This window comes from Streptomyces sp. NPDC043685 (assembly GCF_056436585.1).
The window spans coordinates 55,205-167,658 of sequence record NZ_JBWKCH010000010.1; the positions used below are offsets into that span (position 1 = coordinate 55,205).

The window sequence follows — 112,454 nt, forward strand, 5'->3', positions numbered from 1 at the left end:
CAGACGAAATCCGGCGGCACCGTATCGCCTTCTCGTGCCGTGAGGTCGCCAGGATCCCCGCCCAGGCGGCGCCACGCACGGTTCTGCTGGGCCGCTACGGCCGCACCGGGCGCCTGCAGTAGACCGGCCGCAGCACCACCCCCTCCCCCAGGCCGGCCGCGCCCTCGCCGAACTGCTCACCCCCCTTGGATGCGCACCCCTGGGAGGGGTGGAGGTTCAGCGCAGGGTGGGGGACACAGAGGACTCTGGACGTGCGCCTGGTGTAGCCCGACGTCGTGACGGAAGTCGCCATCGGCGTCGCCCGCGACAGCGCCATTCGGACGGTCTCGTCCCCGAAGGCGTCCCCGTCGCGGTCCGACAGTTCGAGGCAGGCCGCGTCGAGCGGCGCGATCAAAGGGGTCTTGACGCCGCATGGGGTGGGGTTGCCGCGCCCACGCCGGTTCCGCGGCCAAAAATGAGGAAGGCCGCGTTCGGGCGTCCGCGAGACGATCGTAGCCATTTCGAAAGGTTCGACCCGGTTGGTCCTGCGTCACCAAGGTGTGCCCCTGGTCGGCGTTGCTGACCCCGCCGAGCCGCTGAAGGCGCCGTCCGTCAGGTCGAGGCGCTTGGGCTCGTGCTGGGTTCGCTGGAAGGTACCGCGGTCATTGATGCGCACAAAGAGGGACGCGCTGCCGTTCGCGACGCTCGTGACCCACTCCCATGTGCCGAACGGCAGCTGCGCGTTTCGGGAGCGAAGTCGCCGCAGTATCGGCGTTGTTGTCGAAGACCTCACCGCTGGCGTTGTCGGCGCCCGTCGGTATGGGGCCGCAATGCGTGGCCCAGCAGGTGCCGGCCTGCGTAGTGGTGGTGGCGGCAATGCTGACGGCGACGTCCGGGTCGGCCGGTGCCGCGCGTACCGCCTCGATGCACGAGAGCGGATCGCCCGGCTTCCCAGATCCGGGCCAAGGCACTCGGTCATTCCGATCACGACGTTGGACATGTCCGAGTAGAAGCGGTCAAGGCTCGTCTTTGAGGTACGACAACACGCCCCCGTGACGAGATGGCGACCTGTGGTGCGCTCTTGACAGTCGCCTCATAGCCAGGCGGGATGTTAGGTGCGCACCGGGCGCGTCTGCCGAGTCGGGGGCATGTGGTGGAGGGTGTCGATGGTCCAAACCATGTGGAGATACTGGAGCGTTGGGCCCGGGGCTTACAGCTTCTCCATGTGGCCCACAACATCGCCTCGGAGCGATTCAATCGCTGGAACCGCGTCACCGGGGTCTCCACAGCCATGCTGTCTACAGTCGTCGGAACAGCACTCTTCGCCTCTCTCTCGGCCTCCAGCCTCAGCGGGGTTCGTGTGGCAGCCGGCGCCTTCAGTCTGCTCGCGGCTGCGCTCAGTGCCGGGCAATTGGTCTGGAACTATCCCGAACTCGCCTCACGCCATCGAGCAGCAGCTGTGCGCTACGCGACCCTCCGCCGGCAGGTGGAACTGCGGCTGGCGAACCGGGACCGGCTGACCGAGACCGACGTCGACGTCACATCTGCCGAGTGGCAAGAGATCGAGGAGTCTGCGCCACAGCTACCGATCGGTGTCCGCCGCCGCGCCAGGAAAGCGATCTCCAGATCCCCGCTACGTGCCTGAACACCGCGCCACGCGGCTGCGCGGCGTCAGCCAGCCTTGATGAGGACGCCGCAGGAGCACCAAGGCGACGATGACCGTCGCGATCTTCCGCACAGGCGGCAGGTCGGCGAAGCGCATCCGCTCACCTTCGGTGCGGACCACCGTGGCCACACCCTGCGCCTCCGCGAGTTCCTGCGGAAAGTTTCAGCAACCTATCGAATTGCCTGGATAGGTTCGCTACGGTGCATGAGCACTTCCACCGAGACACCAGCCGAACGGATCGCCGGTGACCTCGCCCTGGCCATACACCAGCGGCTCATCCGGCCCGGGGAGCGCCTGCCGTCGCAGTCCAGGCTGATGACGTCGTACGGCGTGGCCATGGGCACCGCGTCCGCCGCGCTGGGCAAGCTCGCGGCCGCTGGCCTCATCCGGACCGTGCCCGGCTCCGGGACGTTCGCCGTCCGCCCGAACCCCTTCGAGCCGGACCCGTACTTGACGTCCTGGCGGCAGCCTCCCTCTGCCGGACGCTCGCCGCACGCTCCTTCGCCCTGGGCTCCGCCCCGGTGCTGGAGATCCAGGTGGGTGGGGACGTCGACACCTCCGGGGATCACGAGGGCCCGCTGACGCGCCTGGTCGACGTCTCCGCACTGGAGGGCCTGGACCAGCACGTCCTCCGGTGGATGGGCGAGGCCCTGCTGTCGACCGAGCGCCGCCTGGTCGCGGACGGCCCGTGCGAGGGCGACACGCACGTCATCGCGACGGCCCGGGCGATCCTCCGCGACGGCGGCTGCCGCCCCGAGGACCAGCCCAGCATCGCCGTCCACGGCGGACGCGAGCGGTGCTTATGTGTCCAGGCCGGCGCCGGGCACCGCGAGCTGCAGTGGTTCCAGATCGCCATAGAGAGCGGCGTGGAAGGCGGCAGCGAGCTCACGGGCCCGCTCCTCACTTGGTACGTCGTGCAGCATGAAATAAATCGGGCCCCTGTAGGCGTCCGCTCCGGCCTGCCCCTCGTGAACCAGGAGGATGATGGCGTCCCGCAGTGCCTGGTTCACAGCGTCGTCGACCCTGTGGCCCGGGCCGGCGGTCAACGCGTCCGCCTTCACCGTCCACTGCTGCCCCTGGCGTTCGATGGCGACGAACACGACACCCTGCGCCTTGGCCGCCCGGTAGACGGCACCAAAGGTATCGGTGGCATCCGGGATCAGATGACTGGGGCACGGAATCGGAAGCTGCTGCATGAACGGGCATTTTGCCGCAACTCAACCCGCCTCACCGCACAGGCATCCTGCCGTCGCAGCGAAGGCCCGCTCGGTTGCCTGCCCCTGCCGGTGACGCCCAGATCCCAGACCCGGCCCAGGGCGGCTGCTGCCCAGCCCGCCCCGGCCCCCTTGCCAAGCCTTCGACAGTCGGCGTCTGTCAGCGCGGGGGCCTCTTCGAGCAGCTGGTGCGCGGACACGGCAACCGGGGTGCACTCGTGGCCGGGCGTGGTTCCAGCACCATTAGGGGGCCAGAGCTCCTACAGCGGGGGCTGGTCGTTGAGGGCGCCACCGGGGTCGTCGGCCAGAGCGAGGCGTGCGGTGATGCGTTTGCCGACCGGCTCGTGCTGGACCTCGAAGCCCTGGGCGTCGGCCATGACGATCTCCAGGCCGTGCTGGCCGACCCGCCCGGCGTCCACGGCCCGGGCTACCGACAAGGTCGGGTCGGAGTCCCACACCTCGACCTCGACCAGGTCGCCGACGATCCGCAGGTTCAACACGATGGGGCCGGGGGCGTACGTGCGCGTATTGGTATCCAGCTCGCTGACCACCAGCTGGGTCACGTCCAGTGCGCGCTGTGGAGGGGCACGCCGTGCTCGGCATGGACACGGGCGAGAAAGCCGGCCGCCATGTGGCGGGCCCAGGCGATATCCTGTCCGTCATCCCCCGCAGAGGAGCACCGAACATCCGGGCCGTGGCAAACTCCGCTACGTCGTGGAGCAGACCTTCGCCCTGCTCCACCACTTCAACGCCTTGCCGTGCGATGGGAACGCCGCACCGAACTTCACGACGCCTTCATCTCCCTCGCCTGCAGCGTCATCTGCTGGCGATGACTTCGGAAGCCCAAGAACGACTGACCGGTGTCAGAGCAGGCCAGGATGTCAGCAGGCTGCTTCAGCACGTTGGTACTCTCCGCATCTACGGCGAGGAGGGGAGATGATCGTGGGAGCAGAGCCGTCGAGTCCTCCGAGCCGCTGGTTCAGAGGAACTGGTTTTGGGGTCCTCTTCGGTGGACTGACCGCAGTGGTGTCCACTGCTGCCATTGGGAATGCATGGGCTGTATGTGACATCGGCAACGGCGTAACCAATGGCATAACCTTGCTGTTTCTTGTCCCTCTCATATGGATCGCCGCTGCGGTTTCGTGGGTGATCCTGCACAGCACCGTCGGAAGGCGTCATCGCAGGACAGCCCTGGCTGCAGGGCTCATCTTCACCCTGTGGTTCACCTGGTTTGTTGTCACATGGCTCGGCATGCCGGACTCCTACCCCGCACCGTTGTGCCCGGGCAACGTCCCACCTTGGTGGCCGAGCTTCATCCCTGCATGACTCCGCCGAAGCCTGTGACCCTTGGCAGCGGCAGCACCCCCGACCAGCCGCTGCACGCCAGCAAGATCGTGTTACGAGTTCTGAAGGGAGGGGGCGGTAGGTGATGCCGTAGTCGCGGGCGAAGCGGTTGGCCTATCGCCCTCTCCTGGCCGACCACGCGTACTCCTCCCGCACCATCTGCAGCCACCTGCGACGCCGGGGCATCCCTGTCGTCATCCCCGCAGCCGTCCGACCGACTCGGCCACTGCCGGCGACGAGACCGACTCGGCGGCCGTCCCCCCCGGCTTCGACGCGGAGGCCTACGAGCAGCGGACGTATCAGATGACCCCCTGCGGGCGAACCGTGTCATCCACCGTTCCGCATGGCACGGCCACGCCTGACGCGTAGGCATCCCAAGGTCATGGCGCGGCTGTCGCCGTCCTGGAATTAGATTTCCTTAATAGGTCCTCTCACTATGGGTTTCGCCACCGTTTGACCGCTTGTTCGGGTGACATTGATCTTCAGCCCGGAGGTTGCGACATGTATGGGGTGCCGGAAGGCTCCCGCGGCTGCATCATGTGCGGATTCAGGGTCTGTCCCTGGCCACAGGTGGGTGAGCATGAGCCTGGCGGCATCTGCTTGGCTGGCGTACTGGCCAGCCAAGCGTGCGGTCAGCAGATACGGCGCGTCGGCGGACGGCACCGCGTGGATAAATGTGGCTTCTGACAACAGCAGGTCGGCATTCTGAGCGAGGCGCAGGATGTCGGGGCTCGGTCCCGTGTCGCCGGTGTAGGCGAGCACAGCTTCCGGTGTGGTCAGTCGGATGCCGGCGTTGGGCACGAAGTGTGGAAGGAGCCAGGTGTCGGTTCTGAACGGGCCGATGTCGAGTTGGTCGCCCGGCTGGAACTCGTGAAGGCGGTACGCCCCGGCGAGCATGCTCGGTTTGTCCAGCGCGAGAACAGCGTCGACGGCACCGTGCGGTGCGTAGACGGGCAGGGCCGGCGGTGGCGTGTCGCTCAGGCCCCGGGCGCGCAGAAGAGGATTGAGGTCGGCGCAGTGGTCGGGGTGCCCGTGGCTGATCAGCACGGCGTCGACTGCGTCGACGGTGCCGTGTTCGAGCAGGCGAGGCAGTGTGGCATAGCCGGGGTCGATGAGCAGGCGGAAGCCCGCGTAGTCGACGAGGTAGCCGCTGCATGCCTGTGCTGCGGTGGGCCACGCTCCGCAGCCCCCGAGGACGGTCAATTGCATGTCCCAGGACAGTAGTTGCTGTCCCGTGTCGTGGGCAGGCATTTTTCGGGCGTGGGAGCGGACATGGTCGATAGGCTGGTGTCCGCGTGTTTCTGAAATCTGTTTCGACGTGAGGTGCCGTCAGAACTTGGATGGGTGATGTCGGGCGGGACGGCTGCACATTGGTTTCTGCGGAGACATTAAATGTGGGCTCTTACTTGCTTCACCGGATGCCCGAGTGTGTCGCTGATAGTGGCCGGCTCCTCGTCGCCGAACCAGTTACGTGCGGGTTCCAGATGGCGATCTCGAAGCGGGCGAAGCGGCACGGCCAGGCGTAGTCCAACACGTCCAGCGACGTGGCGGCGCCGCAGCAGGGCACTTCCCCGGCCAGTGAACAATGGGCAACCCCCGAAAACTGTCCAACGCAGGGGACGGCTCATGACGTACGGCCGCCGGCCTACCACCGCTGCTCTCAACAGCATCAGCGTGTGATTGCGTCGCCGGTTCCGTCTCCAGCCAGCGGGTCCGAGAGGATGCCCTGACCAGAGCATTCCCCGCTTCGCAGGTCGTGGCCTTGACCTTGACACGGTGACAAGGACTTCACTTGAGCGCAGGAGGTGGTCCCGATCGACACGACCGGCATGGCCCCGCGGCACACCCGTATGACCAATGCTTTGAGCGCCGATGACGCGTCGGTCCGGCTTCAGGCTGCCCTGGCGGTCGGCTCGGACCCCGACCCTGTGTTCCTGGAGCCGCTCGTCGAGCGGTGCGCGGTCGAGCCGGACTTCTTCGTACGAGACATGCTGTCCTGGGCGCTGACCCGACTCCCGCCGGAGATCACCCTCCCCCGGATCCGCCAGGAGCTCGACTCCGAGCGACCCCAGGCTCGCTGTCAGGCCCTGCACACACTCTCGAAGATCGGCGACAAGAGCACGTGGGCCTGGGTCACCCGCGACCTGCTGCGGGACGCCGACGACGAGGTCGCGCGGACCGCGTGGCGCGTCGCGGTCGTCCTCGTGCCCGAGGACGGGCAGACGGGCCTGGCCGACGAACTGTTTCTGCAGCTCGGCCGCGGCGACCGCAATGTGCAACTGAGCCTGAGTCGGGCCTTGGTCGACCTCGGTGACGTGAACAAGGCCGCCCTGGAGCGGGCCGCGGACAGTGCCGACCCGGCGGTGGCCGCCCACGCCCGTGCCACCGAGCTGCTCCGGCAGAACCCGGCAACCGGTTTCGAGGCGGCCCTCGACGAGGCGAAGCGCGTGGTCGCACTCGGCCCGGAACGAGCTTCCGGATTTTCTGCTGCGTTGGCGGACAGCGAGAGCTCGAAGACCACCGAGACCGCGCAGACGACCGAGGCCGTGGGAGCTGCGAAAGCTGCAGAGGCGGAGGGCGTGGAGTGCTGATCGGGGATGTGGCCCGCCACTCCGGGGTGAGCACCCGGATGCTGCGGCACTACGACGCCCTTAGGCTGGTGCGGCCCACGGGCCGCACGGCCGGTGGCTACCGCGAGTACTCTGCCGAGGATGTCCGCAAGATTTTCCACGTGGAGAGCCTGCGGTCCCTCGGGCTCTCGCTCAAGCAGATCGGGCGCGCACTGCAGGACCCGACCTTCACTCCGTCCGACCTGGTCAGCGACATCATCCGGAGGACGGAGGACCGCCTGGCGCGAGAACAGGAGTTGCTCGAGCGGCTCCGTGCGATCGACGCGTCGGCCCCCACCGACTGGCAGGGAGTCCTGCGCATCGTCGAACTCATGCGGCAACTCAACTCGACCAGCGCCGCGCACAGACAGCAGGCTGTCCTGACCCGGCCGGAGGACCTGCCAGTACCCGCCGATCTGCTGGCTGGGGCGGTCCTGACCGAAACCGACCCGCACGTCGCAGGCGCGCTGCGCTGGGCGCTCGCCCGATCGGGCGGCGACGGCGTGGCGACGCTGCAGGCCGGCCTGCACTCAGAGGAGGCCGACATCCGGCGGCGCGCGGTGCTGGCGATCGCCGAGATGCCCGAGGCTCCGGCCGCTACCGCAGCGCTCATGGACGCCCTCGGCGACCCGGACGCGACGGTGCGCGGGCACGCTGCTCTGGCTCTGGGCAGGCAGGGCGTGAACGCGGCCGTGCCCATACTCATCAGCATGGTGGTGGAGGGCCCCAACGACGTGGACGCTGCGGACGTTCTGGGAGTGCTGTCCCTGGCCCCCGAATGCGCGGACCGGATCACGACCGCCCTGGTCGGCGAACTGGCCGCGCCCACCGCGAACTCGGCGACGCGGATCCGCCTTACCCAGACGCTGGTCGAGATCGAGGGAACCACCGCGCAGGAGGTTCTCCGCCGGCTGGCCCACGACGACGACGGCGCTGTCGCCCTCGTCGCCTCGGCCCTTGCCGGAATTCGCAAAGAGTCAGACCCCGTCCAAGAGGCAGCTGATGAGCATTCCTGAACGGGCGCGCACAAAGCCATGGCCTTCAAAGGGCACTTCACGAGTGGCTCGCCTGAGTGGCAGTCGGTGTCACGGCTCTACGCGGGCGGCCCGACCGCGGATCCGTGTCAGCAACCTCGGCGCCTTAATGCGGATCGTCTGCCATGCCACGAAGCCCCGCACCCGAACGCGCCCTCGGGAGAACCCCACCCACGTCGGAAGGTCGGCCGGATGGCCGGCTGTGTCGACGGATACGTACGGTCACGGTATGAGACGAATGAGCAGAGTGCTGATGGTCTCGGCGGTGTTGATGGCGCTGACGGCCATCGGCACGACGACCGTTGTCGCCCAGGGAGCGGTGGAGCCCCGGGCCACCGCCGTTGCGCCGGTTCCGACGGAGCTGTCGCGGGGCACGCTCGTGTCGGTCGAGCACCTGCGCACGCTGGCTGCCCGCGAGGTCGCGGCAGAGATGGCGGGGGACGAGGGGGGTGCCTGGGGCACCGGCGCCGTGCGGTACGGGCTGGACACCTTCCGGGTCGTGTACCGCACGGTCGACCCTCACGGCCGGCCCACGACCGCGAGCGGACTGCTCGCCCTGCCTCGCAGCGGCGAACGGCGGCTGCGGACCGTGTCCTTCACGCACGGGACGGAACTGTCCAAGGACGACGTCGCCTCGGTCTCGACCAGCGTCTGGGACCAGGCGCCCGCCCTGACCTACGCCTCCGCGGGATTCGCCACGGTGCTCCCCGATTACCTCGGGCTGGGCTTGGGCCCCGGCCCGCACCCCTGGATGGATGTGCCCACGGAGACGACGGCAGCCCTGGACATGCTGCGGGCCTCCCGCGCTGTCGTCAGGGCGAAGGGCCGGGAGTTGCGGCGCGAGGTACTGGTCACCGGCTTCTCACAGGGCGCCTCGGCGGCATTGGGGCTGGCCCGGTCGCTGCAGGAAGGCGCCGACACGTGGTTCGGGCTACGCGCCGTGGCACCCATCAGCGGCGCGTACGCATTCCGCGACGCGGAGCTCCCCGCGCTGCTGTCCGGGCAGACAGAGCCTAAGGCAAGCGTGATCTACACGGCGCTCACCCTGGCCGCCTTCAACCGCCTGCACCGCCTCTACGACACGCCGGCCCAGGTGTTCCAGGCGCCGTATGACGAGACGATCGAGGGTCTGCTGGACGGTACGCACACCGGTCAGGAGATCGTGACAGGCACCCCGGCCTCCATCGACGCGCTCCTCACCCCCCGCGGCCGGGCGATGCTGGCCCACCCCACCGGTGAGCTGGCGGCGGCCCTGCGGATCACCGACGGCGTGTGCACGGACTGGACGCCGCAAGTTCCGATCCGGCTCTACTACGCCGATGGGGACGAGCAGGCCGTCACCGCCAACACCGCCCAATGTGACGCCGCCCTGCGTGCCCGCGGCATCCATGCCCCGGTGATCGGCCTCGGTACCCCTGATTACGAAGGCTCGCGCCATCTGGGGTCCCAGCAGGCGGGGACCGCCGCCGTGGTGCGGTGGTTCGGCGCCCTGCGGTAGGCAGGTCGGCCACCGGTTCCGTCAGCCAGCGCTTCATCAGCGTCATGTCCGTCCAGGCCAGGTGAGCTTCGGCCCCTCTCAGCCTCCTGGCAGGAAGATGACGCCAATCTGCGCGCCGGAGCCGACCCCGCAGATCCAGGCGTTCCGGCGGCTGGTGGCGACCAAGAGCCACTGCGCGTGCCGGACACACACGCTCCCACCGCGGCGCGTGCGGACCACCCGCACGGCGGCCCTGTACGCCGGGCCGTGCACAGCCGACAGCCGAACGCCAGGAGAGGTACTGCAAGTGAGTATCCGAGCACCGCCCCCACCGGCACGATGATCTTCCGGTCCGGGGACACTTTAGGCGCGGTCTTGATGCGCCCCGACCTGCCAGCCCTGAAGGTGGGCGTATAGAAGCGTGATCCGGAGGTGTGCGAATGCCAGAGGATAAGGACCTGAAGTGTCCCGGAGTGATCCCGGTTGAGAATGACGACGAAGCCCTACGCGTAAGGACGCACAAGCGGCACGCCGTGGTCGGAACCTCGGCTGAGGCAGCAGGGATGGTGGGGGAGGGCATCGACGGCCCTGGAGGGCTCTTCTGCTCACAGAACGGTCCCGGAGGGATCTTTTCCGTGCTGCACAGAGACAGGGGGCAAGTCCACCTGCGCCCGAAACAGTTGACGGAGTTCATCGCGACTCCCGGGAATCCAAACGGCAGTGTGGTGGGTAAAGCTGGTGACCTCCTCGCGATCCGCTACTTCGATCACGCCGCCATGAGGTTCAAAGCCTCACTGTGGTGGTGCGCAGGTGACGGCGTCTCCGATTGGACAGAGCTCGCCTGATCTACACTCATCCAGAGGGATACGGCGTTGCCTCGGTAGGGTCTGCCCGATGATGCCGCCCGGGGGCGTAACTGCACACGATTAGCATCTGGTGCGGCTCCCCGCCTTCCGGGTGTTCGGGGGGCGTGGCCGCAGCCGAGCGTGTCGTGTCCTTCCACACGACCTGGGGGTGAAGGTGCCAGTTCACCGCGCGCGACAGGCAATGCTGAAGGCGCAGCGTGCCACCTGCCGCACTGTGAAGCCGCCAGACGCGCACGACTACAGAGCGTCTCCGTCACATCATGAATGGCTAGAACATCTCCAAGGTCTGTGACGTAGCCCTCGCCTTCGGCCCCTCCACAACCGGGACAGCGCCCTCCGCCGCCCAAGCGAAGCACGCGTGCCTGTGGGTCGCCGTCGCCCAGCACGGCAGAATTTCCGAGCGTGTGGGCGGCGGAGTTTTCGGGGCCGCCCTGCTGTACGACCCGGGCCGGGCGAGCTGCTGCGGCAGTACGCGCAGCGGACCGTGTACCGGACACGAGACACCTCCGGGGACCAGGACGACTGACCCGGTGGCCGCTTGCTCCGGTTGTCGGGTGGTGTGTGGTGGGACATTGCCCGCGCGGGGTGCCCCTGCGCCCCTCTCCTGGGGTGCCCCAGGGTGGGGTGGTGGTAGGGCCCGGTGCGGCGCCGGGCCCTGGCCATGTCCGGCCGAGTTAACCGGCCGATTCCAACGGGTCACCGCTCCCCGGCCGGATGGTGTCAGGCGGTGCTGAGGCTGGCCAAGGCGCTTTGGAGTCGGCGGACCGCGTCTTCGGCTTCCGTGTACTGCTGTGGAGTCGGCACAACGGCACCGAAGGTGGGGCCGCCTTCGGCAGGCACGGCGCGCCAGTGAAGGACGGGCGTGAGTGCGGTAGCGGCTGCGCCCAGGAACCAGGCCAGGCGTCCATGAACGTGGGCGAGGGCGATGGCCACAGCAGCGAGTGCTTCCCGCAGATGTTCCAACCGGTCGACCTCGGACAGGGCCTGCTGGGACTGCGGGGCGCCCACGGCGGCGCGCAGGTCGGCGGCGGCCTTCGCCGCGACGGTTCGGTCAGTGGGTGTCAGGACCCACACCTGATCACGGATCAGCCGTCTGGCTTCCTCCGCAAGGGCGTCGACGGCCGTCCGCATGTCCATGCCCGTCATTCTACGGATGAGCGATCTTGCGCATCGGTGGTGAGGCTTTCGTCGTCCGCAGAGTCGGGGGGCGGGAAGAGAAAGCCTTCGAGGGCGTCCAGGGCGAACAGGGTCGCCATCATCAGGATCGGCATCACGAGCGCGAGGACGAGCATGGGACCTCCCCGCGACTGTGGGCCTAGGGCCGATCAGGGGGCCGGTCTTCAGGATGCGGCCGAACGGTTGACGCCGCATGTCGTAGCGCAGATGCGGGGCCGGCCTTTCGCGCGGACGTGCGTCCTCGAGGACCGCCGCGCTCTGCACGGCGCCCTCCCCTCGCATCCCTACCGGTCATCTTTTCGGGAGGCGACCCGCGGATACTTCGTCGTAAGGGGCTGTTCTCCGGAGCTAAGGAGCGCTATTCACCCCTTAGCCGAGCCGCCGGTCGCCGGCACTGCCGTCCGCCCGTGCTCGGCGCTGTACGCGCGGCGGGTGGACGCGGCCGCGCTCTCCTCGATGGCGGGGTGCTCGGCGTAGATCGTGACGACGCCTTGCGCCATGCCGTCCGTCTCCACCCATCGCCGGTGGAGGGTGAAGTCCGCCATGACGGCGGGGGGAGTGCTTGACGGCGGCCCGCAGAGGGGCGACCACGCGGCGGGCTCGGCACCGGGCGGCGAACCGGCCGCCTCCGGGGACGACCTTCGTGGCACCGGCCGATCGCGATACGGCCGTCCTTGTCCATGAGGAGGTCGTCCGGAGACAGGGCCCTGCACGCCGGCTTCAGCGGCGCGGCACCGGGGCGGCCTGGGCGGCGAGCGAGCGGCCGGCCCACTTCGTCGCGTTCGATCTGCTGAGGTTGTCCGGGGAGCGATACGACCAGCTGGCCATCTCGCTCGGCGTGGGGCCGCGCTAGAGAGCGTGTTCGCCGCCCGTCGGTATCCGCCCCCTTGGTGCTGTGCCCGGCGACTACCGACCCGGACACGGTGCGTGAGTGGCTGACGTGGGCGTCGGTCGGGATGGAAGGCGTGCTCTTCAAGCGGCTGGACGGCGTGTACGAGCCTGCGGTGCGGGGTGGCGGAACGTACAAGGTGGGTGAGACGACCGAGGCGATCGTCGGCGCGGTCACCGGCTCCCTGACCGCTCCCAGCAGTCTGCTCCCCTCGGGACAGTCGAAGCGGCGCCTCTGATGGAGGGGTGCTGTTCACCCCAGCCCGATACGCCGCCCTCACTTCCCTCCCTGCACCATCCTGGGAAGCTGCTCCAGGAGTTTGGCCCCGGCGTCCACGATCGAGGGCTGAAGGCCGGCTGCGATGAGCTTGACCCGTTCTCCCACGATTTCGGCTCGCTGACCGTCGGTGAGCTCCACGACGTTGAGCTTTAGAACTCCGGGGATCCCGTCACATCCCGCCCAGTCCGCACCCGGTAGGAGATCCGCAACCCTTCAGGCCCGGAAGCCCGAATGCTGCCCCAAGGAATGGTCTGCCCGAACTTGAGCCCTGCGAAGTTGGGGTCGCCCACCACATCCAGCTTCACCCCATTCAGGCGCCGAGTGAGAGCGAGGGTATCGCGGGGTTCCTTGATCTCGACTGTGCACTGCCTGGACACAGCAATGTCAAGCACTTCCAGACCACTGCGCCCAATAGTGCGCACTTTGTCATGGACCGCCATAACGAGTCCTTTCGTTCCGGCACCGCCGACAGCCAAGAGCTACCTCTGAGCCTGTACGGCGCCTGGCGGCAGCGCGTACCAGGACACCCGAACGGGTGACAACCACCGAACGGCCGGGCCGCCTGGCTAACTGGTCCTCCGTCAAGGGAACCGGTAACCGAGCCGCTGGTCGGCAGGCGCTCCACTCATGTGGAGGTGGTTCACGGCGGGCGGTCTGCTGCCGTTCGGTCTCCCACGCGCGCATGCGGCGCTGGCCCAGAACGCGTGCGGTGAGGCGGTAGGCGAGTGTGCCGGTGATGAGCACCGTGATGACGGTGAGGGCACCCGCGCCGACGGCGCGATCGCGGATCTCATCCGGCGGCAGAGCACCAGCTGCGCCCCCTGGCGGACGTCACCGTCACGCGCTCGCCGCACCGCGCGTTCGCGCCGCCGCCCGGCTGGCCGGGATTGAGGCGCCCCGCGGCGTCGGTCTTGACGGGGGCCTGAACCGAATGCTGAGGGGCAAGGTCACCGGTCAGAGGGTTGGGGGTGCGCTGCTGGGGTCAGCTCTCGCCCGCACCGCTGAGGGCCCGCGCCGCGTTACACTGCGCGGGCCCTCAGGACGGGTCAACAGGGCTCAGCCGCCGTTCGGCGCCCCCCGTTGTCCCGGAACCGGCCGATGATGTTGCCCGGCGGGGCGTAGCTGCACACGATGAACGTCTGGTGCGATTCCTCGCCTTCCCGGTGCCCCGAGGCGCGGCCGCAGCCGAGCGTGTCGGTGTTCTTCCACACGACCTGGGTGAAGGAGGCGGTGTCGGGCGAGTAGCCGGGCCGATCCCCGTCGTAGCCGGCCGTCCAGCGGGCCTCGTGCCAGAGTTTCACCGCCTCGTCGCACGAGGCCGGCTCGTTCTCGTAGGGGGCGAACCAGTAGTGGTTCTCGCCATACCCCCTCGATCCCGGTCCCGGCGGCGTGGACAGCCCGTCCTGCGTCGAAGCGGCCTCGGCGCGCTGCACGGCGTTTGCGAGAGCCGCGTCGTCCAGGGCCAGGGGCGGGGCACCGTACTGGGCGCGGTAGGCATTGTGCGCGGCCAGGCATTCCTGGTTGAACGCCTCGTCCGTGGTGTCGGGCAGAGGGGGGCGTGCGTCCACTGCCTGCGCGGGTTGCACCGTGGCGAGCGCGGTCAGCGCTGCTGCTGCAACCGCCGTCCCTGTCGGCGGGGCGTCGTCGCTCCGCGTGCCGTGGTGGGGAACAGGTTCCTGACGCCGTCGGTGGCTCCGCAAGGCGGCTTCTGCCAGACGGAAGCGCGTCTCGGGAAGGGCTGGTCAGGGCCCTGTGGTCACGCCCCACGGAAGGGCCTCTCCCGAACGCAGGTGGTCCTTGAGCAACTCGATCACCATCGAGCTGGGCGGGGTGTGGAGCAACGTCTCCACCCTGGAGTACCTGCCCAAGCAGTGGAACCGCAGCAACACCACCGACGGCGACATCACCTCGTACACCATCTCCACCAGCACCGACGGTACGAACTTCACTCAGGTCGCCACCGGCACCTGGGCAGGTAACCGCGCGACCAAGGTGGCCGAATGGCCCGCCCGCAACGTGGGTTTCGTACGGATCCAGGCCAACGCGGCCACCGGCGGCTACGTCAACATGGGCGGCGTCCGCATCGGCGGCCGGACGGCCAAACCGGCACTGGTGTCCACCACGCTGCCCGGCGACGGCACCGTCTACCGGCTGGTCGCCCGGCACAGCGGCAAGGTCGCCGACGTGGAAGGCGGCGGCACCGCCAACAGCACCAACGTCCAGCAGTGGCCCTGGCTCAACAAGGCGAACCAGAAGTGGACCTTCGCCAAGACCGGCGACGGCTACTACGAGATCAAGGACGTGGGCAGCGGCAAGCTCCTGGAGGTCGCGGGTCTCTCCCGCGCCGACGGCGGCAACGTGGCCATCTGGGCCGACGCCAACGCCCCCCAGCAGCACTGGGCCGTCACGCCCACCGGTGACGGCCACTACTTCCTCATCAACCGCTACAGCGGGCTCTGCCTCGCCGTCGACGAGGGCAGCACCGCCGACGGAGCCAACATCGAGCAGCAGCCGTACGCGTCACTGACGCGGCACCAATGGCAGATCGTCCCCTCCTGACCCCGCCCTCCGTCGCCGCTCTTCCTCGACGGCCTGCTGTGGAGGAAGAGCGGCGAGCCGCCCGAGCGCATGCTCCGCGTCCCCGAGTGCCGTGCCAGCCTGGTCGATCCCTACCGCGAGCACCTGTGCAAACGCCGAAGTGAAGACCCCGGCGTCCCCGTCCAGCACCTCTGCGAAGAGACCCTCCGCTCCACGGGCAGCCTGAACCTTCTGCGCAAGTACATCAACCAAGGCCGAGCGGACGCCGACCGCAGCCATATCTCGCCACGCCGGCTCGCCCGAGTCCTAACAGCCGACCTGCCCCACCTCCACGCCTTCACCCGGGGCCTGGACCGGGACATTGACGTCGTCTCCCGCTCGGCCCATGACCAGCAGCGTGGAGATCGCCGAGCAGTGCCCGGCGTCTGAACTTCACTGCAGCGGACACCGGTCGGTCTGGTGCAGCAATGCACACGATCGGGCCCATGTTGGTTCAGGGGGTGAAGACCTGCTCGAGACGGTCGATGGCTCCGTCGGCGCCCAGGTGGTAGCGGAAGACCAAGCCGCTGTCGGGGTGGGCTTCCAGCCAGTCGAGAAACTCCTGCACGCCGATGGGCTGATTCTCGGTGCTTGCCACGATGGGGTCGGTGACGGTGACGTACGCGGCCTGGTCCATGGGCAGGTAGGTCTCCTTGCCGACCGTCTCGAACGGTGCGCCGTCGGAATCCGGGGTGCCGCAACCCCAGTTGCCGTGTCGGATGATCAGACTCAGGGACCCGCCTTCGGGTGTGTAGCGGTATACGGCGATCTCATCCGGCGAGATCGGCATCTTGTGATCGCAGCCGTCGTCCCCACCACCGGTGCCAGCTGATGCCTTCGAGCCAGAGGCCGACGCAGCGGGTGTGCCCGCCGGTACCGCGGGTGGGGACACCTTGCCGCCTGCCGAAGGTGAAACCTTGTCGGCGGGCAGCGGCTGGGGGGACGCGGTTCCGTCGGTACCCTGCTCGCCCTTGGTCGGCGAGGAAGTGACGGCCGACGTCGCCGTGCCGCCCGCGCTCGGGGAGTCCGGGGAGCAACCGGTGAGCGCCACGAGCCCGGCCACGCAGGCGCCCAGGGTGAGCGTCCGGAAAGCGATCGGTCTGTAGCGACGTGTGATCATCACGATATGTCCCCCGTTGTGGTGGTGGCAGCGGTTACTGAGTAGCCGCGTCAGCTTGAGAGACCATATTCAGCCACGGTTGCCTGATCGCATTGTGCTCTGCGCCGTCTGTTGCGGATCGGTGACCTATGCGGCTCCCGTGGATACTCACCGGTCGCCTGACGAAGTCGACATCCGCGCTCCGCACCGAGCTTCGGATGTACGCGAGGGCAACGGATCGCCACGAGCCCCTGAGGGAAGCCCTCATGAATCGTGCGGGTGAACAACGGTCAGCGGGTGGAGCCGCCCACGCGGTGAACAGCGGAGTTTTGCCGTGAGCGCAGGTAGCAGTGTCGCCGGGTGACGGACAGGGCGTTCCCATCGAGAGGGGACGCATACGCCCGCAGCACGGTTACCGATGAGGGCTGATGTCACAAGTGGTGAACAAAGTACGTCGTCGAGGACTTTGTGGCGGATGTGGCCGCACGGGACCCGGTGACGTGACAGAGGTCGAACTCTCGGCCGCAGCACAGGCCTTCCTCGACGCCTGCCGGGGTCTATGACCCTTAGGGCACTCTGAGCAGTTGGGCCCCTGCCGATGACTCGTTCGAGTCATCGGCAGGGGCCCAACTGCGAACTGTGTGTCGTACTTGTTGCTTCAGGGTGATGTTCTCTGTGACGATCCGCTCCTCCGTTTCCTGCGGAGCCCCACGTGTGGCGTGTGCGCCCCTCTCCTACCGGTTGACGGACCGCATGCCTGCCTCGTCGTACCGCTCACCAGCCGCCTCGGGCAGCTCCGCCTCGATGCGGGCCAAGTCTTCCTTCGTCAGGTCAATGTCGACGGCGGCGACGTTCTGCTCCAAGTAGGTGCGGCGCTTGGTGCCCGGGATCGGCACCAGGTCCTCGCCCTGGGCCAGCACCCACGCGATAGCCAGCTGAGCCGGCGTCACATCTTTCTCGACAGCGATCTCCTTCACCTTCGCCGCCAGCCGCAGGTTCTCCTCCAGATTGGCGTCCTGGAAGCGCGGGTTCTGGCGGCGCCAGTCGTTGGCGTCCAGGTCGTCCGGCGAGGTGAACCGCCCGGCGAGGAAGCCGCGGCCGAGGGGCGAGTACGGTACGAAGCCGATACCCAGCTCCCTGCAGGCCGGCAGCACCTCGGCCTCCACGTCCCGTGACCACAGCGAGTACTCGCTCTGCACGGCCGTGACCGGGTGCACGGCGTGCGCACGCCGGATGGTCTGGGCGCTCGCCTCGCTCAGCCCGATGTAGCGCACCTTGCCCTCGGCGACCAGCTCGCCCAGCGCGCCGACCGTCTCCTCGATTGGCACATTCGGATCGACCCGGTGCTGGTAGTACAGGTCGATGTGGTCAGTTCCCAGACGCTTCAGGGAGCCGTGGACGGAGCTGCGGACATGTTCGGCCGAGCCGTCCTGCGGGCCGACCGTGCTGATGTCACCCGGTACGGCGTCGTCCATCCGGTAGTTGAACTTCGTCGCGATCACATACTCGTCGCGGTGCCCCCTGATCGCCTCACCGACGAGGGACTCGTTGGTGAGCGGGCCGTACATCTGCGCGGTGTCGAGGAAGTTCACCCCGAGTTCGAGGGCGTGGCGGATCGTCGCGACGCCCTCCTCTTCATCGGCTGTTCCATAGAAGGCGGACATGCCCATGCACCCCAAGCCGATGGCCGATACCTGCAATTCCCGCAGACTGCGCTTCTGCATGTCGTGTCCCAGCCTTTCCCTGCACGCTTGATCGTCCTCCGGGCGGCACGAAGTGTCCCGTCCATCCAGCACAGATGCCAGCAGACGGCATCCAGGAGGACCGGGCACTGGACAGCCTCGTGCGCCGTTGCGTCCTCGACGCTATGACTTCGAGCGCACTCCATGGCAAGTGAGATCACGGCAAAATGACGCGGCCGTCCGCGTGCTGCGCATGAAGAGCTCGTATCGCCGCCCATGACCGACAACAACAACGCCAACACCAACACCGGCAACAGTTGCAACGGAACGGGCTCCGGCTGCCCGGCATGCCTGGCCTCGGAACCGGCTGCGACGGCTACGACGTCAAGCGCTCAGCCGACGAAGGCGACAACACCGGCACGCTGCTGGGCATGGCCGGCTTTCTGCCGATCATCGGCGACGCGATGAAGCTGCCCGACCAGCTCAAGGACCTGGAGCGGGTGGCGACGCCGCGGAGACCGCCAAGAAGAAGCCTGAGGGCGTCAGGGTGAACCCGGACGCCCTCCAGCCCCTGGACCGGGGAAACACGGGCCGCACCGAGGCGCGCAACCTCAAGGAACAGATCGCGATGAAGCAGGTGATGTCCGACCCCGCCGGCCCCAGAGCACGGGTCGTGCCGCTGAAGAAGGGAATGGCTGGCACCCATTGCCGATCAGCGGGCATGTGGCGGCGGTCGGCTGTCGGTCAGGGCCGCTTGGGTCCGCGGTAGGGCAGTGTTCGGCTGTAGACGACGCTCGTGGTCGTGGTGCCGAAGCCGGCCAGTTCGTCCATGAGCGTCTCCAGGTGTTCCATGGAGGTCGCGGCCACCTTCAGGGTGTAGCAGTCGTCGCCGGTGGTCCGCAGGCACTCCAGGATCTCGCTGCGTTCGCTGAGCAGGTGGTGCAGTGGCTGGTGGCGATTGCCGGGGTACTTCAGGCGGACGACGGCGAGCACCGGGTAGCCGACCTTGGCCAGGTCCACGCTGGCGTGGTAGCCGGTGATGACGCCCAGCGACTCCAGATTTCGTACCCGCTCGGTGGTGGCCGACGGGCTGAGGCTGACGCGGCGCCCCAGCTCGCTGAGGGAGACGCGGGCGTCCTGCTGCAACTGCTCGATGATCGCCCAGTCGATGTCGTCGAGGTTCACGGCCATCGTGCGATATTACCGGGAGATTCGCTTTAGGAAGCTGGAACTACCGGGAAGGTTCGGTTCCCCGCAGCGTGATCACCGCAATAACCTCGAGGCATGCAACTTGGTGTCAACGTACCGAACTTCGGGCCCGGGACCGACCCCGGCGTGCTGCGTGAGTGGGCGCGGGTCGTGGCGGGGATCGGGTTCGACCTGCTGATGGTGTCGGACCACGTGGCCGTCACCCCGGATGTGGCGGAGCGGTATCCGGAGCCGTTCTACGACCCGTTCACCACGCTGTCCTGGCTGGCCGGCAGCAGTGGTGGCGAGCTGTGGCTGGGCACGACCGTGTTGGTGCTGCCGTACCGTCATCCGCTGCTGGCGGCACGGATGGCAAGCAGCCTGCAACGGCTCAGCGGTGGGCGGTTCGTGCTCGGAGTGGGGGTCGGATGGGCCCGGCAGGAGTTCGACGCGCTCGGGGTACCGTTCGGCGCGCGGGGCCGGCTGACCGATGAGTACCTGGGGGTGATGCGGCGGGTGTGGGAGGCGGAGGACCAAGCCGCGCCTGCGGTGTGGGTCGGCGGGCACAGTGCGGCGGCGATCCGGCGGACGGTCAGGTTCGGTGATGCCTGGCATCCGCTGAGGCTTCCGCTGACGCGGATGCGGTCGGTTCTCGCGGGCAACGCGTTGCCGGGGTTCGCGCCGCGGATCGCGCTGCGTCTGACCGACGCTCCGGTCGAAGATGCCGAGCGGCCGGCGGGCGTCGGCGACGTGCAGCAGATCGTGGGTGATCTGGCGGAGCTTCGCGGGCTTGGTGCCCAGACAGTGGTGCTCGACCCCTACCACGGGGACCCGGCTCAGACCCGACGGCCCGAGGCTGCGTGGAGCGTGCTCACCGCGGTTGCCGAGCAGTGGGAGATGGCGTCGTGATCACCCCCGCTGACGAGGTGCTGCTGCGGCAGGCCATCGGTATCGCGGCGCGCGCGGTGGAGCTGGGCGATGCACCGTACGGCTCGCTGCTGGCCGGACCGGATGGGACGATCCTCGCCCAGGCGCACAACACGGTCCGGCGGGACGACGACATCACGGCCCATCCGGAGTTGAAACTGGCCCGGTGGGCGGCCCGTGAGCTGGATACGGGCACGGCCGCCCGAACCACCATGTACACGAGCTGCCAGCCGTGCGGCATGTGTGGCGGCGGCATCGTTCGCTCCGGCATCGGCCGGGTCGTGTACGCGCTCTCCACCGAGCAGCTCGTGGAACTCAACCCGGAGTCGGGCCTCTGGCCGTCAGTGACGCAGGAGGGTCCGGCCCTGCTCGACGAGGCACGCGCACCCATCAACTCCTACTACGGGCCGAGCCCTTCGGCCGGTACTTGACCCACCCATCCTCATCCGACAGGCGCTTTTCGTAGGCCTCGCGCAGTCCCACCGCCTGGTCGTCGTCGGCGCGTGCCGGTTCCGTCGGCGACGACGCCATCAAGACGCTGGTACTCCAGGCGTCGGCGAGGTCGGTGGCGGGGGGCGGGTGGCTTCTGCGGGGCCGGGCCGGTCTTGTTCCGGCTGGATCGGTTGGGTCAATGCGCCTCGAAGGAGCGCCCCGGCGATGCCCGCGTCCCGTGGCAGCTTATGGGGCGACGCTCGACCGTCACCGTCACCGTCACCGTCACGGTGCCGACGGCGAAGACGGGGCGGCCACGGCCAGTAGCGTGGCGACCGGTTTGCGCAGTCCGTAGGCGACCGCGCGGACATGGACGCCGCCCAATGCCGACTGCGCGGCTATCAGGACTCTGGCGCTATCCGGTCTGGACCATGAGAAGTCCCTGGTCGCCGAGAGTGACTTCACGCAGGACAGCGGGCGCCGCGCCATGACCGAACTGCTCGAACGGCATCCGGAGATCGACGGCGTGCTCGCCGCGTCCGACACGACCGCATCGGGAGCCCACGGCGAGAACGACGCACAGGTCATCGTGGGGTCAGCGTCGCCGACCACCGTCTCGCGCGGCACGCTCCCTCCGGGGCCGCCGGACGGCGATGATGACGAGTATGACGATCGTGTTCCGGGTGCCCGCCGGTGGTGCGGAGCGCGTGGGGTTCGCCTACTCGCCGACGATGGAAGCCGTACTGAGCCTGCATGTGCTCGTGGAGCCCAAGCATCACCCTGTCCAGCACGGCTGGGTACGCGCGATGCGCAAGCTGTCGCCGGCCCTGAAGCGGGAGATCGAGGCGTTCTCCTACGCGGTGCGCTCGTACTTTCCCGAGTTCCTCTTTCCGCGGCCGACCGGCGGGCTCGCGGACTTCGGCAGCGAGCTGGCCGGCCTGCGCACGGCGGACCCGGAGCTGGTCCGGCTGGAGTTCGCCATCCCGCTGCTTTCGCCGTGGCGGGGCGGCGGCGAAGGCAGGGATCCACACGCGCTGCGGGAACCGGACGTACGCGGCCTGCTGCGGGAACGCGCCGCACAGGAGAGCGACGAAGCGATGGCCGCGATGCTCCTCGACGACCCCCGCGCACTCCTCGAAAGGTTCCTGAGCATGCTGGAACGCTATTGGCGGGAGGCGTTCGAGGGGGAATGGGCGCGGATCGAACCGGAACTGGCCGCCGGGGTGAGCGAGGCCGGGCACCAGATCGAACAGCGCGGACTGTACGGCATGCTCCGCGGCCTGTGGCCGGAGGTGCGCATCGACCGGCAGGCCGAACGCTTCTGGCTGGAGCGCCCGCACGACCACGAGGTCGCCATCGGCCCGGACGACACCCTGCTGCTCGCCCCCAGCGCGTATGTGTGGCCGCACGTACGGGTCAACTGCGATGGCCCCTGGCCCCTCGGGCTCGTCTTTCCCGTCTCGTCGATCGCCCGGGAAGCCCGCCCCAGGATTCCTCCCGCACAGCTCGTCGGCATGCTCCGCGCGCTCGCCGACGACACCCGCCTGCGTGCCCTCCGGCTGATCTCCGAACGCCCGCGCAGCACCCAGGAGTTGGCCCCGCTCGTCGGCGTCAGCGAGGCCGCCCTGTCCAAGCACCTGCGCGTCCTTGCGGACGCGGACCTGCTCGAACGCCGCCGCGAGGGCTACTACGTCCTGTACCGGCTCCTGCCCGGGCAGGTGGCGGGTCTCGCTCCCAGCCTGGAGAACTTCCTGCACACCACAGACCCCATTGATTAGCCATCTGCCTAATAAGTGGATCAGGTGCCGGACGAGATCCGACAGTGGCGGCATGTCACTGCTCAGGGACCGCGATTTCCTGCTTCTCTTCGTCGGCCAGGCCGTCTCACGCTTCGGCGACGGCCTGTACACCGCCGCGACCGCTTGGCTGGCCTGGTCGCTGACGAAGGACCCGACGGCCGTCGCCGTGGTCAGCGTGTCCGCGTTCGCGCCCGCGTTCCTGGCCACGTTCGTGTCCGCCTCGTACGCCGACCGTTACGACCGCCGCAAGCTGATGATCGCAACCGATCTGGCCCGGGTCGCCGTGGTGGCGGTGGCCGCGGTGCTGCTGCCCCTCGGCCTGTTGAACCTGTCCCTGCTCGTGGCGGCAACGGCGCTGCTGGCTCTGATCGGCGCCCCGTTCGCCCCGGCACGCAACGCCATCGTCACGCAGATCGTCCCGGCCGACCGTCTGCAACAGGCCAACGGGTTGCTGCAGGTCGCCTTCCGGGCCGCCTTCTTCGTCGGCCCGCTCATGCTCGCGCCGCTGCTGACCTACGGCTCCATGCGGGCGGCGCTGGTGGTCAACGGACTGACCTTCCTCGGTTCGGCGGGTGCCGTGGCCGCCATCCGCGTGACCCGCCCCGTCCTGGCTGCCGGCCAGGCGGGCCTGTGGGCCGATCTCGCCGCCGGGCTCAAGGCCGTTCGGGCCGCTCCCGACGTGCTCGTGGTCATCGTGACCTTCGTGCTCGCCCTCGCTCTGACCAGCGGTTTCCTGACGGTGGGGCTGGTTGCCGTCGTGGGGCAGGGCGGCCGCTACGGCCTGCTGCTGGGCGTCGCCGGGGTCGCGGAAGTGGCGGGGGCGCTCCTGTTGGCCGGCTTGCGGATGCGCAGGCTCGCCCTGGCGGCGGTGCTGGCCTGGGCCCTGCTCGGAATCTTCCGTGCGCCGCTCGGAATCGTCACCTCCACTGCCGGGGCCGCAGTGCTCCTGATCGCCACAGGGCTGGCCTCGGCCCTCACGGACATCCCGCTGATCGCGCTGGTGCAGCAGCGCATACCGAGCCACCATTTGGCAAAGGCGTTGGGCCTGTGGGAGGCCGGAGTGGCGGGAGCCTTGGCCGTTTCTCCCTTCGTGGCCTCGACCACCATCGCACTCACCGGAGTCAAGGACGCCTTCCTCCTCTCGGGCGCCGCTCTCGTCGTTCTGGCCATGACCGCCGCGCTCACCCTGGCCCGCACAGCCAGAGCACAGCGGCCCGGGCAGTTGCGCATCGGCGTCCCGCCTAGCTCCGAGGCCGAACAAACGGCAGTCGCGCCGGAGTCCGCCGGGTGACCGGCCCCTTGCTGTCCTCCAGCCGGACGCCGGCTTTCATCATCAACGGCCCCATCGCCCAGGCGTTGGCCGCGACCAGGGACCGACTGGAGAAGACGCAGTCCACCACCGGCCTGTACGACGGGACGCCGGTGGCGTCGGAGTGGCGATCTCCCTCAGGGCGGCGGCCAGGTCCGTTGCGTGTACGGGGCAGCGGATGTCGTCCGTGAACAAGGCGCCCTGCCGGGTGCCGGTGTCCGGCGCGTGCCCCAGCTGCTCGTGCTCGGAGTGGTCGTCGCCGATGATCAGGGGGGTGCGGGCGACGTCCGCGCCGGGGCACAGGCAGCGTCGTCGCCGGTACGGAGGTGGCTCCCGCCGCCCGCGTCCGCTCGGAGTACGTCCGCAGCTTCAAGGACATGACCAACGTGAGCACTTGAGGTGGGGTGGCAGTGCCTGGCGGTGCGGACCTGAGAGGGGGCGGCGCTACTTCACCGCTCCGGTGCGGAACGGGTGACCGCCGTCGTCGATCCGTAGCGTGCCCGAGCGGGGGCCCTGGGTCCATCTCAATTCCAGGTACCAGCGCACCTCGCTCTTCGACGTGTGCGCGGTGACGTCCAGGTCCAGAGGGGTCCCGGCGGACGCCTCGTACGGGAAGCCGCGCCTCGGGCTCACGGCCCGGGGCTCGGGGGCGTCCAGGTCCACGGCAAACGGGTGTTGCGCGTCTGTGTCTTGGCAGTCCGCGTAGGTGACTTCGGCAGGCAGGGCGTCGGTGGACAGTACCCGGACGTCCATGGCGGTCATGGTCACGGGGTTCTTTGTCGTGCTCAGCACCTTCAGGCGGAACGTCGTGGGACGGGTCCGAGTGCCGTCCGTCCGGGGGCAGTCGTCGTCGGACGGGACGACGGCCGCCGAGAGGGGGACGTTCCCTCCGGCCGCCCCTATCTCCTCGGTCGAGGGGTCGGGCACCGTGATGGCCGGAACCGTCAGGTCCGGTACCGACTCGGCTCGGAACCGGTCGATGGCCAGCGCTCCGGAGGTGCTGAGGGCGACCACGGCGGCCCCCAGCAGGACGTACCGCGAGATGAGTTGGCGGGCTCGCGGCGTCGGCTCGGCGACAGTCGGTGGACTCTGGACGACCGGTACCGGCGCGGGCACCGGCGCCTCCGCACCCTGCGGCGGGCTCGCCCCTCTCCCGCGCCGTGCCTCGTCCGCCACCGCCCATCGCCGGTGCAGCTCCAGCAGCTCCTGGGGGTCCGCCCGGCAGATCCGGCCGAAGCGTTCGACCGGGGCGAGTTCGGCCGGCACCGAGTCACCGGTGCAATAGCGGTGCAACGTCGAGGTGCTCAGGTGCAGCCGGCCCGCGAGAGCGCTGTAGCTGAGGCCCGAGCGCTCCTTCAGCGAGCGCAGCATCTCACCCAGCCCGGCCGCCGTATCGGCGTCCCTCACCGTTCCCACCCCGCCCACACGTCCCACCCCGTGTCCCATGCGGCCGCATCCCGCCTGGTCAGGGATGTGGAACGTCTCAGCGTTCTGGAACGGCCGTCCGGGCTGGCCCGGGACGGACGTCCCGGGCAGGCTGCGATCACCAACCGGCGAGCCCGACAAGGGAATCATCACACATCTCGCCGGATGACCCGCGCGCGCACGCGCGGCCCTCCAGTCGACCGACCGATCCGCCCCAGGATGGAAATGATCACCGTCATACGCCAGACCCGCTCGTCCCGAAGATCCCTGATGCGCCGGCCGGCGATGGTGGCGACAAGCACCGTGTTCGGTGTGCTCCTCGCCCTGCTGCTGTCCGTCTCCGGCGTCTTCCTCTCCGCCACCCCCGCCCGGGCGAACGACTACTACAGCAGCATCACCGAAGCCTCCACGGTCAACGTCGACTGGATGTCACGCGTCCCGGACGGGACCAACCTCGCCTGGCTCTCGGTGCCCGGCACCCATGACAGCCTCGCGCTCTGCGGGGACACACCGGACCCGGACACGGGCCAGCGCTCGGGCATCATCACCAGCATCACCCAGACGCAGGAGAACCACGGCTTCAGCGCGAAGACCCTGACCACCCAGTTCGACGCCGGCATTCGGGCGCTCGACATCCGCGTCCGGGTCGACAAGGGGGACGAGGGGCTGAAGTTCACCGTCCACCACGGTGCCACCTATCAGTACGCCAACTTCACCGACGTACTGAAGGCCACCAACGACTTCCTGAGCGACCACCCCGGCGAAACCGTCCTGATGAACCTGAAAGCGGCGTGCACCGGCTCCACCTTCTCCTGCAAGGACGCCGACGGGTTCGGGACCGACGAGTGGCGCAAGAAGATCTTCGACTCCTACCTGAACGGCCGCTCATACACCGGGGACGGTAACGAGAGCACCCCGTCGACCGCCTGGCGCGACCTGTTCTGGGGCCCCTCGGTCACCGGCAAGAGCCAGTCGAACCGCGTCCCGACGCTCGGCGAGGTACGCGGAAAGGTCGTACTCCTCGGCTACCGGAACACCGGCGGCGGCATCTTCGGCGGCTACGGGCTCAAGCAGCCCTACCCGTCCGGCGGCTCCAACTAGGAGTACGTGCAGGACGACTTCGAGCTGTCCACCATCAGCGACATCGAAGACAAATGGGAGAAGGTCCGCGCGCACCTGCGCCGGACCAACGGCACCTGGGACGGCAGCCGCCCCGGTGAAAAGGACCACGAGTACAAGCAGGACGCGCTGTATCTGAACTACACCAGCGGCTTCGGGACAGGCGTCCATCCCTACACGGTGGCGGGCGGCACCCCGACAGCGACCGGTGTGAACAACTTCCTCATCCAGTGTCTGCGCGCCGAGAAGGACCGGTGCCCGGAGTTCTACGCCGGACGCGACGACCGGTTCGGCGGGCGGTCCGACCTGGACCGTATGGGCGTCATGATGATGGACTTCCCCGGCGGCAAGCTCATCGACGAGATCATCGCCCGCAACTCCGTAACGCACACCGACATCCGCGACGTCATGGTGGTCGGCGATTCCATCAGCCGCGGGTACGAGGGCGACCACACCTGGCGCTACCGGCTGTGGGACTGGGCCAGGAGCAAAAAGTGGCCGGTCACCTTCGTCGGACCGTACCGGGGCACCGTGCAGCAGGCCGACGCGCAGCCGCCGCTGCCGCCGGTGCTGGGCGAGAGCGGCGACGGCGAGCCCACGGAGCCAGGCCCGGGCGACCCGCGCGTCCAGGGCGAGTACGCCGGGGACGTGAATGCCGGGTTCTCCGCCGGCGGCTCGGCTTACTACGCCCTTTGGGGCCGTTCACTGACCCGGACCGTGCCGACCATCAAGCCGGTGATGCAGGAGCTGAAGGCCAAGGGCCGGACGCCCGACCTGCTCCTGGTCGAGCTGGGCTTCAACGACATCGGCTGGTACGGGGCGGGCGCCGATCTGGTCGGCACCATGAAGAAGTTCGTGGACAACGCGCGGGCCGTCAACCCGGACGTGCGGATCGTCCTGGCCAACGTCCCCCAGCGGACCACCCTGGGCGACGCGAACCCCGGCCTCCCCCAGCGCATCAGCGACTACAACGCGGCCCTCGCCAAGGCGGCCCCCGGCTGGAGCACCAGCGCCTCGCCGGAGGAACTGGCCGACCTGAACAAGGCGATGGGCTGCGACCCGAAGGCGACAACCTGCACCACCACCTACGACGGACTGCACCCCAACGCCCTCGGCGAGTACCGCATCGCCCAGGCGTTCGGCACCGTGCTGCACAAGGAGTTCGGCATCGGCGCCGCCGCGCCCGACGTACCGGACAGCGCACCCGGCCGGTCGCTCGCCACACCGTCCGGCATGAAGTTCGACGGCACCCAGCAGGGCGTCACCGCCACCTGGAACAAGGTCTTCGGCGCGCACACCTACGACGTTCAGTGGCGTGACGTCACCACCGGCTCGAACACGGACTGGCAGGACGTGGTGCCCGGTGTGAGTGCCCCGCGCTACGACATGTCCTGGCAGTTCACCGACCAGCCCTACGACGGCCACACCTACGAGGTGCGGGTCCGCGCGGTCGCCGGTGACGGCGCGGCCAACCGTTCCTCGTGGTCCTCGGTGGTCCGGGGCAAGGCGGCGCCGACGACGGCGGGGCGGCCGCAGGGGCTCACCGCGACAGCCGGCGCGGGCTCGATCGACGTGCGCTGGTCGGCACCGACCGACTCGCACAGCGGCTCGATCGTCCGGTACGCGGTGTGGGTGTACGACAAGAGCACCCCGATGAACCACTCCCGGATCATCGGCTACCCGGCCTCCGCCCGCTCCGCCAGGATCACGGGGGTCACGGCGGGTCACGAGTACGTGATCCTGGTCTGCGCCTGGAACGCGTCGGGTGAGGGGAAGCCGAGCATGAGCGACACGGTGGTCCCGGGCTAGCGACCGGGTGCGCCGTCCGTGCCGAGCGCTCCGTTCGGGGGCACGTTCCGGGTGGGGCGCTCGGCCACAAGCATCGAGGAGGTCGGTCCGAACACCGGCGAGATCACCCGGGACAGTCTGTCTGGGCCGGTCGCGCCGGAACTGGACTTTTTCGGCGAGTCCAAACACGCGGAGGCCGCCGGGAAAGCGGCCCGTTAGCAGGAGCGGTTTGCCCAGGGTGGCGAACAGGTCGTCGGCGAGGCCGGTTTCGCTGGTGGTGCCCGAGCCGTGGTGCAGGGTGATCCGGCCGGACGGCGGATGGTGGGCGGCCCCAGAGGGGTGTGCGTGTGCAGCGTGTCGTCGTGACGGTCGAGAACCGCGGTGACGGACGGCAGCGGCGGAGCGGGAGGCACGGACGGTGTGGTCACGCGAGGCGGCTGAAGGTCCAGCGCAGCAGCTCAGCTTCTCGAAACGGCCATGCCTGGGCAGTCGAGTCCAGGCGCCCGCGGCTTTCGCAGCGGGACCTTATGAGCTCGGACGTGATTGGCCGTGTCGCGTCGAAGGCCGCGGATTCGTCCCGGGTTCACGCCTGAGAGCTGAGGGGCCGAGTTGCATGAGCTCCTTAGCGCGGTGCGATCGCTTTGAGCCAGTCCTCTACGGCGACGACATCTGCCCACTGCGGGAACAGCTTCTCGGTGAGCATCCGGTGCACCTCGGGGTCGGTGTCGAGGCAGGCGTCCGCCAGGACGGTGAGGCCGAAGTCCAGGTCGATGGCGCGCCACAGGGTGGACAGCACAACAGCGCTGGTGGCGATGCCTGTGAGAACAAGGCTGTCGATATCGCGAGCCCTGAGCACCAAGTCGAGATCACTGCCCGAGAACGCGCTCCCCCGCCTCTTGGTGACCACCACGTCGCCCTGTTGGGGCGCAACGTCGTGATGGATCTCGGTGCCAGGAGCTCCCTCGGTGAACAGCCCGGCTCGCACGACGTTCGTCATCACCCTGTTGCGTGGGCTGACTTCAGGATCGCCCGGCCGTAACCCCATCACCACGTAAATCACGGGGATGCCGACAGTCCGGGCACCGTCGATCGCCCTGCGCAAGCGCGGAAGATATCCAGAACCGTCGTCGGCGATGGCCACAACGTCCCGTTGGACGTCCATAACCAGAAGTGCGCTCTTCGCCATGCTTGCCGTCCCTTCTCCGTTTGTGAACACGGGCAAGTCTGGTGGATCAACCGAGCTGCGGTGGAGGTTTCAAACTGTTGACGATGGGCGATCCTGACGAACCAGCCGAAACGTCCGGAGTGGACGCGTCGGCTTACGACACAATGGTGGTCCTGGTCGATGCGGTGTGTAGTTGATCTTGACCGGCCTGTGCTGACCTCCAAGTGGTCACGCGGCGGAACGCACTAGAATTCGCACACGCGAGGGATGGTGAGTCCTCAGGGCGACCTCGGCTCCCGGTGCCGGCAGAAAGCGCCTCGCGGGTGGGGTCGAAGGTGCTTGCCGGGGGATCCAGGCCAGTGCGAGGGCGCTGCCGACGGCGGTGAGCAGGAAGCCCAGGAGCAGGCCGCCGAGGTTGGCGGCGATCAGGCTGACCAGTGACATCACGGCGGCCAGGATTCCGGAGAAGTAGCGCACGGCCGGGTTGTGCCACGTCGTCACACCGGCGACGACGAACAGTGCACCGAGGGCCCACGAGGCGGCGCCCGCGGTACCGGTGAACCGGAGGAAGCCCAGCCCCACCCAGGAGACGCAGATCAGCTCCAGCCCGCCGAGGCTCAACAGCAACCCCGCCGTGAACGGACGCCCCCGACGCCACCCCCGCCACCGGGGTCGGATCGACGCGGTCATCCGGGAGTTCCCCGCTCGCAGCCGCCCTTCGCGTGGCGCAGGTCGATGGCGACACCCCGGGACGTGATCGTCCCGGCGGTGAAGGCATGCGGCTGTGTGGCCACATCGCTGCCGCTGACCTTCTGCGCGCCGACGGTGAACAGGCCCGTGGGCCGGTCCAGGGACGCCTGCGGGGTGCTGAACTTCGCTCCCGAGAGCTTCACCGACCGGGCCGTGGTCTTGCCCGCCTCCACCGTCAGGCCAGAGGCAGAGGCGTGCTCGATACGCACGATGGCCGTCACCGCTCCGACGACGGGCAGGTGGGCAGTCGAAGTGACGCAGGCGTCCTGAACGGTGGCCGGTTCCACCCGCGTGGCCAGCGTCGGCAACAGCCCGCCACGGCCGGAGGCGGCCGGGGAGGCCGACACACCCGTTGCGGACACCCGCGCGGCGTGGACCGTAACCGGAACCTCCCCGGCGAACGTCACGGAGACGACCCCCGCGGCGCTTCCGGCCAGCAGGACGGAGGCACCTACCAGCAGGGGAGCCAGCGCCAGAGCGAACCGCCAGCGGCTCGTGCGCCCGCCGCGTGTTCTCACGGAGACGTCGTTATCGATCATGACCAGCCCAACGACCGTCTCACTCCGATCACCGCCCCGCCCGCCGAGAGCCCGCCCGGAAGTGAGCACTGAACGGGCAGAGGGCAGACGCCGGCCCGTCGCCGGCGGCAGCTACACGGCCTGCCGGCTGCCCGCCCCGGACTCTGGCCTCCCGCGGCCCGGCGCCGAGCATGTGACGCCCTGCTGCATGATCCGGGCCTGTGCACGGCGGGGTTCGAGGAGCGCAGCCGGTGCATCCACGGTTGCTGCGAGAGTGAGCAGGTCGTCGAGGCGGATGAGCGCACGGAGGCGTTTGTCCCAGGTGCGGTCCTGTGGCCGTCGGTGAGCTCGGCGAGGATGCGGCTGGGCTGGGTGAGGCGGACGCCTGCGCCCTAGCGGATGGCGAGGTGGCCGAAGGCTTGAGCGACGACTTGGTCATCGAATTTCCTTTGCCCTGCCACGTCCCGATTGCTACCGTCGACGCTCGTGCGGGAAGCACACCAACACGGTTGTGAAACAGGGAGGTTGATGAATATGGCCGTCACCGGCCTTCTTCAGCATGCCCTTTCCCGGACCGCGTGACAGCAGTACGCGGACCGGTCGTCTCCACAACCAGGAGTGACACATGACTTCCGCTTCCTCCGCCCGCACCGAACTGACCACCAGCCACCTCATCCTTCGCCCCTGGACCGCGGTCGAGGCCACCCAAGTCCAGGGCGGGAGCGGGTCGGCCCGTTGGGCGGACGACTTCCCCACCGAGGGCGACCGCGTCATCGCAGGGCTACTCGACACGAACCCCGCTTGGTTCGGCGAGCACGGCCACCGTCTGATCATCGAGCGCGGCAGCGGCCTGGTGGTGGGCTCGATCGGGCTGTTCTGGCCGCCCAGCGAGGGAACCGTCGAAATCGGCTACGGCATCGTGCCCTCCCGCCGCGGCCGGGGCTACGCCTCCGAGGCGACCCGGGCACTCGCCGCCTTCGCCCTCACCGCGCCCGGTGTCCACACCGTGGTGGCCACAGTGGAGTTGTCGAACCCGGCCTCCGCTCGCGTTCTGGAAAACGCTGGCTTCGAGCGAGTGGGCACCGAGAACGACACGGCCCGCTACCGGATCACCCGGCCGGACCACGACCGGCGGTGACCCGCACGGGGTGCCCGCTGCGGCGGGCACCCCGTGCAAGCATCGGTATAGAGCCAGCTGCCCCGAGAGTGTGCAGCCGAGATCGCTACTCAGGTCGTCCGGCACCGACGCGACCGGGTGGCCTGTTCAGGCGGAAGGGCCCGACATCGGGAGCGCAGGTACGGAAGCCGCTCATTGCCACAAGGGGTCGTCTGGGGGCGTGCGTCACGTATGTGGGGGCCGGGGACTGAAACGCTGCTCGCGCTCGAGCGGCATGGGCCGGCTGGGCTCGAGGCCGGCCTACATCCGATGCCGTCGCGGAGGGGTGCTCGGGCGGGCGATCGCTGCCGCCGCGGTCAGCATCGTACTGACTCTGTCCTCAAGTTCCGGCAGCAGATGTTCAGTTCCGTGCGAGGCGCTCGATTGGCCCCGGGGCCCAGATCACGAGATTGGCCAGGGCCGCTGCCGCTCAAGGTTCAGCGCGTGTGCTTTCGAACATGGGTCACCACTATGTGGGACTCGCGAGCCGTGGCTCAAGGTCACCTCAGCAGTCCCTGCAGGGTCGCGCGGGCTTCGGCTACCCCCTGCCTCCAGGCTGCACTGCGCAAGGTGGCGAAGTCCCATGCGACGACGGGCTCGGCCCCGCTCACACAGTAGCCGTAGACCGAAGAGGCGACGTCCTCGGTAAGGAGGTGGTCGTAGTTGAACGACCCCTCGAAGCCTGCCCAGGCCACCGCTCGGCCGTCCGCACACAGGCGCCGCAGGACTTCGCACGCATAGGTGGACAGGGCGAGCGAGGTGTCGTGGAAGGTGAGGTCGTACGACATGAGGCCGAGCGACGCGATCGCTGCCGGCTGCTCCTGGAGCATGTAAGGGCGCACCTCGTCGGGTACGAGTCCGGCAAGGTGGAACGTCTCCGGCGGCAGCGGTTCGTTGCCCGCACCGACGACGAACACGGTCACCATGGCGGGACCTGCGAAGCACAGGGCTTCTTGTACCTCGTTCACGGTGTTTCCTTTTTGCTACGCAAGGCTTGGCATCCTCAGTCTCGCAGAGGAGCGAGGCGTGGCCCAGGTACTCCCCCCGCGTCTCCGACGAACGGTGAGGGTCAGCAGACGCTCGCATGATCTTGCGGCTTGCACGGAAGCAGAGGGGCCCGCCTGCTAAGCCGTCGGGCTCGTGGCGCGGGTCCGGGTGGCGGCCTCTATGGCACAGTCCGCGGGCAGGCGCACAGTGGCCGTGGCCCGACACGCTGGAGGCCATCGGGCGCTCCTGTTCAGGCGGCCGCAGGCCGGAAGCCGGGCGGGGCGATGTCAGGCAGCAGGCGGGACAGGTCGAACACGGTCGGCTCCGCGTCGGCCGCCGTGAACAGGAGCCAAAGCGGCTGAGCGCCCAGCCCGGTCACCGTCGTCCGGCGATCCGAACTGCTCATGGCCGGGTCGAACAGCAGGTACAGGCCGGCGATATCCATGAAGGGCGCGCCCGTCAGGTCCCACTGCAGGTCCGTCACCTGCGGCGGCAGCGCGGCAGCTGCGGCGCGCAGCGGGGCCAGGGTGTCGAAATCGATCTCTCCGCGCGCAGCGATGCAGGCGCGGGTGCCGTCGATGGTGGTGGTGATGTTCATGCGGGTGTGAGCCCCCTTCCGGGGGTAGGGGTTGATGAGCCCAAAGACGAAACCTCTTCCGAGGGGTACGACGAGGGCGGGGGCCGGGCGCCCGGGACGGGAAAAACGCCGAACGTGGCCGAAGGCGGGAAACCTTGGCGGTGTCAGCCGGTTGCCTGTCTTCCCACCGTCGCACGGCGACATCCATGACTACGATCCCCACCAAGAGGATGTTCCGTGAAGTCTGTGACCATTTGACGCCGCTCCCCAGCGCCCCACTGTCCTCAGGCGTGCTGGACCCGGTCGCTCACCTGGAAACTGGGCTCGCGGAACAACACCGTCGACATGCTCACGCCCGGTCACGTCGAGACGGAGACGATCGAGGGCGTCACCGACAAGCGGCTCCCCCAACTCTCAGGTCAGCCCCCTCTACGTCGCACCGGCAAGCCGCAGGAGTTCGCCGTCGTCGGTTCCTGGCCTGTGACGGCGCCGCCCACGTCACCGGGCGGCCATCCCGGTCAGCGGCGGCATCGGCATGGCCAGTGAATGCCGGGGCTGTCGTGGCGCATTGAGCGACACCCATTCTTCCCCTCCCCCCTTCATCGCCCTTTGCGAAGCGATCAGCGCGACCGCCGCTGGATGCAGTGCCGATCCTGCCGGCGCAGCACGCCGGTGATCTTCCGGCCCGGTCCTCATTCGCGACTCAGCCGCCGCGTGATCGCCTGGAGCAGTTCATGCAGCACCGCCTCGTGCGTCCGCCGCCGAGACCGGGCTATCCCCACGCGGCTCGGTGAGACCCCGCGGACCGGACGGAACACAACATCCGGGTGGGAGTAGAAACGGGCCGCCGACGCCGGGGCCAGCGCTACGCAGCCGCCGGCCACCGCTCCGAGCCACTCGTCGGGACGGCTGGTGACGGCGCCGACCCGGACGGGGTGCCCGTCCCGTTCGTCCGCCGCCAGCCAGTGTTCCCTCCAGGCTCCGGTCTCGGCTCCGGCCGCGACGAATGGCTCGTCCCACAGCTTGCAGAACTCCACCGTCTCGCTGTTGGCCAGCGGATGCCGAACCGGCAGCAGCACCCCGCGCTCCTCGGCGAACAACTCCCGCACCGCGAAGCTCTCCTGCTTCGGAAACGGCAAGCGCACGAGTGCGGCATCGACCTCTCCCCGGGCAAGGCCGGCGCTCGGATCCGACCAGTCGAACTGCCGCAGTTCCACCCGCCAGTCCGGCTGCGCGTTGCGGAACTCGGCGATGACCTCGGGCACGGCCCCCAGCGCGCCCGCGTCCAGGAAGCCCAGGCGCAGCACCCGTGCCGCACGGCCGGTCGCCTGCACCGCCTCGTCCCAGCCGTTCAGCAGTGCGGACACCCGCGAGGCGAGCTCACAGCCAGCCTCGGTCAGCGCCATCCCCGACCGCGAACGCACGAAGAGCCGCACCCCGAGATCTTCCTCCAGGCGCTGGATCTGCTTGGTCAACGCAGGCTGCGAGACGAACAGCCTCTTCGCGGCTCCGGTCAGGCTGCCCTCTTCCGCCACTGCGGCGAAGTATCGAAGCAGGCGCGTGTCCACATCCATGCCATCAGGTTATAGAAGCATGTATTGGACGGTGCCAAGGGTGTCTGCGGACCCTGAAGGCATGCCCAGTACCCAGCTCGCGCTCCTCGTCGTCACTCTGCTCACCGCCGCCTTGAACATCGGAATCGCCGCCGCCGACTTCCTCGGTGCACGCTTCGTGCTCGCCAACTCAGCGGAGGTGGGTGTCCCCCGGTCCTGGCTCCCCTGGCTGGCCACCCTCAAGCTGGCTGGTGCGGTGGGCCTCCTCCTCGGTCTCCTCGACGCCGCACTGCGCCCCCTCGGCATCGCCGCGGCCTGCGGTCTCGTCCTGCTCTACTTGGGCGCGCTCACCTTCCACCTGCGCGCTCGCGTGTTCTACAACCTTGCGTTTCCCGGCTTCTATCTCACCACCGCGGTCGCCTCGCTGGCCTTGGCCATGGCCTCCTGAGGGCGGCACCATTCAATGTTCGAGGAGAACACTCAGCCTTCGCCGTGACAGGTCACCTGCCCTGCAGTGCCGCTGTCTGTTCCAATACGGATTCAACCGCTCGAACGTCGACGTGTCCCGCCACGCGGAGTAGTACACACCGAGCCACCGCCCAGCACTCAGCGGTGTGCACAAAAATGGCGGTGAGAAGTAGCACCACTGCGAAGTGGACCGAATGGACCTATTCGGCGGGTTCGGCGATCAGCGCCGTTCCGATCTTGTGGAAGCCGAGTCGCGCGTAGATCTGCGCGACGTCGTCGTCACCTGCCGACAGAAAGACGGTTGCCGCGCCCCGCGAGCGGGCGTCGGCCACCAGTGCCGCGGTGACCGCGAGTGCGAGACCGCGACGGCGAGCCGCAGGGAGCGTTCCGACGCCGACGATCTCCGTGATTCCTCCGAGCGGTTGATGCTGGCCGGCGGACAGTGCCGTCCCGTGCTCGACAGCTGCGGCGACCGCTGTCAGACCTGCCCGGATACGTAGCATCGAGCGTTCCACCGATCCGTCTGCGATACGGGCGTCGACCTCTTCCGTCAATTACGGTGTTCCCGCGAGGCCGACGTGGGTTCCGGGCTCGGCGAAGGCGAGGTGAGGTACGGCCAGGGCGCTGGGCAGGATCGGATCGTCCGCGCCTACGATCCGCACCGATATGTCTCCGGACAACCCTTCCAATGGCGCTGCGGGCGTACCGGGTGCGAGCACCATCAGCGGATGTTCGTGGACCACGAGTCCCGACTCCTCGACTGCTGCCCGCAGCGTTGGCGTGGTCTCGGCTACCCATTCGAAACTCTCCGGGATCCCCAACTCCCGCTGGCGAGCACGGACCTTCTGCACGTCGGTGACGTCCAGCGGCCCGGACCATCCCCGCGCGGGACGTGCGTAGAACGGCCAGCCCTGGCCCTCCCGCACGAACAGGGTGAGCGGCCCGTAGTCCTCGACACGGGCGCCGTTGCGTGGGACCGCGTCGTAGTACTCCTCGATCCGGTCCAGCAACGCCCGCTCAGGTTGATCGTCACAATACGCAGAAGTCACGCCGGGCATCCAAGCAACGAAGGCATCAACGACGCCACTCCATTTCACACGCTCCCAGCGCCCTCCGCCGTAGGGGGAATGCACACCGATGCGGTGGTGCGCATCCACTCGGTGGGCGGTGCGGCCGGCGGCGCGGGAGTGAGCCAGCAGCATCGAGCCTCCGCCAACTCACGCTGGTTGTGGGCGGCAGGCTGTGGGGGAGATCGTTGGCAACTCGACGCCTGCACGTCAGGTATTAATGCTCTGGCAGTCGGGTTCGAGGATGCGATCATGGGTGAGTCATGTTCATTCGCCCGTGAGGTGATTTCTTGAGGAAGGTGGCACTGCGTCCACACGCACTGTTGCCTCGGCAGTACGACCATCAGAGGGTTCTGGTGACGACCGTGGACGCCTGGGGCCGGACTCTCTGGTTGATCTGCCCCGATGCGGAACTCCGCCCAAGTTCGTACGGCAGGCCTACTCCTCGGCCTCGTAGCCGTCCATATGATGCGCTTCTGGTCATCGACGACGGGGGCGCAATCAGCGAACAGCGCCTGCTCGGCATGAGCTTGTGGGTGTCCCATCTCGACGCGCTGCCCAATGGCCGGTTCGTGGTGCAGGGGCACAGCGCCGCAGGGGACCAGAACGCGCAGATATACGGGATGGACGGGCGACGCCACCGCAGCTTCGCGATGGGGCGTGCGGTCGAGTTCCTGCTGGCAGACCACCGCCACCATGTGTGGAGCGCCTACTTCGACGAAGGCGTCTACATCGACCCGATCAGCGCAGCCGGCCTGGTGCGCTGGGACAGCGGTGGTAACCACCAATGGGGCTACATGCCTCCGAAGGGCGTCGAATACATCGACACGGTCTACGCCTTCAACGTGGACGACGGTGTCGCGTGGGCCAGCTACTACCCGAGCTTCCCTCTTCTCGAGGTCCGGACCAACGGTGACACTCGGGTGCGGAGCACTCCCGTGGTCGCTCCTGCGGGCATGGCCGTGCACGGGGAGCGCATCACGATGCTGGGAGGCGGCCGACAACCGGACCGCCTGCACCGCTGCCGCCTGACCGAGAGCGAGGTTCTGCTGATCGAGGAAGCCTGTCTCACCCTCCCCAACGGGGCACCTCTCAAGCGGTATGCACAGCCCATCGGACGAGGCCGCCATCTGTACTTGCGCAGCGCATCACCCAGGCAGTGGTACGTGATGGGTGTCTAGGCCGCCTCGTCTTCTCTTGCCTCAGGACGGCCAACGGCCGTGTTCGCGCAGCAGGTTCAGCGTGTCACCGGCGGTTAGAATGCACCGATCCTAAAAGTAGGAGTCGCCCTCGGCGCAACCTCCGACGGCGCCAGCAGGACGGCCGCGTCACGCGTCCCGCTGGGCGGGCACCCTAGAGAGCGTGACGCCGGCCTTCCGTGCTCAGCCGCTTCGCCGAACGCCTGTTGCGGGTGAGAATCCCGTACGCAGAGTCGTCACCCGCCGCGTTCGAGGGTTACCGGGTCCTGAAGCGGCGGTGGAGGTTTCGGGCTACGTAGACGCCCGGTCCTCCGAAGCCGACGATGTCGCCGGTGATGTCGGCGAGGAAGCGGGGGTGGTGGTCGACTCGCCAGGCGCCGGCGTCGTTGTCGTGTCCGAAGCCCCGGCACACGAGTTGTGCCTGCTCGAACTGGCCGTCGCCGCGGTTGTGCGACACCCAGACCCCTTCGTCGCCGAAGCCGACGATGTCGGGGTTGCCGTCGCCGGTGACGTCGACGAGGTGGCGGAGGTGCTTGTCGCCCGTCCACCCCTGGGCGAGCCCGAAGTCGTTGAGGATGAGCTTGGGCGGCTCGAAGGTGCCGTCGCCCCGCCCGCGGGCCACGACGGTGCCCTCCGGTCCAAAGCCGACGATGTCCACGACTCCGCCGCCGGTGGTTCCGATCAGGAACCGGGGGTGCTCCTCGACGGTGCTCCACCCCTGGTCGGTCCCGAAGTCGTCGAGGACGTACAGAGGGTCGGCGAAGGTGCCGTCCTCGTCCTGGAGCGAGACCCAGACCCCGTCGTCGTGGCAGCCGACGATGTCGAGCCTGCCGTCACCGGTCAGGTCGGCGAGGAAGCGAGGGTGCTTGTCGGCAAGCCAGCCGCCCGCCTTTCCGGCGTGGCCGAACGCCCGGAGAGCCGGCTCGTCGGCGAGTGGTGCGAACTTTCCTTCCTCGTCCTGCAAGGAGAGCCAGACACCGTCGTCGTGGCAGCCGACGATGTCGAGCCTGCCGTCACCGGTCAGGTCGGCGAGGAAGCGAGGATGTTCGTCGGCAAGCCAGCCGCCCGCCTGCGGGCCGTGGCCGAATGCCTTCAAGGCCGGATCGGCACCCGCAGGTGCGAACGTCCCGTCCTTGTCCTGAAGGAGTACTCGGACACCGTCGGCGGCAAGGACGACGGCATCCGGCCGGCCGTCACCCGTCGTGTCCGCCAGGGTCCACAGGTCCTTGGGACTCGGGGAGGGCACGGGCGGGTGGAGGACGCTCTCGGCGTCTTCGAAGGTGCCGTCGCCCTGGCTGGAGGCCGTCACCACCCCCTTTCCGGGTTTGAGCCCGAGGATGTCCGCTCGGCCTGTTCCCGTGGTGTCGGCGAGTAACCGGCAACCGAGCCCGGCCCACCAGAGCGGTTGCCCGCTCGGAGAGCGGCCGGCTCCAGTGCTTTTCCACCCGCCTGCGTCCTGGTCGCTGCCGAACCGCTGAAGGACCAGCAGCATGTCACTGAAGGAGGGCGTCGCTTCGGGTGCCGGTCGTAGTGCTTTCGAGCGGGCCAGCCGCCAGGAGCGTCGGCCGTTCCAGTGGCTCAGTGACGCCCAGCGCAGCACGGGGTCGCTGGTGCGCTCGGGCTTGGCCGTCACGAACCGCCAGCGCTGGCTCGGGGCGCTGTCGTCGTAGTCGCGCAGGACGACCCGGGTGTCGTCCGTGCCGGGGTCGTCGAGGTCGAGAACAGCTCCACCGGCCACGTCCTCGATGAGGTAGAGGCCCGCTTCGCCGTCGACGGGGACGACGTGCCACTGCTGGGCCTTCTTGCCTGCGGCGGCGTCCCATTGGCGGACGCCGCGGTCCGCGGCGGCGGGGTTGTCGAGCACCTTGCCGCTGACGGCGTTGCGGATCACGTAGGCCTGCTGGTCTTGTACCTGCCCGGCCTGTGCAGGCTGCACGGGGGTGAGCTGCCACTGATCCGGGCTCGGTCCGTCCTCGGGGAAGTCGCGGACGACGAGCGCCCCGTCGGTGCCCGGCGCGGCCTTGGCGCCGAGGGTCCTTCCTGTGGCGGCGTTGACGATCTCCAGTTTCAGTTCTTGCGTGGGGACGGGCATGGTGATGCCTCTTCCAGGCGGTACGGGTATGGGCTCGGGACGGCTGCGGCGCGGCGGTGGCCGCGGTTCACGTGAAGACGTGGTGGTAGGGGACGCTCCACTCGTTGGGCAGGCGCGGGTAGAAGGTGTTGATGACCGTTCCGGTGAAGTCCCCGCCCCAGTTGTAGGTCAGCCGCACCTCGCTGTCGGCCGCCACCGCGTGGTCCTTGAACCCGAGGATCGCGTCGGGGTGGGTGATCGGCACGAACGTGATCCCACCCCACGGTGTCACCGTGACGACCCAGAGCTGGGAGTCCTCCGGCGCGCCGTTCTTCCCGCGCCACTTGTCGCCGACCTTGTCGGGCAGGCCGACCTGGACGGTGTCGGCTGTGCTCTTGGGGGCGTCCTGGTGGACGGTGATGCGCCGGCGCTGCGGCTTGGGCACGCCGTCGTCGCCGCGCCCGGCGTCGGCCGCGCCGGCACCGGACGGTTTGGGCGCCACCTGGCCGGCGGCGCTTTCGATGAAGTACAGCGGTCGCTGCCCGAAGAAGCCGGCAGGGGTGATGTGCCAGAGGTGGCCCTGCGCCTCCTTGGTGGCCGGGTCGAGCGCGGTGGCCAGCTTGACCCCCTTGTCGTGGCTCGCCTCCCCCAGCTCGGCCGGTCGCAGATAGCCGCCGTTGAAGGCATGGACGAGCATGACCGGCCGATTCTCCACCAGCGCAGCCACGATCGCGTTGTCGTAACTGTTCACCGCCACCGGGCCGCCGACCACCAGATTCGACATCGCCGTGCGTTCTTGGGTGTACATCGCGGAAACCTCACCTGTTCTGGATGTGGCAAGACAATGCGCCGAGCACTCAGTGCGGTGATCCACCGGACGGGATAAGCCCATGTCCTGATCGCCCGAACCCATAGGGCCTCAAGATGAAGAGGCGACCAAGCCGGATGCCTCGCTCACCGCAACACGACGCATATTCTGCGCGAGCGGGACTTTCAGAAAGCCATCAACCGGTCGGTCGACAGCACTTCAACTTACTTCCCCACCAAGCGAGTTGGGATCGCCCGCGAACTCATTTCACCCGTTTGGACGCAATCCACAAAGACCCCCTTCCCGGAATTTGCTCACCCTGCTAGCTTCGAACTCCGAAAAAGCGCGCAGATGCCTGTTGCTTTTTCGCCGAGCGATTTTCGGCCAGAGGAGTCGAGGACGGGGAATGCCTTCCAACGCGTACAGCCTGGACCGAACCAAACGGCAGCCACTGACGAAGAAAAACCTGCGAGAACTGAACATCGATCAGAACTGGCAAGCCATTCTGGACCACCCCAACCTGGTCTACGTCGACGACTACGGTGTGCGGCACAAGCCCGTCGGGTTCTCCGTGAACAAGTCGGCCTTCGGGGCCTTCCCCGCCTCCGTGTCGGCGTTCCAGCTGGGCTGGCTGGCGTACATGAATCTCGGGGAGCCGCTGATCGAGGAGCGGTGCGGCATCGACCAGCCCCCGCCCGACACGTTCTCCTGCCGCTCCTACGTCAACCGCAGCCAGACGGAGCCGATGACCTTCACCGACTCGGTCGATTTCACCGTGTCGAACGGCATCACGTGGTCGCTCCACGGAGACGCCAAGCTGACCTTTGGCGGCACGGTCAGCGCACAGTTGCAGTTGCAGCTGCAGAACCAGCTCAAGATGGACCTCCAGGCGCAGCTTCAGACGCAGTGCCAGAACGAGGTGTCGAACAAGAACGCAAACACCGTCACCAACAAGAACAGCAAGGACAGCGTCGGTGTGGACAACGCCAACGCCACCGAGACGGCCACGCGGAACGCGGCGACGAATTCCGCGACGAACTCGGTGACGGACTCGGTCGCGTTCACCACTCAGGGCAGCGCCACCGGCACCGCGTCGCTCAACGCCTCGTTGGCGCTGGGCATCGCAGCCACCGTCGGTGGCTCTTTGACCACGAGCTGGGCCTCGAAGTCGCAGATCTCCGGCAAGGTCGCTGCGAACTCCCGCGTGGATACGATCGTGACGCAGCGGCGTTGCTGCAAGCAGTACCGGTACGAGATCCCGGTGACCTTCTCCGGGTTCATCGCGGTGAAGTACGACGTGCCGGTGGCGGTCCTGTCTCCCCCGCAGCCCGGGGGCTACCCCGGCCTCGACCGGCTGGTGGCCCGCCCCATCAGCGACCTCGATCTGGCCGGCGGCGGATTTCTGATGCACGGATGGGCCGAGGTCGTCTCCGCCCTGGATGTCCACCACACGATGTTCGACGGCGAAAGCCTGACCGACAGTGACCGGGCGCTGCACAAGCAGCCTTCCGATGAGTGAGCAGGGGTGAGGACCGTGGTGTTCGACAACATCTTCAAGTCCGCGATCGATGGTGCGGGGCTGTTCTCGGTGGGCACCGACCGGCCCGGACCGGAGCCGGGTGCGGGCGTCGACTTCGAGGACGCCGACGCCGGCACGTACGACGACACGAGGACGAGCCTGTTCAGCAACGCCATCCACGGGGCCTCCTCCCGGGCGAAGGTTGTGCAGGAGCAATCGCCCGAAGCGCGGGTCATCCTGGGATTGCTCGGCTCCTTCATCCAGACCACTCAGGCATCGGCCGATACGCAGGCGCAGTACGCAGGCAAGGCGAGCTCGGTGTCCACCGCGGCGTCCAGCGGCATGCGGGATGCCCGCTCGAAGATCCCGGAGGACGACGGGCTGGAGAGGAACGAGGACCTGAAGGCGAAGCCGACGAGGAGCGATTACGCCACGCCTCCTCAAGCCCCGGAGACCCCCCAGGCTCCGCCGGCCCCCGCAGCGGCCAAGGCGGCCGCTGACACCCCGCGCACCCTGGGGGAGACCAAAAAGACCGAGGCGACCACCGAGGGCTCATCCGGTTCCCAGTAGCACCGAGCTCACGAGGGGGCAGGGGCGAGGCCGCCCCTGCCCCCTCGTGTGTCATACGGGAAGCAACTGCCACTGCCGGCCCCGCTGGTCGCCCTCCGCCCCGTCCTGCCTGATCGCCGCTCGCGCGTTGGTGTCGATCCCCAGCAGCAGGCCGCTGTTGCGGTTCGCGATCTCATACACCCGAGGACTGTCGGTCACAGAACCGACGGGGATGAGCCGCCACTGCTGATGGTGGGCGTCGGACCCCTCGTATTCGCGCTGCGCGACCACCGCGCCGACCGCCTCTTGTGCCCCGACCACCTCCAGGACCTTGCCGCTGCGCACGTTCTCGATCCGGTACAGCACATCGCCGTTGTCCTGGCCCGCCGCGACCATCCGCCACCTCTGGTGATCCCTGGCAACGGCGAGGGCCTGATGGACCTCGGCCCCGTCCGCGGTGGACTCACGCACGACCGCCATCCGCAGCCTGCTGCGGACACTGGCCCACGAGACCACCGTGCCCGACTCGGGCAGCCCGGCCGTCCTCGCCGACGCGACCTTCCGAATCCGGCTGTTGCCGTGGTCGACGATGTAAAGGGTGTCGACGCAGTCCACGGCGAGGCCGCTCGGATTCTTCAGCTGGGCCGAGGCGGCGGGGGCGCCGTCACCTCCGAAGGCCGCGGCGCCCGTGCCCGCGACCGTACTGATCTTCCCGTCGGCTGTGAGCTTCCGGACCCGATGGTTGTTCCACTCCGAGATGTAAAGGATGCCTGCGCTGTCCACCACCAGGCCCATCGGAAGGTTGAGCTGGGCGGCGGTGGCGAGACCGCCGTCACCGCCGTAGGTCGCCGCACCCGTGCCCGCGACGGTAATGATCTTCCCATCGGCCTTCGTCACCTTCCGGACCCGGTGGTTGCCGGAGTCGGTGATGTAGAGGTCCCCCGCACCGTCGACCGCCACCCCGAAGGGAGACTTGAGCTGGGCTGCGGTGGCGAGACCGCCGTCACCTCCGAAGGTCGCCGCACCCGTGCCTGCGACCGTACTGATCTTCCCATCGGCCCGAGTCACCTTCCGGACCCGATGGTTGTAGTAGTCAGCGATGTAGAGGTCGCCCGCGCTGTCCACCGCCACCGCGAAGGGGCCGCTGAGCCGGGCGGCGGTGGCCGGACCCCCGTCACCGCCGAAGGCCCCCGCACCCGTGCCCGCGACCGTACTGATCTTCCCATCGGCCCGAGTCACCTTCCGGACCCGATGGTTGCCGGAATCGGCGATGTAGAGGTCCCCCGCGCTGTCCACGGCCACCGCGCGGGGGTAGTTCAGCTGAGCCGAGACGGCAGAACCGCCGTCACCGCCGAAGGCCGCCACGCCCGTGCCCGCGACCGTGCTGATCTTCCCGTCGGTCGTCACCTTCCGGACCCTGTGGTTGCCGGAGTCGGCGATGTAGAGGGTGCCGGAGCTGTCCAACGCCACTCCGTTCGGGAGGTTCACCTGTGCCGAAACAGCAGGCTCCTTCTCCCCTTTGGGCGGCCCTGCGACCCCGGTCCCCACCATCGTGCTGATCCGAAGGGCGGAGTTCTGTTCCTCTGTGGCTGCCGCGTGGGCAGTGCTCATCGTTGTCCCTTCCTCGTTTCACCGACCGTCCACGACAGACGGTCGCGATCGGCTTTGGAGCGCTGTCTTGCCTTGAGGGGCCAGTACGATCACGTCCGCGTTCTGACCAGTGGCCGGACACCGCACGCGTCCGTAAGGGGCGTCCGGCCTGGATGTACGAACTGCGCAGGCTTGGTGCGGACCCGCTTGTACGAGTGCTGCGGGCGACAACCGGGGTATCCGCGACGAGACGCCATCCAGCCGAGGGACGGTCTGCGCCGGTCCTGATGTGCCGGCCTTACCGCTGCGACGCTCACCATGAGTGCGAATGGCCAGGCCTTACCGGCCCGCCGCTGTGACGAGCGTGGGCGGTAGACGCCCGTCGGGCCGGGGACGCTACCGGCCGTGCGCGCCTTCTCGACACGCGGCGCCGCTTCCCTCTCGGCCTGGCAGGGCTTCAGGCTTGAATGGCGTAACCGGCCGCCGGCTGGCCGAACATCTGGGCGATGTGCCAGACGGCGTGATCAGAGCCGTGAAAGAACACGTTCAGGCGCCCGTGACCGTCGGCCTCGACGACGGGTTCGCCGCCGATGTTCTGGGCGATCTTCTCGTGGGCGCTCCACTCCGCGCCGTTGACGACCGTCTGCTCGTTGACCCACAGGTGGCCGCCGCCCCAGTGGAAAGCGGCCAGCCGGGCGTCGGCGGCCCGGGCGACGGCCGGGTTTCCCGTCACGGTGCCGCCGAGGCTGGTCAGTACGGCCCATCCGTCGTAGTCATCGGTCTGCGGGAGGTGCCACAGGGCATCGTCGGTGCCCCGGAAGAAGACCTCCAGGCGCCCGTCGGCGTTGATGCCGATGACGGGGTCGCCGCCGATGTGCTGCGCGATGCGCCGGGGGTTCTCGAAGGCGCCGTTGGCGTCGTGCTGGCGGACGACCCACAGGTGACCGTCAGTGCCGCGGAAGAACACCTGCAGACGGCCGCGGGCGTCGGTGGCCACAGCCGGGTCGCCCGACATCGCGCCACCCAGACGGGCAGGGCCGGTCCAGTTGCCGTAACCGGACTTGGTGGTCTCCCACACATGCCACACAGCGTTGTCGGTGCCCCGGAAGAAGGCCGCCGGGCGCCCGTCGGCGTGCAGTCCGGGAACCGGGTCGCCGCCGATGCTGGTGGCCAGCGTCGCCCCGGGGCCGTAGCCGCCGTTGATGACCGTCTGCCAGGGGTGTTCGAGGTTGCCCTGCGCGCTTCTGAAGAAGACACCGATGCGCCGGGCGGCCGTCCGCAGGGCGGAGGGGTCGCCGGATAAGGTGCCGGCGCCCAGGTTCTCCCATTCGGACCAGCCGCCCCAGGTCTGCTGATGACAGGTTGACAGCGCGTTGTCCGCACGGCCCCTGATGAACACCTCGAGACGGCCGTCCGAGGAAGGCGCCACCGCCGGATTACCCGTCAGCTGACCGCCGAGCGTACTCACTGGACCCCAGGACATACCCGGCGTCGAAGGAACCGTCATGTTCTCCCCTCTCGTTTCACCCCCGCACCCTCAGCAGGGGCATGACCTTACGCACACGATCAACTACCCTTCGCAATCAACCGGCAGGCGGGTCTCTGGGTTCGTGACGAAGCGTCAGTCGCAGCCGGAAGCCCCGCGCCTACCCCAACGCCCCCCTGTACAGCCGCCCTTCACCACCCCATCCGCGTCGGCGACTGGGGGCGCGGCCTGGGCAGTTGGCGCCCTCGGGGACAGGATGAGCCTCAGGAGCCGATCACTTGAGCACCCAGTGCTCGATCTCCCCCAGCACCGTGAACCGGGCACTTCGCAGACCGGTGTCAGAGTTCATAAACGGCCAGCTGGAGGGGAGTTGGCCGACCGCAAGCGGTCGTTCCGTGTCAACGCGCGTCCCGGGTGGGACGGGTCCGCAGCCAGTACGAGCGCGCAGCGACGATCAGTGCGAGTCCATGGACGGCGAACGCCGCCAGGCCGATCCAGGCGACCAGCAGTGCGTCGCTCGAGGAGTGGAAGTCGCCTCGCCGCATCGTCACCGTGCCGATAGTGGCCAGAGTCGCGTAACCGACGCCGAGCACCCCGTACGGAGCCAGCGTGGCGGCGCCGACCAAGGCCGGTGCCAGAGGGAGCCAGCGCGGGACGCGCCGGCCGCGCAACCACAATGTCCAGCGTGGGAAGACCTGGCCCCACGGGCGGACCAGCCCCCACAGCAGGAAGACGCCGAGCGCGGCCAGCAGCACGGTGCCGTCCACGCCCCAGGACTCCAGGGTGAGCCATATTCCTGACGCTCCGTTGCGCTGGGAAACCGCGAGCATTTCCTCGCCGGTCATCCCGGCGAAGGAACCCCCCGAAGCCCAGATGAGCTTCATCGCCGCATAGGGGAGGAAGGCCACAGTGCCGGCGCAGGCGACGAGCTGGACCTGCCCCGAGGCGGCGGAAGGGGCCTGTGGGAAGGGCGCGGCGGGCAGCCCGGGGACCCGGGCAGTGGCCGCGAGCAGCACGACCCCGGCCGCTGCCAGCACGTGGTGCGCCGCGGCCACGCCGTTGTCCACCCCCTGCCCGAATGCCAGTGTGATGAGGTCCATCAGCAGGCCGAACGCGGCGATCCCGGCGAGAACGCAGACCACCCACAGCAGCACCCGCAACGCCGGCTGGAGCCCGTACCGCGCCACCGCTCCGCAGACCAGGGCCGCCAGTGCCCCCTCCCCCGCGACCCCCCAGCCCAGCGCTGTGGGTCCCGGGTGGCTGCCCAGGTAGAGCGGTGGCGTCCCGCTCAGCGCGCATGCCAGGCCGAAGCCGGCGTATGCCCCCGCCCACGCCGTTGCGGCCCGGCTCGCCCAGCACGGCCACCGCTGCCACCATGTGCGCCAAGGCGCCCTTGTCGTCCCCGTCCCATTGCCCATGCCCTGACGATCACATCGACCGCGGCTGCACGACATCACCTGCCATGACGAGCCGCATCCCCCGAACGGGTGAGCAGCCTCTGCGCCCGGGGTATGCCGAAGGGGCACCGCAGGAGATGTGCAGGGCGCGGGTCGATGCCTCGGGCGCGGTCATCTGGTTCTGCGGTCGGCCGAAGCGCCGCTCGCGCAGCGGCTCCAGAACAAAGTTCCACCTGAGCGCGGATGGCGGTGTGGCGGAACGGCCGCCGAGGTGGGCTGGGTTGGTCAGACTGTTGGTTTCTGTGGGACCTGCGTTCGCGTGAACCCGTGGCTGCGCTCCACTTTCGCCACATGCAGCGTGTAGTTCTGGTACCACTCGGCTCGCCCGCGCTGCTGCGCCGCGCGGTGCTCGGTGTTGGTCCGCCACTGCGTGAGGGCGTCCGCGTCACGGAAGTAGCTGACGGTGATGCCCAGCCCGCCAGGTGTCTGAGCGTGGTCCATCCCCAGGTACCCGGGGACGTCCTTCACCAGGTCTTCCAGGCGTGCGTTCGTCTCGCTGTAGCCGCTCTGGTCCTGAGTTCGCACCGTGGTGAAGACGGCCACGTAGTAGGGAGGTTCATGAGCTCCGACGGGCACGACAGGCACGTCCGACCGGTTGCTCGTGGCGCTGCCGTGAGGCGGGATACGCCGTCGCGCGTCCACCTCTATTTCGATCTTCATCCGCGGGTCGGCGAGATCGCATACGAGCATCGTGGCGGCCGGCCGAACATCGCCGAAGCAGCGGCGCAGGACCGGCCAGCAGGGTGCGAAGTCCTCGCGGTCGGGCAACAGGTAGCGCACGCGCACCACGTCGGCGAAGGTGCACTGCGCCTCGGCCAGTGCTGCCTCGACGTTGCGCAGGCACTGCTCGGCCTGCTCCACCACATCGTCGGAGATCGTCATGGTGGCGTAGTCGAACCCGGTCGTCCCGGACACATGTACCCGGTCCCCATCGACCACTGCACGGGCATAGCCGATCTGCTCCTCAAAGGTCGAGCCGCTGAGGATCGCGCGTCGCTCTGTCATGCGCGAACGCTAAATGGCCAGCACTGATACGTCTAATACGGCCGCATGCATGATCTGATATCTCTGGGCGTATGGAGCGCCCCGAACTTCCCCTCCCCCAGTTGCACGCTTTCGTCGTGCTCGCGGAGGAACTCCACTTCGGCCATGCGGCCGCCCGTCTGGGCATCGCCCAGCCGCCGCTGAGCCAGCAGATCCGCCGCCTGGAGGAAAAGGTCGGCCACGCGCTGTTCACCCGCTCCCCCGGACGTGTCGCCCTCACCCCCGCCGGCAGCGAACTGCTGCCGGCCGCCCGGCGGGCACTCACCGACCTCGCGGACGGTCTGGCCGCGGCCCGGGCCGTCGGCAGCGGCAGCGTCGGCCGCCTGCGGATCGGCTTCGCCGCCTCCCTCGCCCTGACGATCCTGCCCGGTTTGCTGCGCACCTTTCGTCACCAGTTCCCTGGCGTCCACCTGGACATCCAGGAGATGACCACCGCTCCGCAGATCGCGGCCCTGCATGACAAGACCATCGACATCGGGCTGCTGCGCGAACCCCCCACCGATGAAACGGAGCTCAGCTTCGGGACGGTACTCAGCGAGCCTTTCGTGGCCGTGTTGCCCTCCGCCCATCCTCTCGCCGGCCAACGGACCGTACGGCTTGCCCAGTTGGCGAACTCGCCCTTCGTGCTGCTGCCCCGACCGGTCGGCCCGCCGTTGTACGACCAGATCATCGGCCTGTGCAGCGCAGCAGGGTTCACACCGCAGGTGGCCCAACACGCCGTGGAGTGGCAAACCGTGTGCGCCCTCGTCGAAACCGGTCTGGGCGTGTCCCTGGCCCCGGCGAGCATCCGACGACTCCGTCTCAAAGGCGTCGCCTTCCGCAGGATCGAACCCGGCACCGCCCGCACACGGGTGGCCGTCGCCTGGCGCGAGGATGACCATAACCCCCTGGTCAGGCGCCTGTTGGCGACGATCAGCCAAAATCGGTCTTGCAGGCCTTCAGGGCCCGCCGCGGCCCTGCTCGCGGGCGACAGTCGGTCCGACTGCTCAACAGCCGCCGAACCCGACCATCCCGCCTGACCTCCGAACGGGACCAACCTCGACGCCGATGTGTCGGAGGCACCATGGCAGATCAACAGCCGCCGGGCTTCCCGAACCGGGCCAGGCAATGCCAGACCTTCTTGAGGTCCTGAAGAGCGTATCGGCCTGTGCGAGCAGCATCTCCGATAACCCTGGGAGTGAGCCAGCCGTCGTGAGCGATCGACACTCCCAGATCCACGTACTCCTGACCGCGATAGTGCGGATGGTGAAGCAGTTCAGCCACACCGAGCCGGAAACCGGGATGCCATCGTCGCCCACAGCACCACCCTGGCCCGGGCCGCCGACCGTCCGTGCTGGGGTGGTGGCGCCACCCGGCCCGCCCTCACCGCGTCCCCCTCCGCATCCGCATCCGCATCCGCACGGACGTCAGCGTCCAGGAGGTGCCGCTATGTCGTCGATCGTTCGGCGGACTTGCCCACGGGCGTGGAGGTGTCACTGGTCTCCGGACTCGCTGTGCGTCGACGTGAGCTCGAGGCCGTACATTCTGCGGAGCCAGCCGACGAACAGCCGGAGCACGATTCGGAAGACGGCCGCAGGGGTGCCACCCGTTGACGACCAGGTGGTGCTCGCTGCTCTGCGAGCCGAGTCGACGGCGAAAGGCCGGTGTGAGCCTATGCGGCCTGGCTTTGGGCCCGGCGGCGGCGAAGGTGCGCACGGCCCAGGCTTCCATGGGCACATCCTCGGCGAACAACCAATGGTTGATCATTCCCGCCTTGACCGTTGTTTGCTTCCGCTGTGACCGGCTCGCTTGGATGCTTCCGGGCAACGCCTGTTGATCGGCTGTCCGCGAAGACGGCTGCCGCCCGGCCACGTCGGCCCGAGTGTCCTGACCACCCCGAACACGCCTGACGTCCCGAACGCTTCGAAGCAAGGTAGCCACTATGCCCGAGCACGACCGTCTCTTCGTCCGCACACCTGAATTCGCGCGGGTGGCGGAGCGGACCAAGCACGTGACCGCACTCACGTCACGGCTCAATGTCCTGCCCTTCGACGACGTGGCCGGGCGCGCGGCCCTCCTGGCGGAGATCATCGGCAAGCCTGTCCCTGACTCCGTCACCGTCTATCCGCCCTTCTACACCGACCACGGGCTCGGCATCGAATTCGGTGAGCACGTCTTCGTCAACCAGGGCTGCACGTTCCTGGACCAGGGCGGCATCCGCCTGGGAGACGGAGTGCTGATCGGCCCGAAGACCAGTCTCATTTCCTCCGATCACCCGCTGCCCGCCGCCGAGCGGAGCCAGTTCATCACCCGGGCGCCCATCACCATCGAGACCAACGCATGGCTCGGCAACGCATGGCTCGGCGCGGCAGTGACCGTTCTCCCTGGAGTCACGATCGGCAGTGGTGCCGTGGTCGGCGCCGGAGCCGTCGTCACAAAGGACGTTCCGGCCAACACTCTGGTGACCGGACCGGCCGCGTTCGCGCGCAAACAGTGGAGCGACTGATCCGGAGGGCGACTGCTGCTCGCCGACGGCCACTCGTCGGCTTGACCGCCGCCGGAGGGCGGTCAGGGGTGTCCGCCGCAGCCGCAACCCGTCATGGTCGCCCCCTCCTGTGGCGGCAGGGCTTGTGCGGCGGCTTCTTCCACCGCCGTGAGCAGCCGGCGGCGTTCCTCCGGCGGGATCCACCTGCCGTCGACGACCACGCCGTGGATGCGGCGGGTGTTGCGGATGTCGCGCAGCGGGTCGGCGTCGAGGACGAGCAGGTCGGCGGCCTGTCCGCGAGCCACGGTGCCGACGGTGGGCAGGCCGAGGGTGCGGGCCGCGTCCCGCGTGGCCGCGCGCAGGGCCTCGGCCGGGGTGAGTCCGGCCGCCACGAGCAACGCCAGCTCGTCGTGGAGGGCGAAGCCCGGAACGAGGTATCCCGTGCCGGTGTCGGTGCCCGCCGCCAGCCGCACACCGGCGCCGTGTAGTTCGCTCACCAGCCGGAGCCGATGTGCGAAGATTCGGCGGATCTGCCGGTCCTGCTCGGGGGTGCGCCCGCCGGTCAGGTCCGACAGCTGGTCCGGCCAGCTCTCCACCTGCCAAGCGGGCAGGTACTTCCACTCCTCGGCCCGGGAGGGAACGTCGTCGGGCAGCTCCAGCGTGCGGTGCACGCTGAGCGTGGGGACGACTGCTGTCCCCTCGGCCGCCAGACTCCGAAAGAGAGCGTCCGCCCGGTCCCGGTCGTATCCCTGCACCGCCCGCCACTCGAGGGGATGCACCTGCCGGAACCAACTGTGGTAGCGGGACAGGCTGCTGGGATCGCGCGGGTCGATCCGTACGGCGGCCAGGCGGCGCCGTATCTCCTTCTCGTGCCGTGAGGTCGCCAGGAGCAGTGCGTGCAGGTGCTCGATGGTGCGGTGGCCGGTGGCGGCCGCCTCCGCGATCCGTACGGTGTCGGGGCAGTGCCCGAGGTGAGGGATGCCCTGGCGGCGGGCCTCGTCCGCGATCGCGAAGTAGGCCTCGCGGGAAAGGCGGGAGTACACCTTGACGAAGTCCGCGCCCTCGCGCTTGACCCGCCGTACAGCGCGCCGCGCCTCGGCCGCGTCGCGCACCTCGATGGTGGGGCCCACATCGGCCGCCCACAGGGAGGGCGTGCCGTCGACGATGGGGCTGCCGACCACCCAGCGGGGGCCGAGCAGCGCACCGCTGCGGATCTTCTCGCGCCACTCGTGGTGGACCGGCTGGCCCCGCATCTCCCGGACCGTGGTGACGCCGGCGAGGGCGTACAGCGCCGGGATCACCGTCTCCGGGCCGTCGCTGTGGGTGTGTGCCTCGATCAGTCCAGGCATCAGGAATTTGCCGCTCAGGTCGACGGTGGGCGTGCCGGGGCGGAGGCGGGTGCGTGCGCTCGGGGCGAGTCCGGTGACGCGGCCGCCCTCGACGACGACCGTCATGTCGCGGGTCGGGGGTGCTCCCGATCCGTCGATCACGGTGACGTGGGTGAAGGCCAACGGGCCGGTACCGGCGCCGTTTTCAGCCCTCACCTCGGTCGCGCGTGCCGTCCCGGCGGGCCCCGTGCTCGTGAGTGCCGCACCCGTGACGGCGGCGGCCCCGGCCATGAACCCTCGTCGGGCCATCCGGCGATGTGCCCCAACTGTCGCTTCGGACATGCTCTTTCCCCTCCCGCTGGTGAATCCGTCGGCCGTATCCACCGACCCCCACGACTCTGGCGGAAGCGGGGCGATAGGACAGTGCGGCCAGACCGTGTGTGTGAGGGTGTTGCTGGGACCACCGACCACCGGGGGCCTTACCCGGCGCTGGGGTTGCCTCCGTCCGTGCCTTCGCTCTTCGGGGCGGGTCCGGTCAGGCGGCCGGGCTGGAGATCGGAGCCCGCGGGGAACGTGACCGCTGCACCCGGGTATGCCTGAGGCCCGCACCGAACCTGAAGGTCGGCGCGGGCCCAGAGGCGTATCGGGCCTCAGTCCTGGATTTTCAGGGGTGGCCCGAGACGGATCTTGGAGACGCAGGCGAGTTCCTGCCGGTACTGCTCCTTGCCCTGCCGGTAGTAGTACCGGCACCCGGTGAGATCACCGGTGATCTTGCCGGTCACGCGGACGCGGGCAGCCCAGAAGACATCGCCGGCTTCGTGCGCCGGCACGACGGACGGCCGGTTGGAGTGGTCGGGCAGCGTGGTGAGGTCCGGTATGCCGGGTGAGCCGCCCACCGGGGAAGCGCTCAGCGGGTGTCCCTCCGTGTCTTCATGGCTCAGGGCTTTGTAGCCGACGATTTCGAGCCCTTCGGGCACGTGCGTGATCTCGCCGCGAAGCAGTGTCAGCGGCCGGTCGGAGAGGTTGTCGGCCGCGGGCAGAGCGACCCAGTACTCCTTCCCGACCTGCGCATGAGGGCTTGACACCTCGAGACCGGCCTGGATGTCGGCGTCGAGTGCCGTGCCGGCCCGGTAACCCCCCTGGGAGTCGTCACCGGACAGGAACCAGACGGCCACCGCGCTGGTGACGGCCACGCCGCAGGCCAGCCCCAGCAGAAGGCCGCGTTTGCCGCGCCTGGTCCTACTTGGAGTAGAAGACTCCGGCCTTGCCACTGCTGATGGAGCCATTCTTCCCCCATACCCAATGCTTGCCCGACCTGTTGCCGGCGGTGATCTTCTGCTTGTGGTTGGAGTCGTACCCCGTCTTCGCTCCCATGGAGACGCCGTAGAAGCTGACGGCACCACCGAACTTCACGCTCTTGCCTCGCGACAGCTGGGCGTTCCCGCCTGGTTCGAGGTAGTTGCGGTAGGCCTTCTTGGACCGGTTGAAGTTGGCGGATCCGTCCTTGCCGGACACGTCCTTGCCCACCTTGCCCAGCGCCCCGCTACCCGGCGCCTTGTAGCGCTTGGGCTCGATCTTGTACCAGGTGGAGCGGACGCTGCCGGAGCAGATGTACTGGTTCTTGACCTTCACATACTCGATCGGCACCTTGTACTGCTTGGCATAGTGCGGGCCCTTGTTGGTGTACCCGACGGAGATGCTGACGCTGTGGGAGACCTCCTTGGAGCCACCGAGCGTCCAGTTGCCGTTGCTCTTGACGGCCGTCTCGACGCTGGTGTTCATCGAGGATTCGTACTCGAAGGTGGCCTTCGCGTCCCAGCCGGCGTGGGACTCGCCCACCACTGTGTATTTGATCTTCGAGGCGACGGGCAGCCGGATCGTGTCGCAGGTGCCGGAGGCCATGGGGACGACGGGCGGTCGTACGGTCTCCGCACTGACGCTTCTGCCGTCGACGACATACGGGTCGTAGTCCGCCGGCAGGGTGCCGGTGTCGCTCTGCCACTGCGGATCCTCCCCGCCTGGAACAGCCGGGCTGTTCTCGACTCGGGCCGCATAGGTGTGCGCCTCGGTGCCCGCGGCGAAGGAATCCTTCAGATTGCCTTCGCCGTCCACGGTGTTGGGGACCAACTTGACGCTGTGGCCGTTGTCCGGGCCGGCGATGCTTGCGTCCACTGCCGCCTGGTCGGTGATGGCGGACAGGGTGTCCACCGCGAGCATCTTCACACCGCTGGTGGTGGAGCCCATCGCGACGGCTTCGAGGTTGAGGACCCCACCGTTGTCGTCCTTGGCCTGCTGCACCGCGGCCGGAAGAGTGCCGGGCAGAGTGAGGGACCAGGAGCCGTCCGCGCCGGTGGTCGTGGTGCCGACCACGGTCTCCTTCGTCTCGCTCGTCGCGTCGATGCCGACGTCGGGCGCGGTGACGGTGACCGGAAGGCCCGGAGCAGGCTGACCGTTGCCCAGGGTGAACGTGCCAGTCACGGTGCGAGACGGCGGCGCGATGGCGTCATCGGCCGACTCCCCCGCGACGGGGTCGCCGGTGTCGTCCGGCGGGGTGCCGAAGTAAGGGGCTACAGAGGGATCGGGGTCGGTCAGACAGGGTCCGGCATCGGCCATGACGTCGCCGACGATACCGGCGCGCACGTCGTCGTCGACCTGCGTCCAGGGACCGGTGGTGTACGTACGGACCTGGCCCGTGGTGTCGGGGTCGGCGGTGACGGACTGGGTGCTGACGGCCCCCGGACCGGATGCCCATGCCTGCGTGGCGTCGACACCGGTGGCGATGTCGGTGGTGCCCCACAGCCTGACCGTGGAACCGGTGGTGAGGTCGACCGGCAGCAGGACGCTTTGCCGGACGGTTCCGTCCTTCAGCCACTGCACGGTGGAGTTGACCATCCAGGCGTCGTCCGAGGCGCTGATCGCCGTGGTGATGGACGACTTGGTGCCGTCGATGACGCGGGTCAGAGTGCCGTCGCCGGTCGCCGGGCTGGACTGTTTGTAGACGTCCATGGTGCCGTCGGAGGCGAACACCAGGAACCACTGGCCGTTGGTCAGGATTCGCTTCGCGGACGACCAGTCGAAGCTGTAGGTCTTGACCGGGGTCAGCAGGCTGCCGCCGGTGGCGGTGTTGTCCTTGTACGCCTTGACCTGGCCACCGATGGTGGCCTCGTACAGGATGCCGTTGCCGCCGCCTGTGAACACCTTGCTGGTCATCGGCAGGCTCGCCGTGTTCAGCGTGTCGAGGAGCACGGCGTCGGTGCTCTTCGGGCCCCACTCCATGTATTTGTGGAGGACACGCTTGGAGGCGATGTTGGCGGTGGTGGCCGGTTCCCAAACGTAGGTGGGGACCGAGTAGGTGGTGCAGTCACCGTCCGCGGCGGCAGCCGGCTGGGCGGGTGTGATGACCTGTGGCGCAATGGCCGCGCCGACCACGAGGACGGCGCATGCCGTCCAGGTCGCGCGGGACGCTGAACGCCTGGTCTGGCCGATGGCCATGGAGCCCCCTGTTGGTTCACTGCGCTGCCCTGTGGGCGCCGCGCAGGCGGTGCGAACGAGCTAGTCAGGCTCGCGATAGGCGGATCCAATCACGGCATCTCAGACAGCAAAACGGAGTTATGGAGTCCGATTGCAGTCCTAGATCGCCCTATGTGTTCGCGCCATGCCCAGTATGTGGAGGACATGCGTTGAGCTTCGCTTGAGCTGCGGCATCGGCTCTTTACCGATCCTTGCCGCATTCATCTCCTTCTTGATCGACTAATGAGACGAGAACGAGACCGGACGATTGCGATAGCACACCGAGTCGGCCCGCCGCGCCGCGCATCACTGGATGGGGAGCGGGGGCGGAGACCTGCGGGGAGCGCGGGCGGGCGCCCTCCGGACGCCTGCGTTCGATCGGAGCTCTGGAACTCCGGCGACGACCCGGCCGACGGCTGCACCACCCGCGACGAGAGGCAGACGTTCCTGATAGGCGAAGGAAGATCACCTCGCCACGGGAGCACTCTCCGGGACTTGCCCGGCCGTGCGGAGGGCCGACCGGACAGGGGCGGCCCGACACCGGATCAGTGCGAGCCGGCGGGGACGGGCAAGAGCCGGTACGCGCGCTCGTGGGTGACGACACGGCCGGCGGTGGGGGGTGCGAAATGGGTGCCCAGGACAAGGGTGTCCGTGTCGGCGAGTGAGCCGAGCAACGTGCGACGCGAGACCTCGGACAGGTCGGGCTCGATGTCGACGCAGGCCCCGATGGCGGGGTGAGCGAGCTGGACGGGGTGGTGGATGCAATCCCCGGTGATCAGAGCCGTCTCTCCGCGGCTGGTCAGTTCGAGGGCGACGTGGCCGGGGGTGTGCCCGGGCGTGGGGATCAGACGTAGGCCCGGGATGACCTCGACGCCATCGGCGGAGACGTCGACGAGGTCGAGCAGCCCCGCCTCCTCCACGGGGATCACGGAGTCGCGGAACATCTGCCGGCGCGCCACCTCCATGTCATACCCGGCCCAGAACTCCCGTTCGGCGCGTGAGGTGATGTAGCGGGCGTTGGCGAAGGTGGGGACCCACTCTCCATTCACCTCGCGGGTGTTCCAGCCGACGTGGTCGGCGTGCAAGTGGGTGAGGATCACCAGGTCGACGGAGTCCGGGGGGAACCCGGCGGCGGTGAGGCGCTGAAGGTAGTCAGTGTTCAGGTTGTGCCAGGCGGGGTTGGCCCGTTCCTTGCCGTTGCCGATGCCGGTGTCCACCAGGACGCGCAGCCCGGCGACCGTGAACGTGAAGCTGTGACTGTGGATGTGCAGGATGCCCTCGTCGTCGGCGAAGTGGGGGCGCAGCCAGTCCTGCCCGGCGACGACGTCCGGGGTGGCGCCGGGCAGCAGCCACGGTCCGGTGGCTGGCGGCAGGAGAACCTCGTCGATGCGGTGGACGGTGACGTCGCCCACGCTCCAGGAGGGTAGGGCGGTCGGGTCGGTGGCGGGTGCGGTGCTCATGAGCGGTCGTGGCCTTGTGTCTCGTTACGGAAGGTCGTCTTGTGCGCTGTGGGTTGCCCTGCGTCTTCACATGGCGAGTGCCGTCGGGACCGCGGCGGCGAGCAGGGTGGGGACGAGGGCGAAACCGGGGGCGTCGGCGTACCGGATGCCGCGAGGAGGGCGGCCGGGATCGAGGCGTCCGGGATGAAGGACGGCGCGCGGCCGGCGGTCTGGGCCGGGGGCTCGCGGATGGCCGGGTTGCGCAGGTGCGCGGAGTGTGACGGTGGGCATGGGACTCCTCGGAGCTAAATGCAATGAGTTTGCTTTAAGGCACAGTAGGACCTAGGGTCGACTAAGGCAAAGCCTTAGCTTTTGTCATCAATGTCGCCCCGCCCTCCAGCTTCTGACGAGAGAACGCCCATGGCCTCCGCTGAACTCACCCCGCCGGAAGCGGCCCGCTGGGCCGCCCGTGCCGGGCTCCCACTGCCTGGCGACCGTCACGTTGCGGTCGCAGCCACCGCCAACCACATCCACTCTGTCGTCGCGGTCCTGCGGGAGCTGGACTTCGGGGACACCCCGCCCGCCCCCGCCTACCGTGCCGAACAGGAGAACCACGATGCAGCCGTATGAACTGCCCCTGGCCGCAGCCGCCGAGGCGATCCGGGTTCGGCGGCTGTCTCCCGTCGAACTGGCGGACTCCGTCCTCGAGCGCATCGCACAGGTGGAGCCGCACCTTCAGGCCTACGTCACCGTCGCCGCCGAGCACACCCGGCGGGCCGCACACGAAGCCGAGAACGACATCGCGGCCGGCCGCTACCGTGGTCCGCTGCACGGCATCCCGATGGGGCTCAAGGACCTGATCGACGTCGCGGGCGAGGCGACATCGGCCGGCTCCCGGGTCCGTGCCGACCATCGCGCGCAGGGCGACAGCACCGTCGCCGCCCGACTGTCGGCCGCCGGAGCCATCCTGGTGGGCAAGACCCACACCCACGAGTTCGCCTACGGGTTGATCACCCCGCAGACCAGCAACGCCTGGGACGCGGGCCGGGTCGCGGGCGGCTCCAGCGGCGGATCCGCCGTCTCCGTCGCCTCGGGCACCGCCACCTTCACCCTGGGCACCGACACCGGCGGATCGATCCGGGTGCCCGCCGCGCTGAACGGCGTCGTCGGCCTCAAGCCGACCTACGGCCTCGTCCCCCGCCACGGCGTCACGTCCCTGTCCTGGTCACTGGACCACGTCGGCCCGATCACCCGCACCGTCGAGGACGCGGCCCTGGTCCTGACCGCCCTGACCGGACACGACCCCGGAGACCCCGCCTCCCTGACCACACCCGGCACGGACTACCTGCCTGCCTCGGATGCGGACCTGACGGGGCTGCGCGTGGGCGTGCCGCGCAACCACTACTTCGACCACGTCGACGGGGAGGTGGAAACCGCGGTACGGCGCGCGATCGACCAGCTGCGGGCCCTCGGTGCACGCCTCGTCGAGGTCGAGATCCCCATGACCCGCTACATCCAGGCCACCCACTGGGGCCTGATGGTGCCGGAGGCGACCGCGTACCACGAGAGCACCCTGCGCACGGTCCCCGAGCTCTACGGGACAGACGTCCGCACCCTCCTCGAGGCCGGTGAACTGATGCCCGCCGGGGACTACCTGCGCGCCCAGCGCTCCCGCACCCTCATGCGGCGGGAATGGGCGCGCATGCTGCGGGAGGTCGACCTGATCGTCGCCCCTACCGTCCCGGCGACCGCGGTCAAGGCCGGCCAGGAGACGATCACTTGGGCCGACGGCACCGTCGAGGGCGTCTCCGACGCATACGTCCGTCTCTCATCCCCGGCCAACATTACCGGGGTGCCGTCCCTGTCCGTCCCCGTCGGCCGCGATGCGGCGGGCTTGCCGATCGGCATGCAGCTGCTCGGGCGACCGTACGGTGAGAGCGTGCTCCTGCGAGTCGGCCATGCCTATGAGCGGACCCAGCCCGTCCGCGAGCTCGCGCACGCAGCGCGAACGGGCGCTTGAGCCGGCCTCACCACTGGTCGGACCGGAAAGCGCCGTTCGGCTGCGACGGCCTGGTACCGGAAGAAGAAGACTGCCGCATGGAGGTCGGTGACGCCCTGGCGCGCGGTGTAGACGCAATGGCTTTGCTTTAAGGTGGGTTCCGTGAGCAGGCAGATGGTGCGCCCTGGGGGCCGCAGCGCCCGGGTTCAGGCATCGGTCCACACCGCTGTACGCGAACTCGCGTCGGAAGTGGGCCGGGACGCGCTGACCGTACCGCTGGTCGCGCAGCGCGCGGGCGTGACGCCGTCGACGATCTATCGCCGCTGGGGTGACCTGCAAGAGCTGCTGTCGGACGTGGCGGTCGAGCGTCTGCGGCCCGAGGCCGCCCCCAGCGATCACGGTGCCGTGTCGTCCGACCTGACGGCCTGGGCCGAGCAGTTCCTCGACGAGATGTCCTCCCCCACCGGCCGGGCCTACATCCGCGACGCCCTGCTCGGCGACCCGGACGGCAGTAACGCCGGCCAGTGCTCTGCCTACGCCGCCGACCAGATCAGCGTCATCCTCAGCCGAGCGGCTGAGCGTGGTGAGAAGACGCCCGACGTCGAGGCGGTCATCGACGGCGTCGTCGCGCCCATGATGTACCGCATCCTCTTCCGCCCGAACGGACTCGACGCCGCGTACGCGCACCGACTCGTCGCAGAGGTCCTCGGCCAGTCCGGCCCATGACCGGGTGACCGCACCGGTGTGCTCCGCCGGCAGCGCCCGCGTTGGCCGTGCCTCAAAGGCCGGCAGGACCTCGCCGGGTCACCAGTTCTCCGACGGAAGATCCCATGGGCGTGCCCGGGGCGCACCGCCCTCTGAATGTCTGATACATCTGAGGCCGTTGTGCCGTTGTCATGCATCCGTCGGCCAGACGGATGGAGCCCGCACGTGTCTGCGCGCGGGGCCGGGGGTCCGCGCACGCGGGCGGATGGGGGAAGAAGTCAATGACGTATCGGCGTGTGCTCGCACCCGCGGCCTTAGGCGCACTCTTGCTGGCGGGGCTGCTGTGGTGGGCGGGGGCCAGCGCCCACGCACTCAGCCTGCCCGGCGCCACACGGTTCTTCGGCCCCGACCAGGCGAATCGCCTGGCCGCGTGGACGATGCCCTGGTCGACCGACTCCCCGTCATCAGCCCAGTTCACCGACCCCGTAGGCGCACCCGGCCATGGCGCGGACTACACCGCCCTGAGAGAGACCGCCATGCGGGTGCGCTACGCCGCGCTCGTCCTGTTCTTCGCGTGCGGCGCTGTGCCGCTGCTGCGCCGGCTGTCGGACCGTGGCGCCGGACGCGCGGCCGTCGCCGTGGCGGCCCTGTGGGGCTGGGGAATCGTTGCGGCCATGCTCGCCGTCGCTGTGTCAGCGCCCTGGATGGTCGCTTCCGGTGGCTCTGCCGCGTTCCGGCTGCTGCCGGGTCTGGCGAGTGCCATGTCCCAGGGCCGCGAACTGCCGGTGGGTGCCGCCCTGGTCGCCGCCGCGGGCGCCGTCGGCCTCATGACCTTGCTGCGGCCCGGCGTTGAGCCCTCACCTGGCCGGTCGGCGGTTACCCCGGCCACCGCGCGGCTCGCCGCGACCGTGGGCACCGGCGTGGTCGCCGTCGCCCTCGTCGCCCTGTCCAACGACCGGGTGGCCGGGGGGATCCAGACCGGGGTCACGGGCAACGGGCGGCTGTCCGAGCCCGGTGATCTGCTGCGGCAGTGGGTGCAGCTCGGCGTCTGGACCCTGCCCTCCGGGTCCGCTCCTGGGCAGTGGCTGCTGTACCGGCTCGGCGACGTGGCGCTGCTCGCCCTGGTCTGGTGGGGGCTGCGGCTGCTGCCCGTGTTGCTCGACCGCGTCACCTACCCCGCCTACTCGCTCGGCGCTGTCGCCGCCACCACCCTGGGCGTGGTGGTGAGCGAAGTCTGGCGCTCGCTCCTCTCCTACCAAGGCAGCACCGGTGGGCCCCTGCTCTATTACGTCTCCGTGGGTTCAGGTGTGTCGGCGGCGCTCGTCTTCGGGACCGTCGCCGGTTGCGCCGGCACGATGACCATCCGGATCCGCAGCCGCGCGCAGCAGTCCGCTCCGGCGACGCCGCAAAACCAACCGGTCTGATTCGGCTGGCCGAACGACGTGCCCCGACAACTCACAGGGCGCTGCCGACGCCGGTCGTGGTCAAAGTGACACGGGCTGGTACGGGTAGGTTGGCCGCGGCCCGGGCGGGGGGATCGGCTCCGGGTGAGGGAATCGCCCCACAAGGGACAAGGACGCGGAATGGCCGGGCTGATCGGTATCGGGGTGCTCTTGTTGCCGTTCGGGCTGCGCATTTGGTACGTCGAACGGAGCTTGAGGCGCAACGGGGTGCGGGTGGTCGCGAGGTGCATCGACCGGGTCTACGAGGGGGACAGCGTGGATCCCAAGAGTGTGTTGTGCGAGTACTTCGCCGAGGACGGCCGCCGGATGCGTTGGATGGTGGGCGGCGCGCCCGACTTCCCTGAGGTGGGTGACCGGGTGGAGCTGATCTACGACGCGCGCTACCCGACTCACGCGGAGCGGTGGACGGAGAAGAGGTTCCCGATCACTCTCGGCGTCGGCTGGACATCCCTGGCCGGCCTGTTGATAGCCGCGGGAACGCTGGGAGTACTTCTCACCTGAGGCTACGGGGAGCACACGTGTTGTCGCCGAGGCTCTGCATGCTGCTTGGAGCTGACACGGCATGAGACACGGGCGTAGTGCAGCTTGTAGTGCCCGTGAATCGATCATGGTGGGTCATGCGACAGTTCACAGTCCGCGCTACTGGTGCGTTTCGGTGGCAAGAAAGTCTCGCGCAGCAGAAATGACCTGATCGCGGATGCGCTGCCGGTCCGGATCTTGTCCGTTCAGTAGGTCAAATACTCTCGCCAGGTCAACGATGGGTTGCAGTACCTCGGGGTAGTCGAGCTCGGCCGCAGACTCCTGATAGATCAGCTTGACTCCCTGGTCGGGATCGATGTGGCACGCCACGATTTGTTCGGCCCACCAACGGGCCGCAGTCCATCGCGCCTTGGCAAGGTCTTCCGAGGCCAGCGGCAGCAGACTCAGCTCTTCCAGCACCAGGTCGAACAGCTCGCGAGCCTGGGGGTACTCACCGCGCGCCAGGCCGGCCAGCAGGGGAAGCGAGGGAGCCTCGATGCCGGCCATAAGGGCGTCCAGGCCCAACTGGACCAGGTAAGCGTCCGAGGGGCGCTGCCAGGGGGCCAGGGTCAAATCTGCAGCGGCCATGCGGAGCAGGCTGATCGCTACTTTTGCGTCCACAGTGTCGCCCCCCGTCAACTTTCCGTAGAGGAAAGTCCTATCACCGAGAGCAGGGCGGTTGATCAGGTGGCCAGCAATGCGCGTTTGCGTACCAGGCTGAAACCGGCTCGGCCGAACATCTGGCGCTTGAGCATCTTGATCCGGTTGACATGGGCTTCGATGGCGCCCGGTGAGCGTGACCGCGAAGGAACGGGCGTGACGGGCGAGCGTGGTCAGCTCAGGGCAGGGCGTCTGAACCGGGGATGGCCAGACGAGCACGCCACTGCTCCCGGCCGCCCCCAGGAAGGTTCGCAAACGACGGCACGCAGATCCTCGTCGTCATCGTCACAGGTAGGGCGGCTTGCTCCGCGGCTCTTCGGGTACAGCGATTGAATGAGCGGGATGCCCGCTGCCCGGAGTTTACTGAAAGAGACACGTTCGTGACCCACCTCGGCGGCCCCGGCGACGATGACGCGGCGGGACCGTGTGATGGCCCTGAGGCCGTCGCACGGGAGATCGCCGACGCGGTGGACTGCCTGACGAGTCTCTGGTCGACGGCTGCTCAGGGAGCGGCGTTGCGGTTGTCCGTGCATCAGTTGCGAGCGTTGCGCGCCTTGGAGGCAGCGCCGCATCTGAACCTCACGGCCTTGGCCGAGCGCTTGGACATGGGGCTTCCCACCGCCAGCCGCTTGTGCGACCGCCTGGAGGCAGCCGGCCTGCTGGAGCGGGCGCATCACCCTCGTAATCGCCGGGAGGTACGGCTGACTGTCACCGCACAGGGCCAGCTGGTCCTCGATGATGTGGCGGCGCGGCGTTCCATGGCGCTTGCGGCGGCTTTGACCGCTATGGCACCTGCTGAGCTCCTCGTTCTCAGGCGCGGAATGAAGGCGTTTCTCGCTGGTCAGGACGCTTCACGGCCCCCGACCTCAGGGCTTGGAAGACCTTAAACCGTAGGCCGGCCCAGGCAGCGCCAGAAGGCTCACCCCGCGGGCTGCGGTTCGCGTGCGGCGCCGACGTCGCGGCCTTTCCAGTCCAGGCAGACGACGGCGGCGTCGGCGGTGAGGTCCTTGCTGCCGAAGTGGGTGATCAAGCCGGAGACCACGGAGCGTGCCGTTTCGTGCGGAGGCGTCAGTCGGGTGGCGCTGAGGGTTTGTCGCAGGGCTCGTTCCCCGAAGAGTCCTCCGTCCTCCGCGCGGGCGCCGTGCACACCGGTACTGACCACGATGAGACGGTCGCCCGGCTCGATCTGGAACGCCTGCTCCTCGTAGGGGGTCTCTTCGAACATGCCGAGCGGGAGCTGAGCCTCCAGCTGGATCTGTTCGATGGTGGAGCCGCGCTGGCGGAAGAGCTGTGGGGACCCGGCGTCGACGGCGTGGACGGTCCCGGTGTCGAGGTCGAAGTGCAGGAGCAGGGTGGAGGCGTAGACCTTGCCGCCGTACTGGGCGTAGACGGCTTGGTCTGCCAGGCATGCCTGGTCGGCGAGGCCGATGCCGGCGCGGCGGGCGTTGCGCAGCGCGCCGACGGCCAGGCTGGTGAGCAGGGAGGCGTCTATGCCCTGGCCCATGCCGTCGGTGACGGTGAGGGTGAGGTGATCTGCGCTGGTGGACCAGTCGAAGTTGTCGCCGCCGATGGCGTAGGCGGGCTCCAGGTGGGCGCCGATGACGTACTCCTGGCGGGCGCACCCCCGGCCGGGGAGCAGTTGCCACTGCATTTCCGCGGCGAGGGTCAGGCGCCGGGTGCGGCGGGCTTGCAGGTACAGGTCGGTGTCGCGGCCGGCGGTGGCGACCTCGTGGGCGAGTGCCGTCGCGAAGTCCCCGAGCCGCAGCACCGTGGCCGGGTCCACGGTGTCGGAGGGCAGGCGGACACAGAGCACTCCCAGCCGGTCGCCTCGCACGGTGAGGGGCAGATGCACCAGCCCGGAGGCCGGATTTCGAGTGATCTCGACGACTGGCGTCTGGCTGACGAAGGCGCGCCCGGCGGGACCGTCGTGGGCGGGGACCGGTTCGCCGGTCTGCGGCAGGTGGGTGACCGGTTGCAAGAGCGTCAACCCGTAGTCGGCCAGCAGCAGGGTCACCTCCTGGGCTGCGACACGGTCGGCCAGCAGGCGGCCGGCCGTGGCGACCAGGAGGTGGGGCGGAGCGGCGCGCAGCAGGCTCTCCACGGACGCGACCGGGTCAAAGGTGTTCATGGCATCTGCCTCTCCGCTGGTGTTTCCACGCTATCGCGGTGGCACCGCGGCGAATCGGTCTCAGGGCACAAATGTTCGGCCCCGACCGGCCGGGCTTTCTGGCTGCTGCCCTGATGGTCTTGCGGTCGAGGGTTTCAGGGCCGGCCGCACAGCAGGAGACAGACGTCGTCGTCGCGCTCGGAGTCGTGGAGCAACGGTTTCAGCAGTGACTCCGCGGCCGCGTACAGGTCGTTTTCCAGGTCGGCGGCGCTCAGCGCGGCCAGGGCCTGGCCGAGCCGTTGGATTCCGGGTTCGATGCCCTGGGTCCGGCGCTCGACCAGGCCGTCGGTGTAGAGGGCGAGGGTCGAGCCTGGCGGGAGGACGAGGGTGTGGTCCTGGTACTCGTAGGGCAGAGGGACGCCCAGCATGATCCCGGGTTTGTGGTCCACGGTCCGGACGGCGCCCTGTGGGTCGCGCACGAGGGCGGGCGGGTGCCCGGCGGACGCCCAGAGGACGGTGGGGTCGCCGGGACGGAAACGAGCGATGACCGCGGTCGCGTACAGCTCGTGATGCTGGCCGCGGACCAGGCGGTGCAGGCGTGTCAGGATGCCGGCCGGGGTGTCGCTCTCTATGGCGTAGGCGCGGAGCGCGGTGCGCAGTTGCCCCATCATGACGGCGGCGCGCAGTCCGTGGCCGGTGACGTCTCCTACGGCGGCCAGCAGGCTGCCGTCGGGCTGCACGAAGGCGTCGTACCAGTCGCCGCCGATGTTGAGACCATGGGTGGCCGGCAGATACCGGGCCGCCAGGAGCAGGTCGGGTGTGGTGGGCAGCTCGGTGAGCTGGGCCCGTTGGAGGGCTTCGGCTGTGTCTCGGTGCTGTTCGTAGCGGCGGGCGTTGTCCAGGGCGATGCCGGTGCGGCGGGCCAGTTCGACCAGCATGACGGCCTCGTCGGGGTCGAATCGGGTGCCGGCCGCGGTGAGGGTCAGTACGCCCAGGAGGCCGTGGCCGAGGAGCGGAACGCACAGCAGGGCGTGTTCGCGGTCCAGGGCCGAGGGTGGCAGGTCGTCGACCCCGGGCAGGCCACCGGGGTGGGCTGCGGCGTGCTGAGGCCGTCCGGTGCGTGCGGCGACCACCGCGGCGGCCGGGTGATGACCGTGGGGCGTGGCGGAGTCGTCGTCGAAGAGCCAGACGTCGACGTGGCGGGCGTAGCGGGGGACGAGGAGCTCGGGTAGCCGGCGCAGGATGTCCTCGTGGTGGAGGGACGCGGTCACGCCGTCGCTGGCGTCGGCGAGGAAGGTCAGCAGGCGCCGTGCGTTCTCCGCCTGAGCCCGTGCGCGCTGTTCGGCCTTCAGCAGGTCCCGTTGGCTGTGGTCGGCGGCGTCCAGCTCGGCGTGGAGGGCCATGACGCCCTGATTGGTCTGGTGGAGTTCGTCGCGGTGGGAGCGGACCAGTTGTTCCTGCGCGTGCAGTCGGTCGAGGAGCTCGGCGGTGTCCTCGTCCGCGGCAAGAAGCGCCTCGGCGATCTCCTCGACGTCTGCGGGGGTGGTGGTGTCCGCCTGTACGGGGCCGGGGCACTCGATGGAGAGCCGCCAGGGGCGGCGGTCGCGCGGTCCGCGGTGGGCTCGGCGCACGATGACGTCGATGCGGCCACGCCCGTCGGTTCCGGCGTGCGTGCGGAGCAGCAGCTCCCAGCCTCCGCCGTGCTCGAGGCACTGCCGCAGTGTGCCGGCGACCTGTGTCAGGAAGCGGGCGCGGTCGACCAGGGGCACGCCGGCCGCGGCGGTGAGTCGGGCCGCCGCGTTCCGTGCGTGGGCGGCGTCGGTGGCCGAGTCGATCGCCCAGGTGTCAGGGGTGGCGTTCATGGGTGCCTGCCCGGCTGTCGGGGGCCGGTACGGCCACGCTGGTGTCGTCACGCCGGGAGCGGGCAGCGCTGCCGGCGTCCCGCATGACGGCTGCGGCCACTCTGGCCAGGCCGTGGTCGAGGAATGCGGGGTCGTCGGGTGGCGTCCAGCGGGTGGGCAACCAGGCGCCGCGGAGGACGAGGAAAGTGTCCCGGTGCCGTGGCAGGTGGTGGTCGGCCTCGGCCGGGGGGAGACCGATCCCGCTGTGCGGGGCGAGACGGGCCCGGGCGCCGACGGCTTCGGCTGCTACGCGGATCTCCCACACTCGCGTGGAGTCGTGCACCGCTATGTCGCGGGCCCTGCTCATCCGTGGTCCGCGCGGGGGTGGGGCATGGGGGTGGCCCACGCGGTGATGGTGATGGTGGTGCCCTCGCCGGGGCGGCTGTCGATGCGGAAATCCTGGACCAGGCGCTTGGCTCCGCTCAGGCCCAGCCCCAGTCCGTTGCCGGTGGTGAAGCCGTCGGTCATCGCCTGTTCGAGGTCGCGGATACCGGGCCCGGAGTCGGTGAAGGTCAGGCGCAGCCCGCTCGCCAGCGCGGTCATCTCCAGTTGGCCGCCACCCCCGTGGATGAGGGTGTTGCGGGCCAGCTCGCTGGCCGCGGTGACGAGTTTGGTCTGCTGCACGAGCCCGAAGCCGAGGGCGGCGGCGGTCTGCCGGACCTGCTGCCGCGCCCACGCCAGATCGATGTCCGAGCCGATCGGCAGCCTCGTTGTGTCCGTGTCAGGAGAGATCTGCACAGTGCGCCCTCCGGGTGTGCGGCGGATCGGTGGCCGGGCCGTGCCCGAGCAGGGACAGGGCCTGCTCGACGTCGCGGGCGGTGACCAGCCCGGGCAGGGCGAGACCGAGCTCGACCACCGTGATGGCGACCGCGGGGCGCATTCCGGCAAGGACGGTCCGGGCTGCCATCAGACGGGCGCTGGAAGCGATCTCGGCCAGCACACGGCCCAGGAACGAGTCGACGACATCCACACCGGATATGTCGATCACGACACCGGTGACCGGGCTGTGGGCGATGCGACGGGTGATGGCGTGCTGGAGCTGCTCGGCCGTACCGTCATGCAGTTCACCCTGCACGGTGATCAGCAGGATCCCGCCGAGGGTGAGCACAGGCACCCGGGTCGTGTGGCCCTGCCCGGATCCGGTCAAGGCAGGTTCACGCCCGCCGGGGTGCCGGGAGCGACCACGATGCCTTGCTGGCTGAGCGCGTAGGCCAGCGCGTCCTCCAGGCTGGAACGGGTGAGCACCGTGCCGAGGTCGATGCCCAGGTGGACGATGGTCTGCGCGATCGCGGGCCGGATGCCGGAGACGATGCACTCGGCACCCATCAGCCGCGCCGCCGCCACGGTCTTCATCAGGTGCTGGGCGACCAGCGAGTCGACCGTGGGCACGCCCGTGATGTCGAGGATGGCGTACCGGGCACGCTCGGCGACGATCGCGTCCAGCAGGCTCTCCATCACCACCTGGCTGCGCGCGCTGTCCAGGGTGCCGATCAGCGGCACGGCGACGATGCCTTCCCACAGCTTGATCACCGGGGTGGCCACTTCCAGCAGCTGCTCGCGTTGACGTTCGATGAGCTGCTGCCCCTGACTGAGGGTCGTCTCCATCACGACCAGGCGCAGCGTGCCCATCAGGAGAGTGAGAGCCAGCACACATTCCTGCGCCTGGTCGCCGGCAGGATCCGGGAACTCTCCTCGAAGAAGCGTTACGGCAGGTCGGCGCAGGTCCGCTACCTCGGCGGCGACCTGCGCCGGGTTCGATCCGGTGCGCGCCCGGGAGGACGCCATCCGGCCCAACTGCTCACGCACTTTCTGGAAGCCGGGCGCCGTGATGTCCTCCAACCGGCCGGAGATGGCCACCTCGGAGAGAGCCTCGACCACGGCCTTGCACGCCTCCACCGCCTCGTCCCGGGACACGGTGAACACGGAGCGGAAGAGAGCGGCGTCGGCCCAGCGCTGGGCGACCTGCTCCTGCCTGAGCTGGAGAAACTCGCCCACCTGACGCGCTGCCGGCTCCAAGGCCGGGTCTTGCTCCGACACCTGCATCTTCTCCTTGCACACGATCCTGACGGTCCGCCCGCGTGGGAGACCATCAGGCAATTATTGTCGTACGGCAAACATTAGCGCTGGGTCCGTGCAGCGAACAACAGTCGATCGCGAGCGGAAACCCCGGCGTGACGGCTTCACCGCCCGTGCCAGTCCAGGCACATCACCAGGGCGTCGTCGTCCGGGGTGGGCTGGCCGCGGTGGCCGGTCAGTTCGCGCAGGATGGCTCGGGGCACCTCGGCGGCCGGCAGCAGCCGGGTCGACTGGATCGCCCGGTTCAGGGCGGCGTCTCCGTAGGCCTCTCCGCGCGGCGAGGCGACGGCGTACACCCCGTCGCTGACGAAGACCAGGCGGTCCCCGGGCTCGACGTGGAAGTCCTGGGCCACGTAATCGGTTTCCTCGAACATGCCGAGCGGCAGCTGCGCTTCGAAGGTGATCCGCTCCACGGTGCCGCCCCGCAGGCGCAGCATCTGGGGGGAGCCGGCGTCCACCACCCGGACGCGCCCGGTGGCGAGGTCGAAGTCGAACATCAGCACCGACAGGTAGCAGCGCCCCCGGTAGTGCGCGAAGACGGCCTGGTCGGCCAGGGCGGCCTGGTCGTCGATGGAGATGCCGGCTCGCCGGGCGTTGCGCAGAGCGTTGATCGCCAGGTTCGTCAGCAGGGAGGCCTCTATGCCCTCCCCCATGCCGTTGGTGACGTAGAGCATGAGCCGGTCCGCCGTCGCGGACCAGTCGAAGTTGTCGCCGAAGATCGCGTACGCGGGCTCCAGCTGCGCGCCCAACTCGTATTCGGGACTGGCGCAGGAGCGGCCCGGCAGCAGCTGCCACTGCATCTCGGCGGCCAGCGTGAGCCGGTCCTTGCGCCGGGCCTGGAGGTAGAGGTCGGTGTCCCGCTCGGCGACGGTCACCTCATGTCCCAGCACTTCGGCGATGTCGGCCAGTTCCCTCAGGCAGTCGTCGACCTGGTCGGCAGGCAGCGTCACCGAGAGCACACCCAGTCGATCGCCCCGCACGCTGACGGGCAGATGGGCACGTACCTGAGGGCTGCCCGGCGCTGCGGGTTCGACGAAGGGCTCCTGGGCGGCGAAGGCCCGGCCGGCCGGGCTGTTATGGATCGACACCGGTTCCATGGTGTGCGGGAGCACGGACACCGGCTGCAGCACCGTCAGCCCGTAGTCGGCCATGAACAGCTCGACGGCCTCGGCCGCGTACTGCTCGACGAGAACGCGACGTACAGCGTTGAGCAAGTCGTGGGGGGCCGCTGTACGCAGTGCACGTTCAGCAGCCACATATCTGTTCACGATGGTCGATACACCAATCTATCGCCGGGCGGCCACAGGCATCACCCGCATGACAAAGCCGCCCAATCGGCCCTGCCGATGTTCCACGCCATCTCTGGCCCTTGCCCGCGCCGAGTACGCTGGCAGTCTTCCCAGTGCCTGCGAGAGTGTGACCGTGACTGCCTTCCGCCCCCGCCGAGAGCCGAACGAGGTCGCCCGCGTGACTGCTACGGCCGCGGAGCTGCTGGAAGTCCTGTGGGGCCGTGCCTCGACGGCGCCGGCCTCCGCGTCCCAGTTGCGCGTGCTGCTCATCCTCGAGCACCACGAGCGCATCAACCTGCGCACCCTGGCCGCCTCCCTCGCTTCCACTCCGCCCTCGACCAGCCGGCTGTGCGACCGGCTCCAGGCCGCCGGGTTGATCGAGCGCGAAGGGAGCCAAGCCGACAGACGTGAAGTGCACCTGCGCCTCAGCAGTCGGGGCAAGGCCTTTCTCGCGGATCTGCGGGCCCGCAGGGAGAAGACGCTCCAGGACGTCCTCGACCAGATGTCGGCAGCCGACCGGCACGCACTCCTGCACGGCTTGGAGGCATTCTGCGCCGTGGTGACGGCCCAGATACACGACGATGCCGAAGAGCCCGGCAGCCAGAGCGCCTGAGCGGCACGGCGCACCGCCGGCCTCCCGGACACCGACACCTGCGGGCCACCAGCACACGGAGCGGCCTCCGCAAACATTGCCGTCCCTTCCCGTGCACGTCTGACACGGCTACTTTGTTGCCTCATGGCTATAGTTGTCAAATGGCAACTGTTTGGGCTGCGATCACATAGAGTTTTCGGTCAGCTGCGAAACGTAGCCGCAGTCGACAGCACCAGGCGCGGGTTGTGTTTCCCGTAGCGGCTCTCCTCCCCCGGCTCAAAGCTCTGGCCGACGCGAAGCGTGTGGTCAGGTGAGAGCTGAGCCGTCGGGTCCGCCGTACCCCGGGCCCACCAGGCACGCGACCGCCTGAGGCTCGGCTCGCGCGGTGGCCGTCATCCTCCGCATTCCGGGCCGGTCGGCTACCGCGAGCGCCTCACGGCCGAGTCGGGGTAAAGCGCCTCGAGCAGCACCGAACGGCTGCGATCGGCAGGTCTCGCTACAGCTCGTAGTCCTGGGCCAGCTCTTCCCAGCGAATGTCGCGAAGAGAGGGATCGGCGTCCTCGCCCGACGGTACATCCGGGATCGGCTGGAACCAGACCACCGCGAGAGCGGAGTGGTGCAGCACCGGATCGAGCTCAGGATCGACCGTCGTCGAGCTGAAGACACCGATGCACGTCACTGAGGGCAGCGTCTCGACAGGGCCGAAGGGGCCGGCGGTGTCGTCCGGGTACTCCCGGACGGGCGCAACGAGATGAACCGGCAGGAGGGGAAACTCGCGTTCGGCCTCTCGTCGGAGGCCGGTGACCTTCATGTCGTTGAGGCGCTTGCACGGGTAGCCCTCCAACATCCCGCCGTAGGTCGAGGACATCCGCAGCTGAGTGAGCTCGATCGAGCGACCGGACGAGAGGACCACGTGGCTCAGCGGCATGCCGACACCTTATGCGCTCGATTCACGGCAGGTGAGGTGAGGGTCATGTGCGGTTTGAGCATGACAACATGGTGCTGGAGAGCTTCAGGGCCGCCGGCATCGGAATCGTCATTGCCCCGGAGTGAACCGAGTGCCGGTGCGGGCGCTCGGCTCACTCGCACAGCGTGGCACGCCAGGCAGAGTCCGAGAGGGGCTCAACCGGGTTCGTGCTGACCGCTGTTCGGACAGCCGGCGGATACCGGGTCTTCACGGCCCTGTTGACTCACCGCAGTGACGAGCGTGGAGGAGATGTGGGCCAGGGCGGGGTCCGCAGGGATGAAGAACGTTTCGACTCCGGCCAGTTCGCGGTTCATGCGGGCCATCGGCATCTCGTAGTCCAGGTCGGGCACGCCCCGGACTCCGCGGATGACGACATCGATTCCGACTCGGCTGCAGTAGTCGACCAGCAGGCCGCCGGTGTGGGAGTCGACCGTGACATTGCTCAGGCCAGTCGCTGCCGCGCGGAGCCGCTCCAGCCGTTCCGCGACGGGGAGGCGTCCGGTCTTGTTCGCGTTGAACATCACGCACACGACGATCTCGTCGAACAGGAGGGCAGCGCGCCGGAGTACGTCCTGGTGCCCTTGAGTGACCGGGTCGAAGGATCCTGGGAAGAGGGCTCGCATGAGCGGACAGAGTAACCGGCCGCCCCCGCCGGGGAGATGCCGGGCAGCTCCAGTACCTGGACATGGTCACGAACTTCGACCCGAACCGCCTCACCTCCTGGGGCCAGCGTATTTTCAACGGCGCGAACGGCATCGCCGCCACTCGAAGCAGGCCGCGCTCTATTCCTCCGGGCGGTAACGGGATGACCCGACCGTTCCAAGGAGACCGACCGTCTCCACAAGCATGTTCGTGATCGGCGGGCGCGGCTGTCCATGCGCGCCACGCCCTCGATCCGGCACGAGGCGGTCGGGCACGGAAACGAAGCCGGGCGGGAAGGAGGGGAAGCCGGTCATGCGGGAGAGTCCCCATATCACCGTCGCTGGGGGTCATTTGACGGAGCCGCCGGTGATGCCGGCGGCGATGTACTTCTGGGCGAGGACGAGCAGGATCGCCGCCGGCACCGCCGACAGCACGGACGCGGCCATCACCGAGCCCCAGTCGCCGACGTGCGCGCCGATGTACTGGTAGATGCCCAAGGTGACGGGCTTGACGTCGTCGGTGGTGTTGAGGGTGAGCGCGAACATGAAGTCGCTCCAGGAGAACAGAAACGCGAACAGGCCCGAGGTGATCAGCGAGTTGCGGCTCATCGGCAGCACCACCGTGAGGAAGGTGCGCACCGGGCCCGCGCCGTCCATCTGCGCGGCCTCGATCACCTCACCGGGGATCGACACCATGAAGGAGCGCATCAAGACGATGGAGAACGGGATGCCGAGCGAGGCGTCCGCCAGCATGAGGCCGAAGTAGGAGTTGACCAGGCCCAGGTCGACGTAGGAGTTGTAGAGCGCGTTGGCGATGACGATGCCCGGCACCATCTGGGTGATCAGGGTGCCGAACACGATGGTCTTCGAGCCGCGCAGCCCGAACCGTGCCAAGCCGTACGCCGCGGGCGCCGCGATCGCCAGACAGATCACGACCGCCCCGAGCGATACCGCCAGGGAGGTCAGCAGGTTGCCGCCCTGGTCGTCGAGGGCCTTGGAGAAGCCGGACAGATCTAGGCCTCCGGGCACCGGGTCGACCTCCAGCAGACCCGACTCGGGCTGGAGCGCGGTGTTGAGCATCCAGTACAGCGGGAAGAGCATGACGCACAGGATCAGCACACCGGCGATGGTGGAACCCCAGCGACGCCGTGCGGCGGTGGAACCCCGGCGGCGCCGTGCGGCGGTGGAACCCCGGCGGCGCCGTGCGGCGGTGGGCATACGGGAGGCCATGGAGGTCACTTCCCCTCGGTGCGGTTGGCCCGCAGGTAGAACACCGCGAACACCGCGGAGATCAGGATGAGTACGTTGCCGACGACCGCGCCCGCCCCGAAGTCCAGCTGCACGAAGGAGCTCTGGTAGGTGAGCGTGCCCAGGGTCTGGGTGGCGTCGGCCGGGCCGCCGTCGGTGAGGGCGAGGATCAGGTCGAGGATCTTGACCGTCGACATGAAGCCCAGCACCAGCACGACCGTGATGACCGGCTTGAGCATCGGCAGCGTGACGCTGCGGAACGTCCGCCAGGCGGAGGCGCCGTCGAGGGACGCCGCCTCGTACAGCTCCCTGGGGACTTCCTGGAGGCCGCCGTACAGGATGACCATGTTGAAGGGGATGCCGATCCAGATGTTGACCAGGATCACCGACAGCAGAGCCATCTGCGGGTCGGTCAGCCAGGGCGTGTGTCCGTCGAGGCCCAGCGTCTCCAGGAACGAGTTCAGCACCCCGGTGTCCTGGTCGAGAATGCGGCGCCACACGATGCCCGACACCACCATGGGGACCAGCCAGGGCAAAAGGATGAGCGAGCGCAGCACCCCGTTGAGTGGGAAGCGGCGGCTGAAGAACACCGCGAGGGCCAGGCCGATGCAGAACTGGCCGAGCAGCGAGCCTGCGGTGAACACCAGTGTGTGCCACAGCGCCTTGCCGAACAGGGCGTCCTGGAAGACGCCGGCCCAGTTGTCGGTGCCGTTGAACGGCGCCTCGCCGGTGAAGAACGTCTTCGGCGTGTAGTCCTGGAAGCTCATCACGACGTTGCGGACGAGCGGGTAGCCGAAGAACAGCAACATGAAGGCGACCGCGGGGGCGACGAATCCCCACTGGGTGATCCGGCGCCTGCGGCGTAGCCGCTCAGGGTCCGGCGCTGCGGCCGTCTTGGACGCCAGGTCGGGGGCGGTGACGGTGGACGTGGTCATGTGCGCGTACCTCAGTTCCCGCTCGTCGCCCGCTGCTGGGCGCGCTTGAGTGCGGCCTCGCTGGGCTGCCCGGTCAGAGCGGACTGGAAGGCGCTCTGCAGGGCGAGCGACGCCCTCGACCAGCCGGCGCCGAGCTTCGCGGTCCTCGACCGGGCGGCTGCCACCTGGTCGGCCAGTGCGTCCAGTTCCGGCACGCGCTCGCGCCACACGGCGGCGGCCTTGGAGTTGGCGGGCACCATCCAGCTGTTGAGCGCGTAGGTGAGCTGCTCCTTCTCACCGGCGAGGCAGGCGACGATGCGTCCGGCCGTCTTCTCCCGCGTTTTGTCACCGGTGTTGGGCACAGTGAGGACGGCCCCGCCGAGCGGGCCGACCGAGTCCGCGCCCGGCCGGGGTACCGGGATCTGCGCGATGCCCCAGTGCAGCGACTTCTTGGTGTTGAGCGTCTCGACCTGCCACGGACCATTGATCATCATCGCCGCGTTGCCGGCCATGAACTGGTCGTTGACGTCCGCCTGCGTCCAGTTGACCGTGGACTTCGACAGGGAGCCGTCCGCCAGCAGGTCCTTCCAGTAGTCCAGCGCCTGAACGACCCGCGGGCCGTCCAGCTTCGTCTCGTCGCCGCCGTTGGACCACATGAAGGGCGTGAACTGGAAGACGCCGTCCTCGGCACCACCCGCGCTGAGGGCGAGCCCGTAGCGCTTGCTCTGGGTGAGCTTCTTCGCCGTCCGGCGCAACTCGGGCCAGGTGGTGGGCACCTGCACGCCCGCTTGATCGAGGATGTCCTTGTTGTAGAAGAGCGCGAGGGTGTTCACGGACCGGGCGGCGCCGTAGTAAGTGCCTTCGTAGGAGCCGAAGTCGACGATGCCCTCGGGGACGTCCTCGGTGCTGAGCCCGAGGGCCCTGAGGTCGATCAGGCCGCCGGCCTCGGCGAAAGTCGGCATCTCGGAGGCGTCGAACTGGACGATGTCCGGAAGGGACTTGGAGGACGCCATGCGCAGCGCCTTGGTCATCACCTGCGCCGCCGGGACGCTCTGCTGCTCGATGGTGACGCCCAGCCGCTTCCCGCAACGTGCCATCGCCTCCGCGTCCCAGCGGTGGTACGACTCGTCGGTCGAGGAGTTCATCACGGTGTAGACGTCGGCGTCGCGTTGCTGTCCGCAGCCCGTCAGTGCCGCCCCGGCGACCAGGACGCCGACGGCGGCGAACGAGGTGAAGCCCCTGCGGGGTCTTCCACGACAGAGGAGTTGAAGCGCTTCGACCACGTGCGACTGTTGGTGTGGCACTGCCGGCTCCTTCGCCGGTCGATTTTGTTTGATGGGATGACTAATACGTCACGGCCCGACTGTCGCGCTAGCCCCCCGCCCATGGGAGATCATGAAGTTCACCGACGGCTGCTGGCTCGTCGGCGGTGGCGTGCGGCTCTTCTACGCCATTGAGGGTCGTGACGTTCCCGTTGAGTCGAAGCGCTTCACCATTCAGAGAGCGCTGTTCCGGCTTTCAGCCGGGCGAAGACGTGCTCGACTCGGGCTCGCACCTAGAACACCCCCGCTTCGGATGACTCTTTCCCTGATCGAAAGACGGCTGCTGCGCCGGGTGAGTCGCTGGTCGCGGAGGTCAGTGTGCTCGAGCGCGGTAGAGGTCGCGCAACAGGGCCACCTCAGCCCCGTGGTGCAGCAATTCCTGGTTGACCCACCACACGATGTCGATGAACGGCTCGTCCGGGTCACTGCCGTGCGGGTAGGTGCAATACCCCACGGTGTCGAGTGCGGCGTCGTCGATGCTCTGTAGCGCCTCCCGCCAGGCTGCGGCACCGGCGTCGAAGGCCGCGACCGCCCCTGCAGCGTCCCCGCTGACGGGGTAGTCGTCCCGGGTCAGCGTGTGGCCGCCGGCGGTGTGGTCGGCGCGCAAGGCCAGCATTTCGCTGAGGTGGCTCAGGCGCCACGCGATGGTGGTGAAGGGCGGCGGCCAGGGATGCGGGTAGGAGGCGGCGTCGCGTCCCCAGTCGCCGGTGCCGGCCAGAAGAGTCGCGCGCGGCCCCGGCCCCTCCACGCGCCGCCGTACCGACCAGCAGCCAGGCACCGGTTCCCAGAGGTATTCCGGATCGGTCAGGGGGCCAACCTTGGTATCCGTCCCGTCGCCGCTGTTCACGACCGGCCCTGACATGCGGTCGGCGAGACGTTTGCGTGCGAAGTCGAACTGTTCCAGCAGCGGAGTCAGGCGGGACGGTGTCGTCATCGGACGCTCCTGTGTCGAAGTGTTCCGGGGCGATCCGTCAGCCTGGCACAGCCAGCACCACTGCCGCGTCTCATTTCTAGGACCCTCACCACCAGAGTTCACCCGAAGGCGGGTCGCCCGCCGGCTGCGTGTTGGCGCACGACGTCATGAGGTCTCACGCAGCAGTTACGGGACAGCACTGATCGTTTCAGAATGGGCTCCTTAGCCGCCTCAAGCAGATGATTGCGCAGACGAGTTGGAGGAGTCCGTGGTGTAGGTCGGCGGGTATCTCGTAGCGGATGCGTAGGCGTCTGAACTGGTACAGCCACGCGAACGTGCGTTCTACGACCCAGCCGATCTTGCCCCGACCGGAGCCGTGCGGGGCGCCGCGCTGGGCGATCTTCGGGACGATACCGCGGGCCCACACAAGTCGGCGGCACTTGCGGAAGTCGTAGCCTCGGTCGGCGTACAGGCGCTTCGGCTTGTGGCGGGGACGGCCACGCAGGCCCCGAATACGCGGAATCGCATCCAAGAGCGGGATGAGCTGGGTGACGTCGTGCCGGTTGCCGCCGGTCAGCGAGACGGCGAGCGGGGTGCCGTGGCGGTCGACGATCACATGGTGCTTGCTGCCCAAGCGGCTGCGGTCAACTGGTGAAGGCCCGATGTGAGCCCCCCTTTGAGGGCCCTGACGTGTGAGCCGTCGATCGCGCAGTCGTTCATGTCCAGCAGGCTGGCAGGTCGCAGCTCGACGAGCAGGGCCTCGTGCATGCGGGGCCATACCCCCGCCTCCGTCCAGTCTCGTAGTCGCCGCCAGCAGGTGACCCCAGAGCAGCCGATCCGTTCGGCCGGAACGTGCGCCCAGGACACGCCCTTGCGCAGGACATACACGATCCCGGCCAGCGCAGTCCGGTCGTCGACTGGCTTGCGTCCGGGAAACCGGTGCCGCCGCGGCGGCCGGGCCGGGGTTGGCGGGGCTATCCGCTCCCATAGGTCGTTGGGCACAAGATCGCTGTTCACACCGGAAGCGTGCCAGAACAAGGCAGTTGAGGAGGGCGGATGGGCCCGGCACACTCGCCCGACGAGCGACAGCACAACATCGGGCAGCTGGACGGACGCTGGTACCGCGTCCACACCGAGCAGTTCGAGGCCGCGTTCCTGCCGAATGCCGACGAGGACGTGGAGGCCGTCGACAACGTCGATGTCTTCGTGGATCCCAAGGACGGCTCCCGGTGGAGCGCGACCATCATCACCCTGGCTCAGGTCGAGATCCTCATGAGCCGATGGGCCACCAGCGGGGAAGCCCTCGCAGGCCGCTACTTCTGGTGCTCGGATGGGCTCATCACCGTGACGCCGGCATCAGCAACATGACCCGGGTCCTCGCCGGTCTGATCGATACTTGCGAGTTCCCCCAATTGTCCCTCAACTCCTCGACGACTGAAGGCCGTCCGGCCAGCCCGTCCCATTCCGAAACGATCAGTTGGTGCTCCCTCCGTGAGTGTCACCAGCTCCGGGGTCCTGCCGCTGAAGGGCGGAACAGCCACCGTTAAGGCCGCGTCGTGGAGAATGGGTCCGATCGAGCCCCGCGGGAGGACCGAGGGGTACCGGGATGCACGGGCGAAGGCGGCATGGATTCCTTTGAGCTGGGGCGGCTGACAGACCACGACTTCGAGGAGGTGTGCCGGGACCTGTTCACGGAGCTCTTGGGCGTGCCGCTGGAGATCTTTCCGCGCGGCCGGGACCGGGGCGTCGACCTGCGCCATGCCCCGGAAGGCGGTCCTTGCACGATTGTCCAGTGCAAGCATTGGTACCGCAGTGGCCGCGCGAAACTCCTGGCCCACCTGACCGACGAGGAGGTTCCCAAGGTCGCCGCTCTAAAGCCGGACCGCTATGTTCTCGCCACCACCGTCGGGTTGACCGTCGACGCCAAGGAGAAGCTGCGCGCCGCCTTCGCCCCTCACATCCGGTCCACCGAGGACATCCACGGCGTGGATGACATCGTGGCCGCCCTGCGTGAGCGACCACAGCTGGTGGAGCGGCACTTCCGGCTCTGGCTCAGCGGTACGGCGGCACTTGGCGCGCTGCTACACAAGGGCCCGCTGTTGCGCTCCGACTGGCTGCGGCGCGAGCTGGCGAAGGTGGCCCAGACGTTCGTCCCGCACGAGGGCTTCGCGCGTGCCCGGCAGCTTCTCGACGAGCAGCACGTGTGCATCGTGACTGGCATCCCCGGTGCCGGGAAGACCACGGTCGCGCGCATGCTCGCCGCCTGGCGGATGGGCCACGGCTGGGAGGTGCACGAGGTCAGCCAGGACATCGACGAGGTCACAGAACTCTGGCGCGACGACGTGCCCCAACTCTTCCTCTACGACGACTTCCTGGGCCAGACCACGCTGCTGCCCCAGTTCGGCAAGAACGAGGACACGCGCCTGCTGTCCGTGATGCGCGCGATCCGGGACGCGCCAGACAAGGCCTTGGTCATGACGACCCGCGACTACATCCTGGAGGAGGCCCGCCGCAAGCACGATCGGCTGGCCGCCGAAGATGTACGGGACGCTCTCACCGGCATTCGCCTCACCGACCTGGACCTGCTGACCCGTGGGCGGATCCTCTACAACCACGTCGACCGCTCGACTCTCGGACCGCGACAGAAACGGCAGTTCGCCGCTCGCGACGCCTGGCTGCCCGTGGTTAGCCACCGCAACTTCAGCCCGCGCCTGATCGAGGAGACTCTGCGCATCGACCTGAAGCGCGAACCGGACGTCGCCACCGCCATGGTCGCCAACCTGGACGATCCCCGGCGGATATGGGAGCGCATCGTCGAGAACGAACTCACCGACGAAGCCGTGCACTTGCTAGAGATCCTCTTCACGTACGAGTCCGTCGAACTCGTCGAACTGGAGGAGACTTGGACCTGGTATCGCAAGGAATTGGACCGAGAGGCGGACGGCCGCCGCTTCCGTCAGGCGCTCCAGGTGCTCGACGGAACCATGCTCGTCATCGACGAAGGTGCTGTCTCCTTCCATAACCCGTCGATTGCCGACTACATCCGCTTCCACCTCAATGCCGGCCGGGGGCAGTTGGGCGCGCTGCTCGCCTCCTGCGGCGATATGCGGCAGGTCGAACGCCTCGTGGATGCCGGTCGTTTGGCAGACGGCGGCGGCATTCTCGCACAACTGATAGAGCTCAAGCAGGCGTTGACCTCCGCGGTTCTCGGGGCAGAAGACACCGTGGATGACAACAGAGAGGACCACCTTGCGTGGGCCCTCGACACCGCGGAGACCATCGACTCCTCGTCACTGGCGGACTACGTGGCGCAACGGGCCCTGGAACTGCCACAGTGGTCGGAGAACACGAAGGATCTGCTCCGGCTCGCGAACTTGCTGGACGGCAGCCGACTGATTACGCAGGAGGTCTCCGCTGAGTTCCGCGACCTGGTCGACGAACATGTCAGCAGCCAGATCTCGGAGCGTGTGGCCGCCGGCTGGGTCCAGGTGAACAACTGGTATGCGTATCTTGACGAGCCGATCGGATGGTTCGCCGAGGGAACGCTGCTGGACGACATGGTGGAGTGCGCTTTGGAGGAACTGCGTGAACTCGCAGCCGCGCCCGGGAACCTCAGCGAGACCAGTATCGACTACCTCGAAGCGCTGCTGAGCTTCCTTACCGACAACGATGCCCACCTGCTGCACGATGAGGAGTTCCGGGCTGTCGACCGGGTGCGGGAGCAGCTAACCCAGGCGCGGGAGGCTGCATGGCGCTCCCTGGCGGAGCGTTCACCGGACCGAGGCCGACCGGTCAAGCTGCCACCCGACCCCCGTCATGAGCGAGCCGTCGTCGCGGAGTTCATGAGCGGCCTCGGCAACGCGGAGTCGGACGGCGCGGGCTGAACAGTCGCCCTCCCACGTCCGTCACACCCCTGCCCTACTAACAGGTCGTTGCAACACCAGCCCCTGAGGGTGTTGCGATGACCAAGCCACGCCGGAAGGGCCGTTTCACGACGTCAAGGCCACTCGGCAGTGTGCCGATGCCGAAGCTCTCTCTGAAACAGCCAGTTAAGCCGAAACCCTGTGGAGCCTGCCGGCGTGCCGTGGAATGCTCTTGGGCGACTATGGAAGGGACTACTGAAGGAAGGGGAGGTCACAAAGGTGTACGTCCCGCCATCTGCCCGCGCTCTCGATGATGATGAGCGTGAGCTCGTGGAACTGGCACGCCGGACCATAGACGCGCATACCGACGCCGGGCCCGACGAAGATGGGATCCACACGATGGGCGCCGCGGTCATGGCAGCCGATTACCGGATGTTCGCCGGCGTGAACCTCTACCACTTCACCGGCGGACCATGCGCCGAACTCGTGGCTCTGGGAGCGGCGCGAGCCCAGGGCGCCCGCCAGATGCGCTGCATCGTCGCCGTGGGAAACCACGGGCGCGGGGTCGTCGGCCCGTGCGGGCGCGATCGGCAGGTCTTCCTGGATTACTACCCCACCATGCGCGTCATCGTGCCCACCCCCGCCGGGCTCAGGTCCGTGCTCGCCGCCGACCTGATGCCGCTGGCCCAGCAGTGGACCCCGGAGTCGGGCATGAACGTTCTCGACCCGTCGCTCTACCGAGACCCCGAGACGGCCGGTCCCCCGATCATCCGGTTCAACCCCCGCTACCTCGAAGTCGTCCGCTCCGGCGTCAAGTTCAAGACCACCCGCTTCCGAGACGCGGCGCAGCTCGGCCCGGCACGGCTGGTGTTTGAGAGCGACCCCGAAGTCGTCCTGTCGGCAGAGGTGACCGGTATCAGGCACTGCCTGGTCAGCGAACTCACCAACCAGGACGCCGAAGCTGAAGGACTGACGACCGCAGCCGAGCTCCAGGAAGCCCTCAAGGGCCACTACCCAGATCTGGCGGGAACCGACGAAGTCGACGTCATCACCTTCCAGATCAACGAGAAGACGGGCGCGGCTTGACCCGCGGATGCGCCAATGACGGCTGGGCCGCAAGTGACGGCGAGACTCAGCGACCAGAACCATCCCGCCGCCCTTCGGCTTCCCTCGGCCCAACCACGGATCTTGACGGCATCGGCGTCCGTCCGCCCCCCCCTCAGCCCAGGCAGCCCCGCCTGAAGGGGCGCGCTCCTGGCTGCGTTTCGGCCAGGCACGCTTTGTCGCTCCGCAGGCCGTGGCCGCTTCAGGCGAAGTCCGCTGCTGTGATGCCGTCAGGATGTCCGGACGGCCACTCCACCAACTCGATCCGGTAGCCGTCCGGGTCCGTGAGCCATGAGGTCTTCGGGCCGTGAGGGCCTCCCGGGTGCTGAACGGGTTCGGGCCTGAGGCCGGCTTCGGTCAGCGTCTCCAGGGTGGTGGCGAGCGTGTCCACCTGGATCGCGAGGTGGTCGAAGCCACTGCCCACGTCGACGGGGCCGGAGCCGGGGCGGTGGACCAGTTCGAGCGAGGCCGCCGGTTCGTCGGGGAACTTGAGGATCACGAGGCGAGCCCCCTCGCCGACCTCGACCCTGCCCAGTTGGACGTAGCCCAAGGCAGTGTAGAAACCGAGCGAGCGGTCCAGGTCGCTGACGCGGTAGGAGACGAACAACGTCTTCACGCCGCCTCCTCGGGTCGGCGCACCCGGTAGCGGAGGTGCGTGACGTCTCGGTCCTCGAGCCGCCGGACGAGGTCGAGTTCGATGTGATCGCCGCCCAGGTGGTCGAACAGCCGTCGCCCCTCCCCGAGGAGGACCGGAACCAGGTGGATCTCCATTTCGTCCAGCTGCCCTGCTCGGAGGAGCGCTTGGGCCGCTCCCGCCCCATGGACCATGACCGGCCGGTCCCCTGCGGCTGTGCGAGCCTGACGGGCGCAGTCGTCGGCGTCGGTGACGAAACGCGCGTGGCCGGGTGGCACATCCCCGTCATCCACCTGGTGGGTGAGTACGAAGATCGGCACGCCGTCATGATGGTCGCCCTGCCAGCGCCCGGCGAGTTCGAAGGTCCGGCGGCCGGAGATCACCGCGCCGGTCGCCAGCGCTTCGCGGTAGACCTGGCCGCTGGGACCGTCGGACTCCCGGTCGTCGAGCCAGTTGAACAGCCGTCCACCGTCGCGTCCGAGCTCCTGTCCCGGCCGATCGTCGGGGCCGGCGATATAGCCGTCCAGCGACATCGACATGTACAGCCGAATCGGATTGTTCATCCTGCCCTCCATCTACTCTGCATGACGACTGATGGGGCGTAGGGGTGGGTGCCAGGGCAGGGGCCGTGACCTACGTCGTGCCGTCCGGTGACAGGGACTCAGGCGATGGAGGCACTGCGACAGCAGGTGCTGCCCTGCCCGCGTTCCCTGCCGACCGAACGCCCCTCGACACCCTCGACTAGTAGCTGTCGTAGCTGGGCTTCCCGTTCGGCCGGTAGACACCGACGACGGTGCCGCCCTTCGTCGTCGAGACGCTGACCGGCTCCAGCGCGGTGGGGATAGCTCCGTCGGCGAACAGCCGCTTGCCGGTGCCGACGATCACCGGGTGGATGGTCAGCCGGTACTCGTCGACGAGGCCGTGCCGCATGAGGGTCTGGGCGAGGTCGCCGCTGCCCACGACGTTGATGTTGCCGCCGTCGGACTCCTTCAGCTTGCGTACGGCGTCGGCGACGTCGCCCTCCAGCAGCGTGGAGTTCTGCCACTCGACGGACGTCAGGGTCCGCGACGCCACGTACTTGTCCATGCTGTTCATTCGATCGGTGAACGGGTTGCCGGGGTCGGCGGTCGGCCAGTACGACGCGAAGATCTCGTACGTCTTGCGGCCGAGCAGCATCGCGTCGGAGGCCTCGTACCAGCCAGCGATGGCCGCGCCGACCTCCTCGTCGGAAACCGGCTTCTGCCAGCCGCCGTACTCGAAGCCGCTCTGGGTGTCCTCGTCCGGGCCGCCCGGCGCCTGCATGACGCCGTCCAGCGTCAGGAACGTGCAAACAATGATCTCGCGCATGGTGCGCTCCCTTCGTCGACAGGTAGACCGCGCAACCTCCGAAAACTCATCGAAGGAGCTCGGCTGGTGCCCCACCGACACAGCAACGCAGGTTCGCCGAGCGGGCGGGGCAGTGCGCGGCGCTTCCTATCGGCGCACATGCCCCGTAGTGGCCTGGCTGCCTGAATGCGAGTCGCGCCGAGGCGTCACGACCACCCTGTCCACGCCCGTGTCAGAAGGTCCGCGGTGGCGGCGGGGTGGGGACGGGGAAACGCGTGCGCGCCGGGTACCAGCAGGGCGTGACCGCTTACGGCACGGCGTGCCAGGTGGTGGGTCCATTCCGCTGGACACAGTGCGTCCTTCTCCCCCGCTGCGACGGTGACCGGGCAGTTCACCGAAGGCATGACGTCCTCGGGAGCGTCCGCCTGGGCCGAGCGGACACAGTTCAGCAGTCGCCGGGGGCCCGCCTTGAGGTAGGTGGGCAGGACGGTCGGCACGACACCCGGGGGCTCATGGACGACCGTGCGGGCGAGCGCGCCGAGGAGCGGACGCATCTGTCGTAGGTGGGGCGGGAAGGTCGGGGAGAGCAGGACGAGGGCTCGGACCCGTTCGGGAGCGCGTACGGCCGCGTGCAGCGCCACCTGGGCACCGGTGGAGTGCCCCGCGAGTACCACGGGCTCCCGTGGAACCACGGCCAGCCACCGTGCCACCGTGTCGGCGAGCGACCCGACTGTCTCGGGGCAGGCCGGTCCGCCGGGTGCGCCGAATCCCGGAACGTCCAGCAGGCGCACCGGCCCCGACCGCGCGCAATGTTCCAGCGTGCGCAAGAGATATCCAGGCGCCCCCAGCCCCGGCACCATCACGACGGGAGTGCCCTGCCGCTCAAGCCTCCGTGTCCCCGCACTGCGTACCACGGCCGATCCGACGTGGTCCCGGTTGACGTACAGGAGCGGGGTCGGTTGCGGCATGACCGACGGGTACCCGGGCGCACCGCTCCCATGGGGTCCTGGGGACCAGGCCGACGGCGTGCAGCCCTCCGCAGCAGCCTGACGGGCGAACCAACCCCTCAATACACACGCCGACCTGCATGAAGATGATCCGGTCAGGGCAAGTGGTCTTCCTGGAATGTGGAGGATGCCATGACCATGACGGAGCAGCCGGTCGAGCGTGCCGGACAGGACACCGCCTGCGGCGCACGCGGTAACAGCCAAGTCCCCGGCCCCGGCGACAACGCGCCGGAAACAGCACGGGAGCGGGTCAACCGCCGCTGGAACGAGATCCTGCAAGAGACACGAGTCGCCCAGACAGGCGTCCAGATCCTCTTCGGGTTCCTGCTCAGCGTGGCTTTCACCCCTCTGTTCCGGGAGCTGGAGACCTTCGATCGCGCCATCTACGTCACGGCTGTGGTGCTCGGCGCGGCGGCCACTGCATCACTCATAGCACCCGTCTCCATCCACCGCTTCCTGTCCGGCCAGCGCATGAAGGACGAGGTGGTGGAGGCCGCCTCCCGCCTGATGATGTGCGGCATGGTCCTCCTGGCGCTGACCATCGGCTCCACCCTCCTGCTGATCCTCCGTGTCGTCATTCCCGGCGTCCTCGCCGAGGTGCTCGTCGGTGGGGTCATGCTGTGGTTCGGTGTGTGCTGGTACGCGCTGCCGCTGCGTCTGCGGCGTCGCGCTGCTTCGCGCTCCCGCTCCCGCGAGGCGTAGCACTCCCCACGGCCATCACCTCGTGCGGTGCGGTCGTCCGGCGCGATCGGCGATCATCGTTCGCGGCCGGCACTAACAACGGCCTCTCTACCTGTTGCGGGCGACCGAGCCGGCCCCAGGAGCAAGCCACGCGCTGGGTCAAACACTGGCGTGCTCGTCGCGACCTCCGGTGCGGGGGCCGTGCCAGTCCAGGCACAGGACGGTGGCGTCGTCTCTGACATGGCCGCCGCAGGCATCGGTGACCGCGTCGACCATGGCACGCACGGCCTCGCGGGGGTGCTCACCGACGGTGTCACGCATGATGCCGGCCATGTCGACGACTTCCGCCTGGCGTTCCTGCATGCCGTCGGTGTAGAGGACCAGGCGGTCCCCGGGAATGAGGTCGATGTCCTGCACCTGGTACGGGCCCTGTGCGGGGACGCCGAAGGGCAGATTGATCTGCAGCTGGACCTCGTCGACTCTGCCGTCGCGCAGCCGCAGAGGCCAGGGGTGGCCTGCGTTGACGAGCTGGGCGCCGGTCCCGTCCAGGGCGATGCGCAGCAGCTGGCCGGTGGCGAAGGTACGGCGGCCGTGGTCGATCAGAGCCTGGTGGGTTCGGCGGGCCTGTTCAGCAAGGCTCGCTCCGGCGCGCCGGGCGCCGCGGGAGGCGTTGACCAGGAGGGTGGCCATGAGGGAGGCATCGACGTCGTGCCCCATGGCGTCGGTGATGGACATGTGCAGGGTGTTGTCGTCGAGGCTGTAGTCGTAGGTGTCACCGGCGATGTCCGAGGCGGGGACCAGGGCGCCGGCGAGGGCGAACTCGGGGGCCTCGCAGGAGGGGGCCGACGGCAGGAGCTGACGCTGGATCTCCGCGGCCAGACTGACGGACGCGGTGCGATTGCCCCAGTGGTAGAGGTCGGTGAAGCGGCGATCGGTGACGATGATGTACGCGAGCGCGTGCGCAGCCTCTTCAATCTGCTCCAGCACGTCCTGTGTGACGTGTGCGAGGTAGAGCTCCAGCACTCCTATGGCGTCACCGCGGTTGGTGACCGGCGCGAGCACCCGCTGTTCCCGCGTCTCCCCCGACACCTGGACCAGTTTCTGCCCGCGCAGAACCTCGTCGTAGACACTCCCGGCCAGCCGGACCTGATCAGCGCCGCGCTCCTGCGCCGTAGCCCCCTCCTCGTGGACCCGCAACAGGCGCCGGCCGACGACGTCCACGAACAGGAACGACACATAGCGAGCACTGAATCGCTCGCGGAGGTTGTGCGCTACGACATCCAGGGAGTGCACGGGCGCGGCAGCCTCCGCCTCTGCCAGCACCTCGGCCAGTCCGATTTGATCACGCTTCACGCAAGCCTCCCTAGGTTACGGACCCTCTTTCCCCCCGGAGGCCCTGCCATCACAACCGTGGCACGTGCCTCATCCCGCGGGCGCCCCGGTGGCGTGCGCGTGTTCCAGCGTGTGCGTGTGCGTGCGGCACCGGAACGTCTGGCGGTGGCGCGACCATCGGCCGGGCGGAGGTGCTTTCCAGCCGCGGGGGTCTTGGGGCCCGGCGTGTCTTCGCCACCCGGCCATGCGCGACGGCGGCGGTGACGCGGCCCTGCGGGGTACTCGTTCCGCCGCGGGGACGTGCCCGAGCGCCCGGCTCGGGCAGAGGTGAGGAGGCACGGGATGCGACTGCGAGACCACGTGGTGGTGGTGACCGGGGCGTCCAGCGGGATCGGACGGGCCACAGCGGAGGCCTTCGCACGCAAGGGCTGCGCCGTGGTGCTGGCCGCGCGGCGCGAGGAGGCGTTGGAGGCCACGGCCCACGCGTGTGCGAAGCATCGCGGGGCACGGACACTGGTCGTGCCGACCGACACGACGGACGTCAAGGCGGTCCAGGACCTGGCACGACGTGCCGTCGAGGAGTTCGGCCGGATCGACGTCTGGGTCAACAACGCGGCCGTCAACGCCTTCGGCCGTTTCGAGGACGTGCCGCTGGAGGACTTCCGCAAGGTCATGGACGTCAATGTCATGGGTTACGTCCACGGGGCCCGGGCGGCTCTCCCGGTGATGCGGGAACAGGGCGCGGGAACGCTGATCAACATCTCGTCGATCGTGGGTGTCGTGGCGCAGCCGTACAGCCACCCCTACGGCATGTCCAAGCACGCCGTACGCGGCCTCGGCTCCAGCCTTCGGCAGCAGCTCCTGGTGGAAGGAGTGCGGGGCATCCGGGTGTGCACGGTGCTGCCGGCCACCATCGACACCCCGCACTTCGAGCAGGCGGCCAACTACACCGGTCGCAAGGTGGTGGCCATGCCGCCCGTCTACACCCCCGAGCGAGTCGCCCGGGCCGTGGTGCGTCTCGTCCGCCGGCCGCGTCGCGAAGTGGTGGTCGGGCCCGCGGGCCGCGCGCTGGTGCGCCAGTCCCGCATGGCACCGGGACTCGCGGAGCGGGCCATGGCACGGCAGACGGACAAGACCCATCTGTCCCGCGACGAGGAAGCGCCCGCCACACACGGCACGCTGCACGTACCGGCCCGGGGTGAGGGGGCGGTGCACGGCGGCTGGTCCGGGGGACGGCGCACAGCGCTGCGCAGGACCGCCATCGCGGCCGCGCTGGCGGGAGCGGCCGTGACCGTCGGGCGACGGGTGGCCCGCGGTCCGGCGGGTGCCTGACGCGTGTGGTTACGGGCTCGAAGGGCTCGGCGTGTGCGGCTCGGGCCTGGGCGTGGGCCTGACGGGGGTGACTACGGGCTCGGCTCCGGGCTTGACGGCTCGGGTCCGGGCCCTGACGGACGCGTGCCCGGGGCTGTCGACACGGGTCATGACCGGCGCAGCCCCGGATCGGCCGACCGCGTGGCCGACAGGAGCCGGACGTCCCTCACGAGTCCGCCCCCGCCAGCCGCCTGATCGCGCCGCTGCCCCATGACTGAAGGCTAGCGGGTACCTACTTTCAGCAGGTACCTTGTCAAGCATGGTACTTCCGGGTGGAGCGCGTTCTGGAGTGAGTCAACTCCGTCGGGGGATCCTGCATTTCTGCGTCCTGGCGCTCCTGCGTGACGGCGAGAGGTACGCCTTTGAACTGGTACGGGAACTGTGCGACGCGCACGGACTCGTGACCAGTGAAGGCACCATCTATCCGCTGCTCTCACGGCTTCGGAAAGAGGGGTGGGTCAACACGGTCTGGAAGGAATCCGACTCAGGTCCTCCACGCCGCTACTACACGCTCACCGCGACGGGGCGACGAGCGCTGGATGAGTTCGCTGGTGAGTGGGGGACCTTCAAAACCGCCGTTGACAACCTGCTGACCAGTGAGGAGAGCCACGAGTGACCTCGAGGCGCAATCAGCTCATAGACGAGTACCTGCACCGCTTGGACAACGCATCTGTCTTCCTTCCAGCTGATCGCCGCGAGGAGCTCAAGCAGGAGATCGTCGAGCACATAGATGCCGGCCTGGAAGAAGCAGACGCCCGGCACGCCGAAGCGGTCCGCACCGTCCTGGAACGGCTGGGGCCTCCCGCGGACATCGTGGCTGCTGAGGTGAGTGGTCCGAGGTCCACTGGTTCCACGCCGGTAGTCGCACCGATCCCTCTTGCCGCCGATGCGACGGATGGACACACGGCTGACCGTCGGGAGCAGCTGCGGCAGGACGACGTTGTCGTTGCCTCTCTTGCCCCTTCGCTGCCTTCACGGAGAAGGACGATGCTGCTGATCGGGGCGGCAATGACAGCAGTTGTCCTCGGCGTGCTGGCCGTCGGCGTCAGCACATCCACCGACGATCAAGGGCAGACAACCCGCTACGAGGGGCCGACCATCGCTCCCTCCGAAGGCGAAGGGCCCGGTAGCACGTCGCCAAGCGAGTGGCCCACGGATGCCGGCGACGAGCCCACCGCGCCGCCCTCCGACGGGCTCTCCGAGGTCCCGGACGAGCCCACGGCCTCGCCCTCCTGACGATCACGCTCCGGCGGCGGGCTTGACTTGCCGACCTGACCTGGGCACCTGATGCCCGTCGATGGCCGCATTTCCGACCTTGGAGCCCCTCCCGGCAGCTCCCTCAGCTCGTGTGCCGAACTGAGGGAGCCTCGCGCTGATGGGCTCCCGGGAACCGACCTTCGCGTACTGACGAGGCTACCCCTCCATGCTTCGGGCGGTGGCTGGATCCAGACCTCGGGACTGCGACGCACTGGTGCAGCGACGCAGAGTATGAGCTGGGGTGGAAGGACGATCTGCCCTACCCCCACGACCCGACGACCCGACGACCCGACGACGGATGGGTCGGCTGCCGTCCGGGTACCCGGGGCGCTTCACGCCCGGGCTTTTCCGGAAGCGATGTGGGGAGATACAGCGATGAAGGAGCAGGGGCCGGGCCACACGTCACAGGGCGGAACGGCACAGAGCAAGCGCCTTGTCCCCGACGAGACGGTCGCACCGGGCGGCGGAGGGCCCGGGCCGGTCACGCGCGAGCATGTGCGTGAGTTGCTCGAAGCCCCTGACCAAGGATCGATCCTTGTTCTGCTGGAGGGCCGGGCCCAGGTGGTGCCCACCGCCGACCTCGGGTCCGACCGCTACGCCGGCGCTCTTGAGGTCGTCGGCAGCGAGGAAATCACCGGCCGGGCGACCCCGGGCTCCCGCACGAAAGAAGAACTCGACGCCCTGGCCGCCACACTGAACACGATGGTGGCGAAACTCGGGGCGTAGTACCCGTTGCCGTGTTCCTGACCATGGCCCGCCTGACCATGACCTACTCGGGGACGCGCTCGATGCGGCGCGTATTCTCCGAGCAGGTCAACGACCCCTACTTGATCAGGTACTTGCAGCCCTTGGGATCCTTGCCGCCCTTGTTGTCGGCAACCTGCTTGCCGTCGACCTTGATCACACAGGCTGCCGGTCGCAGCATGCCCGAGCCGTCCTGGACGGGGCCGGGGACGACAGTGACCAAGTAGCCCACCTTCTGTTCAGCCGCGGTCAGTTCGACGGTCTCGGTCTTCTTCCAGGGCAGCTTCTGCTTCGAGAAGTCGTTGCTGGAGATGTTGTAGCCGATCGTGGTCGTGCCTGAGCCGCTGACCTGCAACGTGACCGTGTGCTTCGCGCCTCCCCCAGCCGTCGGCGACTCCTTCGCCGACGCCGCTGCCTTACCGCCATCATCGGGCTTGGCCTTGTCCGCAGTGCTGTCGCCGCTTCCGCACCCCGTCAGAAGCGCCGCGGCAACCAGCGCCGCCGCCAGCCGCAATGTCCTTCGCATCTTCCTCGTGTCCTGTTCCGTGTCCGTCCTCGTGACCCGACACCAAGATCAAATCATGGCTCCGCGGCACAGCGTGTCCCGGGCCGGGGCCGGTTTCGGCTCCCAACGAGGTCGGCAGTGAGGCGGCCGTCCGGACCGGACGGCCGCCTCACTTCGGAACTCGGATGCCCCTCAGCCGCGGACGATGTTCTGAGCCTGCGGCCCCTTCTGCCCCTGGCCGATGTCGAACGTCACATGCTCGCCCTCGGTCAGTTCGCGGTATCCATTGCCCTGAATCTCGGAGTAGTGCGCGAAGACGTCCGGGCCCCCGCCGTCCTGCTCGATGAACCCGAAGCCCTTCTCGGAGTTGAACCACTTCACAGTGCCGCTGGCCATACCGTCAATCCTTCATTCCATACCGGGGACAGCCCTCGAAACGGGCATGCACCAGCCCCTGCAACCGCACGAGCCGCAGCCGTTCTACCCCGGACCGGCCCGCTTGTCCCACCCACGACACACCCAATCGCCACATCCGCCTCCCTGGCCGGAGTACCCGCCCCTGATCGTCCTTTCCCCGCTGCCTCGCCAGGGCGGGCGTCGTCGGCACCGCGCCGCGATGTGAGCCGTGGTCGGCACACCAGGCAATGGCTGCGGGAGCACTGGAAGAGCACGGCCCAGCAGCATCTTCCTCCGGTCGCCGGTGCCCTCCGACGACACCGGGTCGGCGGTCGTCGCTGTCGGCAGCCGCCGAGCCCTGGTCGAGGACCGTCCCTGGGCGCTGCCGTCCGGACGGCGCTCACCGCCTGGACGCACCGGCTGGGCAGCAGTCCCTCGGCGGCGCAGCCCGACGCACCGGGCGGGGCGGCGCAAGCGAGGGTGCGGATTTAGCCTGGGAGCAGCGGCTGGAAACCGGTCCCCGGCGGGAGCGGCTGTCCGGACGGAGGCCTATCGCGTGACAACGGGTGACAAGCAGGATGCCCCCACGGCCGCCGTGACGGTGGGCATGGACGGCAGGATGAGCGGCTGGAGCGAGGCCGGGCGGTTGCTGCTGGGCTGGTCGGCGCAGGAGACCGTCGGGCGTCCCGTGACCGATCTGTTCGTCACTCCCCCGCCCGGCTTCCCCGACGGCGACGGCACGGGGCCGGGCTTCACAGGGCTCGCCTCCCTCCGCCACCGGGACGGCTCGACGGTGGACGCGGTGGTGACGGCTCACTGCCTGCGTGGCACCGAGGGCCGGGCTCTGGGCCACATGGTGACCGTCCAGCGCTGGGAACGCCGCCCGGTCATCGCCGACCGGGCCTTCGAACAGTGTCCCTTCGCGCTGGGCGTCTACGACCCTGAGCTGCGGTTCCTATGGGTCAATGCCGCCGCGTGCGCGGTGATGGCGCACTCCGAGGAGCAGGTGCTCGGGGAGAAGTACCGGGAGCTCTTCCCCGAACTGGACGACATGGCGTACACGAATCAGCTCTCCGAGGTGGCGAGGACCGGCGTGCCCGCGCGTCTCATCACCGTCTTCCGCCCGCTCGGCAGCGACTACGCGAACGCCTGGGCCACCAGCATGTGGCCCGTGCGGGATGCCGAGGGCCGGGTCCGCGCGGTCGCCAACTGGGGATTCGACATGAGCGCCGAGTACTGGGCTCGGCAGCGCCTGCTCATCCTCAATGAGGCCGGCAAGGGCATCGGCCGGACACTTGATGTGATCGGCACCGCCCAGGAGCTGGCCAGGGCGCCGGTACCGGGCTTCGCCGACACCGTCACCGTCGATCTCTTTCACGAGGTGCTGCAAGGAGAGGAGCCGCCTGCTCCGCCGAGCGTCGCTCCCGGAGAGGCCGTGACTCTCCTTCGTGCCGCCCTGTACAGCGCGCGGGAGGGGACCGATCAGGGTGCGGGGCCCACCGAGCCGGTGGAACACGCCGCCGATTCCGTCGCTGCCCGCTGCATGGCCTCCGGCAGGTCCACCGTCCAGCTCACCGCTGAGGCCGGCCAGGGCGGCGAATGGGCCTTCGGGCCCGGGCTCGCCGCCGACCCGGCCCACTGGCCGCCGGGCAACCCGCTGATCGACGAGTCCATCGCCGCGGACGGGCTGACCTGCCGGATCACCGTGCCCCTCCGGGCACGGGGCGCGCTGCTCGGTGTCGTCGCGTTCGCCCGCAGTGACCGGCCCGAGAGCTTCACCGCCGATGACCTGATCCTCGCCGAGGAACTGACCGCCAAGGCAGCCGTCGCGATCGACAACGCCCGCCGCTATTCGCGGGAACGCGCCACCGCGCTGACCCTGCAACGCAGCCTGCTGCCCCAGCGGCTGCCGAGCCAGGAGGCGATCGAGGTGGCCTCCCGCTACCTGCCCGCCGGAGCCGGAGCGGAGGTCGGCGGTGACTGGTTCGATGTCATTCCGCTGTCCGGTGCCCGGGTCGCCCTGGTCGTGGGCGACGTGGTCGGCCACGGTCTGCACGCCTCGGCCGGTATGGGCCGGCTGCGCACAGCGGTCCGCACCCTCGCCGACGTGGACCTGCCACCGGACGAGCTGCTGACGCATCTGGACGACCTGGTCATCCACCTCTCCAGCGATGCCCAGCCGGCCGGCCACTTCCAGCCCACCGGCGAGTTCGGCGCCACCTGCCTGTACGCCGTGTACGACCCGGTCGCCCGCCGCTGCTCGCTCGCGAGCGCCGGCCATCCGCTGCCGCTGATCATCTCCCCGGACGGAACTCCGACCCCGGTGTCCGTGCAGCCCGGACCGCCCCTCGGCATCGGCGGGCTGCCGTTCGAGGCGACCGAGCTCGACGTGCCCGAGGGCACTCTGATCGCTCTCTACACCGACGGGCTGATGGAGAACCGCGAACGCGACGCCGACGAGAACACGGACGAACTCCTGCGGGTCCTGAACCAGCCCGCCACCTCACTGGAGGGCCTTGGCGACACCGTCATGGATGCCATGCTGCCCGAACGGCGCACCGACGACGCCGCCCTGCTGCTCGCCCGCACCCACGCACTGGATCCCCGGCACGTCGCCGACTGGGACGTCGAGCCCGACCCCGCGCAGGTGCCGCGCATCCGGAAGTTCGTCCTGGACCAGCTGGACGCTTGGGGCCTGGACGAGGCGGCGTTCGTCACCGAACTGGTCGTCAGCGAGCTCGTGACCAACGCCATCAGATACGGCGAACCGCCCATCAGGCTACGGCTGATCCGCCACACCTCCCTGATATGTGAGGTGTCCGACGCCAGCGACACCGCGCCACACCTGCGCCGGGCCCGGGCCTTCGACGAGGGCGGCCGGGGCCTGCTGCTCGTCGCCCAGCTCACCCAGGGGTGGGGCACCCGGCAGACCACCAACGGCAAGACGATCTGGTGCGCGCAGCACCTCACCGCCGAGCCCGGGGCCGGGGCCGGGTGACGAGCCCCAGCCCCATCAGGCGCCGGAGGCCAGGGACCGGGTGACGAACCTCAGACCGGTCAGGCGCTGGAACGGGTGATCAGGCGCGCGGGCAGGATCAGCGGGGTGGGGTCCTGTCCGTTGATCAGCGCGACCAGCATGCGCGCCATCTCCCGTCCGAGAGCGGTGATGGGCTGATGGACGGTGGTGAGGGGCGGGTCGGCGACCTGGGCCACGGCCAGATCGTCGAAGCCCACCACGGCGACGTCGGCGGGCACCGCCCGGCCGGCCGTGCGCAGGGTGCGCAGCGCCCCCACGGCCATGTTGTCGTTGGCGGCGAACACGCCGTCGAGATCCGGGTGGTTCGCCAGCAGGACGGCCATGGCGGCGGCTCCGCTGGGCTCGGTGAAGTCCCCCTCCCGCGGCGGGAGCGGTTCGAGGCCGGCCGCCAGCATGGCGTCCCGGTAGCCGCGGTACCGGGCTCGCCCGGCCTCGCTGTCCAGCCGCCCGCAGATCGCCGCCACGCGGGTCCGGCCGCTTGACAGCAGGTACTCGGTCGCGTCGCGCGCGCCGCCGACGTTGTCGACGTCGACGTACCACCGGGGCGCCGGACCGACCGGGCGCCCTCCGAACACGACAGGCATGTCCGTCTCCTCGGCCGCACCGGCCAGCGGATCGCCCTCGCGCAGCGCCATCAGCATGACGCCGTCGGCGCTCCTGGACCGGAGGAGTTCCTCCACCCGCTTGCGGCCCCGGTCGGAAGCGGCCAGGCACAGCATCAGATGCAGATCGGCCTCTTCCAGGGCTTGCGAGGCCCCCACGATCACCTGCGCGAAGAACGGATCCGCGAAGATCGACGGATCCTCCCCCGCGACGACGAGGGCTGCCGCTCCCGTTTGCCGCGTGGCCAGCGCGCGGGCCGTCGGGTTGGGCACATAGCCGAGTTGCCGGACAGCCCGTTCGACCGCCTCACGCTTGGCACGGCTGACATGCGGAGCGTTGTTGAGGGCACGGGAGGCCACGGAGCGCGAGACCCCGGCGCGTCGGGCCACCTCATCGAGCGTCGGCTGCCGACGCGGGGCACCTTCTGCCATGAACCACGAGCCTTTCTCACGAGCGGACGGAAAGCGTCTCATTCGGGCGCCCGGCGGAGCCACCCACCGGGGGCTGCGGACGCGACGCTGGGAGCGCTACCAGTTCGAGGTCCCGAACACTGCGTTCTCGGCATGAGGAACGAGTTCCCATGAGCCCGCGCAGCATCCCTTGACAGCTCAACCACGCGGTCACACCATACCGAGCACACCCCAACGCATTTCCGTCAGTTGGGATCGCTTCCAGTGGGAGCGCTCCCAAGCCAGCCGTCCCACCGCTCCCCACATCGGTCGGGCGCTCAAGACCAGGGCGCGCGACTCTCCCCGTCCAGGAAGTTGAGGTTCCGTCATGCGCCGCAGACTCCGCGCCTTCGCCGCAGCCCTCCTCGCCCTGCCGCTGGCGCTTGCCGCCGCACCCTCCGCACACGCCGCCGACCCGACGACCATGACCAACGGGTTCTACGTGGACCCCGACTCCAGCGCGAAGAGGTGGGTGGCCGCCAACCCCGGCGACGGCCGAGCCTCCGCGATCAACGCCTCCATCGCCAACACCCCCATGGCCCGGTGGTTCGGCTCCTGGAGCGGCACCATCGGCACCGCCACAGGTGCCTTCACGGGAGCGGCGGACCGCGTCGACAAGCTGCCCCTCCTCGTCGCCTACAACATCTACAACCGCGACTACTGCGGCGGGCACTCCGCGGGCGGAGCCGCCTCACCGTCCGCCTACTCCAACTGGATCGCCCAGTTCGCCGGCGGTATCGCCAACCGCCCGGCCGTCGTCATCCTCGAACCGGACTCCCTCGGGGACTACGGCTGCATGACCCAGGCGCAGATCGACGAACGCGAGAGCATGCTCAGCGGCGCCGTCAGCCAGTTCAGCCGCCAAGCCCCGAACACCTGGGTCTACATGGACGCCGGCAACCCGCGCTGGGCCGACGCGGCGACGATGGCCCGGCGCCTGCACGAAGCCGGCCTGCGACAGGCCCACGGCTTCTCACTCAACATCTCCAACTACATCCCCACCGCCGAGAACACCGCCTACGGCAACGCCGTCAACCGTGAACTGAGCTCCCGCTACGGCTACACCAAGCCGTTCGTCGTGGACACCAGCCGCAACGGCTACGGCTCCAACGGCCAGTGGTGCAACCCGTCGGGCCGCCGGATCGGCACTCCCACTCAACTGGGCGGTGGCGCCGAGATGCTGCTGTGGATCAAGGTCCCGGGCGAGTCGGACGGCAACTGCGGCGTCGGAGCCGGCTCTTCGGCCGGACAGTTCCTCCCCGAGGTCGCGTACAAGATGATCTACGGCTACTGACGCGGATCATCCGTCGCACTTGATCAAGGCGGAGACCTCCGGTGTGGTGGCCGTCCAGAAGCCCACCACACGGAGGTCTTCGTGTCCCACGGTGCCGCCCCGGCCGGCCGGGGCGAGGTGTGACAGGGCCGAGCGGAAGCCGGTGCACCGGATGACCGCATCTCATCGGCGTCGGCGTCCAGGATCACGAGGTCGAGGCCTTGGCGGCGCAGGTGGTGGTCGGCGGCGAGTCCGGCCCGGCCGTCGTCGACCACCACCGCGTCCGCGTGCTGCGTCACCGGGCCGTCGTCACCCCGTCGGTTGAAACGCAGAGCCTGGACGACTGCCCGGCCGCGCGCACCGGCCCCGCTGTCCGCATTCCAGGCCGCCGGGCCCTCCCTCGGTGCTCAGGCGCGGGTGAGCAGGCCGGCGACCCGAGCGATCATCTGGCTCTCGTCACCTCGACCGGCGGTGGTCGGAGTGTAGGAGAGGACGAAGCGGCGCCGCAGGTCACGCGTGGAGAACGCGGCGTTCTTGTAGCCATACGTCTCGCCGGTCTTGCCCCACAGGGTCACGCCGTTGACGGTGGCCTGCTGAAGCCCGGTGCTGTAGCGGGCCGGAGAGCCGTCCAGCATGCGCACGTCGTCCGGTGGCAGAGTGAACATCAGCCGGAGCAGCTCCGGCGGGAGCAGCTCGCCGGAGAACAGCGCGGTCAGCATCCGGTCGAGGTCGCCAGTGGTCGAGATCATGTCGCCCTCGCCCCGGGACGAGGACTGGTCGTAGACGGTGATGTCACGCAGGCGGCCGTCGGCCATCGCCAGGTATCCGTGCACATGCGGGCCGTGGATGCGCGGGTCGTTGCCGGGTACGACGGTGTCCTCCAGGCCCAGCGGACGCGTGATGCGCTTCCGCACGGCCTCTCCGTACGGGCGTCCGGTCACCTTGTCGATGATCAGCGAGGCCAGTACGTAGTTGATGCCGCGGTACTCCTGCCGGGTGCCCGGGGCGAACTTCAGCGGTCCTTGCGTCGCCGTCGCCACCCATTCCGCCGGCGTCCAGTGGTCGAAGCGATGGCGTAAGACGTCTTCCGCGATCACCGGTTCGGGAATGCCGACGTGGTCCGGCAACCCGCTGGTGTGGTTCAGCAGATGTCCCAGGGTGATGGACGAGAACCGGGCCGGGAGCAGCCGCGGCAGGACGCGTCGCACCGGCGTGTCCAGCCCGATCCGGCCCTCGGCCACCAGTTGCAGCACCACCGTGGCGACGAAGACCTTGGTGATGCTGCCGATGCGCACCTTGTCATGGGCCGTCACCGGCCGCCGTGCCCTGATGTCGGCCACACCCGAGGTGCCGTGCCAGTGGCCGGCCGAGCCGCCGACCCGCAATAGGGCCGCGGTCGACGGCGGGTGCTCCAGATCGTCGATCGCCGCTCGCAGGGCGGCGGTGTCCAGTGGCGGGAGTGGCGTGGGTGAGGCGGGAGCCGCGGCTGCGCGACGCGCCGGCAGTACCGTGGTGACGGCCAGGGCGGCCGCCCCTGACAGGGCAGCACCCGTAAAGGCCGTTCGTGACATGTCTGTTGGGGTCATGCCTCGCACCCTGTCAGCGGATGGGTGACCGGAACATCGGGGTCTCCCCGGAACATATCCCCGACTGCACCCTTGCGGGACCGCTCATGATCGAGGCCTCGGTGGCGTGGCCGCCGCGTCCGGGTAGGTTGTCCCGCCACCGGCGTGCCGGAGTGCCGGCGGTGATCGACTCGGTGACGTTGCAGATGATCGACACACACGACTGGTTCGCGAGCACACGGGGGGTCCGGGCCGGTCCGTAGTGCGCCAGATGTCAAGATGGGGGCATGACTATCAAGGTTTTCTTCGACATCACCATCGACGGTGTTCCCGTCGGCCGGATCAGCATGGACCTGTTCGACGACGTGGCCCCCAAGACCGTGGAGAACTTCCGCGCCCTGGCGACCGGCGAGAAGGGCTTCGGCTACAAGGGCTCGTCCTTCCACCGTGTCATCCCGGACTTCATGCTCCAGGGCGGCGACTTCACCCGCGGTGACGGCACAGGCGGCAAGAGCATCTACGGCGAGAAGTTCGCCGACGAGAACTTCACGCTCAAGCACACCAAGCCCGGCCAGCTCTCCATGGCCAACGCCGGCCCGAACACGAACGGCTCGCAGTTCTTCATCACCACGATCGTGACGTCGTGGCTCGACGGCAAACACGTCGTCTTCGGCGAGGTCGCCGACGAGAGCAGCATGGAGGTCGTACGGAAGATCGAGAGCTACGGCTCGCGGTCGGGCCGTACCTCGGCCACCATCACCATCGCCGACTGCGGCATGCTCTGACGGTACGTCGCCTGGACGGGGGGCAGTTGGGGTGGTCAGCACAGGGTGACCACCGCGCATGCCTCCCGTGCCTCAGGGCCGGATCGGGCCGCGGGCACCTGCCGCGTGTCCCGGGCCGGTGCGGTCGCCGCGAAGGCATGTGTATGACACTGGCGTGATGGATCAGCTTGAGCGGACTGTCGAACTGGTGCGCGACACGGTCGGGCCTGAGCTTGTCGGCATGTACCTGCACGGGTCTGCTGTGCCCGGGGGCCTCGCCCCGGCCAGTGACCTGGACGTCCTGGCTGTGACCCGCAGGAGCCCGGGGCCGGCAGCCCGGTCTCATGCCCGATCTGGCCTTGATGATCACGATGGTTCTCGCGGGTGACCGGCCCCTGACCGGCCCACCGCCCGCCCGCGTACTGGCCCCGGTGCCGCATGCCGACCTCGTCCGGGCCGCCGTCGCCGGCACCCCGAGCTCCTGGCCGAGCTGGATGCCGACACCCGCAACGTCCTGCTGACCCTCGCCCGTATCTGGAACACCCACCGAGGGCCGCGTCTCCTGCCACTGTGGTCTGTCAACGCCTCGTGTTGTAAGCCGGGTTGCGCCCCAACGATTGACAGATCGACGCCCGATCGGGACTCTACCTGTTGCGCTACCCTGTGGGAGCGCTCCCAGGGTCCGGTATGCGATGCGTGGAGGGGAGAGATGCCGCTGCGACGCTTCCGCAGGATTCCCACCTCCCCAACGGGTGGGCGTGAACGGCTGCTTCCCTGATCACATGAGGGTCGGCCACTCGCCGTGCCCTGCCCGCGTGTCACACCACACCGCACACCCCACGGTTCCCGCCAACGGGCGAGGCAGGAACGTCTCCCCACCCGCCGCGCCGACCGAGTCCCCACGGGCGGGCCACACTTCGATCAGCCTCACCTGCACAGCATCGCCGATGCATCTTGCGACACCTGACTGAGCAGTACACCCCCCACACCAGGAGTCCTTACATGGCCATGCAAGGGCGCGGTTTCCTAACCCCGAGCGCGACCGGAGCGGCGGGCGTGCGCCAGTACGCCTGGAGCTGCGGCAGCTACAACGGCGACTGTCTGTACGGAGACACGGCGGCCCGCGAGCTCCTTCGCCCCGATGCCGCCTCCGGTACCACCACCTGAGAATCCGTCCTGAGCTGAGGAACGGGCGGGCCGCAGGGTGGTGGGCCTCCTCGGCGCCTCGGCACCGTCACGACCGGGAAGAGGAAGAAGCCATGCTTGTACGAGCGGGGAAGGTCAAAGCCATCCTCCTTGCCGTTGTGTTGGCGATCGCCGCGTCCGTCTACGGCTCGACGGATGAGGCAACAGCCCATACCGCGGCACGGTCCAGCGCTTCACAGATCGTCACCGATATGGGTGCGGGATGGAACCTGGGGAATCAGCTGGAAGCCAACAGCAACGGGTATCCCAGCGAGACGGCATGGGGCCAGCCGATCGTCACGCAGGCTCTGATCGACAAGGTCAAGGCGGCAGGGTTCAAAACGATCAGAATCCCGGTCTCGTATCTGCGGAACATAGGACCCAGCCCGGACTACACGATCAACTCTTCGTGGCTGAACCGGATCCAGGAAGTCGTCAACTACGCCTATAACCGGGGCCTGTATGTGACGATCAACATGCACGGCGACGGTTACAAGACCATCAACGGCTCCTGGCTGATCTGCGACTCCTCCTCCCAGACGGCCATCAAGGCCAAGTATCAGAAGGTCTGGCAACAAGTCGCGAACAGGTTCAGGAACTATGATCAGCGGCTGATCCTGGAATCCATGAACGAGGAATTCGACGGGCAGTACGGCCGCCCGACGCAACCGTGCTACTCGAACATCAACAGTTACAACCAGATCTTCGTGGACACCGTGCGGAAGACCGGCGGGAACAACAGCTCCAGGTGGCTGCTCGTTCCCGGCTGGAACACGAACATCGACTATACCGCCGACAATTACGGCTTCGCGATTCCGTCCGACCAGTACCGGTCCCCCTCCATTCCGGCCAATGAGCGGCGCATCATGATCTCCGTTCACCACTACAGCCCCTGGGACTTCGCCGGAGAGGAGAACGGCACCATCACGCAATGGGGGCGAGGAGCGACCAATCCGTCAAAGACGTCGACCTGGGGTCAGGAAGACTATCTTGATTCCCAGCTCAAGAAAATGCACGACGTATTCGTCACGAAGGGATACCCGGCCGTTGTCGGCGAGTACGGTGCCATCGACAAGTCCTCTTTCGACTCGTCGAACAACAGGTATCGTGCGGACTACGCACGGGCCGTCGTGGCCACTGCCAAGAAGTATGGGGCGGCCACCGTCTACTGGGACAACGGCGCAACCGGACGCTACGGGTTCGGCCTGTTCGACCGGCGCTCCCTCGCGGTCACCCAGCAAGGCATCGTCAACGCCATCATGAGCGGCGTCGGCAGCAGCGCCGTCCGTGCGGGCCTGCCGTCCGGCACGTAGCGCGATCAGAAGCGTGTACGTGACTCCGCATGCGTGAGCTCGCCTGGCACGCGAGAGACGGTGGCAAAAGACGGAACCCCAGGGCGCTGCCCTGGGGTTCCGTTACGGGTCGGGTGACGGGCTTGGTGCCGCCTTCCGGTCCCGCGCCTGACACAACGTCCGAACATGGTGCTCCTACCGGACAGATTACGGGTGGGCTCCGTGCGGGGCAGCGGAGATCCTCGGTGGACCGCGAGGGCAAGGTCAATCGGTGCTGGCCCAGATACACACGCTCGCGGGTTCGCGTCGTTGAAGAACCAGCAGAGGAAAAGCATGTCGCTTCTGAAGACCATCGATACCGACCCCTCCTTCGCACCCCTCGAGTCCGGCCCGCTGCCGGAACGCCTGATTTCCGGTGACCCGACGTACAAGACCTGGGCTCTGGACGCCGCCCGCGGCGAGACGGTCAAGACGGGGATCTGGGAAGCCACCCCCGGCGAGACGCGCTCGATCAAGGGCGAGCTCTTCGAGTTCTGCCACATCCTTTCCGGGGTCGTCGAGATCACGCCGGAAGGTGGCGAGCCGGTGGTCTACAAGGCAGGCGACAGCTTTGTCATGAAGCCGGGCTTCGTCGGTGTCTGGAAGACCATCGAAACCGTGCGCAAGATCTACCTGACCGTGTCGTGACCCCCGATGCAGCAGGGTGGGGCCCGCTAGACCCTCACGACGGCAGCCTGTCCGGGGGCACATGCCCTAGACCACGCTCTCACCCGTGCTGAGGTGGGGGGTGGGGACTCGGCAAGCTATCTCCAGTCCCGAGCTGGCTGCCGGGGCCTGTACGACCCACCCCCCATGGCCGCGAGTCCCTCACGATCTCCGTCCGGCCTATCGCCACGCACCATATCCCGGGCCACTGACAACGCAGGGACATCTCGGAGCCGTGATGGATCAGTTCCCTGGTGACGGGCAGGACGATGCCCTCCCCGGGACGCCGCTCGGGACCCGAGTCGCCAGGCAAGCGTGGTCATCCGGGCCGGTCCTGACTCCGGCCGAGGGCCTCAGACGCCGGCAGCGCCGTCGATGCGTTCGCGGAGCAGGTCGGCGTGGCCGTTGTGACGGGCGTACTCCTCGATCATGTGGATGAGGACCCAGCGCAGCGACACGGTTCCCCGCCAGGAGTCCTCCCCCGCCACGTCCAGGTCGGGGGCCTCGTCGGCGAACCGTTCGGCGAAGGCCACTTCCGTTCGCCACGCCTCCCAGGCCGTGGCCACCACCCCCGGGTCGTCCGTGGCGCCGTCGAAGTCTCCGTCGGGGTCCTGGGGTGAGGAGAACAGGGGCGGCGCGTCCTGTGCGGCCAGGACGCGCCGGAACCAACGGCGTTCCACGTCGGCGAGGTGGCGGACGAGGCCGAGCAGGGACAGCGTGGACGGTTCGACGGACCGCAGGGACAACTCCGCGTTCAGGCCGGTGCACTTCAGCCGCAGTGTCGCGCGCTGGGCACCCAGGACATCGGTGAGCATCCGCCGTTCGTCGCCCGTCGTCGGGCCGGTGAACCGGCGCGCACTGTCCGCGCCGCCGAACAGTTCGGCTCTTCTCCTGGGGTCGCCCATGTCCACCCTCCGTTCGCTCCGCGCACTCTGTCGCGTGCGGCCGTGGAGGCCACGTTCGCGTACGGCATGGTCACGTCGCCACCCCATTACCCATGACGCGGATCCGCCCCCGGGGCCGCGAGGGCACTGCTTAAGGTGGGTCCATGGCCGGCACTCCTTCGCCCTTGTCCCACGACGAACGCCGCACCGAGCTGCGGGCGTTCCTGCGCAGCCGTCGTGCCCGGGTCTCGCCGGCCGATGTGGGCATGCCGGACGGCGGTCGGCGGCGCACGCCGGGGCTGCGCCGTGAAGAGGTGGCGGTGCTGGCCGGCGTCGGCGTGTCCTGGTACACGTGGCTGGAGCAGGGGCGCGACATCAAGGTGTCCGGTCAGGTGCTCGACGCGGTGGCCCGGGTGCTGCTGCTGGACTCCGCGGAGCGTGCGCACTTGTACCGTCTGGCCGGGCTCAATCCGCCGCAGCCGTCCTCCTCCCCCGGGGGCACCGCCTCCCCGGAGGTACGACGGTTGCTGGACGCCTGGTCGCCGAGGCCCGGCTATGTCCGTGACCGGCACTGGAACTTCGCCGCCGTCAACGACGCGGCTCGGTTGGTGTTCGGCTACGGCGAGAGCGACCACAACTGCCTGGTCTCCTTCTTCACCAACACCCGCTACCGGGTGCTGCATCGGCATTGGGCCGAGACCGCGCCTCACGTGGCCGCCGCCTTCCGGGCCGACGCGGCGCGCTACCCGGACGATCCGGAGTTCGGCCGTATCGCCTCCGAACTCGTCGCAGCCAGTCCCGAGTTCGCCGAACTGTGGGCACGCCATGACGCGGCCGAGCACACCAGCGCGGTCAAGGCCGTCGATCACCCCGAGGCCGGCACGATGGTGTTCGACGCCATGCTCCTGCCGCTTCCCGAGCTGCCGGGACACCATCTGATCCTGCACAATCCGCGTCCCGGCTCTGGAACCCAGGAGCGGATGGAGGGGCTGATGCGGCAGCACAGCCTGGTGGTGCCACACCCAGGATGAGTGGGCACTGCCCGGTGCGCGGCGGCGCCGGGAGGATCGGTGACATGAACAAGAGCAGCAGCACGCAGATGCAGGCCGTGACCATTCCCGAGTTCGGCGACGCCGAGGTGCTCCGCCTCGCCGCCCTCCCGGTCCCCGCGCCAGGGCCGGGCCAGGTGGCCGTCGACGTGACGTACGCGGGCGTCAACTTCGCCGAGGTCCTCTACCGCCGCGGCGTGGTCGACGTGCCGCTTCCGTTCGTGCCCGGCATCGAGGTGGCGGGCCGGATCCGAGCTGTCGGCGAGGGGGTCCGGGACCTGACCGTGGGGCAGCCGGTCGCCGCGCTCACGATCGTCGACAGCGGTGGTTACGCCGAGGTGGTGATCACGTCGGCGGACCTGGTCGCGCCGCTGGACGGCCTCGGTGTCGAGACGGCCGTCGGCGCGGCGCTGCCGTCCAACAGCACCACCGCGTTCCTCGTGCTCGACCGGGTGGCTCGGATCGAACCCGGCGAGAGCGTCCTCGTGCACGCGGCCGCCGGTGGCGTGGGAAGCCAGCTCGGTCAGGTCGCCCGTCTGCTGGGCGCGGGGCGTGTGGTCGGCACGGTCGGCAGCGAAGCCAAGATCGCCACGGCCGAGGGGTTCGGCTACGACGAGGTGATCCTGCGGGAACACACCGCCGACGCCGGTGCGTTCGACATCGTGGTCGACATGGTCGGCGGTCCGGCCCGCCGCGCCGGCCTGGACCGGCTGGCCCCGATGGGACGCCTGGTGGTGATGGGCAACGCCTCGGGCGCCGACGATGTCGGCATCCCGGCCAATGAACTGTGGTTCGACAACAAGACCGTCTCCGGCTTCAATCTGGCGGCCTTCGCCGCCGCCTTCCCCGGGGAAACGGGCCGGGCACTGCGGCGCGCGGTCGCGGCCGCGGCTTCGGGGGATCTGCGGGTGCGGGTCGAGACCCTGCCGCTGCGGGAGGCCGTCGAGGCGCATCGCCGCATCGAGTCGGGCATGACCACGGGCAAGCAGGTGCTTCAGGTCGCGCGGCACACCTCGGCCGACTGACAACCGTCAGCGCCCGCGTACATGGCTTCACACTCAGGGGGCCCGGTGAAATCTTCAGGCACCTGGCACCTGGGCCGCGGAATGCAACTCGGGCGCGGGGGCGGCCCGTTGGTGACACGGACCGTGGACATGAACCCGACGCCGGGAAAAGGAGCACAACTTCATGGGACCAATCGGCTCTTACAGTCCGTACCATCTACACACCACGGCATCGTGCGGCACATACGGCGTCGCAACCGGCCCGAGGGGATCCTGTCCGAGCGCAGGCTCCATCGCGGCGCGACACACGCCCAGGAAAGGTTCAACACCATGCCCGAGACCACAACTCCCGCCACCGAACTGGCCTCGCAGTACATCGCCCAGGTGACCGGCGACCTTGAGGCGAACGTCAAGGAGCAGGAACGCATCGGTGCGGAGATCGCATCGCTTCAGGAGCAGCTCGCCGCTCTGCAGCGTGATCACACCGTGCTGGTGAGCGTGCAGAAGGCACTCGGCATCACCAAGGCCCCGACCGAGCGTGCCGCCGCGTCCCGGAAGGCCGAGGTGCCCTCTCCCCGGCGGAAGAAGGCCGCTGCCGCTCCCGCCGAGAAGCCGAAGTCCCGCAAGGCCGCTCCCGCACCGCGCAAGAGCGCCGCCAAGAAGTCCGAGAGCAAGGGGACGAGCGCCGCCAAGGCCGGCCGGCCCACGCTGGTCGAGCTCATCCGCAGCCACCTGGCCGACCAGAAGGAACCGCGGTCCGCCGCGGAGATCTCCACGGCGCTCAGCAAGGCACATCCCGAGCGCGACATCGCCGCCAAGGTCGTGCGCGTCACGCTCGAAGGCCTCGTGGCCAAGAGCCAGGCCGAGCGCACCAAGCAGGGCAGGTCGGTCTTCTACAGCGCGCAGGCGTCCGCACCCGGCGCTGCTCCCGAGGCACCGGCACAGTCCGACGTCACCGACAGCTGACGCCGGACGGGGTAGCTCGCCCTGCGTGAACCGCAGGTGCGGGCGCCCGGCCGTCACCGGCGTGCTGACATCGGCTGCACCAGCGGACTGATCGCGGGTGAGTCGGTAGGAACTCAGGCGCAGGCCGTGTGGTGCAGGATTTCGGCGGCCAGTCGGTCGTTCAGGGCGTTGGGCAGGGTGTGGCCCAAGCCCTCGGTCAGCAGCAGACGGGCGCCGGGGATGGCGGCCGCTGTCGCTTCGCCATGGGCGGGCTGGTTCCGGAGATCCTCGCCGCGGAGACGGCCGCGTTCATCGAGGGGGCGCACCTGCTGTGGCTGCTGGATCCCGACCAGGTGGGCCTGACGGCCGTGCACCGCAGCTACTTCGAGGGGCTGGCCCTTCGGCTGCGTCCGTGAGCACGGGCGGCTGAACCGCACGGACAGGGTGAGCACAACTCCCGCCCGTGTCCCGCGCGCGTCACGAGAGTTGATCACGGCATGAAGAAGTCACCCTCGCGCATCATCGCCGTCACCGCGCTCACCGCCGGTGCGGCCCTGGCCTCCGTGGCACCCGCACAGGCGGGAGTCCTCGACGGCACACTCAACAATGCCGCTGTACTGGATTCCGTCAGCGCCTTGGGCTCGCTCGTCAACAGCACCCTCTCCGACGCCTCGAACAACAACGCGGCCACGAAGGCGGAGGGCAGGGGGAACAACGGCGTGCTCGGCTGAGCGTCCGCATGACCAAGCCGGTGGACCAGCGGATCCGCCGACCGGCGGGGGCGTGTCACGCCCCCGCCGGTGCTGTCACGTTGCTCTTCTTGTGCGACCGGCGCCCTACGCGACGGCCGTTCCCTCGAGTTCGACCATCTGGCCCGGGATCGCCAGCCGTGTCACCCCGAGCATGGTGGTGGTCGGCGCCACCCCGGCGGAGGCCAGTCGTGCGGCCAGCACGCCGTAGTGCGGGAACAGCAGATCCACGTCGGTGGTGTAGACGTTGAGCCGGACGAGGTTCGCGAGGGACATGCCGGCCTCGTGGAGCACCGCCTCCAGGTTGTCCAGGCTCAGCGCCAACTGCCCGGCCATGTCCCCCTCGTGCTCGGGCTTGCCGTCGCCGTTCATCGCGGTCTGTCCGGAGCAGTACAGGGTCCGGGTGTGCCCGGAGACGATCTCTCCCTGGTTGAATCCCATCCCCACCGACCACGTCACCGGGTTGACTGCCGTGCGTTCCACTGCCACGTCCGCTCCTCGCATCTCGAACAACCGCCGTCGTCGACGTCTGTGTCCATGAGCCTGCCGACAAAGCACGACACCCTCCGTCATGTATTCGATACGGTCTCCGCATGCGTGCCGATCGACTGGTCTCGCTGGTGCTGCTGTTACGTCAGCGCGGTCGGCTGACGGCGGAGACGCTGGCCCGTGAGCTCGAAGTGTCCACGCGCACCGTGTTGCGCGACATCGAGGCGCTGTCGGCTGCAGGCGTCCCGGTCTACGCCGAACGCGGCCGGCACGGCGGCTTCGCGCTGCTGCCCGGCTTCCGGACCGCGCTCACCGGGCTGAACCACGATGAGGCGCTGGCGCTGCTGACGGCCGGATCGGGGCGCGGGGACCAGGCGTTCGGCCTCGGCTCGGCGCTCGCGTCGGCCATGCGCAAGGTCGTGGACGCGCTGCCCGAAGGGCATCGCGCCACCACGAGCGACGCGGCCCAGCGCCTCCTCGTCGAACCGGAGACCGACCTGCTGTCACGCCGGCGGGGCACCGAAGAGCCGCCCGGCCCGGTCATGGTCGAGATCCGGCGCGCGGTGCTCGCGGGCCGCAAGCTGCGCATCCACTACGCGGCCACGGACCAGACGCCGCGCTGGCGCACGGTGGACCCGGTCGGCCTGGTGACCGTTCGCGACCGGGGCTACCTCCTGGCCATGAGATCCGGCGAGGACCGCACGTACCGGCTGTCACGGGTGTCGGCCGCCGAGGAACTGCCCGAACCGGCACAGCGACCCGACCGGATCGACCTCGACCGGGCCTGGCGCGAACGCTGTGCGCGTTTTCTGTCCGGCGGCCATATCGCCGTGGTGATGCGCGTCCACCCCAAGCGGCGCGAGGACGTGTTCGACACCGCGGTGGCCGTCCGCGCCGCGGCACCCGAGACGGACGGCAGGCTACGACTGGACGTGACGTTCCAGGACCTGCGGCACGCCGAGTGGGCGCTGTGGCAGCTCGGCTCGGACGCGGAGGCGCTGACCCCGCCGTCGTTGCGCAGGGCGTTGCGCGACCGGGCCGCCGCGATGGCCTCCTTGTACGACGACCCGGACTGAGAGTCGACCGGTCGCGGTACGGAGCCTCCTCAGTGCCCGGCGGCCGCCTTCACCAAGGCGACCGCCACACCGATGGCCGCGTCCACGAGGCCCGCCGCCACCGCGGTCAGGACACCGCCTCCCATGCGCAGTCCGCCGACACAGCCCCACAGGAAGAGGGAGACGACGCCGACCCCCGCCGCGGTCAACAGCGCGGTGTCCAGGGACAGGACGTCCAGCGCCGCCAGGCCGATCAGCACGGCCGGACCCACGGCGCAGGACAGCAGGGGGCTGCTGACGTAGAGCATGCGCCGCAGCTCGCGGCCGGAGGCGAGGTGGCGGTGGACCGTGCGGTGTGCCTGCTGGTCGGCGACGAACGCCGCGAGCCACAGCCCCAGTGCGGTCGTCAGGACCGTGGCGACCGCGCCGAGGGCGCCCCCATGACCGAGCGACAGACCGACCACCACGGCGATCATGGTGATGGTCGCGTAGATGCGTTCCTTCAGACGGTCCGCCAGTACACCGGCCGCCGGGCCAGGCGGCCGGTCCGCAGCTTCGTGGTCCGCCACCTGATGCTCCTCACCTGTCCGGGACGCGGGCTGCGCGTCCTCGCTCGGTCGTCGTGGCTTGCGCGCTGCGCGAACCTCCGGCCACGAGGACCAGCATGCCCCGGCGAACGGCCGAAACCGGCAACCAGGGGGCGGGGTGGGCGCCCTTTCGGATCGGCTGCTGTCAGTGACGGTCGCCGTGGGGCGTGTCGGCGGGGTTCTCCCTGAGGGCGATACGGGCGGTGACACTCTTGCCGAATCGTTCCTGTCGCGCTTCGAAGCCCTGGGCGACAGCCATCACGATCTCCAGGCCGTGCTGGCCCACCCGGCCGGCGTCGGCCACCCTGGCGACCGGCAGTACCGGGTCCGAGTCCCACACCGTCACCTCGACCACATCACCGTCGATCCGCAGGGTCATCCGGGCCGGGCCGGGTGCGTATTTATAGACGTTGGTCACCAGCTCACTGACCACGAGCTGGGTCAGATCGAAACCGCGCGGGGAGATTTCCAAGCCCTGCTCGGCCTGTCCGCGGGTCAGGAAATCGGCGGCCAGTCGCCGGGCCTGGGCGATGTCCGTACCGGCCCCGTCCAGAGCCAGGCTGATCTTCCAGGGACGCACGGCCGCGTCCCCGCCCGGTGGGTCTGGTTCCCTCATCGCTGCCTTCGCTCCCCGCACACACGCCCCGCGTACCCGGGAGAGCGCGGTCGACGCTCCGCCGTGCCTGCCGTTCGCTCCGTCGCCCGGCGGTATCGCGCCGTCGATGCGGGCAGTACCCGGAACACATTTCCGGCCGTCAGTATCGCCGACATGGCGGGGAAGGTGTGACGAACCCCCGACAGGCGGCCGCAGTAAGCACTGCCGGGAAGCGCACGCCGGTGTCGCGTCCGGGAAGTGTTTCTGTCGCCGATCGGTAATCGTTCTCCGGCCACAGGGAATTTCACACCGGCACATACCGACGGGCGTCCTCCTCCCCTCCACCTCGCAACTTCTGCGTACTCCCAGCTCACAGGCGTCTTGACCTTGCGGAGCAGGCAGCCCTACATTCCCCAGGCGGTTCGCGGACCTGTCATTCATCTGCCTATGCAGACGCCTCAGCTCACCTCACCGCCTTCTTCACTCCGAGAATTCGGCTCACCTTCGAAACATTCGATGAACGAGGAGTTCCCATGGACGACGACGCCGGACGCCCGCCGAGCCGACGGTCCGTTCTGGGCTGGGCCGCCGGGGCGGCAGCCCTCGCCTCCCCGGTCGTCCCCCTGCCGGGCCTGTCCGGCCGGGCGTCCGCTGCCGAGCGGGCGGCCCGCCCCACCGACCCGGGGGCGTACATCTCGTTCGAGCCCGCCGCGGGCGCGTTTCCGCTGGTGCGTTCCGGTCGTGCCGTGCCGCTGGTGGTCAGCGGTGGCGACTGGCCCGGGGTCGTCCGGGTGGCGGGCGACCTGCGATCGGACATCGAGCGGGTGAGCGGAGTGCGCCCCGACGTCGTGCGGGACCGGGCCCCGGACGCGCCGGAGATGACCATCATCGGCACCATCGGCCGGAGCCCCCTCATCGACCGCCTCATCGCCGCCGGGAAACTCGACGTCGCGGCCGTCCGGGGCAGGTGGGAAACGTCCCTCCAGACCGTCGTGGAGCGGCCGATGCCCGGGGTGGAGCGGGCCTTCGTGATCGCCGGCAGCGACCAGCGCGGCACCATCTTCGGGGCCTACGACGTCTCCCGGGGCATCGGGGTGTCCCCCTGGCACTACTGGGACGACGTGGTGCCCGTCCACCGGGATGCGCTGTACGTCCTGCCCGGCGCGCACACCCAGGGCACACCGGCGGTGAAGTACCGCGGCTTCTTCATCAACGACGAGAACCCGGCACTGGGGACCTGGGCCCCGGCGACGTTCGGGCCCGGCAAGGCGCCGGGCTTCCCGGGCGGGTTCAACTCCGCGTTCCACGAGAAGGTCTTCGAGTTGCTGTTACGGCTGAAGGGCAACTACCTGTGGCCGGCGGTGTGGGGCCGGGCCTTCGCCGAGGACGATCCCGAGAACCACGCCACCGCGAAGGCCTACGGCATCGTGATGGGCACCTCCCACGAGGCGCCGATGATGCGCGGCATCGAAGAGTGGAACCGCCACGCGAAAGCCGCTGTACGCGACAGCGACGGCACGATCGTCACCCCCGGCCACGACCCCTACGGCGGCACCGGCGAATGGTCCTTCCGCTACAACGCCGAAGCAATTGAGGCCTATTGGCGCGACGGCATCCAGCGGATGGTCGACGAGGACTTCGAGGCAGTGGTCACCCTCGGCATGCGCGGCAACGGCGACACAGCGCTGAGCGACGGCGACGGCATCGAGCTGATGCGGCAGATCATCACCGCCCAGCGGCGGATCCTGGCCGAGGTCACCGGCAAGGACGTCACCACCGTCCCCCAGGTGTGGACGATGTACAAAGAGGTGCAGCGCTACTGGGACCGGGGGCTGCGCGCACCCGACGACGTCACGGTCGTCTTCACCGACGACAACTGGGGCAACGTCCGCAAGCTGCCGGACACCTCCGCCGATCCGCGCGCCGGCGGCTACGGGCTCTACTACCACTTCGACTACGTGGGTGGCAGCCGGAGTTACAAGTGGGTCGACACCAACGCCCTGCCCACCATCTGGGACCAGCTCCATCAGACGTACGCCTACGGAGGCCGCGGACTGTGGGTGACCAACGCGGGTGACGTCAAGGGAAACGAACGGCCCACGCAGTTCTTCCTCGACTACGCCTGGGCGCCCGACCGTTGGGGCCCCGAGACGCTGGCGGAGTGGGATCTGCGCTACGCGCGGCAGAATTTCGACGGCCGGCTCGCCGAGGACATCGCGCACGTGCTGCGCGGCTACGAGCAGTTGCAGGCGCGTCGCAAACCGGAGCTGCTCAACCGCCGCCAGACCCTTGATCCCGCGCAGGACCCCGCGAGTGCGTCCGCGGTCGTCACGGATGACCGGGCCACCCCCTTCAGCCAGACCGACTACCGCGAGCTCGAGCGCGTCACGAGACAGTGGCAGGACCTGGCGAAACGGGCCGGCTCGGTCGCTTCCAAGCTGCCCGCGAGCGACCAGGACGCGTGGTTCGAACTGGTGGGTTACGAGGTGCTGGCCACGGCGAACCTGTACCTGCTGCGGCAGGCACAGTTCACCAACCTCCTCCACGCCGCACAGGGCAGGTCGGGCACCAATGCCCAGGCCGATGCCACCGAGGCCCGGCTGGCCGACGACTTCGCGCTCGCCGACCGTTTCAACAAGCGCATCGCCGCCGGGAAATGGAAGGGCTTCCAGACCCAGACCCACATCGGGTACGGCGACAAGGAACGCTACGGGGCCAACGCCTCCTGGGCCGACCCTCCCCAGCCCGACCGGATCTATCCGCCCCTACGCCGGATCACGGTGCCGGCCCGGGCGGACATGGGGGTGGCGATCGACGGCTCCGACCGGTGGTGGCCACAGGAACAGGGCGAGGCGCTTCTGCCCGTGTTCAGTCCCTACCAGGCGCAGCCGCCGCAGTACATCGACATCTTCAATCGCGGAGCCGCCTCCTTCGGTTACACCGTCACGACCGGCGCGCCGTGGCTGACCGTCGACCGCCCGCGCGGCACGGTCACCAAGGAGCAGCGGGTCGTCCTCGCCGTCGACTGGCGCCGAGTCCCCCTGGGCACCCGCCGAGTCCCGGTCACCATCACGGGGTCCGAGGGCACGACGGCCACCGTGCAGGCCGTTGTCGACAACCCCCGGATCCCCCGGTCGCGGCTGTCCGGCTTCATCGAGGCGAACGGCTACATCGCCATCGACGCCGCGCACTTCACCCGTAACGTCCCCGCGGGCGGCGTTTCCTGGCGCCGCATCCCCGGCATCGGCCGCACCGGCGACGGCCTGGAACCGTTTCCCGTCACGGCCGCCCGTCGGGCCGCGGGTTTTGGACCTCGGCTGGAGTACGACCTCAGTCTCCTCACCACCGGAACCGTCACCGTCTGGGCTCATCTCGCCCCGCGCAACGCGGCGTTGTCCGGCGCGGGCCTCCGGTACGCCGTCTCCTTCGACGACCGGGCGCCCCAGAGCGTGGACATCATCGCCGCCACGGGTGCCAGCGACGCCACCATGAACAACCAGTGGGGCCGCAACACCGCGGACAACGTCAACCGCACCGGCACGACGCACCGTCTGGACACCGCCGGACGGCACGTACTGAAGTTCTGGATGGTCGACCCCACGGTGGTCCTCACCAGGATCATCGTCGACACAGGCGGCCTGAAGTACAGCTACCTCGGTCCCCCGGAGAGCATGCGGCTGGCCTGACCGACGTGGCCGGCCGCCCGAAGACCATGTCCGCACCGACGGAGACAGGACATCCATGAGACGAAGATCAGCGTTGGTGAACGTCGTCGTCGCCCTGGCCGTAACGGCCGTCGGCCTCTTCGTGACCACCGCGGCGGGCGCGACACGGGACGCGACGACCCGTGCGTCCGGCTACCCCACACCGACGACGAAGGACGCACACTGGGTCAACACGTGGACGGCGATGCCCCAGTTGACCGAACCCGGCAATATGCCGCCCGCTCCGTTCACCCAGGGCAACCGGGTCTTCGCGGACGCCACACTGCGCCAGACGGTGCGGGTGTCGGTGGGCGGCCGTTACACCCGGATACGCCTGTCCAACGCGTTCGGGGGTGCGGACCTGCCCATCACCGCCGCCGCCGTGGCCCGCCCGGCGGACG

108 protein-coding genes and 6 pseudogenes (1 of these 114 cut by a window edge) are annotated in these 112,454 nt (G+C 68.9%); 54 read left to right on the forward strand and 60 right to left on the reverse strand.

Translation table 11 applies throughout. The features are described 5' to 3' along the window. Positions 1-1,087 precede the first annotated feature (1,087 nt). Complete coding sequence (locus tag AC0665_RS29755) at positions 1,088-1,624, forward strand: SLATT domain-containing protein (RefSeq protein ID WP_478706154.1); 537 nt, start codon at positions 1,088-1,090, stop codon at positions 1,622-1,624. Between the two features lie 225 nt (positions 1,625-1,849). After that, positions 1,850-2,227: a GntR family transcriptional regulator gene (locus AC0665_RS29760; protein WP_478706155.1), complete on the forward strand. Its 378-nt coding sequence runs from the start codon at positions 1,850-1,852 to the stop codon at positions 2,225-2,227. 218 nt (positions 2,228-2,445) lie between these two features. On the opposite strand, the gene AC0665_RS29765 is transcribed toward AC0665_RS29760, so the two are convergent. From AC0665_RS29765 to AC0665_RS29775, 3 genes are all read right to left on the reverse strand, one after another. Beyond that, positions 2,446-2,841, reverse strand: coding sequence for a hypothetical protein (locus AC0665_RS29765; protein ID WP_478706156.1), 396 nt, complete (start codon positions 2,839-2,841; stop codon positions 2,446-2,448). A 278-nt stretch (positions 2,842-3,119) separates the two neighbouring features. Continuing rightward, positions 3,120-3,422 (reverse strand): ATP-binding protein, encoded by a 303-nt coding sequence (locus AC0665_RS29770; RefSeq protein WP_478706157.1) that lies wholly within the window; start codon positions 3,420-3,422, stop codon positions 3,120-3,122. A 1,189-nt stretch (positions 3,423-4,611) separates the two neighbouring features. Continuing rightward, positions 4,612-5,412 carry an MBL fold metallo-hydrolase gene (locus AC0665_RS29775; protein ID WP_478610221.1) on the reverse strand — a complete coding sequence of 267 codons (801 nt, stop codon included), beginning with the start codon at positions 5,410-5,412 and terminating at the stop codon, positions 4,612-4,614. A gap of 653 nt (positions 5,413-6,065) precedes the next feature. Here AC0665_RS29775 and AC0665_RS29780 point away from each other — a divergent pair. From AC0665_RS29780 to AC0665_RS29795, 4 genes are all read left to right on the forward strand, one after another. After that, positions 6,066-6,794, forward strand: a complete 729-nt coding sequence (locus tag AC0665_RS29780) for a HEAT repeat domain-containing protein (RefSeq protein ID WP_478610222.1) — start codon at positions 6,066-6,068, stop codon at positions 6,792-6,794. Beyond that, positions 6,788-7,828, forward strand: coding sequence for a HEAT repeat domain-containing protein (locus tag AC0665_RS29785; RefSeq protein ID WP_478706158.1), 1,041 nt, complete (start codon positions 6,788-6,790; stop codon positions 7,826-7,828). The genes AC0665_RS29780 and AC0665_RS29785 overlap by 7 nt, the downstream gene beginning before the upstream one ends. 247 nt (positions 7,829-8,075) lie before the next feature. Next, the gene (locus AC0665_RS29790; protein ID WP_478610224.1) at positions 8,076-9,344 is read left to right on the forward strand and encodes an alpha/beta hydrolase family protein; all 1,269 of its coding nucleotides are present in this window, start codon (positions 8,076-8,078) and stop codon (positions 9,342-9,344) included. Positions 9,345-9,763: 419 nt separating this feature from the next. After that, the gene (locus AC0665_RS29795) at positions 9,764-10,168 is read left to right on the forward strand and encodes a hypothetical protein (RefSeq protein WP_478610225.1); all 405 of its coding nucleotides are present in this window, start codon (positions 9,764-9,766) and stop codon (positions 10,166-10,168) included. Between the two features lie 741 nt (positions 10,169-10,909). Here AC0665_RS29795 and AC0665_RS29800 read toward each other — a convergent pair. From AC0665_RS29800 to AC0665_RS29810, 3 genes are all read right to left on the reverse strand, one after another. Next, positions 10,910-11,326, reverse strand: coding sequence for a hypothetical protein (locus tag AC0665_RS29800; RefSeq protein ID WP_478706159.1), 417 nt, complete (start codon positions 11,324-11,326; stop codon positions 10,910-10,912). 5 nt (positions 11,327-11,331) lie between these two features. After that, positions 11,332-11,481, reverse strand: coding sequence for a hypothetical protein (locus AC0665_RS29805; protein ID WP_478706160.1), 150 nt, complete (start codon positions 11,479-11,481; stop codon positions 11,332-11,334). Positions 11,482-11,727: 246 nt separating this feature from the next. After that, complete coding sequence (locus tag AC0665_RS29810; RefSeq protein WP_478706161.1) at positions 11,728-11,910, reverse strand: hypothetical protein; 183 nt, start codon at positions 11,908-11,910, stop codon at positions 11,728-11,730. Between the two features lie 378 nt (positions 11,911-12,288). Between AC0665_RS29810 and AC0665_RS29815 the strand changes: the two genes are divergently transcribed. Continuing rightward, positions 12,289-12,492: a hypothetical protein gene (locus AC0665_RS29815; RefSeq protein ID WP_478610229.1), complete on the forward strand. Its 204-nt coding sequence runs from the start codon at positions 12,289-12,291 to the stop codon at positions 12,490-12,492. A 38-nt stretch (positions 12,493-12,530) separates the two neighbouring features. Here the strand turns inward: AC0665_RS29815 and AC0665_RS29820 are convergent, their stop codons facing one another. Both AC0665_RS29820 and AC0665_RS29825 read right to left on the reverse strand, forming a co-directional pair. Continuing rightward, positions 12,531-12,671, reverse strand: coding sequence for a hypothetical protein (locus AC0665_RS29820; protein WP_478610230.1), 141 nt, complete (start codon positions 12,669-12,671; stop codon positions 12,531-12,533). Positions 12,672-13,579: 908 nt separating this feature from the next. After that, the gene (locus AC0665_RS29825; RefSeq protein WP_478706162.1) at positions 13,580-14,101 is read right to left on the reverse strand and encodes a CAP domain-containing protein; all 522 of its coding nucleotides are present in this window, start codon (positions 14,099-14,101) and stop codon (positions 13,580-13,582) included. Positions 14,102-14,267: 166 nt separating this feature from the next. On the opposite strand from AC0665_RS29825, the pseudogene AC0665_RS29830 reads away from it, so the two are divergent. Together AC0665_RS29830 and AC0665_RS29835 are read left to right on the forward strand one after the other, a co-directional pair. Continuing rightward, positions 14,268-15,092 (forward strand): annotated as a pseudogene (locus AC0665_RS29830) (RICIN domain-containing protein); the annotation flags it as partial. A gap of 60 nt (positions 15,093-15,152) precedes the next feature. Beyond that, positions 15,153-15,443 (forward strand): annotated as a pseudogene (locus tag AC0665_RS29835) (ISL3 family transposase); the annotation flags it as partial. Between the two features lie 121 nt (positions 15,444-15,564). On the opposite strand, the gene AC0665_RS29840 reads toward AC0665_RS29835, so the two are convergent. Next, the gene (locus AC0665_RS29840; protein WP_478706163.1) at positions 15,565-16,173 is read right to left on the reverse strand and encodes a hypothetical protein; all 609 of its coding nucleotides are present in this window, start codon (positions 16,171-16,173) and stop codon (positions 15,565-15,567) included. A gap of 770 nt (positions 16,174-16,943) precedes the next feature. Next, positions 16,944-17,933, reverse strand: a complete 990-nt coding sequence (locus tag AC0665_RS29845; protein WP_478610233.1) for an aldo/keto reductase — start codon at positions 17,931-17,933, stop codon at positions 16,944-16,946. 305 nt (positions 17,934-18,238) lie between these two features. Here AC0665_RS29845 and AC0665_RS29850 point away from each other — a divergent pair, with 305 nt between their 5' ends. Beyond that, on the forward strand, positions 18,239-18,442 hold the full coding sequence (locus AC0665_RS29850) for a hypothetical protein (protein ID WP_478706164.1): 204 nt from the start codon (positions 18,239-18,241) through the stop codon (positions 18,440-18,442). A gap of 193 nt (positions 18,443-18,635) precedes the next feature. Here the strand turns inward: AC0665_RS29850 and AC0665_RS29855 are convergent, their stop codons facing one another. Continuing rightward, positions 18,636-19,082 carry an Lrp/AsnC family transcriptional regulator gene (locus AC0665_RS29855; protein ID WP_478706165.1) on the reverse strand — a complete coding sequence of 149 codons (447 nt, stop codon included), beginning with the start codon at positions 19,080-19,082 and terminating at the stop codon, positions 18,636-18,638. Between the two features lie 93 nt (positions 19,083-19,175). On the opposite strand from AC0665_RS29855, the gene AC0665_RS29860 reads away from it, so the two are divergent. The 5 genes and pseudogenes from AC0665_RS29860 (at position 19,176) to AC0665_RS29880 (ending at position 23,528) form a co-directional block, all read left to right on the forward strand. Then, a complete protein-coding gene (locus AC0665_RS29860) occupies positions 19,176-19,988 on the forward strand; it encodes an LLM class flavin-dependent oxidoreductase (protein ID WP_478706166.1) in 813 nt (270 codons plus the stop codon). Next, on the forward strand, positions 19,985-20,437 hold the full coding sequence (locus tag AC0665_RS29865; protein ID WP_478610237.1) for a nucleoside deaminase: 453 nt from the start codon (positions 19,985-19,987) through the stop codon (positions 20,435-20,437). The genes AC0665_RS29860 and AC0665_RS29865 overlap by 4 nt, the downstream gene beginning before the upstream one ends. A 367-nt stretch (positions 20,438-20,804) precedes the next feature. Continuing rightward, positions 20,805-21,000: pseudogene (locus AC0665_RS29870) on the forward strand (LacI family transcriptional regulator); the annotation flags it as partial. Positions 21,001-21,103: 103 nt separating this feature from the next. Beyond that, complete coding sequence (locus AC0665_RS29875) at positions 21,104-22,216, forward strand: ArsR/SmtB family transcription factor (protein WP_478706167.1); 1,113 nt, start codon at positions 21,104-21,106, stop codon at positions 22,214-22,216. A 52-nt stretch (positions 22,217-22,268) separates the two neighbouring features. Beyond that, on the forward strand, positions 22,269-23,528 hold the full coding sequence (locus AC0665_RS29880) for an MFS transporter (protein WP_478706168.1): 1,260 nt from the start codon (positions 22,269-22,271) through the stop codon (positions 23,526-23,528). 462 nt (positions 23,529-23,990) lie between these two features. On the opposite strand, the gene AC0665_RS29885 is transcribed toward AC0665_RS29880, so the two are convergent. After that, on the reverse strand, positions 23,991-24,953 hold the full coding sequence (locus AC0665_RS29885; protein WP_478706169.1) for a helix-turn-helix domain-containing protein: 963 nt from the start codon (positions 24,951-24,953) through the stop codon (positions 23,991-23,993). Between the two features lie 243 nt (positions 24,954-25,196). Here AC0665_RS29885 and AC0665_RS29890 point away from each other — a divergent pair, with 243 nt between their 5' ends. Beyond that, complete coding sequence (locus tag AC0665_RS29890) at positions 25,197-26,072, forward strand: phosphatidylinositol-specific phospholipase C domain-containing protein (RefSeq protein WP_478706170.1); 876 nt, start codon at positions 25,197-25,199, stop codon at positions 26,070-26,072. Positions 26,073-26,078: 6 nt separating this feature from the next. After that, a complete protein-coding gene (locus AC0665_RS29895) occupies positions 26,079-27,899 on the forward strand; it encodes a GDSL-type esterase/lipase family protein (protein WP_478706171.1) in 1,821 nt (606 codons plus the stop codon). 601 nt (positions 27,900-28,500) lie between these two features. Here AC0665_RS29895 and AC0665_RS29900 read toward each other — a convergent pair. From AC0665_RS29900 to AC0665_RS29910, 3 genes are all read right to left on the reverse strand, one after another. Further along, a complete protein-coding gene (locus AC0665_RS29900; protein WP_468639224.1) occupies positions 28,501-29,064 on the reverse strand; it encodes a cysteine hydrolase family protein in 564 nt (187 codons plus the stop codon). A gap of 207 nt (positions 29,065-29,271) precedes the next feature. After that, positions 29,272-29,733, reverse strand: a complete 462-nt coding sequence (locus tag AC0665_RS29905) for a DUF6114 domain-containing protein (protein WP_478706172.1) — start codon at positions 29,731-29,733, stop codon at positions 29,272-29,274. After that, positions 29,730-30,311: a DUF6230 family protein gene (locus tag AC0665_RS29910; RefSeq protein ID WP_478706173.1), complete on the reverse strand. Its 582-nt coding sequence runs from the start codon at positions 30,309-30,311 to the stop codon at positions 29,730-29,732. Before AC0665_RS29910 ends, AC0665_RS29905 begins: the two co-directional genes overlap by 4 nt. Positions 30,312-30,936: 625 nt before the next feature. Between AC0665_RS29910 and AC0665_RS29915 the strand changes: the two genes are divergently transcribed. Then, positions 30,937-31,449, forward strand: coding sequence for a GNAT family N-acetyltransferase (locus AC0665_RS29915; protein ID WP_478706174.1), 513 nt, complete (start codon positions 30,937-30,939; stop codon positions 31,447-31,449). Positions 31,450-31,967: 518 nt separating this feature from the next. On the opposite strand, the gene AC0665_RS29920 is transcribed toward AC0665_RS29915, so the two are convergent. The 3 genes from AC0665_RS29920 to AC0665_RS29930 form a co-directional block, all read right to left on the reverse strand. Continuing rightward, entirely contained in the window at positions 31,968-32,435 is a 468-nt protein-coding gene (locus tag AC0665_RS29920) for a hypothetical protein (protein ID WP_478706175.1), read from the reverse strand. A gap of 269 nt (positions 32,436-32,704) precedes the next feature. Further along, a complete protein-coding gene (locus AC0665_RS29925; protein ID WP_468414103.1) occupies positions 32,705-33,052 on the reverse strand; it encodes an STAS domain-containing protein in 348 nt (115 codons plus the stop codon). A gap of 671 nt (positions 33,053-33,723) precedes the next feature. Next, the gene (locus AC0665_RS29930) at positions 33,724-34,605 is read right to left on the reverse strand and encodes a LysR family transcriptional regulator (RefSeq protein ID WP_478706176.1); all 882 of its coding nucleotides are present in this window, start codon (positions 34,603-34,605) and stop codon (positions 33,724-33,726) included. 61 nt (positions 34,606-34,666) lie between these two features. Between AC0665_RS29930 and AC0665_RS29935 the strand changes: the two genes are divergently transcribed. After that, a complete protein-coding gene (locus AC0665_RS29935; RefSeq protein WP_478706177.1) occupies positions 34,667-35,032 on the forward strand; it encodes a DoxX family protein in 366 nt (121 codons plus the stop codon). A gap of 220 nt (positions 35,033-35,252) precedes the next feature. Here the strand turns inward: AC0665_RS29935 and AC0665_RS29940 are convergent, their stop codons facing one another. Continuing rightward, positions 35,253-35,606, reverse strand: a complete 354-nt coding sequence (locus tag AC0665_RS29940; RefSeq protein WP_478706178.1) for a GNAT family N-acetyltransferase — start codon at positions 35,604-35,606, stop codon at positions 35,253-35,255. After that, positions 35,607-36,254, reverse strand: coding sequence for a hypothetical protein (locus AC0665_RS29945; protein WP_478706179.1), 648 nt, complete (start codon positions 36,252-36,254; stop codon positions 35,607-35,609). A 401-nt stretch (positions 36,255-36,655) separates the two neighbouring features. On the opposite strand from AC0665_RS29945, the gene AC0665_RS29950 reads away from it, so the two are divergent. After that, positions 36,656-37,300: a hypothetical protein gene (locus AC0665_RS29950; protein ID WP_478706180.1), complete on the forward strand. Its 645-nt coding sequence runs from the start codon at positions 36,656-36,658 to the stop codon at positions 37,298-37,300. A 274-nt stretch (positions 37,301-37,574) separates the two neighbouring features. On the opposite strand, the gene AC0665_RS29955 is transcribed toward AC0665_RS29950, so the two are convergent. Next, the gene (locus tag AC0665_RS29955) at positions 37,575-39,410 is read right to left on the reverse strand and encodes an RICIN domain-containing protein (RefSeq protein WP_478706181.1); all 1,836 of its coding nucleotides are present in this window, start codon (positions 39,408-39,410) and stop codon (positions 37,575-37,577) included. Positions 39,411-39,477: 67 nt separating this feature from the next. Beyond that, complete coding sequence (locus AC0665_RS29960) at positions 39,478-40,197, reverse strand: hypothetical protein (RefSeq protein ID WP_468414094.1); 720 nt, start codon at positions 40,195-40,197, stop codon at positions 39,478-39,480. A gap of 406 nt (positions 40,198-40,603) precedes the next feature. On the opposite strand from AC0665_RS29960, the gene AC0665_RS29965 reads away from it, so the two are divergent. Together AC0665_RS29965 and AC0665_RS29970 are read left to right on the forward strand one after the other, a co-directional pair. Beyond that, positions 40,604-41,716 carry a hypothetical protein gene (locus tag AC0665_RS29965; RefSeq protein WP_478706182.1) on the forward strand — a complete coding sequence of 371 codons (1,113 nt, stop codon included), beginning with the start codon at positions 40,604-40,606 and terminating at the stop codon, positions 41,714-41,716. A gap of 15 nt (positions 41,717-41,731) precedes the next feature. Beyond that, positions 41,732-42,286: a hypothetical protein gene (locus tag AC0665_RS29970; RefSeq protein ID WP_478706183.1), complete on the forward strand. Its 555-nt coding sequence runs from the start codon at positions 41,732-41,734 to the stop codon at positions 42,284-42,286. Between the two features lie 51 nt (positions 42,287-42,337). Here the strand turns inward: AC0665_RS29970 and AC0665_RS29975 are convergent, their stop codons facing one another. The 5 genes and pseudogenes from AC0665_RS29975 to AC0665_RS29995 form a co-directional block, all read right to left on the reverse strand. Further along, complete coding sequence (locus tag AC0665_RS29975; protein WP_478706184.1) at positions 42,338-43,876, reverse strand: NHL domain-containing protein; 1,539 nt, start codon at positions 43,874-43,876, stop codon at positions 42,338-42,340. Positions 43,877-44,312: 436 nt separating this feature from the next. Beyond that, positions 44,313-45,362: a PLL family lectin gene (locus AC0665_RS29980; RefSeq protein ID WP_478610252.1), complete on the reverse strand. Its 1,050-nt coding sequence runs from the start codon at positions 45,360-45,362 to the stop codon at positions 44,313-44,315. A 377-nt stretch (positions 45,363-45,739) separates the two neighbouring features. Further along, a complete protein-coding gene (locus AC0665_RS29985) occupies positions 45,740-46,759 on the reverse strand; it encodes a hypothetical protein (RefSeq protein ID WP_478706185.1) in 1,020 nt (339 codons plus the stop codon). Positions 46,760-47,023: 264 nt separating this feature from the next. After that, complete coding sequence (locus AC0665_RS29990) at positions 47,024-47,458, reverse strand: antibiotic biosynthesis monooxygenase family protein (protein ID WP_478511210.1); 435 nt, start codon at positions 47,456-47,458, stop codon at positions 47,024-47,026. Positions 47,459-47,491: 33 nt separating this feature from the next. Then, a pseudogene (locus AC0665_RS29995) lies at positions 47,492-47,803 on the reverse strand (RidA family protein); the annotation flags it as partial. A gap of 71 nt (positions 47,804-47,874) precedes the next feature. Here AC0665_RS29995 and AC0665_RS30000 point away from each other — a divergent pair. Further along, complete coding sequence (locus AC0665_RS30000) at positions 47,875-48,861, forward strand: LysR family transcriptional regulator (protein WP_478706186.1); 987 nt, start codon at positions 47,875-47,877, stop codon at positions 48,859-48,861. A 52-nt stretch (positions 48,862-48,913) separates the two neighbouring features. Here AC0665_RS30000 and AC0665_RS30005 read toward each other — a convergent pair. After that, positions 48,914-49,135, reverse strand: a pseudogene (locus AC0665_RS30005) (DUF3626 domain-containing protein); the annotation flags it as partial. Between the two features lie 628 nt (positions 49,136-49,763). Between AC0665_RS30005 and AC0665_RS30010 the strand changes: the two are divergent. Beyond that, positions 49,764-50,327, forward strand: coding sequence for a DapH/DapD/GlmU-related protein (locus AC0665_RS30010; protein WP_478706187.1), 564 nt, complete (start codon positions 49,764-49,766; stop codon positions 50,325-50,327). 62 nt (positions 50,328-50,389) lie between these two features. Here AC0665_RS30010 and AC0665_RS30015 read toward each other — a convergent pair whose 3' ends face one another. The 4 genes from AC0665_RS30015 to AC0665_RS30030 all read right to left on the reverse strand — a co-directional run bounded on the left by AC0665_RS30015 (position 50,390) and on the right by AC0665_RS30030 (position 56,604). After that, positions 50,390-51,796 carry an amidohydrolase family protein gene (locus AC0665_RS30015; protein ID WP_478706188.1) on the reverse strand — a complete coding sequence of 469 codons (1,407 nt, stop codon included), beginning with the start codon at positions 51,794-51,796 and terminating at the stop codon, positions 50,390-50,392. A 488-nt stretch (positions 51,797-52,284) separates the two neighbouring features. Then, entirely contained in the window at positions 52,285-52,827 is a 543-nt protein-coding gene (locus AC0665_RS30020; protein ID WP_478610257.1) for a hypothetical protein, read from the reverse strand. A 46-nt stretch (positions 52,828-52,873) separates the two neighbouring features. Continuing rightward, positions 52,874-55,126 (reverse strand): hypothetical protein, encoded by a 2,253-nt coding sequence (locus AC0665_RS30025; RefSeq protein WP_478706189.1) that lies wholly within the window; start codon positions 55,124-55,126, stop codon positions 52,874-52,876. Between the two features lie 563 nt (positions 55,127-55,689). Further along, positions 55,690-56,604 (reverse strand): MBL fold metallo-hydrolase, encoded by a 915-nt coding sequence (locus AC0665_RS30030; protein ID WP_478706190.1) that lies wholly within the window; start codon positions 56,602-56,604, stop codon positions 55,690-55,692. 399 nt (positions 56,605-57,003) lie between these two features. On the opposite strand from AC0665_RS30030, the gene AC0665_RS30035 reads away from it, so the two are divergent. The 5 genes from AC0665_RS30035 (at position 57,004) to AC0665_RS30055 (ending at position 61,251) form a co-directional block, all read left to right on the forward strand. After that, positions 57,004-57,213, forward strand: a complete 210-nt coding sequence (locus AC0665_RS30035) for a hypothetical protein (RefSeq protein ID WP_468414068.1) — start codon at positions 57,004-57,006, stop codon at positions 57,211-57,213. Continuing rightward, positions 57,200-58,603, forward strand: coding sequence for an amidase (locus AC0665_RS30040; protein ID WP_478706191.1), 1,404 nt, complete (start codon positions 57,200-57,202; stop codon positions 58,601-58,603). Before AC0665_RS30035 ends, AC0665_RS30040 begins: the two co-directional genes overlap by 14 nt. Positions 58,604-58,756: 153 nt before the next feature. Beyond that, entirely contained in the window at positions 58,757-59,308 is a 552-nt protein-coding gene (locus tag AC0665_RS30045) for a TetR/AcrR family transcriptional regulator (protein ID WP_478610305.1), read from the forward strand. Between the two features lie 260 nt (positions 59,309-59,568). After that, on the forward strand, positions 59,569-60,711 hold the full coding sequence (locus AC0665_RS30050) for a hypothetical protein (protein WP_478610261.1): 1,143 nt from the start codon (positions 59,569-59,571) through the stop codon (positions 60,709-60,711). A gap of 159 nt (positions 60,712-60,870) precedes the next feature. After that, positions 60,871-61,251 carry a DUF3592 domain-containing protein gene (locus AC0665_RS30055; RefSeq protein ID WP_478610262.1) on the forward strand — a complete coding sequence of 127 codons (381 nt, stop codon included), beginning with the start codon at positions 60,871-60,873 and terminating at the stop codon, positions 61,249-61,251. Between the two features lie 138 nt (positions 61,252-61,389). Here AC0665_RS30055 and AC0665_RS30060 read toward each other — a convergent pair whose 3' ends face one another. Then, positions 61,390-61,857, reverse strand: a complete 468-nt coding sequence (locus tag AC0665_RS30060) for a hypothetical protein (protein ID WP_478706192.1) — start codon at positions 61,855-61,857, stop codon at positions 61,390-61,392. A gap of 452 nt (positions 61,858-62,309) precedes the next feature. Between AC0665_RS30060 and AC0665_RS30065 the strand changes: the two genes are divergently transcribed. Further along, positions 62,310-62,816: a MarR family winged helix-turn-helix transcriptional regulator gene (locus tag AC0665_RS30065; RefSeq protein WP_478610264.1), complete on the forward strand. Its 507-nt coding sequence runs from the start codon at positions 62,310-62,312 to the stop codon at positions 62,814-62,816. Positions 62,817-62,848: 32 nt separating this feature from the next. Here AC0665_RS30065 and AC0665_RS30070 read toward each other — a convergent pair whose 3' ends face one another. From AC0665_RS30070 to AC0665_RS30100, 7 genes are all read right to left on the reverse strand, one after another. After that, a complete protein-coding gene (locus AC0665_RS30070) occupies positions 62,849-64,057 on the reverse strand; it encodes a PP2C family protein-serine/threonine phosphatase (protein WP_478610265.1) in 1,209 nt (402 codons plus the stop codon). Between the two features lie 134 nt (positions 64,058-64,191). Beyond that, entirely contained in the window at positions 64,192-65,898 is a 1,707-nt protein-coding gene (locus AC0665_RS30075) for a PP2C family protein-serine/threonine phosphatase (RefSeq protein ID WP_478610266.1), read from the reverse strand. Then, positions 65,882-66,244 carry a hypothetical protein gene (locus AC0665_RS30080; RefSeq protein WP_478610267.1) on the reverse strand — a complete coding sequence of 121 codons (363 nt, stop codon included), beginning with the start codon at positions 66,242-66,244 and terminating at the stop codon, positions 65,882-65,884. Before AC0665_RS30080 ends, AC0665_RS30075 begins: the two co-directional genes overlap by 17 nt. After that, complete coding sequence (locus tag AC0665_RS30085) at positions 66,241-66,675, reverse strand: anti-sigma regulatory factor (protein ID WP_478610268.1); 435 nt, start codon at positions 66,673-66,675, stop codon at positions 66,241-66,243. Before AC0665_RS30085 ends, AC0665_RS30080 begins: the two co-directional genes overlap by 4 nt. Next, complete coding sequence (locus AC0665_RS30090) at positions 66,659-67,045, reverse strand: STAS domain-containing protein (protein ID WP_478610306.1); 387 nt, start codon at positions 67,043-67,045, stop codon at positions 66,659-66,661. Before AC0665_RS30090 ends, AC0665_RS30085 begins: the two co-directional genes overlap by 17 nt. A gap of 35 nt (positions 67,046-67,080) precedes the next feature. Further along, a complete protein-coding gene (locus AC0665_RS30095; RefSeq protein ID WP_478610307.1) occupies positions 67,081-67,980 on the reverse strand; it encodes an STAS domain-containing protein in 900 nt (299 codons plus the stop codon). Between the two features lie 137 nt (positions 67,981-68,117). Further along, the gene (locus AC0665_RS30100; protein ID WP_478610269.1) at positions 68,118-69,281 is read right to left on the reverse strand and encodes a PP2C family protein-serine/threonine phosphatase; all 1,164 of its coding nucleotides are present in this window, start codon (positions 69,279-69,281) and stop codon (positions 68,118-68,120) included. Between the two features lie 148 nt (positions 69,282-69,429). On the opposite strand from AC0665_RS30100, the gene AC0665_RS30105 reads away from it, so the two are divergent. Next, complete coding sequence (locus AC0665_RS30105) at positions 69,430-69,915, forward strand: MarR family transcriptional regulator (RefSeq protein ID WP_478610270.1); 486 nt, start codon at positions 69,430-69,432, stop codon at positions 69,913-69,915. Positions 69,916-70,390: 475 nt separating this feature from the next. Here AC0665_RS30105 and AC0665_RS30110 read toward each other — a convergent pair whose 3' ends face one another. From AC0665_RS30110 to AC0665_RS30140, 7 genes are all read right to left on the reverse strand, one after another. Continuing rightward, positions 70,391-70,822 carry a hypothetical protein gene (locus AC0665_RS30110; protein ID WP_478610271.1) on the reverse strand — a complete coding sequence of 144 codons (432 nt, stop codon included), beginning with the start codon at positions 70,820-70,822 and terminating at the stop codon, positions 70,391-70,393. Between the two features lie 194 nt (positions 70,823-71,016). Beyond that, a complete protein-coding gene (gene coaD, locus AC0665_RS30115; RefSeq protein ID WP_478610272.1) occupies positions 71,017-71,484 on the reverse strand; it encodes a pantetheine-phosphate adenylyltransferase in 468 nt (155 codons plus the stop codon). A gap of 366 nt (positions 71,485-71,850) precedes the next feature. After that, on the reverse strand, positions 71,851-72,720 hold the full coding sequence (locus tag AC0665_RS30120; protein WP_478706275.1) for a carbohydrate ABC transporter permease: 870 nt from the start codon (positions 72,718-72,720) through the stop codon (positions 71,851-71,853). A gap of 17 nt (positions 72,721-72,737) precedes the next feature. Next, positions 72,738-73,685: a carbohydrate ABC transporter permease gene (locus tag AC0665_RS30125; protein WP_478610274.1), complete on the reverse strand. Its 948-nt coding sequence runs from the start codon at positions 73,683-73,685 to the stop codon at positions 72,738-72,740. A gap of 11 nt (positions 73,686-73,696) precedes the next feature. Then, the gene (locus AC0665_RS30130; protein WP_478610308.1) at positions 73,697-74,872 is read right to left on the reverse strand and encodes an ABC transporter substrate-binding protein; all 1,176 of its coding nucleotides are present in this window, start codon (positions 74,870-74,872) and stop codon (positions 73,697-73,699) included. 427 nt (positions 74,873-75,299) lie between these two features. Continuing rightward, on the reverse strand, positions 75,300-75,920 hold the full coding sequence (locus AC0665_RS30135) for a DinB family protein (RefSeq protein ID WP_478610275.1): 621 nt from the start codon (positions 75,918-75,920) through the stop codon (positions 75,300-75,302). A 187-nt stretch (positions 75,921-76,107) separates the two neighbouring features. After that, positions 76,108-76,916 (reverse strand): IS5 family transposase gene (locus AC0665_RS30140; protein ID WP_478706193.1). Its coding sequence is split into 2 segments (ribosomal slippage): positions 76,108-76,577 and positions 76,577-76,916, totalling 810 coding nucleotides; the frame shifts between segments, so codons are not numbered across the junction. A gap of 39 nt (positions 76,917-76,955) precedes the next feature. Between AC0665_RS30140 and AC0665_RS30145 the strand changes: the two genes are divergently transcribed. The 3 genes from AC0665_RS30145 to AC0665_RS30155 all read left to right on the forward strand — a co-directional run bounded on the left by AC0665_RS30145 (position 76,956) and on the right by AC0665_RS30155 (position 80,848). Further along, positions 76,956-77,267 (forward strand): hypothetical protein, encoded by a 312-nt coding sequence (locus AC0665_RS30145; protein WP_478706194.1) that lies wholly within the window; start codon positions 76,956-76,958, stop codon positions 77,265-77,267. A 257-nt stretch (positions 77,268-77,524) separates the two neighbouring features. Beyond that, a complete protein-coding gene (locus tag AC0665_RS30150) occupies positions 77,525-79,783 on the forward strand; it encodes an nSTAND3 domain-containing NTPase (protein WP_478706195.1) in 2,259 nt (752 codons plus the stop codon). 309 nt (positions 79,784-80,092) lie between these two features. Then, on the forward strand, positions 80,093-80,848 hold the full coding sequence (locus AC0665_RS30155) for an ASCH domain-containing protein (RefSeq protein ID WP_478706196.1): 756 nt from the start codon (positions 80,093-80,095) through the stop codon (positions 80,846-80,848). 220 nt (positions 80,849-81,068) lie between these two features. Here the strand turns inward: AC0665_RS30155 and AC0665_RS30160 are convergent, their stop codons facing one another. The 4 genes from AC0665_RS30160 to AC0665_RS30175 form a co-directional block, all read right to left on the reverse strand. Continuing rightward, positions 81,069-81,482, reverse strand: a complete 414-nt coding sequence (locus AC0665_RS30160) for a VOC family protein (RefSeq protein ID WP_468639276.1) — start codon at positions 81,480-81,482, stop codon at positions 81,069-81,071. Next, entirely contained in the window at positions 81,479-82,063 is a 585-nt protein-coding gene (locus AC0665_RS30165) for a dihydrofolate reductase family protein (RefSeq protein ID WP_478706276.1), read from the reverse strand. The genes AC0665_RS30160 and AC0665_RS30165 overlap by 4 nt, the downstream gene beginning before the upstream one ends. A gap of 178 nt (positions 82,064-82,241) precedes the next feature. Then, positions 82,242-82,847 carry a dihydrofolate reductase family protein gene (locus AC0665_RS30170; RefSeq protein ID WP_478610280.1) on the reverse strand — a complete coding sequence of 202 codons (606 nt, stop codon included), beginning with the start codon at positions 82,845-82,847 and terminating at the stop codon, positions 82,242-82,244. A gap of 185 nt (positions 82,848-83,032) precedes the next feature. Next, entirely contained in the window at positions 83,033-83,794 is a 762-nt protein-coding gene (locus AC0665_RS30175) for an alpha/beta fold hydrolase (RefSeq protein WP_478706197.1), read from the reverse strand. Positions 83,795-83,965: 171 nt separating this feature from the next. Here AC0665_RS30175 and AC0665_RS30180 point away from each other — a divergent pair, with 171 nt between their 5' ends. Then, positions 83,966-84,535 carry a DUF6328 family protein gene (locus tag AC0665_RS30180; RefSeq protein ID WP_478706198.1) on the forward strand — a complete coding sequence of 190 codons (570 nt, stop codon included), beginning with the start codon at positions 83,966-83,968 and terminating at the stop codon, positions 84,533-84,535. A gap of 138 nt (positions 84,536-84,673) precedes the next feature. On the opposite strand, the gene AC0665_RS30185 is transcribed toward AC0665_RS30180, so the two are convergent. After that, positions 84,674-85,867, reverse strand: coding sequence for a PP2C family protein-serine/threonine phosphatase (locus AC0665_RS30185; RefSeq protein WP_478706199.1), 1,194 nt, complete (start codon positions 85,865-85,867; stop codon positions 84,674-84,676). Positions 85,868-86,188: 321 nt separating this feature from the next. Between AC0665_RS30185 and AC0665_RS30190 the strand changes: the two genes are divergently transcribed. From AC0665_RS30190 to AC0665_RS30205, 4 genes are all read left to right on the forward strand, one after another. Next, positions 86,189-87,178, forward strand: coding sequence for an SDR family oxidoreductase (locus AC0665_RS30190; protein ID WP_478610284.1), 990 nt, complete (start codon positions 86,189-86,191; stop codon positions 87,176-87,178). 298 nt (positions 87,179-87,476) lie between these two features. Beyond that, a complete protein-coding gene (locus AC0665_RS30195; protein ID WP_478706200.1) occupies positions 87,477-87,833 on the forward strand; it encodes a PadR family transcriptional regulator in 357 nt (118 codons plus the stop codon). Next, the gene (locus tag AC0665_RS30200) at positions 87,830-88,453 is read left to right on the forward strand and encodes an HAAS signaling domain-containing protein (protein WP_478706201.1); all 624 of its coding nucleotides are present in this window, start codon (positions 87,830-87,832) and stop codon (positions 88,451-88,453) included. Before AC0665_RS30195 ends, AC0665_RS30200 begins: the two co-directional genes overlap by 4 nt. Positions 88,454-88,849: 396 nt before the next feature. Further along, on the forward strand, positions 88,850-89,200 hold the full coding sequence (locus AC0665_RS30205) for a hypothetical protein (RefSeq protein WP_478706202.1): 351 nt from the start codon (positions 88,850-88,852) through the stop codon (positions 89,198-89,200). 97 nt (positions 89,201-89,297) lie between these two features. Here AC0665_RS30205 and AC0665_RS30210 read toward each other — a convergent pair whose 3' ends face one another. Together AC0665_RS30210 and AC0665_RS30215 are read right to left on the reverse strand one after the other, a co-directional pair. After that, positions 89,298-89,744 (reverse strand): hypothetical protein, encoded by a 447-nt coding sequence (locus AC0665_RS30210; protein WP_478706203.1) that lies wholly within the window; start codon positions 89,742-89,744, stop codon positions 89,298-89,300. Between the two features lie 171 nt (positions 89,745-89,915). Then, on the reverse strand, positions 89,916-90,119 hold the full coding sequence (locus AC0665_RS30215; protein WP_104782251.1) for a cold-shock protein: 204 nt from the start codon (positions 90,117-90,119) through the stop codon (positions 89,916-89,918). Between the two features lie 607 nt (positions 90,120-90,726). On the opposite strand from AC0665_RS30215, the gene AC0665_RS30220 reads away from it, so the two are divergent. Beyond that, on the forward strand, positions 90,727-93,117 hold the full coding sequence (locus tag AC0665_RS30220; RefSeq protein WP_478706277.1) for an ATP-binding SpoIIE family protein phosphatase: 2,391 nt from the start codon (positions 90,727-90,729) through the stop codon (positions 93,115-93,117). A 59-nt stretch (positions 93,118-93,176) separates the two neighbouring features. On the opposite strand, the gene AC0665_RS30225 is transcribed toward AC0665_RS30220, so the two are convergent. Beyond that, positions 93,177-94,190, reverse strand: coding sequence for a LacI family DNA-binding transcriptional regulator (locus AC0665_RS30225; RefSeq protein WP_478610289.1), 1,014 nt, complete (start codon positions 94,188-94,190; stop codon positions 93,177-93,179). Positions 94,191-94,536: 346 nt separating this feature from the next. Between AC0665_RS30225 and AC0665_RS30230 the strand changes: the two genes are divergently transcribed. Further along, positions 94,537-95,502: a glycoside hydrolase family 6 protein gene (locus tag AC0665_RS30230; RefSeq protein ID WP_468639287.1), complete on the forward strand. Its 966-nt coding sequence runs from the start codon at positions 94,537-94,539 to the stop codon at positions 95,500-95,502. A gap of 386 nt (positions 95,503-95,888) precedes the next feature. Here the strand turns inward: AC0665_RS30230 and AC0665_RS30235 are convergent, their stop codons facing one another. Continuing rightward, positions 95,889-97,067, reverse strand: a complete 1,179-nt coding sequence (locus AC0665_RS30235) for a serine hydrolase domain-containing protein (RefSeq protein WP_478706204.1) — start codon at positions 97,065-97,067, stop codon at positions 95,889-95,891. Between the two features lie 266 nt (positions 97,068-97,333). Here AC0665_RS30235 and AC0665_RS30240 point away from each other — a divergent pair, with 266 nt between their 5' ends. From AC0665_RS30240 to AC0665_RS30260, 5 genes and pseudogenes are all read left to right on the forward strand, one after another. Further along, a complete protein-coding gene (locus AC0665_RS30240; RefSeq protein ID WP_478706205.1) occupies positions 97,334-97,831 on the forward strand; it encodes a peptidylprolyl isomerase in 498 nt (165 codons plus the stop codon). Positions 97,832-97,988: 157 nt separating this feature from the next. Further along, positions 97,989-98,354, forward strand: a pseudogene (locus AC0665_RS30245) (aminoglycoside adenylyltransferase domain-containing protein); the annotation flags it as partial. A gap of 458 nt (positions 98,355-98,812) precedes the next feature. Next, on the forward strand, positions 98,813-98,977 hold the full coding sequence (locus AC0665_RS30250; RefSeq protein WP_478706206.1) for a hypothetical protein: 165 nt from the start codon (positions 98,813-98,815) through the stop codon (positions 98,975-98,977). Positions 98,978-99,069: 92 nt separating this feature from the next. Next, entirely contained in the window at positions 99,070-100,308 is a 1,239-nt protein-coding gene (locus AC0665_RS30255) for a glycoside hydrolase family 5 protein (RefSeq protein WP_478706207.1), read from the forward strand. A gap of 312 nt (positions 100,309-100,620) precedes the next feature. Further along, positions 100,621-100,974: a cupin domain-containing protein gene (locus AC0665_RS30260; protein ID WP_468413994.1), complete on the forward strand. Its 354-nt coding sequence runs from the start codon at positions 100,621-100,623 to the stop codon at positions 100,972-100,974. Between the two features lie 371 nt (positions 100,975-101,345). On the opposite strand, the gene AC0665_RS30265 is transcribed toward AC0665_RS30260, so the two are convergent. Then, a complete protein-coding gene (locus AC0665_RS30265; protein ID WP_468413992.1) occupies positions 101,346-101,897 on the reverse strand; it encodes a DinB family protein in 552 nt (183 codons plus the stop codon). A gap of 143 nt (positions 101,898-102,040) precedes the next feature. Between AC0665_RS30265 and AC0665_RS30270 the strand changes: the two genes are divergently transcribed. From AC0665_RS30270 to AC0665_RS30290, 5 genes are all read left to right on the forward strand, one after another. Beyond that, positions 102,041-102,907 (forward strand): helix-turn-helix transcriptional regulator, encoded by an 867-nt coding sequence (locus AC0665_RS30270; protein WP_468639293.1) that lies wholly within the window; start codon positions 102,041-102,043, stop codon positions 102,905-102,907. Between the two features lie 44 nt (positions 102,908-102,951). Next, positions 102,952-103,950, forward strand: coding sequence for a quinone oxidoreductase family protein (locus tag AC0665_RS30275; RefSeq protein ID WP_478610292.1), 999 nt, complete (start codon positions 102,952-102,954; stop codon positions 103,948-103,950). 309 nt (positions 103,951-104,259) lie between these two features. Continuing rightward, positions 104,260-104,895 (forward strand): hypothetical protein, encoded by a 636-nt coding sequence (locus AC0665_RS30280; RefSeq protein WP_468413986.1) that lies wholly within the window; start codon positions 104,260-104,262, stop codon positions 104,893-104,895. 128 nt (positions 104,896-105,023) lie between these two features. Next, on the forward strand, positions 105,024-105,290 hold the full coding sequence (locus AC0665_RS30285) for a hypothetical protein (RefSeq protein ID WP_478706208.1): 267 nt from the start codon (positions 105,024-105,026) through the stop codon (positions 105,288-105,290). An 81-nt stretch (positions 105,291-105,371) separates the two neighbouring features. Then, entirely contained in the window at positions 105,372-105,605 is a 234-nt protein-coding gene (locus AC0665_RS30290) for a hypothetical protein (protein WP_468639296.1), read from the forward strand. A 105-nt stretch (positions 105,606-105,710) separates the two neighbouring features. Here AC0665_RS30290 and AC0665_RS30295 read toward each other — a convergent pair whose 3' ends face one another. After that, the gene (locus tag AC0665_RS30295; RefSeq protein ID WP_468414160.1) at positions 105,711-106,106 is read right to left on the reverse strand and encodes a RidA family protein; all 396 of its coding nucleotides are present in this window, start codon (positions 106,104-106,106) and stop codon (positions 105,711-105,713) included. A gap of 110 nt (positions 106,107-106,216) precedes the next feature. On the opposite strand from AC0665_RS30295, the gene AC0665_RS30300 reads away from it, so the two are divergent. Further along, positions 106,217-107,188 (forward strand): helix-turn-helix transcriptional regulator, encoded by a 972-nt coding sequence (locus AC0665_RS30300; RefSeq protein ID WP_478706209.1) that lies wholly within the window; start codon positions 106,217-106,219, stop codon positions 107,186-107,188. Positions 107,189-107,217: 29 nt separating this feature from the next. Here AC0665_RS30300 and AC0665_RS30305 read toward each other — a convergent pair whose 3' ends face one another. Both AC0665_RS30305 and AC0665_RS30310 read right to left on the reverse strand, forming a co-directional pair. Beyond that, a complete protein-coding gene (locus AC0665_RS30305; RefSeq protein ID WP_478610296.1) occupies positions 107,218-107,736 on the reverse strand; it encodes a hypothetical protein in 519 nt (172 codons plus the stop codon). A 163-nt stretch (positions 107,737-107,899) separates the two neighbouring features. Further along, positions 107,900-108,370, reverse strand: a complete 471-nt coding sequence (locus AC0665_RS30310; RefSeq protein ID WP_478610297.1) for an ATP-binding protein — start codon at positions 108,368-108,370, stop codon at positions 107,900-107,902. Between the two features lie 512 nt (positions 108,371-108,882). Between AC0665_RS30310 and AC0665_RS30315 the strand changes: the two genes are divergently transcribed. Both AC0665_RS30315 and AC0665_RS30320 read left to right on the forward strand, forming a co-directional pair. Further along, positions 108,883-112,035, forward strand: a complete 3,153-nt coding sequence (locus tag AC0665_RS30315) for a glycosyl hydrolase 115 family protein (RefSeq protein ID WP_478706210.1) — start codon at positions 108,883-108,885, stop codon at positions 112,033-112,035. 55 nt (positions 112,036-112,090) lie between these two features. Continuing rightward, positions 112,091-112,454, forward strand: partial view of an SGNH/GDSL hydrolase family protein gene (locus tag AC0665_RS30320; protein ID WP_478706211.1) — the 5' end (the start) only. 992 nt of this gene lie beyond the right edge of the window; only the first 364 of its 1,356 coding nucleotides appear in the window; it begins with the start codon at positions 112,091-112,093; its stop codon lies off the right edge, out of view.

Bases quoted from the DNA above. Each gene is read 5' to 3' on its own strand.
- AC0665_RS30075 (WP_478610266.1), bottom strand. From the start codon at position 65,898: ATGAACGCCACCCCTGACACCTGGGCGATCGACTCGGCCACCGACGCC.
- AC0665_RS30220 (WP_478706277.1), top strand. From the start codon at position 90,727: ATGGACGGCAGGATGAGCGGCTGGAGCGAGGCCGGGCGGTTGCTGCTG.
- AC0665_RS29765 (WP_478706156.1), bottom strand. From the start codon at position 2,841: ATGCAGCAGCTTCCGATTCCGTGCCCCAGTCATCTGATCCCGGATGCC.
- AC0665_RS30225 (WP_478610289.1), bottom strand. From the start codon at position 94,190: ATGGCAGAAGGTGCCCCGCGTCGGCAGCCGACGCTCGATGAGGTGGCC.
- AC0665_RS30265 (WP_468413992.1), bottom strand. From the start codon at position 101,897: ATGGGCGACCCCAGGAGAAGAGCCGAACTGTTCGGCGGCGCGGACAGT.
- AC0665_RS29935 (WP_478706177.1), top strand. From the start codon at position 34,667: ATGCCCAGTACCCAGCTCGCGCTCCTCGTCGTCACTCTGCTCACCGCC.
- AC0665_RS30190 (WP_478610284.1), top strand. From the start codon at position 86,189: ATGCGACTGCGAGACCACGTGGTGGTGGTGACCGGGGCGTCCAGCGGG.
- AC0665_RS30145 (WP_478706194.1), top strand. From the start codon at position 76,956: ATGGGCCCGGCACACTCGCCCGACGAGCGACAGCACAACATCGGGCAG.
- AC0665_RS30250 (WP_478706206.1), top strand. From the start codon at position 98,813: ATGGCCATGCAAGGGCGCGGTTTCCTAACCCCGAGCGCGACCGGAGCG.
- AC0665_RS30040 (WP_478706191.1), top strand. From the start codon at position 57,200: ATGCAGCCGTATGAACTGCCCCTGGCCGCAGCCGCCGAGGCGATCCGG.
- coaD (WP_478610272.1), bottom strand. From the start codon at position 71,484: ATGCGAGCCCTCTTCCCAGGATCCTTCGACCCGGTCACTCAAGGGCAC.
- AC0665_RS29880 (WP_478706168.1), top strand. From the start codon at position 22,269: ATGTCACTGCTCAGGGACCGCGATTTCCTGCTTCTCTTCGTCGGCCAG.
- AC0665_RS30000 (WP_478706186.1), top strand. From the start codon at position 47,875: ATGGAGCGCCCCGAACTTCCCCTCCCCCAGTTGCACGCTTTCGTCGTG.
- AC0665_RS30080 (WP_478610267.1), bottom strand. From the start codon at position 66,244: ATGAGCAGGGCCCGCGACATAGCGGTGCACGACTCCACGCGAGTGTGG.
- AC0665_RS30275 (WP_478610292.1), top strand. From the start codon at position 102,952: ATGAACAAGAGCAGCAGCACGCAGATGCAGGCCGTGACCATTCCCGAG.
- AC0665_RS30230 (WP_468639287.1), top strand. From the start codon at position 94,537: ATGCGCCGCAGACTCCGCGCCTTCGCCGCAGCCCTCCTCGCCCTGCCG.
- AC0665_RS30030 (WP_478706190.1), bottom strand. From the start codon at position 56,604: ATGAGCACCGCACCCGCCACCGACCCGACCGCCCTACCCTCCTGGAGC.
- AC0665_RS30235 (WP_478706204.1), bottom strand. From the start codon at position 97,067: ATGACCCCAACAGACATGTCACGAACGGCCTTTACGGGTGCTGCCCTG.
- AC0665_RS29975 (WP_478706184.1), bottom strand. From the start codon at position 43,876: ATGAGCACTGCCCACGCGGCAGCCACAGAGGAACAGAACTCCGCCCTT.
- AC0665_RS29990 (WP_478511210.1), bottom strand. From the start codon at position 47,458: ATGAAGATCGAAATAGAGGTGGACGCGCGACGGCGTATCCCGCCTCAC.
- AC0665_RS29960 (WP_468414094.1), bottom strand. From the start codon at position 40,197: ATGTACACCCAAGAACGCACGGCGATGTCGAATCTGGTGGTCGGCGGC.
- AC0665_RS29905 (WP_478706172.1), bottom strand. From the start codon at position 29,733: ATGACCGCGTCGATCCGACCCCGGTGGCGGGGGTGGCGTCGGGGGCGT.
- AC0665_RS30290 (WP_468639296.1), top strand. From the start codon at position 105,372: ATGAAGAAGTCACCCTCGCGCATCATCGCCGTCACCGCGCTCACCGCC.
- AC0665_RS30180 (WP_478706198.1), top strand. From the start codon at position 83,966: ATGACCATGACGGAGCAGCCGGTCGAGCGTGCCGGACAGGACACCGCC.
- AC0665_RS30070 (WP_478610265.1), bottom strand. From the start codon at position 64,057: ATGAACACCTTTGACCCGGTCGCGTCCGTGGAGAGCCTGCTGCGCGCC.
- AC0665_RS30175 (WP_478706197.1), bottom strand. From the start codon at position 83,794: ATGCCGCAACCGACCCCGCTCCTGTACGTCAACCGGGACCACGTCGGA.
- AC0665_RS29795 (WP_478610225.1), top strand. From the start codon at position 9,764: ATGCCAGAGGATAAGGACCTGAAGTGTCCCGGAGTGATCCCGGTTGAG.
- AC0665_RS30210 (WP_478706203.1), bottom strand. From the start codon at position 89,744: ATGCGAAGGACATTGCGGCTGGCGGCGGCGCTGGTTGCCGCGGCGCTT.
- AC0665_RS30270 (WP_468639293.1), top strand. From the start codon at position 102,041: ATGGCCGGCACTCCTTCGCCCTTGTCCCACGACGAACGCCGCACCGAG.
- AC0665_RS30205 (WP_478706202.1), top strand. From the start codon at position 88,850: ATGAAGGAGCAGGGGCCGGGCCACACGTCACAGGGCGGAACGGCACAG.
- AC0665_RS29810 (WP_478706161.1), bottom strand. From the start codon at position 11,910: ATGGCGGACTTCACCCTCCACCGGCGATGGGTGGAGACGGACGGCATG.
- AC0665_RS29890 (WP_478706170.1), top strand. From the start codon at position 25,197: ATGATCACCGTCATACGCCAGACCCGCTCGTCCCGAAGATCCCTGATG.
- AC0665_RS30035 (WP_468414068.1), top strand. From the start codon at position 57,004: ATGGCCTCCGCTGAACTCACCCCGCCGGAAGCGGCCCGCTGGGCCGCC.
- AC0665_RS30055 (WP_478610262.1), top strand. From the start codon at position 60,871: ATGGCCGGGCTGATCGGTATCGGGGTGCTCTTGTTGCCGTTCGGGCTG.
- AC0665_RS29755 (WP_478706154.1), top strand. From the start codon at position 1,088: ATGTTAGGTGCGCACCGGGCGCGTCTGCCGAGTCGGGGGCATGTGGTG.
- AC0665_RS30310 (WP_478610297.1), bottom strand. From the start codon at position 108,370: ATGAGGGAACCAGACCCACCGGGCGGGGACGCGGCCGTGCGTCCCTGG.
- AC0665_RS29790 (WP_478610224.1), top strand. From the start codon at position 8,076: ATGAGACGAATGAGCAGAGTGCTGATGGTCTCGGCGGTGTTGATGGCG.
- AC0665_RS30300 (WP_478706209.1), top strand. From the start codon at position 106,217: ATGCGTGCCGATCGACTGGTCTCGCTGGTGCTGCTGTTACGTCAGCGC.
- AC0665_RS30045 (WP_478610305.1), top strand. From the start codon at position 58,757: ATGGTGCGCCCTGGGGGCCGCAGCGCCCGGGTTCAGGCATCGGTCCAC.
- AC0665_RS30195 (WP_478706200.1), top strand. From the start codon at position 87,477: ATGGTACTTCCGGGTGGAGCGCGTTCTGGAGTGAGTCAACTCCGTCGG.
- AC0665_RS29875 (WP_478706167.1), top strand. From the start codon at position 21,104: ATGACGATCGTGTTCCGGGTGCCCGCCGGTGGTGCGGAGCGCGTGGGG.
- AC0665_RS29925 (WP_468414103.1), bottom strand. From the start codon at position 33,052: ATGAACATCACCACCACCATCGACGGCACCCGCGCCTGCATCGCTGCG.
- AC0665_RS30095 (WP_478610307.1), bottom strand. From the start codon at position 67,980: ATGCAGGTGTCGGAGCAAGACCCGGCCTTGGAGCCGGCAGCGCGTCAG.
- AC0665_RS30135 (WP_478610275.1), bottom strand. From the start codon at position 75,920: ATGACGACACCGTCCCGCCTGACTCCGCTGCTGGAACAGTTCGACTTC.
- AC0665_RS30315 (WP_478706210.1), top strand. From the start codon at position 108,883: ATGGACGACGACGCCGGACGCCCGCCGAGCCGACGGTCCGTTCTGGGC.
- AC0665_RS30110 (WP_478610271.1), bottom strand. From the start codon at position 70,822: ATGCCGCTGAGCCACGTGGTCCTCTCGTCCGGTCGCTCGATCGAGCTC.
- AC0665_RS30060 (WP_478706192.1), bottom strand. From the start codon at position 61,857: ATGGCCGCTGCAGATTTGACCCTGGCCCCCTGGCAGCGCCCCTCGGAC.
- AC0665_RS29985 (WP_478706185.1), bottom strand. From the start codon at position 46,759: ATGGGCAATGGGACGGGGACGACAAGGGCGCCTTGGCGCACATGGTGG.
- AC0665_RS29845 (WP_478610233.1), bottom strand. From the start codon at position 17,933: ATGCAGAAGCGCAGTCTGCGGGAATTGCAGGTATCGGCCATCGGCTTG.
- AC0665_RS30025 (WP_478706189.1), bottom strand. From the start codon at position 55,126: ATGGCCATCGGCCAGACCAGGCGTTCAGCGTCCCGCGCGACCTGGACG.
- AC0665_RS29980 (WP_478610252.1), bottom strand. From the start codon at position 45,362: ATGACGGTTCCTTCGACGCCGGGTATGTCCTGGGGTCCAGTGAGTACG.
- AC0665_RS30260 (WP_468413994.1), top strand. From the start codon at position 100,621: ATGTCGCTTCTGAAGACCATCGATACCGACCCCTCCTTCGCACCCCTC.
- AC0665_RS30125 (WP_478610274.1), bottom strand. From the start codon at position 73,685: ATGACCACGTCCACCGTCACCGCCCCCGACCTGGCGTCCAAGACGGCC.
- AC0665_RS30280 (WP_468413986.1), top strand. From the start codon at position 104,260: ATGCCCGAGACCACAACTCCCGCCACCGAACTGGCCTCGCAGTACATC.
- AC0665_RS29945 (WP_478706179.1), bottom strand. From the start codon at position 36,254: ATGCTGCTGGCTCACTCCCGCGCCGCCGGCCGCACCGCCCACCGAGTG.
- AC0665_RS29915 (WP_478706174.1), top strand. From the start codon at position 30,937: ATGACTTCCGCTTCCTCCGCCCGCACCGAACTGACCACCAGCCACCTC.
- AC0665_RS29955 (WP_478706181.1), bottom strand. From the start codon at position 39,410: ATGCCCGTCCCCACGCAAGAACTGAAACTGGAGATCGTCAACGCCGCC.
- AC0665_RS30050 (WP_478610261.1), top strand. From the start codon at position 59,569: ATGACGTATCGGCGTGTGCTCGCACCCGCGGCCTTAGGCGCACTCTTG.
- AC0665_RS29860 (WP_478706166.1), top strand. From the start codon at position 19,176: ATGCAACTTGGTGTCAACGTACCGAACTTCGGGCCCGGGACCGACCCC.
- AC0665_RS29900 (WP_468639224.1), bottom strand. From the start codon at position 29,064: ATGGCGAAGAGCGCACTTCTGGTTATGGACGTCCAACGGGACGTTGTG.
- AC0665_RS29800 (WP_478706159.1), bottom strand. From the start codon at position 11,326: ATGGACATGCGGACGGCCGTCGACGCCCTTGCGGAGGAAGCCAGACGG.
- AC0665_RS30150 (WP_478706195.1), top strand. From the start codon at position 77,525: ATGGATTCCTTTGAGCTGGGGCGGCTGACAGACCACGACTTCGAGGAG.
- AC0665_RS30165 (WP_478706276.1), bottom strand. From the start codon at position 82,063: ATGAACAATCCGATTCGGCTGTACATGTCGATGTCGCTGGACGGCTAT.
- AC0665_RS30170 (WP_478610280.1), bottom strand. From the start codon at position 82,847: ATGCGCGAGATCATTGTTTGCACGTTCCTGACGCTGGACGGCGTCATG.
- AC0665_RS30255 (WP_478706207.1), top strand. From the start codon at position 99,070: ATGCTTGTACGAGCGGGGAAGGTCAAAGCCATCCTCCTTGCCGTTGTG.
- AC0665_RS30240 (WP_478706205.1), top strand. From the start codon at position 97,334: ATGACTATCAAGGTTTTCTTCGACATCACCATCGACGGTGTTCCCGTC.
- AC0665_RS29965 (WP_478706182.1), top strand. From the start codon at position 40,604: ATGCCTTCCAACGCGTACAGCCTGGACCGAACCAAACGGCAGCCACTG.
- AC0665_RS29850 (WP_478706164.1), top strand. From the start codon at position 18,239: ATGCCTGGCCTCGGAACCGGCTGCGACGGCTACGACGTCAAGCGCTCA.
- AC0665_RS29805 (WP_478706160.1), bottom strand. From the start codon at position 11,481: ATGCTCGTCCTCGCGCTCGTGATGCCGATCCTGATGATGGCGACCCTG.
- AC0665_RS29855 (WP_478706165.1), bottom strand. From the start codon at position 19,082: ATGGCCGTGAACCTCGACGACATCGACTGGGCGATCATCGAGCAGTTG.
- AC0665_RS29760 (WP_478706155.1), top strand. From the start codon at position 1,850: ATGAGCACTTCCACCGAGACACCAGCCGAACGGATCGCCGGTGACCTC.
- AC0665_RS29775 (WP_478610221.1), bottom strand. From the start codon at position 5,412: ATGCAATTGACCGTCCTCGGGGGCTGCGGAGCGTGGCCCACCGCAGCA.
- AC0665_RS30010 (WP_478706187.1), top strand. From the start codon at position 49,764: ATGCCCGAGCACGACCGTCTCTTCGTCCGCACACCTGAATTCGCGCGG.
- AC0665_RS30215 (WP_104782251.1), bottom strand. From the start codon at position 90,119: ATGGCCAGCGGCACTGTGAAGTGGTTCAACTCCGAGAAGGGCTTCGGG.
- AC0665_RS30120 (WP_478706275.1), bottom strand. From the start codon at position 72,720: ATGCCCACCGCCGCACGGCGCCGCCGGGGTTCCACCGCCGCACGGCGC.
- AC0665_RS29930 (WP_478706176.1), bottom strand. From the start codon at position 34,605: ATGGATGTGGACACGCGCCTGCTTCGATACTTCGCCGCAGTGGCGGAA.